Below are 115,343 nucleotides of genomic sequence, written 5' to 3'. Positions count from 1 at the left end.
TATATTAAAATAATTATAATATACAAAGATAAAATATAAAAAAAACAAATGAGGTGGGAGAATAGTGCAACAGCTGACTGTACTTGTCGTAGACGATGACAAGATTACCACCGCCATACTTTCCCACATGCTTGACAAGTATGCAGATCATGTCATTATTGCTTCCAATGGTGAAGAGGGACTTTCACTTTTCATAGAACACAGACCCGACATCGTACTCACAGATATCAATATGCCCCGTATGGGCGGTCTGGAAATGGTGGAGCAGATACGCAAACTTGACGAACATGTCAAGATCGCCATCTTTACGAACTTTGAAAACCGTGATATTCTTCTTCAGGCAATCAAATTCGGTGTCAACCAGTTCTTTTCCAAACCTTTTGAAGCCAAAGTCTTTGCACAAGTCATTCAGCCTCTGTGCGATGATGTTCTGGAAAAACGCCGTATCAGTACCGAATTGGCACGACAACAGAATATTCTTCATGCCATTAAGAAGATGGCACATAACTTTCTGCAGCATGTAGACTGGAAAGCTGCACTCAATACGGAAATGGTCCGTCTTAAGAATGCAGCAGATACGTCTGCGATCTTTATTTACCAGAATCATATCGAAAAAAATGAACTCGTTGCCAAACGCCTTTATGCGGTCAATGACGATGTACAGGCCCGTGCACGGAAACAGGTACATTACCGAAAACATCATCTCATGCGGTGGAAAAGGCATTTGGAGCGCGGGGAATATGTCAATGGAAGTATTTACAGTTACGACAAATCCAAACAGAAACTTCTCAAAGCATTCAAAATAGAGTGTCTTTTGATACTTCCTATTTTTGTCAACAAAGAGTGGTGGGGCTTTCTCGGCATTGGGAATACCGTAGACTACCGTCTCAATGTCACCAATATTGAAATGCTCAGTACGGTTGCTTCCATCATCGGTTCAGCCATCAACAATGAACGGAACCTTCATTCTCTTGAAATGTCATCAGCGGTGTTTGAGCATACGATGGACGGAGTACTCATTACCAATGCGGACAACCGTATCATGCATGTCAATGCAGCCTTTTCGGATATTACGGGGTATCAACCTGAAGAAGTTGTCGGCAAAGATCCGAAATTCCTGAAATCAGGCACCCATGACAAACATTTTTACCAGCAAATGTGGACACAATTGACCCAAAAAGGGAACTGGCAGGGAGAGATCACCAACCGTAAGAAAAACGGGGAGATCTATATTGAATGGCTCAGTGTCAATGCCATTCACAATGACAACGGTGAAATAGAGAATTTCATCGGCATTTTTTCCGATGTCACGCATCAGCATAAAGACGCCCAGCACAATGCCTATCTTGCAACCCATGATCCTCTAACCGGTGTTTCAAACAGAGTACTGCTTCATGATCGCCTGGAACATGCGATAGAACATGCCAAACGTTTCGACAAATGCTTTGCTGTGATCTTCTGTGATCTTGACAACTTCAAACCCATCAATGATACCTACGGGCACTCCGTCGGAGATGAAGTCCTGAAATATATTGCCGGCATTATGAAATCAATCCTGCGAAAGGATGACACACTATGCCGTTACGGCGGAGACGAATTTGTCATTCTCATCGAAGAATTGAAAGGCTTCGAGAGCCTGGAAACCGTGCTCTCAAAAATCCGTACACTGTCCAACCAGAGTTTTAGTATCAACGGCATTGAACTTACAGTTGGTATCAGTATCGGTGCGGCGATCTACCCCAACGATGCCCAAAGCCCCGAAGCGATCCTCAGTGCGGCGGACCAAGCCATGTACAATGCCAAAAAACAGGGGAAGAACACTATCGCATTCTTTCAGAGACATGAAGCACTGTACTGCAGCAATACCTATGGGTTAGGCTAATCCCGAGATAAAAGTATTTTCCGGGTTTGCGCAATATCGGCCTCTATCTGCATTTTAAGTGCCTGCAGCGAATCAAACTTTTTGTTTTTGCGTATCAAGTCCATAAATTCCACCTGAACCTCTCCTTCTGCTGTTTCGATCGTTTCATCCAGAATATGTGTTTCTACTGCGAACGAGCCGTCTGTAGTGACACGATGCCCCAAAAAGCTTACAGAGGGAAACCATTTTGTACCGATTTTGCTTCGGGTCGCATATACCCCTTCCATAGGCAGCTGATAATAAAAGATCTTCAAATTGAGCGTCGGTACCAACGCTTTTTTTCCCAATCCCTGCCCGGAAATAACATTGCCTTCTATGCTGTAGTGTCGGCCCAGAAGCCTGTTTGCCATTACAATATTGCCTTCCCTGAGATACGCTTTGATGGTACGCGAATGTATCGGTATGCCTTCAAAAGAAATTTCATCGACCACAATGACTTCTCTTCCGAAAAGTTCAGACAATATTTCCGGTGTTCCGGTTTTGTTTTTTCCAAACGCAAAGTCATAACCGACAACAATACGCTCAAGGAGAGGAAAATCTTCCTGGAGTCTTGCTACAAATTCCGAAGGGGTATACGTTTTGATCTTCTCAAAATAATAAAAACAGCACATTTTTTCGGTATACAGAGAACGCTTGTATCCGGGGGTAAGGTAACCGGTATTGCGCTCGATGATAACAAGGGCATCGACCTGTTCTATGAGCTTTTGGTGTGCTGCATGCATTCCGTCAAATGAACCTATGGCAATGGATCTGATGTTGTTTTGTATGTTCAAACTTCTCTCCTGAAGGACTTTGTCTGCTGACAATACTCCATACTTAATAGTGTTGATGAGGACACGGCATCCTACACTTTTATAAAATGATAAAGGTACTCCTGGTTTCCCTCTTTGCCTGAAAGAGCAGAAAGTGCCTGGCAGACTTCTTTCCAGCCCAGTTTCAATGCCTCAGCTTCAAAAACTTCCTTTTTTCTGGCAATGGCATCGGGATCCTGGACCACCCCCCTGCTGTCACGCTTGGTATCTTTACCTACTTCAAACTGCGGTTTGTAGAGTATGACAATATCCGTACCCTCTCCTGCCAGACGGTCAATGTCATCCAGTATCTGTAAAACGGAAATAAACGAAACATCACAGGTGATCAGCTCGAAAGCTTCCGCACTTTGAAAATCGCGAATATCTGTCTCTTCATATACGCTCACCCGTCCATCTTGGCGCACTGAAATATGCAGCTGATCTTTCCCTACATCTACACAGCAAAGCGATACCGCACCGTTTTCCAGTACAACCTGTGCAAACCCTCCGGTGGAAGACCCAATATCCAAAGCATGTTTTCCATGAAAATCGACAGGATGCTCGGCAAGAAACGATTCGAGTTTGCGGGCTGCACGGCTGACATAAAATTTGACATCGGCTACTTTCACTGCGCTGTTTTCATCGATCTTCATCGAAGGCTTCGGCTTTTTCCCATCCACGGTCACCTCTCCTGATTTTATCGCTTCGAGTGCACGGTTCCGGCTTTCAAAATAGCCTTCCTCTACAAGGTATTTGTCCAGTCTCACAACATCCCCCTCATCTCATCTTCAGTCAAGGTCACTACCCCCAGACTTTCCGCTTTGGCAAGTTTAGACCCTGCATCTTCGCCATAAATGACGAAGTCGGTTTTTTTGCTTACCGAGCCGCTTACTTTGGCACCCAGCTTTTCAAGCATCTCTTTAATGGTACCGCGGCTCTCACTCATCGTTCCTGTCAGAACCACTGTTTTGCCTTTAAAAGGATTCTCTTTTGCTTCTATCTTCTTTTCGACAGTCGGCTGGATGATGTCAAAGAGTTTCAGTACTTTCTCACGGTTTACCCGCATAAATTCCAGCAGAGAATTGGCTATCTCTTCCCCGATACCGTCGATCGCAACGATCTGCTCATACGTCGCATCTACAATACCCAGGCCAAATTCCAGCGCCAATGCCCTGCTCGCCACTTCCCCGATATGTTCAATCCCCATGGCGTTGATAAGCCTGTGCAGCGGTGCACCTTTGGTTGCTTCGATCGCCCTGAGCAAATTATTGATCTTCTTCTCTTTAAAGCCCTCAAGTTTTGCCAAATCTTCCGCTTTGAGACTGTACAGATCAAGCATATCTCCGATAATACCTTCTTTGACCAGCTGTTCTACGATCTTGCCTCCCAGGCCGTCGATATCCATACACCCTTTTTTGGCAAAATGGATAATGGCATTGACGACCCGGTCAGGACAGGCAAGATTCTGACATTTGATCAGTGCCCCCTCATCAAGCAGTTCGCTTCCGCAGGTAGGACAGTGTGTCGGCCGCTCTACAGGCTTTTCTTTTCCGGTACGGCGGTCGGCAAGTACTTTGATGATTTTGGGGATCACATCGCCGCTTCGAATGATGATGACATGGTCGCCGATGCGGATATCTTTGCGTTCGATCTCATCAAAATTATGCAAAGTCGCACGGCTGACCATAGCACCCTCGATATTGACCGGCTCTATCTCTGCCACCGGGGTAATCACCCCCGTACGTCCTACCTGAAGCGTAATGGCTTTGATCTTTGTGACTTTCTCGACGGCAGGAAATTTGTAGGCACACATCCATTTGGGGAACTTCACCGTATAGCCGAGTTCCTCTTCCACTGCTATCTCGTCCACTTTAATCACCATACCGTCCATCATCATCGGTATCTCGTCACGTTTGGAGATCAGGAACTGATAAAATGCTTCTATCTCATCAATGGTATTGCAGGGTTTATGATAGGGTGGTTTCAAAAATCCCTGTTCGTATATCAATGCCATTTTCTGCGAAAGTCTGCTTTGGGGCAGTCTATTTTCTCCCACCCCCCAGGGATAGAAGACAAGCCGCCGCTTGGCAGTGACCGAAGAATCAAGCTGCCTGAGACTGCCGGCTGCCGCATTTCTCGGGTTGGCAAAAGGAGTTTCCCCTGCCTTGAGCCGTTCATCGTTGATCTTTTCAAAATCATCTTTGCGTATGACTACTTCTCCCCGGATCTCTATCAGTTCCCGATAGTTTATAGTAAGCGGTACCGAGCGGATCGTCCGGACATTGTCTGTCACTTCCTCTCCTACGATACCGTCACCCCTCGTGATGGCGCGCAGAAGTTTTCCGTCTTCGTAAAGCAGGTTCATACTCGCACCGTCAAACTTGGGTTCACAGAAATAGTCACACTGTCCGACATTTTTTTCAACCCTTTCCAGCCACTCCTGCATTTCTTCCCTGCTGAAAACATCTTCCATGCTCCACATTCTCTTGATATGCTTTGCCTTGTTGAACTCATCACGTACAATGCCGCCGACACGTTTTGTCGGCGAATCTTCCCGGGCAAGACCAGGATGTTCTTTTTCAAACGCAAGAACTTCGTGATAGAGCTTGTCGTACTCTTCATCTGTCGCAACGGGATCATCTTCCACATAATAGGCATACGCCCACTTTTTAAGGGTTTCTACTTTTTCTTCATACGCTTTAACTGTCATGGTCTGTACTGTACTTTCTCTTTTTTTCCGTAAATTTTCGGTTCTGTTTGAAGCAGATATACATCAAGAAACGCTTTTACCCGTGCCAGATATTCTCTAAACTGCATACGCAGTGCCGCTTTGGTACCGCTGCGGGCCCTGGCTTCAAAACCAATCACCTTCTGCCCTTTCGCACGAGCGATGAACAGTGCTCTTTCAAGATGAAATTTTTGCGAGATGATTATATACTCTTTCAAATCAAAGACCGCTTCTGCCCGCACAACCGAATCCAGTGTGCGGAACCCTGCAAAATCCTGTGCAATATACTGTCTGGGAATTCCCGCTGCGATCAGGTCCAGGTACATCGAACGTGTTTCATTGTAATAACGGCTGTTTTTACTGCCCGAAACGACAATAGCTCTGATCTTTCCCGCTTTCCAGAGTGCCGCTGCTGCTTCAATACGATAACGGTAATAGTAGTTGATCTTCCCTTTGGCAATATATTTGTTGGTACCCAACAGCAGCGCTGTTTTCCGTGGCGGTACCTTCCCGGCATCGGTATAAATGTAGGGATCTGCCCGGTAGGAGATGTAAAAATCAAGCAGCCCTATGGCAACCAGTACCGGCACAAGGAACAGCAAAAGACTTTTGAGCCGCTTCATCATCTCTTAGCGCAGGGCTTTCCATACGGCAAGGGCCTGTCTGTGCGCCGGGACATCATGGCAGCGTACAATACTCGCACCATTCTCCACCGCCTTGAGATGCAGTGCTAGTGTACCCGGCAGACGTTCGTCCACTGCTGCAGGGATGATCTTGTCTATCATTGATTTACGGCTTGCCCCGATTAATACTTCACAGCCGAAATGTTTGAAGTGTTCCAGATTTTTTATCAGCGTCAGGTTGTGTTCAAGCGTTTTTCCAAACCCAATGCCCACATCGAGAATAAGCGATTCTCTCCCCAGTCCCAGTGCTTCGCATTTTTCGATACGTGTTTCAAAAAAAGTGCTTACATCAGCCGTTACATCTTCATACTGCGGATTTTCCTGCATTGTCTGAGGTGTTCCCTGCATATGCATTATGCAGAGTTTGGCACCATACACCTCGGCCAGTCTGATCAGACGTTCGTCTGAAGCACCGGTAATATCGTTAATAAGCCCAAAACCGCTTTGCAGGGCATATTCTACTACAGACGGACGGTAGCTGTCTATGGAAAAGAGTGCTTTTTCATACAGTGCTTCCGCCTTGAGTGCCTCACAGACGGGGATGATACGTTTCAATTCTTCCGCCTCGCTGACCGGCTTTGCCCCGGGGCGGGAAGAAACGGCACCGATATCAATGATCTCCGCTCCCTCTTCTATCTGTTTTTTGACCTGCCTTACCGCATCGTCAGCCATGAAACGGCTGCCGGCATAAAAACTGTCATCATTGGCATTGATGACCCCCATGATCCGAAGCGGAAAATCCCGCGGAGAAAAAAAAGCACTCAGCTGTTTTGCCAGTATTTTGAGTCCGAAAGGCTGTACCAGCTCTTTTCGGGCAAGTATTTTCATTTGTTTGACCGTACCGATAAGTATGCAGTCATACACCGGCTTTTCACAGAGAATCACCCCGCCGGGTACCGCAAGTTCCGCCCCAATGCTCAAAGCATCCTGTTTCAGTATATTCGCTGCCGGTGTTTTGAGCGCTTTAATATAAAAAAAGACAAGCTCCATCTTCCCGGCCATAATGGAAATACCGCCGCTTTCCACACCAAGGGTTTTGAGCACAGCTCTCTTGTCTGCCATGGTGCCCAGTCTGTAAATCTGCATCTCTGCTCCGATCAGGCTGTTCGTTTTCTAAACGCATCGCTGGGGATGAAAACCAGACAGAGGAATACCACAAGGTCAAAGAGCTGTACTACTTTGCTGCCTGTGGAACTGTGGGCTTGAAAAGCAGTCGAAGTTCCCGCGGCAGTATGAAGTACAGCGGAACTGATCTCTGTATGCTGTACGGGAAAAAGTATATTCAGCAGTACCGAAACAGCGATCAGTCCCACAATGGTCCAGAAGGCCGGCAGCCCCATATCACGAATGCGTTTGGCCAGAATATTGACCTGAGCAACGATCACAACAACCATAAATGTCACGACTCCGATCAGTGTTGCTATACCAAAATGCTCAAGCAGTGCCGCCTGATTCTCCAGGATTGTACCGTTCATGACAGCTTCCAAAGACCCTGCAGCAAAGATCATACCGAATGCTGCCGCAATGACCAGGACGATCAATAAAACATAATATCCCAGATAAGGAAGACGTTTCAGTCTTCCCTTGCTCCATTCACCAAAATACACATTCCACATTCCATACTCCTTGAGAATTCAATATGTTATCATTATAGTATAAGTGGCATAAAAACTTATGGAGAACCCAAAGGGTAGAATTTTTGTTTCGGGATTTGGGGGAAAACGGCGTTTAGCGTTTCTTTCTCGCCAGAAGTTTCAAAAGCAGTGTCGTCAGTACGAATTGAGAGGGAGAACCGACATCGAGAGCAACAAAGGCATTGGAAAACAGTATCAGTGTTTTTTCATCCAGATCATAGTGTTGTGACCGGATCGCCTCTTTGGCAATATTTTCGACCAGCAGTTTCATCCCCTTGGCATCGGTTCGTTTATGCAACTGAATGAATTCATACACGGCTGCCAGATTGAGATGCTGCATATCCAGTCCCAGAAGTGTCTCCTGTTTCTCTTCTTTCAGTACCGTTACAGGCAGTCTGGAACGAATAGTACCCAAGATAGTCGCTTTTGAGGGGGTAATGAAGATGAATTCTTTTTTAGGCGGAGGCTCTTCGATGACTTTAAGCAGTTTATTCTGGACGAGCGGCGTAAAGACCTTTGCCGCCAGAATGATCACGGTCGTTTCCTCACTTGCCATATAGGCTTTTTCTATGGCCAGTTTGGCATCTTCAACAGAAAAGGCTTTCTCCCCTTCACATATTTTGACAATACGTTCTGTGGTCACAGCAGATTCAAGTGCCTCGATCGTGCCATCCATATCGTTCGTGATGAGTACCTGGCTGATCAATCTCATCATAGCTCCAGATCTAAGTCTCCAAAAAGTGCCGCTGAAAGTGTCTCATCAAAAAGTTTGTAGAGCTGAAGCAGCTTAATGTCAAGCAAAGGGTCAGAGGAACGAAACGCAAAACTGTTCTGCACTTCCTCATCCATGATCCACAAAAAACTGTCTTCGTTCCTGTAGGCGATCTTGGTATAAGGATGATTCCCTTTTCCAATATACCAGATAAAATATCCGTTCGGATAGGAAATTTCGAACATATCTTCAAGAAGCTGTATGTTTTCTGTGGATTTCAGGGACTTGAGATTGGGAAAACACTTGTTTAGCGTGTAGACTGGAAGCAAAGGTCTTTTCTTGCGAAGATCATTGACACTGTTGAGAATATATTGCCCGAACCATTCATGGTGCTCGTCCGTCACGATCAGTACGGTATTGCCTTCAATCATCTGCGATACAGCGGACTTGACAAGCGGTGCCCACTCATAGCGATATTCTTCCATCCATGAGAAATCAGATTTCTCATTCCGTATCGTATCCAGTGTCCACTTCAGGAGAGCCTGCATTATTTATCCAGTTCGTACGCTTCATGAAGCGCACGGATCGCAAGCTCACCGTACTTTTCATCAATGATCAGGGAAATTTTGATCTCTGACGTAGAGATCATCTGGATATTGATATTGCTGTCTGCCAGAACAGTGAACGCTGTAGCTGCTACACCGGAATGTGACTTCATGCCCACACCGACCACAGATACCTTGCAGACATGTTCGTCAAAATCAGCCCCCTGAATATCTTCGTTAAAAGATTCTACCAGTTTCTCGGCATCTTCTATTTCACTTTGGGGCACGGTAAAACCGAGGTTGGTCAATCCGTCCGTTCCCACATTCTGAATGATCATATCTACATTGACATTTGCTTCTGCCAGTGCAGAAAATATCTCTGCCGCGATCCCGGGTCTGTCCACTACACCCCGGAGTGTTACCCTTGCCTGATTTTTATCAAGCACGACTCCGCTGACTAAAACTGCTTCCATATTTCCGTTCTCCTTCGTTATCAATGTACCTTTATCATCACTGAAACTGCTCTTGGCATAGAGCTTGACATTCAGTTTTTTTGCCAGTTCGACCGACCGGCTCTGCAATACCTTTGCCCCCAGAGAGGAGAGTTCAAGCATTTCGTCATAGGAGATCACATCCAGTTTTTTGGCATTGGGTTCAATACGCGGATCGGTTGTATAGATACCGTCTACATCCGAATAGATCTCACACTGATCCGCATGGAGCGCTGCGGCAAGTGCTACCGCCGAGAGATCGGAACCGCCCCGGCCGAGTGTTGTGACAGAACCATTCCTGTTGACACCCTGAAAACCGGCCACAACAACGATCTTTCCGTCCCTGATAGCATGCTGCATGGCTTCAGGATGAATCGATTCTATCCGCGCAAAAGTATGCAGGTCATCCGTAACGATACCCGCCTGACGTCCGGTCATGGCAACCGCTTCGTAGCCTTTTGCCTGAAGGGCAATGGAGAGAAGCGCTGCCGTGATCCTCTCTCCCGAGCTCAGCAGCATATCCATCTCTTTTTTCGCAGGTGTTTTGCTGAAGTGCTCTGCATACCCCAGCAGTTTATTTGTCTCGCCGCTCATCGCGGAAACGACGATGACAAGGTCATGCCCCGCTTCCCTTGCTCTGGCAACACGGTTCGCTACATTTTCGATGCGTTCCAGTCCGCCTACACTTGTACCGCCATACTTCTGTACGATCAACATCAATCTATTCCTCTTGTCAAAAAATCATTTTACGGCTGTGCTTCCCACAGCTTCCTGTTATATCAGACCTTCTTTCATAAAATGATCGATCACTTTGCGATACACTTTACGCTTAAAATAGGTCACTCTTCTGAACAGTTCTTCATAGTTTACAAAGGTATACTCTTTAAACTCCGGAATTTCAAAAGCATGAAGATCGATCTGCGCATCTTCTTTCAGCCGAACCAGAAAATATTTCTGTGTCTGACCGTCAAAAGGATACACTTTTCCCCTTGCCGTTTTAGGAAAGTCATAAGTGATCCACTCCGGGAACTCCCCCAGTATCTCAACACTGTTGCATCCGATTTCCTCAAGCAGTTCCCGGTAGAGTGCATCCTGGGGTGTTTCTCCCTCATCAATGCCGCCCTGCGGAAACTGCCAGGCATTTCGTATGTCACTTCGATGTGCAATGAAAAATTCACACTTTTCCGGATATTTTGAAGAGAGTATAACAGCTGCAACATTGGGCCTGTAGCTCTTTTTGTTTTGCATACCAAATACTCATTTTCAATCATTTTTAAAAAACAGTCAAATAACTGCGTCATTTAGAGACTTGCTCTTAAATTTCTGATATGATTCTACCTAAAATACGGTTATATCCATTTGAAAAAGGCAAAAAAATGTTAGCCTACATTCACATCCCCTATTGTGACTCGAAATGTCACTACTGCAGCTTCAACTCCTATGTAGACAAGTTCGACACACGCAATAGCTATATGCAGGCACTCTACCGTCAGCTGGTGGTTGAACTGCAGCGTTTCAGTGTACAGCACGGACAGATAGAAACCCTGTTTATCGGAGGAGGCACCCCCTCGACCGTGGCACCCGAACTCTATAGGCCTGTTTTTGATCTTCTAAGACCCTATCTCTGCAAAGATGCAGAGATCACAACGGAAGCCAACCCCAATTCCGCCACAGAAATATGGCTCAAAGGCATGAAAGAGCTCGGCGTAAACCGTGTCAGTTTCGGTGTACAGAGTTTTAACAGTGGGAAACTCAAAGCCCTCAACCGGGCACATACCCCCAAACAGGCAGAAACAGCTGTTCTAACGGCCAAATCACTTGGCTTTGAACATCTTTCCCTTGACCTCATTTACAATTACCGGGGCGATACAAAAACCCTTCTCGAGAGCGATATCGAACAGGCATTTGCACTGCCGATCGACCATATTTCGGCCTATGAGCTCACCATAGAGGAGGGCACCAGGTTTTCAAGCACACCTGAAGTCAGGCAGGAGAATGACGATCTCGCCTTTTTCGTTGCCGGGGAAATCGTAAAAAGAGGTTTTACACACTATGAGATCTCCAATTTCGGACAGTACCAAAGTCGGCACAACAAAGGGTACTGGGAACTCGATGACTATATCGGTGCCGGTGCCGGTGCCGTCGGTTTTCTCAAAAATACCCGTTATTACCCGCAAACCGATATTGAAAGGTATATTGCCGATCCTCTGACTATCAGTGAAGAATTCCTCAGTGCGGAAAATCTGCTTACCGAAAAGATCTTTTTGGGTCTGAGAAGCACTATCGGCATTGAAAAAGGCCTTCTGAACACCACAATGCGTACAAGAGCCGAACTGCTTGTGAAGGAAGGGAAACTGATACAGAACAGTACACACTTCTACAATGAGAACTTTTTTATTGCCGACGCCCTTGCACTCTATATTTTAGAATAATTTGCTAAAATACAGCAATTAATTCAAAGGCATTCGATGTTTGGCATAGGTTTTACCGAAATACTTCTCATAGCTATTATTGCGATCCTTTTTCTAGGACCGGACAAACTGCCCGAGGCGATGGTCCAGATCGCAAAGTTCATCAAAAGTGTCAAAAAGACCATAGGTGACGCAAAAAGTTCTCTCGATGAAGAGCTTCGTATCGCTGACCTCAAAGAAGAAGCACTTAATTACAAGCAGCAGCTGGACAGTGCCACAGACGAACTCAGAAGTTTCAAAAATATCGGACTTGATGATATGCAGGACATTATTTATGATACGGATACCCATGAGATACAGCAGCCTGAAAAAGCATCTCCGTATGCCGATGAAAGACCTGCCCCGCAGGTTGAAGAAAAAAGCGATACTGTCACTTTCAAGAAAAAATCAAAAAAGAAAAAGAAAACTTCCGGAGAAAATGATCAAAAACCTGAAAAACCTGCAACCAACAAAGATAAAATCCAAAAGAATGAGGACAAAGCCTGATGTTTGATGACCTTCGTCCCCACCTCGCTGAACTGAGGAAAAGGCTTGGACTTTCCGTTCTTTCCGTTTTTGTTGCTTTTATCATAGCATTTACCTTCCACAATGCCATTCTCACATGGATCACCGCACCCCTCAACAATGCGCTGACACAAGTAGGACGTATCATAGAATCACAGGAAAAGGCAACCTGGACCATGAAGCAGGAGGAGAACACAAGCAAGACACCTGCCGTGAAAGCCGCTGAAAAGCTTCAGAAAAACCTTTATGAAGCTGCCAAAGCTGCTGATCCGAAACTGGCTCCGCTGCTTAAAAATGCAGCCGATGCTGCCCGGATACTGGATGACACGATCAAAAAACGCGATCATAATTCTGCCCGTCCGAACCAGCACAATTTTGAAGGGAAGATCACCACACACCAGGTCGGAGGCGCTTTCTTTGTCGCCCTGAAAGTTTCATTTTTTGCAGGGCTTCTCGGTGCCATGCCGTTCATCCTGTATCAGCTCTGGCTTTTTGTGGCTCCGGGGCTCTACAGCAATGAAAAGAAAATGGTCATTCCTTTTGTTGTCGGCGGATCGCTTATGTTCTTTATCGGGGTTGTTTTTGCCTATTATGTGGTCACACCGTTCGGTTTTCAGTTCCTCATTACTTTTGGATCTTTCCTCTATACGCCGTTCATCAATATCGAAGATTATGTCGGATTCTTTACCAAGATCATGCTCGGTTTCGGTATTGCATTCGAACTGCCTGTATTTGCCTACTTCCTTGCACTGCTCGGACTTGTCACGGACCGTACACTGATCGATTTTTTCAAATATGCCATTGTCATCATCTTTGTACTTGCCGCCATTCTGACACCGCCGGATATTTTGACACAGCTGCTTATGGCTGCACCGCTTGTTCTTCTGTACGTTCTCTCCATTTTCATCGTACGTATGGTCAACCCGGAAAAAAAGGATGACGAGGAAGAAGAGAACGACGCAGAAGCGCATGAAAACGAAAGTACCCAAAACGCATTGCCAGACGAGTTAGACAAACCATAAATGCCTACACCGATCCTGCCTGAACTTCTGACCCGAAACTACGACTATACCCTCCCCGAGGGTTTCATCGCGACGACACCTGTACATCCCAGGGACGAAGCAAAACTCCTTGTGTACAACAGAATTGATAACAGTGTTACACACACTACGTTCAAACATCTTCTGGAATTTCTTCCTGAGACATGTGATGTTTTTCTCAATGACACCCGTGTCATTAAAGCACGCATCTTCGGGCGCAAATTTTCAGCTAACGGCCAGGGCGGAGGAAAAGTGGAACTGCTTTTCAACAAACCTCTCGATGCACATCGCTATCTGGTTCTCATCAGGGGAAAAGTCAACAAAGGAACCATACTGCTTTTTGACAACGAACTGGCAGCAACCGTTACCGACTTGAATCAAGACGGTTCCCGTATCGTCACGTTTACCCATCAAAACAAAGAGATCCGCTTTGAAACGCTGGTACAGATACTCGACCAGATAGGCCATATACCGCTGCCTCCCTATATGCAGAGAGAAGACAACACAGAAGACGAAACGGACTATCAGACCCTCTTTGCCGAAAATGCCGGGGCAGTTGCAGCACCTACGGCATCCCTGCACTTTACGCCCGAACTTTTTGACGCCCTGCAAAAAAGGCACAGAACACACAAAATAACCCTGCATGTGGGTGCAGGTACATTCAAACCTGTCGAAGCAGAGAAGATACTGGACCACCCCATGCATTCCGAGTACTTTGATATCCCACAGGATGCCGCACGTGTACTTGACAGTGACAGAGAGATACTTGCCATAGGTACTACCGTGACAAGGACCATAGAGTATTATGTCCGGACCCAAAAAACACAGGGAGAGTGCGACCTCTTTCTCAATCCGCACAATCCGCCCCGAAGAGTCACCCATCTACTCACTAATTTCCACCTGCCCAAAAGTACCCTCATTATGCTGGTGAGTGCTTTTATAGGAAGAGAAAAAACGCTACAATTATATAAAGAGGCTATCGCAAAAAAATATCGGTTCTTTTCTTACGGAGATGCCATGCTGATACTCTAAAAGGGGTTTAAATGAAAACAGCTTTCCCATTACTTTCCACTCTGTTTACACTTCTGTTCTTTTTAAGCGGATGTACTCCCAAACCCTACAGTTATCCAAACTACGCCATTATCAAACCTGAGAAAGTCTGTCAACCCAACAGAGAGAATATTCAGAAACTTCTCAACCAGTATCTCGGAAAACCCTATATCTGGGCTGAAGAGGGACCCAATGCTTTTGACTGTTCCGGCCTGACCTACAACATTTACGGTTCCATGGGTGTTACATTGCCCCGGACGGCATGCGAACAGGCAAAAGTGGGTAAAACCGTCGCTTTTAAAGATTTGACCTACGGCGACCTGATCTTCTTCGGTTCGACCAATAGACACAGCAGACGTATCAGCCATGTAGGTATGTACCTGGGGGACGGATGGTTCGCTCAGGCCAGCAGCAAGCACCGTAAAGTAGTCATCAGCAGTTTTGACAAAGAACCGCGATATAAAAAACGCATTAAGATATGCAAACGTTATATGAGTGAAGACGAAAGAACCTTTTACATGAACTGCAGTGCACCTCTGAAGAAAATGAAAGTTACCAGTACACTCTATACCACACCGTGGAAACCCGGTATGAACATTCCCAGAAAGGCGGTACCGTAAAGGCTCTTTTCAAAGCCGCTTTGGACTATAATTGAATATCTCAACTTCAGGGTAGACGAATGCATAGAATTTATCAACTATTGAGTGCGGTGCTGCTTCTTTCTTCTCTTCTTTTTCTTTCAGGATGCAAACCTTCACCCCATCCAAAACATCCGCATTACGAAATTAAAAAACCAAAAGTAAAATACAGTCCGACAAAAAAAAGCCTTGAGAAAATGGTTAAAAAGCTCAAAGGCAGTCCTTATGTATGGGCTGAAGAGGGGCCAAACAATTTTGACTGCTCCGGATACACCTACTATATGTACGGCAGTATGGGAATCGATCTTCCCAGAACAGCAAGAGAACAGGCAAAGGTCGGGAAATACATCAAACCTTCCGAACTCAAATACGGCGACCTGATCTTCTTCGATACAACCAAGAGACGCAACGGGAAGATCACCCATGTAGGTATGTATCTCGGTGACGGATGGTTCACGCATGCCAGTACTACCAAAAACGAAGTCGTCTACTCCAACCTGCGCACTTCACCGTACTATAAAAAACGCCTGCGCATTTGCAGACGCTACCTGCCCAGCACAAAACAGTCCCTTCTTGCACAGACCAAACAGCACAACAGCCCATGGAAGACCAAAGCTATTGCCGACCTGAAAAGGAAAACACAGGCCAAAGCAGTACAACAGAGGACTGCAAGTCGGCCTGTCATTGACAACAGCAGCAAAAAAGGGGCTTTTTTTGTACAGGTCGGCTCATTCAGAGGAAAACCGAAAAGTGCATTGCTTTACAAGATACGCAGACTCGGGTACAGTTACAAAATCATTCATTTTCCCATGAACGGCAGACAGATATCCAAACTCCTTATCGGACCGTACAGATACAAGGCTACAGCGCTTGACATACTGCCAAAGGTCAAAAAAGAGATCGAACCTACCGCATTCATAGCAGAGATCCTATAGGAGCATATAGCCATATTGCGCTATAATCAGCTTATGAAAACTGCCTGTATAGATGTTGGACTCAAACGTATCGGTGTAGCGATTTCCCTGGACGGGAAGATCGTTCTGCCGCAGGATGCCATTTTGCGAAAGAACCGGAACCAGGCAGCGAGGGATGTCCGGGATGTTCTACATGCATGGGAGATAGAAAAACTTGTAGTCGGCCTTCCCAAAGATGGGTCCGGCTCTGAAGAAATGGAACGGCGGATCAAACATTTTGTCTCTCTGCTTGCCCTGGATGACATCGATGTATCCTACCAGGATGAGCAGGGCAGCAGCTTTGAAGCCAAAGAGATGACCAGGGGACAGTTCAGGCACAAAAAAGACGGGAAGATCGATTCTATCGCGGCAAAAATCATTCTCGAACGTTATTTGGACCGTATTTAGAGTTTATTTTTCAATTTTTGTATGCGCCTATATGCATTGTCAATACGTCTTTCCCTGATCTCACCGTTTTCAACCAGTGATTTCACCGTTTCAACCAGTATTGCGGAGCTGACGGTATGTCTCGGATCAAGCTGGTTCCCGAAGATCAGCATATCGTCACCGGCATTGACCGCCAGTTTCAGTCTTTGCTTCAAACTGTATTTTTTGCTGATCGCACCCATCTGCATGTCATCTGTGATCACGACACCGTGAAATCCAAGCTGCTTTCTCAAAAGACCGTCAACTGTTTTTTCCGAGAGGCTTGCAGGATACTTCGGGTCCAGTCTTTTATTGAAAACATGTGCAACCATGACCGTATCTGCCTTTTTGTTTAAAAGTCTGTAAGGCTCAAGTTCGCTTCTTTTCCAAAGATGTGTCACATCTACAAAGCCTTTATGGGTATCTCCCATCGAAGATCCGTGTCCCGGAAAATGCTTCAGAGAAGTCAATACACCATACTGATGCATTGCATCGATGAAGGTACCGGCATAGGCTGCTACTTTTTTTGGGTTTTTTCCGAAAGAACGGCCCAAACCGTGAATGACATGATTTTTCGGGTTGATATCCAGGTCAACCACAGGAGCGAGATCAAAATTGATCCCGACGCTTTTCAGTTCTTTTGCCATCTTTACATAGGTTTTTTTGATCTGCTTCTGATGCAGATACTTCACCTCAGAAGCTTTGGGAAAATGACCGTAAAATCCGTAACGGCTTTTAAGGCGCTGTACCTTTCCTCCCTCCTGGTCGACTGCAATCAGCAGTTTTCTGTCATAAGAACATTTTTGAAGTTCTGCCGTGAGCCTGCTCAACTGCTGTTTGCTTGCAATATTTTTGGCTTTGCTCTTATCTACGGGATTGTAGTCAAAAAGGATCACTGCACCAATATGGTATTTGCCTATATCCTTGCATATCTGGCTATTTTGGGGTGCCGAAGTTCCGTGGAAACCGATCATGAGCATCTGTCCTATCTTTTGGTCCAGAGAAACCCTCGCCCACAGCGATGTTGCAGCCATCACTGCGGCCGCTAAAAATATTTTTTTCATTAGTATCCTTGAATTTCTAATTTCTAATTTCTAATTTCTAATTTCTAATTTCTAATTTCTAATTCTACCCTTCTCTTATTAGTGTTCGGTTAAACTACTTGTTTTATAATTCTCCCATAAGAGCATCTGAAGGAACGAAATTCATTTCTCCCCTGATAGTAATTTCAGTCTCCCTTTTTCATAGATTTTTTCCTCCTCCTTTTAAAATTCTCGGATGCTCTTAAAATTCCATCAAACAAAAAAAATTTATTATATTTTGTACCTGAACTGTACGATTCCTGTATTCATGTTAATGTAGACAGTGTATAATTAAACAAAAAAGGGTTTTTATGAAAAACATACTCATGTCAGCACTGATGCTATTTGCACTTTCCTCATTTTCTCAGGCAGCCGGAAAACAGCCGGTAATGAATATTACCGATATTAATGGCCATACCTATCATATTACGGGTACAGAACAGGGTTTCAAGATCAAAGGACTTGAAGGCAAGATCATCTTTTTGGAATTCTTCGGCCACAGATGTCCTCCCTGTCTTGCTTCGATTCCCCATTTGATCGATATGCAGAAAAAATACAAAGACAAACTCGCGGTCATTTCCATAGAAGTACAGGGACTGACCAATGGACAGCTTCAGCAGTTCGCGAAAGAAAAAGGAATGAATTATATTGTCGTGGCAAATGAAAAAGCCGGAAAATTTACTGACTATATCGCACAAAGAGCACAATGGAGAGGAAGTATTCCTTTCATGGTCGCACTCGATAAAAAAGGAAATGTGCAGTTCGTTCAGGCCGGCATGCTGCCTGAATCTTCACTTGAAGAACTTGTCAGACAGCTTGACGCGCTAAAATAAACTTTTATTGCAGTCTCACGATACCGTTGTGTATCGTGATAATTCCCTCCAACTCAGCCTCATAGACTCTGTCTCCAAATTTTTCCACTGTCTGATCGAAGGTCGGCATACACTGACAGAAATAGAAGAAATCATCTTTTTCCACGGTTTGCTCTACCGCAGTACCAAAGCGTGATGCAAATTTTTCCACATCGGTAATGGCTGTTGCCTTTCCTTCCTGAAGCAAAGCATTGGTTCCCCTGCTCCCGTCCAGTCTGTGAGGCAGCACAAATATCTCTTTACCCATCTTTAGAGCAAATTCGACAGAACGCATGGAACCACTGTCCAGATCAGCTTCAGTCACAATAAGAATATCGCCCAGGGCTACGACCAATTCGTTGCGCACTACAAAACTCCATCCTGTTGTTCTGAACCCTTCATTGAACTGGCTGAGCACCAGGCCCTTCTCTTCAATGGAAGATATCAATGCATTATGCACGGCAGGATAACGTATATCCAATCCGTTGGCAACCACAGCAATCGTATTTTCAGCACCTGCACCTTCATGGGCTATCCCGTCTACCCCCATCGCAGCACCACTGACCACACATACACCCCGTTGGGCCAGTGCCTTTGCAAGTGTATAGGTAAATTCCCGTGTATAATTCATAGGACGCCGTGTCCCCACAATAGAAACTTTTGGACGCTTAAGCAGTGAAAGGTCACCTTTATAGAAAAGTGCAGGAGGATATTTCTTCATAGCGTCCAATGCAGATATATGTTCTGTTACAGTCATATTCATTTCCATCCTTCTTCTATATTTGAGGTAATAGTAACAGATCAGGGTGAAAGTATTGAAAAATATGTCATATTGTCAGATAATCCGGCAGGGTCATTATGGTTGATATATCTGGTCAATGTAAACCAGATCAACATCCTTCAATATGTTTTTTGCAGAAGCCAGTGCCTGCATAGTCGTTTTATGCGGATGCCCAATAGCAACAGCATACCCTTTTTGTTTGGCAATCTTCACTGCTTTTCTCAACTGTTTGTGTATAGAGGGTATATTCTGTATATTGTCAATAAAAACATCTCTTGCAATATAGGCATCCCCATACTGGTGTGCTATCTTTTTAACCTTGGTAGAAGCTGTCGTCCGGCTGTCAATAAATCTAAACCCCTCTTTTTTCATAAGGCCGTACAGTATATACATTGCCCTATAGTTTCCGGTAAAGACCGATCCGGTGTGGTTATTGATATAATGTGCCGTAGGAAACAGTTTTCTCATCTCTTTAATCCTTGCTTCCATTCGGGCTGCAGAAAAGGAGGTTTTGAGTGTTTTGTACTGTTTGTTGAACTGTCTGCTTCCCGACTCCATAGGCAAATGTATCATATAGTGTTTTAGCCCTCTGGCAAGTTTGTGGCTGCTCATGGAAAGGTGTGACGGGGGGAAAATGGAGGGTGTTACCGGCATACCGAGTGCTCTGATCTGCTTAAGCTGTCTTGCATTTGAAACATCATCGATGATGATCACAAGTTTCGGTTTTTTACTACGATATGCCAAAGCAGCTTCTGCTTTGGCATTTATGGCTTTATGGTCTTTTTTGACAGAGGAATATCGATGTTCCCCGTCAGGCCGTTTTGTCTTTAGTTTGGAAAAAACACTGGCTGTATATTTGTGGTGTTCCGTTTTTTCAGCTAAAACGGTTCTACTGTTTTTTACCGAAGAAGATGCTTTGCTCTGCTGACCGAGATAATAGCCAAATGCTACAAGAGAGACCATCGCAAAAAGTAAAAAAAGCCATACAAAACCTTTTTTTGTACTTCCGGTCTTTTGTTTTTTTCTGACCGTCCGTTTTGTACTCACATATTTTTTGGCTGCCTGTTTTTTGGCTGCTGCTTTTTTCGCAGTTGACTGTTTTTTTGTTGATGAAGTTTTACTGTTCTTGTTTGATCGGGGTGCCATAAAATCCACATAGTATTTATTTTGGCCATTATAGCAGAGTAAGTGTTAATTTGATGGAGGATAAAGAGCACCAAGAAGTTTTAAAAGGAGGAGGAAAAAAATCTTATGAAAAAGGGAGACCGAAATTTTATCAGGGGAGAATAAATCTGGTTCCTTCTGATGCTCTTATGAAAGCATTATAAAACAAGTAGTTTAACCGAACACTAATAAAAGGATAATTTGATGAAGGATAAAGAGCATCAAGAAGTTTTAAAAGGAGGAGGAAAAAAATCTTATGAAAAAGGGAGACCGAAATTTTATCAGGGGAGAATAAATCTGGTTCCTTCTGATGCTCTTATGGAAGAATTATAAAACAAGTAGTTTAACCGAACACTAATAAGAGTAAAAACTGTAAATTATTTTTGGCGATTTTAATCAATGAAGAGAATTAGGATTTTTATTGAGTTGTATTCAGGTTTGAATGTTTGGGTAAGGGAGGCTGCAATCTGTAGCTGACCGCACCCATCATTCAAAGATGGATGCAAATCGACGAAAAGATTAATTCTCGTCTTGATTAACGATTTTGTTGGCACTGATCCAAGGCATCATTTCACGGAGCTTGTTACCTGTTTTGGTGATAAGAAGCTCCTGGTCATTTTTACGCTCTGCATTCATACGGGGATATCCTGCCTGACCTTCAAGAATAAAGTCTTTTGCAAATCTACCGTCCTGGATCTCTTTAAGGATCTCTTTCATCGCAGCTTTTGATTCCTCATTGATAACACGTTTACCGGAAACATAGTCACCATACTCAGCCGTATTGGAGATAGAGTATCTCATATCTGCGATCCCGCCCTCAAACATCAGGTCAACGATAAGTTTAAGCTCATGAAGACATTCAAAATATGCCATCTCTGGAGCATAACCGGCTTCAGTCAATGTTTCAAAACCGGCTTGAACAAGTGAAGATACACCGCCACAAAGTACAGCTTGCTCTCCAAAGAGATCTGTTTCAGTTTCATCTTTAAATGTTGTTTCGATGATTGCTGTTCTACCGCCGCCGATCGCTGAAGCATAAGAGAGAGCCAATTCTTTGGTCGTACCGCTTGGGTTCTGACCAACAGCGATAAGGTCCGGAATACCGCCGCCTCTTACAAACTCGCTTCGCACAGTATGACCTGGTGCTTTTGGCGCGATCATGGTAACGTTGATATCTTTTCTTGGGTTGATCCTTCCATAATGAATGTTAAATCCGTGACCAAACGCGATCGTTGCACCTTCTTTCAGGTTTGGAGCGATCTCGTTGTCATAAATTTCAGCCTGATTCTCATCCGGAAGAAGGATCATAACAACATCTGCTTTGGCAGTTGCTTCGGCAACAGTCAATACTTCAAAACCTTTTGCTTCCGCTTTTTTCCAGGAAGAGCCCTCTTTTCTAAGACCGATCACCACATTGACGCCGGAATCTCTGAGGTTCTCTGCATGCGCATGTCCCTGAGATCCGAAACCGATCATGGCTACGGTTTTTGATTTGATGATATTGATATCACAGTCTTTGTCATAATATACGTTTAAAGTTGACATAATTATCCTTGATAGAGTAAAATTTCCGCGATTATACCCAAATAATACTTATTGTCTATACTTTCGTATTGTAATTAGCCTAAGAATATTTTATGCTATAATTTTTCTTAATACTGATTCAAGGAGATTATTTGATCGAGTTTTTAACACAATATATCGCATGGTGGCACTGGATCATCCTCGGGATACTTTTTATCATCATTGAGATGGGAACGGGTACGTTCATCACGCTTGGCTTCGGTGTGGCTGCGGTCATCGTCGGCCTGCTCGAACTCCTGTTCGGCATGAACTTTCTGGTACAGGTTTCACTCTGGCTCTTACTCTCAGTCGCCATCATCGCTTTTTTGTTCAAATATTTTAAAAAGCAGCCTACCGTATCGAGCTCGGGCCAGTCTGACCAGGGACTTGATACGCTGGGTACCGTGACAAAAAAAATAGAACAGCACGGAAGGGGCAAAGTACGGTTCGACACGCCTGTCCTGGGCAATACTGTCTGGCATGCCTCCGCAAACCAGACACTGGAAACGGGCGAACGGGTAAAGATAGAAGCAGTGAACGGACAGCTTATCAAAGTGGCACCCGTTTCAAATTCATAACTCACATTTAAAAGGAAAAGAATATGCAAGAAACACTGATAATCATGCTGTTGCTGGCCGCCGGGGTCATCATCACGATCTACAAGGGAATCAATATCGTCCCCCAGGGCGAAGAGTGGGTCGTCGAAAGACTGGGTAAGTTCAGCCGTACACTCAAGCCGGGGCTCAATATCATCATCCCCTACCTCGATGCCGTAAGAAAAAAGGTTTCGACCAGAGATATCATTCTTGACATTCCTCAGCAGGAGGTTATTACCAAAGACAATGCCGTCATTCTCACCAATGCGGTTACTTTCATACGTGTCACCCGTCCTCAGGATGCCATTTACGGCGTGGAAGATTTCTATCTGGCCATCCAGCAGCTCGTCATGACCACACTGCGTTCCATCCTCGGAGAAATGACGCTCGATGAAGCGCTCTCGAACCGTGAACATATCAAGACCAAACTCAAAGACCAGATCATCGATGATGTCGCCGACTGGGGCGTGACCGTCAAATCGGTGGAGATACAGGATATCTCACCTTCAGCCTCCATGCAGGACTCTATGGAGAGACAGGCAGCGGCAGAGAGAGAAAGACGCGCCATAGAAACTACGGCGGAAGGAAACAAGAATGCCGCCATCCTCGAAGCGGAGGGAAAACTTGAAGCCGCCAAAAGAGAAGCGGAAGCACAGGTCGCACTTGCCAACGCCTCCGCCGAAGCGATCCGCCTGATCTCCGACAATATCAAAGACAAGGAACTGCCGGCCATGTTCCTTCTGGGAGATCGGTACATCACGTCGCTCGAGCAGATCTCAAAATCTCAGAACTCCAAATTCGTCATCTACCCTGCCGATCTTCAGGGTGCCATCAAAGGCATGCTGGGGAATGTGTTTAAAAAGTAAGAGGAGCTGAAAAGTGGATCAGGGGGATTTCTAATCCACCCACTCCTTTTTCTGCTTTGCAAGGGAAGCAAAAAATTCCATTTCATAGCGAGTCACCACACGAATGAGGTTGGTCGATCCCGGTACGCCTACAGGGTCACCCGTGATAAGGATATATGTATTGTCCAGATCCAGTATACCTCTTTGCAATCCCTGATCCATCACTTCGACTATCATACTGCGCAAATCACTCTTGGCCACAAAGAATGCCGGTACTACACCCCACACAAGCGTCAGAGACTGAGCGATCCGTTTGTCGTGTGTTACTGCATAGATCGGCTGGCTTGGTCTGTAGCGAGCCGCTTTTTTGGCTGTACCTCCTGACGAAGTCATCGCGATGATCCCGGCACAGTTCAGGCTTTCCGACATCCGTACCGCGGCTTCGTCTATCTTGTCTCCCCTGTCATGCATATCAAAGTGGGAGAATTTCTGATAGGGATAATATTTCTCTGCCGCCTGTATGGTCTGCACCATCGTTTTTACCGCCAGCAGGGGATAATGTCCTATAGCACTCTCTTCGGAAAGCATCACAGCATCCGCACCGTCAAGTACTGCATTGGCCACGTCACTGATCTCCGCACGAGAGGCGGTCTCTTTAGTCGTCATGGAGAGCAGCATCTGTGTCGCTACGATCACCGGTTTGCTCATATTGTTCGCCCGTTTGATGAGCATTTTCTGGATCAGGGGCACATCATAGTAGGGAATTTCGATCCCAAGGTCTCCCCTCGCGACCATGATCCCGTCACTTGCTTCAAGAATAGCATCGATGTTCTCAATGGCATCAAATTTTTCTATCTTGGCCAGCATCTGTACACTTCCGCCATTGGAAGTGATCACCTCCCGTGCCGCAGTCATATCTTTTTGATGCTGGACAAAAGAGATCGCCATAAAATCCACTTCATGCTCGATCCCCCAGAGGATATCTTTTTTATCTTTTTCCGTAAGAACACTAATACCCAAATGGGTATGGGGGAAATTAACCCCCTTTCTGGAAGAGAGCATTCCGTTATTCTCTATCTCCACTTTCACACCGTCTGTACTTTTTTCTTTTACTACGGCACGTATGATCCCGTCATACAGATAGATGGATTCTCCTACCTTCAGCTGGTCCAGAATATCCGGTTCATTGATGCAAAGACGGTAGAGCCCTTCTTTGACTTTATGTCCTACGATCTCTTCTTTGACAAACTCAAGTATGTCACCGCTCTTGAGCATAAAATCCTCTTCCAGCATCCCTACCCTGATCTTCGGACCGCTGATATCCTGCAAAATGCCGGTGATCAGTCCTGTTTCTTTGATCGCCTTCCGGATGCGGCTCAGTACTTCGGTATGATACGCATGTGTCCCGTGCGAAAAATTCAGCCGGAAGAGGTTGACCCCCGCATACATCAATGCTTTGATCTTCTCATACGAATCTGACGCCGGCCCGATGGTCGCTACGATCTTGGTTCTTTTTTTCATCTTCTCTCCTGAATGTTATTTTGAAAAGTGCTGATAGTCCTTCACACCGTTCCAGTCACCGCCCCATTTCCAGCCATGCTTTTTAAATATCTTCACCGCTTTGTCGTTTCGCAGGAGAACGGCTTTGTCTGCAGCAGTATGGTTCCTGTGTACCCGCTTACTGTACTGGAGTGATTCTTTATGCGCGATCCGTCCCGAACGGGAAATGTACGGGTTCTCTATGGAGTTCAGGTCGATCGCTCTGCCGTAGGAGTGTTTGGACCAGTGCTTCGAACCGGTAGCTTTGCGGCAGTTGAACGCCGAAGTGTTGTCCGCTTCGATGGACTGCCAGTCATTGCCGTTATAGTCGCTCACCAACCTCATCTGGCGGATGGGGTAGCCCCTATCGTACAGCGCTTCGAAGATCTGCGTGACTTCGGAAGCGACCGCTTTGTTCACGACCATCTCCCCCTGCCTCTCCCTGCCGCTGAAATCGCGGTAGGTCATACGAAGGTAGCGCAGATCGTTCAGGTGTACAGGGCAGCCTTTTCTCCAGGAGTTCCCCTTCAGCATACGCTGTTTGACCTGCGGAGTGATTTTCGAGATATGTGCATGATATTCGGCATGCAGGATGGTAAGGCAGAACAGATACAAAACTAAAATCATTTTTTTCATGAGACGGATCTTTCCTTTATCGGATAATTATAGCATAGTTGCATATCCGGCATCTCTACACTGCTGTCTTTGCTCTGGGCATTTTCTCTATAGGCATTTGCCATCGCAAACGAAAAGCTCTCCTCTTTGGGATGAGCTGTAATGATCAAAATATTTTTTATGCTCTTTTCTTTGTCGGATTACTTATGATTTGTGTGAGGAGATTCACTGTGACATAAGCTGTTTATTTTTTGTACTGAACTATAACATTTTATTCATGCATATGCTGATATTTACTTTCGATTTACACTATGTTACTATTATATAAAAGATACAAATTTAAGGATAGAGAGTATGGAACAGTTAAAGACCTATGCCCTGATGACCGGATTGACATTGCTTTTTATCTGGTTCGGCGGAATGATCGCCGGACAGAGCGGGATGATCATTGCACTGGTCGCCGCAGCAGGAATGAACTTTTATGCCTATTACTACAGTGACCAGGCAGTGTTGAAACACTACAATGCCCAGCCTGTGGACAGGGCCCATGCAAGCGGCCTTTACCGGATCGTAGAGAAGTTGACACAGCGTGCGGGGCTGCCCATGCCCGCACTTTACATCATACCCGAACAACAGCCCAATGCCTTTGCTACAGGCAGAGACTATGAGCATGCCGCTGTTGCAGTAACAGAAGGATTGCTTCAGCTTATGAGCGACGAGGAAGTAGAAGCGGTGATCGCGCATGAACTCAGTCATGTAAAACACTACGATATGCTTATTGGTACGGTTGCCGCAACCATTGCCGGAGCCATTGCAATGCTTGCACAGTTCGGCATGTTCTTTGGCGGAGGGGACAGGGACCGCCCCAACCCCATTGTCATGATCGCTTTGATGATCATCATGCCACTGGCAGCCTCTGTCATTCAAATGACGGTCAGCCGCAGTCGCGAGTTCAAAGCCGATGAAGGATCTGCCCGTATGACAGGCCACCCGGAGTGGCTGCAAAGTGCTTTGGCAAAACTGGACAATTATGCAAAAGGTATTAGCCTGCCTGAAGCAGACCCCCAAACGGCACATATGTTCATCATCAATCCTTTTACAGGCAAAGATATGTCACTCAGACAGCTCTTCTCTACCCACCCGACGACCGAAGCGAGAATTGAGAGATTAGAAGCATTAAAACACTAATAGGCTATAATCAGCCCATGAGAAAATATTTATACCCACTGCTAAATGCCAAAGGCTTTCGCCTATGAGTGCTTTCGCCGTACAACTCACCAACGGATGTCTATCTTCAGATATCGAACTTGAGGACAAAAATACTTTTGAGGAATTGCAGCGCATTGGGGTACTTGAAGAGGTTAACGGTCTGTGGAAACTGGGATCTCTCTACCGTGCGGGACAACTCTACATCGGCAAAGACGGAAGAGGCTATGTCGAATCGCAGTTCAAAGAACAAAAAGACCTGCTGGTAGAACCCGACCATCTAGGAGAGGCAAAGAACGGCGATACGGTCGTCGTTAAACGCATTATTGCAAGACGCGGACGCGCCAGCGGAAAAGTAGTCTTGATCATCACCAAGGCACATCTTTTCACCATCGCCTATACACACCGCGACGAGATGGGCAATTTTATGATACTCGACATCAAGACCGGAGAACCTACCCATGCTGTGATGAAAGGAATGGATCTCAAAGCCTTTAAACTGGGGACTGTCATGAAGGTTGATGTCGAAGATGACAAAGTACTCGCCGTCTTTGGACACCTTGACGATCCCAGAGTGGATGAAAAGATCTCGCTTGCACTCTATAACCGGCATGACGAATTTCCGCCGGAGTGTACCCAGGAGGCGCTGAAGATCGAATCCGAGGTAAGCAGAGAAGAGCATGGAGACCGTATTGACCTTACCCATCTCGATTTCTGTACCATCGATCCGGTTACAGCCAAAGATTTTGACGATGCCGTTTATTTCGATATTCCCGGGTACACACTCTACATAGCCATTGCCGATGTCAGCCACTATGTCCCCTACTTCACCGAGATAGACAAGGAAGCGAAGAAGCGGGGCTTTACGACCTACCTGCCGCACAAATCATTCCCCATGCTTCCGCGTGAGCTGAGCGAAAACATTTGTTCGCTCAAACCCAAAGTGGACAGATTGGCATTTGTTGCAAAGATCACGCTGGACAAAAAATCACTCAAACCGCTCAAAGAAGAATTTTTCGAAGCGATCATCCACTCCAAGCACCGTTTCAACTATGAAACCATTGACCGTATTCTTGACAACGGATATACAGGAAGCGACCCCGTCATCGAACATATCCTGAAATGGCTGCTCCCACTACAGAAAATCACGGTAAGGCTGAGAAAGGAACGGCTTAAACACGGTTTTGATTTCAGAAGCGAAGAGATCAAACTGACCATCAACGAAGCACATCTTCTCACCAGTACACAGGTAGAGACCGGTACGCCGTCACATTCACTCATAGAAGAATGTATGCTGCTTGCCAACCAGGCGGCAGCCAAACGTTTTGAGGGAGACGGAGACAGTATTTTCCGTATTCATGAACCACCGCAGCTGAGCAAAATGGAAGCCCTGCTCACCGAACTTTCAGCCATAGGCCTGTATGTCGAGTCGTATGAAGATGCCCCTTCGCTTATCCGTGCCATACAGAAAGAAGCAGAAAAAATGGGACTGTCCGCAGAAGTCGATGCACTCATTATTAAATCACTCAGACAGGCCAGCTATTCGGCGCATAATGTCGGACATTTCGGTTTGGGATTCAGCCACTACAGCCACTTTACTTCTCCCATCCGCCGGTATCCCGACCTTATTTTACACAGGCTCATCAAAACACAGCTCACCCATAATGAGAAAGAAGCCGAATACCTGCTGCGAAACATAGAACCGCTCTGTGTCAGAGTCAGCGAGCTTGAGCGTGACGCAACCAAAGCCGAATGGGACTTCCGAGACCGCAAATTCGCCCGCTGGGCCAAAACACAGATCGGCGCTTTCTTCGAAGCCGAAGTCATCGAGGCCGGAGAGAGTGCCAAAGCCGTACTTCAGGGTGAGATCCAGGGCGTCACCGTTCACCTCAGAGGTGACAATATTATGCTCTTCGACAAAATACGCGTCATGATCACCGAAGTGAACATCCCGCAGGCCGTCATCATGGCAGAACTGGTGAACAAGCTGAGTAAAGAGGAGATGGAGCTGTAATGTATCAAAGAGAATTCGATCAGCGTCTGAAACAGGGACTTCCCAAAGCCGTACTGATCTTTGGGGAAAATGACTACATGATGGACCATTATGTCGAACTCTACCGAACAAAACTCGATGCCAAAGAGAGTGCGCTGAACCTCTATTACGACGAATGGAACTTCGAGCAGGCCAAGAATTTCCTTTCGCAGACCTCGCTCTTTGGCGGTACCAACCTGGTGATAGTCAAACATGACAAGAAGATACACAAGAAAGAACTGGATGTACTGGTAGCGCTGGCCAACAAAAATGACGACAACTATTTCCTCTACCTCTACGACGGCACGGCCAAAGAGGCCAAAAGCATGCAGTCGGCATTCACTGACAAGAAAGGCGGTGCATGGGTGCGCCTCTTCGAAGCAAACATCCGTGAAGGGGTAGCCATACTACAGCAAAAAGCACAGCATATCGGACTTGACATCGACCACTATGCACTCCAGCATCTGATGCTTCTGCTCAACAACAACATTGCCCTCTGTACCAACGAACTGGACAAACTTGCCATTCTCCAAACTCCGATCACCAGCAAGGACATCGACAGGCTGGTCTACTCCACCGCACCGCTTGCCACGGAACAGCTGCTCATAGACCTTTTCAACAAAAAGCCCATCACCGCGACCATCACCAAACTGCTTGATCTGGGTGAAAATGAGAACGACCTGTTGCGATCGACACAGTTCTTCGTCAATCAGATCTTCCTCTTTCATGCCTACATCAAACTGCACGGCCATGTCGATTCCGCAGCCATTCTCGGCCACAAACTCCCCAAGCCGATCGAAGAGCAGAAGGCCCAGCTCGCGCTGCGTGTCAAATCTGCCTCCCTGCTCAAGATCTTCGAACATCTCCTCGAGAGCGAGATAGAGATGAAACAGGCTCCTGCGACACAGAGAGAAGTGCTACTCTACAGTATGCTGATCAAGATACAGGGGTATCTGTAGGTTTGGCCGTGCCAAACGCTAAATCCTGATATGGTATAAAAGGCAATATATTTCTTCAGCATTCATTATATTGTGAACGTTTGGCATGGCCAAACCTACGCCAAAAATATACGTACACTGTTTCAACAAAAACGAAGCTGAAAAACTGTATTATATCGCTTCCAAAATTCTTGCTCATTTTTGGACGGTTAGGAAATATCCGCGTTTTTAATGGGCTATTAAACCAAAAGGAACAACATGAATTGTTATGAAACACTGTTTGTAGTGAAGCCTACACTGACAGAAGAAGAGACAGCAGCCGAGATCGCGAAGATCAAAGATGTGCTTGCAAAAGTAGAAGCAGAACTTCTTGCTACTGACGATATGGGTATGAGAAGACTTGCGTATCCTGTACAGAAGAATGACAGAGGGTACTATACTGTGCTTTTCTACAAAGCGAACGGCGATGCGATCGCAGAGATCGAAAGAAATCTGAAGATCAACGAAGAGGTCATTAAGTTTCTCACTGTAAAATATGTAAAAAACAAAGAGATCGCTCAATTTGACAAGCTTGTTGCTGCTGCCGGTAAAAAAGCGGAAGCACCTGCTCCAGAAGCAAAAGCCGAAGAAACAACAGAAGCGTAATCGACCCACAGGAGAAACCTTATGTACAACAAGATAATTTTAGCAGGAAACCTTACCAGAGACGTAGAGATAAGATATACGCAGGGTGGTTCGGCCATCGGAAATACGGCCATTGCCACTTCACGCAAATTCAAGTCTCAGACAGGTGAGCAGAAAGAGGAAGTACTTTTTGTAGACCTGACCTTCTTTGGCAGAACTGCTGAAATTGCCAACCAGTATTTACGTAAGGGAAGCAAAGTTTTAGTGGATGGCAGGTTAAAGCTTGACCAGTGGACAGCACAGGACGGCACAAAGAGAAGCAAGCATTCAGTCACAGTAGAGAACCTGCAGATGCTCGATACAAAAGGCCAGAGTGAGCAGATGGCGGCACAGGGCGGATATAACACACCTCAGGCGCAGAACACTTACTCACAGCCGGCACCTTCTCAGAGCGCACCCCAGGCTGCACCGCAACAGCAACAGCAGACACCCGTACAGAACATCCCGGAAATAGACATCAACGAAGATGAAATACCGTTTTAGGAGAAACACCCATGGCAGAAAGAAGAAAATTTAAAAAGAGATATTGTAAATATTGTGAGCAGAAAGTCGATTTCATTGACTACAAAGACTTGAATGCGCTTAAATTCAGTTTGAGCGAAAGATTCAAGATCATGCCAAGAAGATTGACAGGTAACTGTAAACGTCACCAGGAAATGGTAACCGTAGCGATCAAAAGAGCAAGACAGACAGCACTCATTCCTTATATCGTAGATAGAAAGAATGTTGTAGAAAATCCGTTTGAACTTCTCAAATAGATTGCGTGCAGCAGGGTGCATCTTTACGCACCCTGCATTTTCCTTAATACCATAAAATTTTTATCCGCATTTTCCAATTCATAGAGATTGACCTCATCAGAACTTACCAGCTCCAAACCACTTAATGCAAGCAATTCATCCACCGTATGATAATACTGTCGGATCGTCTCCTGCAATTTTTTAAAACATTCACCTTCTTTTTCAAACAATGTGAATTCCGAGATATATTCACCCGCTTCAAAGTCACTGTCCACTGTTAGAAATCTTTCGTCATCATCTACGATATAAGAGCCAACAGCTACATTTTCAAAGCCGTACAGCGTATTGATATCGCAGAGAAAATATCCGCCCTCATTGAGATGCTCCCTGACACAGCCGAGGAATCGTTTCAACTGTGTTTTATCCAGATAGTTCAGCATGTCAAAAACTGCGGTGATCACATCGTAGGTACCTTGCATCTCACACAGGTCGATACATTCTGCCTCGAATCCCTGTTCGGATGTCCGCTCTATCATAAGCGGACTGAGGTCGATCCCTTTGACTTCAGGAATGGCCAGAGCACCCTGCATCTGCCGCAGGAAGTCCCCGGAACCACAGCCTACATCCAACAGTGAATCGCATGTGATGGTGTTGAGAAAAAGCAGGTAATGGGCATAGAGGCCTGGAGCAGCCTCCTTCACGCCGAGAAGGTCCTCTACCTTGGCGTAGAGGTCAAGAGAATCCGAAGTGTTAGGCATTTCTTTCTACGACAGTTTTGATCTTTTCATACAAAGAGAGTATTTCCTCTTTTTTGCTGTAAAAACTGTTCTTGTTCGCAATAAGATGTGCGGAAGAGTCCATAATGTCTTCTGCCACCTTCAAGCCGTTCTCTCTCATAGTATTGCCTGTCTCGACAATATCTACAATGGCATCTGCCAGGCCGACAAGCGGAGCAAGTTCAATGGAACCATAGAGTTTGACTACTTCCACGCCGACCGCTTTCTGTGCAAAATAATTTTTGGCGATGTTGACCATTTTGGTGGCCACTTTGATATTGGGACGGCTCCAGTCGAGTTCATCTTCATTTTTGATACCAATGGCCACTTTGCATTTTCCCAACTGCATATCAAGAAGCTGTATGATGTCAAGCTCTTTTTCGGTAATGACATCAAGACCAACCACACCAATATCCGCTGCACCGTGTTCCACATAGGTCGGTACATCCTGGTTGCGTACATTGAGAAAACAAAATCCCTCTTTTTCCATAATGAGTTCACGCCCCTCGAAGGTGAACTCTCCGCCAAAGATCTCCGCAAAGATCTCCAAAGTCTGCTCTGCAATTCTTCCTTTTGGAAGTGCTACGGTCAACATTTCATTTTACCTTTACTATAAAACCAAAAATTTTTAATTTTCAACTTTAATCTTTAATCTTTGAATTGGGCCAGGGCATGTTCCATCCCCTTGAACACCAGTGCCTCATCATAGACAGCATGACGAAAGAAGCCAGCCATAAATTTGCCGTCTCCTCCGGTAAAATAGAGCATCTGTCCATTACTGTGTCTATCTATAAGGGCTTTTATTGACGCGATTATACCATAGCTTATCTGCTCTTTGGTTGTAAGAGGAAGCCTGGTAACATCAATGTGTCTATCCAGCGGAACATCCAGTACAGGCGATATACGCTTATAGCTTTCCAGCATTGCTCTGATACCGGGAAAAATATAACCGCCCCGGTAAATACCCCTTTGCATCACATCAACGGTGATCGCCGAGCCCGCATCAATAAAAACTCCGTTGTCATGGCTCAGACAGAAGGCTTTTCTGTCCACTCCCATTGTTTCGTATTCATTGGGTATGCGGATCAGGGCGGAGATATTCTCCCATAGTGCTATCTGTCCGATTTTTTCTTCTATTTTTGCGTTGACGGAGATATACTTCAATGGTCTGTCGGCATATTTGTCTATGGCCTCATCATACGTCCAATGTTCCACACTTCCACCGTCATAGATATGAAAATGGGTATTTCCGATATCAGCTAACAAGCTATTCACTGTTCTTCCTTAAGCTTCCAGCCTTCAAGGCTCCAGTTCATTATGACCGTTTCGGTTCCTGCGTTACAAGCAGGAAGCAGTTCACGATTGCCAAACATGCATCACCTTCCAGCCATTTTCTTCCAGCAGAGTTTTAGCCTTGGAACAGAGCGGCGCTTTGATAATGATATACTTTTTGGTGATCTTGCTGCCGATAAAACCTTCCAGCTTTTCATGCAGAGCCATCAGTACTTCAGCCTCTTTTCTCAAGACCCTGCTTTTTTTTTCAAGCAGTACTGCCAGTGCATAAAAGCCTTTGAGATCCACGCCGATATAAAGCCTAACCTTTTTTCTTGAACCCACTTCTTTTGGGGCAACCTCTTCCAAAGATTTGAAAATAATGTTCTTTTGCTGTAAATACTCTACGATCTCTTTCATAGTTTTATCATACCCAAGGGTCGATTTGGTATCCATTAATCATGCAGTACCGGGAAGTGATCGACTTTATGCAAGCGGATGAAAGCTTCGCATAGTATCGGCAAGATTCTGTTTCTGAATATGTGTGTATATCTGCGTTGTTTCCAGTGAACTGTGACCAAGCAGTTCCTGAACCACACGCAGGTCAGCCCCTCCTATAATGAGGGATGAAGCAAACGAATGGCGTAAAACATGCGGGGAGACCCCCAGGTACTTTTTAACGATCTTATAGGCGGAAATACGGCTGAGCTGTTCACCCCGGTAATTGAGCCAAATAGCACTGCTGCTCATATCTTGTGCGGCAAGATAGGCTTCCAGTGCCTCTATGGAAAGGGGGGCCAGCGGTACGACACGTTCTTTCTCTCCTTTGGCAAAACGTATTTTAAGCCACCCTTCGAGAATATCACTCCTCTGTACAGCCAATGCTTCGCTGATGCGGCATCCGCTGGCATAGAGAAAAAGGATCAGCGCATAGTCTCGCAGACCCATTACCGTACTTTTATCAATGAGTGACACTCCCTCCATGATCTCTTCTGCAGAAAGATATTTTGGAAGATTCCGCGGCAGCTTTGCCATAGGAATCCTGATTTTTTCATGGGTAAATTTCTGTACATGGCAGAAGTGAAAAAAGGTATTGACAGAGGAAAGTTTTCTATTGAGGGTACGTTTGTTTTCAAATGTAGAGAGAAAGGAGAGGACATCCGCAGTCTCTATTTTGAGAAGCGGCTTTTGGGAAAAATCTTCAAGCTGTTTCAGATCATTGAGGTAGGAAGAGACGGTAAGGCTGTCCAGTGCCCGCGTTACAGCGATGTACTCTTCAAACGCAACGAGTATATCGCTCACTTTTTTGTCAATAGCCCAGCTTGGAAAGATCAATGATCTTTCCGTCTTTATACAGCTTGTGACCACCTATAAATACAGGAGTTTCCACTTCGCCAAGGTCGTAGATCTTATGTTTTTTCAGATCGGAAGAGAGCACAATAAGCGCTCCCTGCTGGTCAAGTGCATATACCTTTCCGCCAAAAGCGGTGGATGCAGCATAATGTGCATATTTGAATTTCTTTTGCGCCAGGACTTCAAGCATTCTGTTAAGCTTGAGAATCTCCCCGTCTTTTTGGAAAAGATAAATCGTACTTCCCGATACTGCCACATCCGAGATTTCGGCACGATACTCCATCTGTCCGTCTACCCCCAGTGTAATAAGCTTTTCCGGAGTTGCCGCCACCATGGTGTCTCCCATACGGTCAAGGAAGATCACATTATTGAAAACTTTGTCACTGCTCAGATAGATCACTTTGGCATCCACAGGATTGTTCGAATCAAGTACAATCAGTTTGCCATCGAGCATAGGCATGACCACCAGTGAATCAATAAACATGGGACTCGCTGCTCTCGTGTCGATAGCATAGGTAACTTCGGAACGGTTTTCCATCACTTTTTTGTTGGCCTTGATACTGTAAATCCCAAAGGCATTGCTGTTCAGGATATAGGCAATCATACCGTTATGTACGGAAGCAGAAACAATAGGGACTTCGAGATCGACAGTACGTATTGTTTTACCGCTCTTTTTATTGATGATTTTCAGTTTTCCTTCTGCATTTCCGGCAAGAACATAAGCAGAACTTTCACTTAAAAATCTGTATCCCTCGCCAAGGTTGATATGCTGTACACCTTTTTTTCCGATATACTGGCCGTTCTGGAGTGTAGCACCGTCACGGCTCAGGTCAACGATCTTGCTGCCGTATGTGGACGTGGCATAGGAAGCAGAATACGTTTGCGCCGGTTCAAAATACTGTTTTGAACTACAGCCGGAAAAGAGCAATGCAGCTGCCGCCAATAGCGGAAGTGACAATCTTTTCATTACTTTACCTTTAGTGTGGCATGCTTCAGAAGTGTTGCAAGCGGTGCAACTGCCGAACGGGCATCAATCAGTTCAAGTTTTTCTCTGGCTTTTTCTGTATTACCCGCTTTGATGGCAAGATATGCACCTTCAAGTTCAGCCATTTCTTTGTAGAGTTTAGTGTTTGCCTCTTTGTTTTCAAAGTTTGCCGCCACATACCTGCTGGAATCTGCAATGACTTCATTTTTGCTTGCGGTGAGTACTTTGACCGTAGCGACATCTTTTTTCTTGACGGCTTCTGAAAAACTGTACAGTTCAAAAAGTGCCGGGTTTTTTGACTTGAGTGTTTCCAGTGCTGCGGTATCACCAGGCTTTTTCTGGAGTGTCAAGAAAGCATTGTTTGCCTCTGCAAGTCTGGAGTTGCGCATACCGTCCATGATACCGGAACCGACAAAGAAAAAAATCAATACGGCCGCAGTACCCCAGATGGGAAGCTTGTATTTTTTATAGAGTGTCTCCAGTTTAAAGGCGCTCTCCAATATTTTTTCATCACCGCTCAGTTCACTTTTAACATATTTTACATCGTCCTGAATACTCACCGACTTCTCCTCAAGGATATTTAATTGGCTATATTATACCTTTTGGAGTTAAAAATAGGGTTATTGTATCCGCCTTAAAGCTCTACCACTGTAATTCCGAGATTCCCGGGCATTCGGTAGAATTTCTGTATTTTGGGATGCTGTTTCAAATAATCCGTTACCAATTTGGCCAGCACGCCTCCGCCGGTTCCATGAATGATCTGTACCTCATTCAAACCGTTCACCAATGCATCTGAAAGAAATTTGTCTACCGTATCGATGGCTTCATCACCATACATGCCAAGCAGTTTTACCGACACGGACGCACCGCTTTTTTCCACATGGACTTTTGCTTCTTTGGGTTTGGATGTTATTTTGACAGAAGGAATATCTCCCCGTCGTTTGAGCTGCGAAAGCGGCACACGCATTTTCAGCCCGTCCACGATGATGGTGGCATCCTTGCCCCGTATGGAAAGAAGTTCACCTTTATGGGAACGGTACTTGACCTTGTCTCCCTCTCTGAGCGGTTCCTCTTTGGTACGCTCGATTTCTTTTTGTTTGAATGCTTTACGCTGATGGGCAACGTTCAGGAGTCTTCTTCCCTCGGTGGATTCTTTGGCTTTCAGTGCTTCTCTTGCCTTTTTGGTTGCGGCATTGTAACGGTTCTCCAGAGTGGCGATCGCTTTCCTGTGAGCCTCTTTCAGTTTGCCCTCTTCTTCTTCCAGCCTGTGCTTCTGCTTTTCGACCGCTTTGAGTTCTTCGTTGACTTTGGCGATCTTCAGACGCATTTCGCGTTCCAGCGATGTAGAACGCTCTATGAGTTCATTGAGGTTCTCTTTGTCCTCGCCGTAAACTTTCTTGGCCTGGTTCACAATGCCTACAGGCACACCGTAACGCTGTGCCGTTTCAAAAGCATAGCTTTTTCCTATGCTGCCCTGCAGAAACGTATAGGTCGGCATCCTGCGTTCTTCATCGTACAAGGCAGCAATAAGTTCGACATCATCATCGCTGGCCATCAGAGAAGCCAGCCGTTTATGGTGTGTTGTAACGATAAAAGTAATCCCTTTTTTTCGTAATTCATCCAGCATGACACGGAAAAGGCTTGCCGCCTCGTCGGAGTCGGTTCCCAGTTCTATTTCATCCACGCCTACAATAGCATCTTCTTTACCAAAGAGTTTGGCAAACTCCTGCATACGCCCTGCAAAGGTGGAAATGTCATTTTTGACGGACTGCGGATCATCAATGACTGCTCCGATGCTTTTGTAGTGCCCCACTTCCGTTTTGGAAGCGTCGCATTTGAAAGGCAGCAGGTACTTGCTCATATAGACTGCTGAGAGCATCGATTTGAGCAGCATCGTTTTACCGCCGGCATTCACTCCCGTAATCAGCATAACCTGTTTATTGAGGTCAATGGTGACGGGTACCGGATCCTCAATGGCAGGATGGGCAAAGTCCTGGAGTTTGATACGTTTCTGTCTGCCGGGCAGTATGAACTCGTACTCTTTGGCCCTGGCAAACATTACGCGTGCCTGATAATGGTCGAATCGGTCATACTCCTTGTTGATATAGGCGAGAAAACGCTCCCATTTGAAAAACGTGGCCGAGATTGATTTGCAGTAGCGGTAAATGAGCTCCTCTTTGCTGCTCAGAAGTGCTGACTCTTTCTCTTTGAGATGGGAGATGCTCTGGGGCAGTATGTAGAAAAACCCTCCCGAACTCCGTGCCACTACGGTCGCCTTGATGGCGTTGTTGAAACCGCCGCGCACCAGCAGTGTCTCCTCTCCGCCGTTGAAATGCACCTGTGTATCGACCAGATAGTCCCTGAGTCTGCTGGAGTGTGCCAGTTTGTAGAGTGTTTCTTTGATGTCTATTCTGTTCTGTTTGATGGCGCGTTCAAGCTTGTAGAGTTCAGGGTCTCGTTCAGGGTTGATATCTCCCTCTTGCGTAAAATAGTCCAGCACTTCGAGGATCTCTTCATGAATCTCTATCCCCTGTATCCAGGAGGCGACGGGTTCGGGAAAAGCAACGTTCTTGAGGGTATTGAAATAAGAGATTATCGTGACAAATGCATGGATCTCATCCAGGGAAAGTACCGCCTGTTTTTTCAGAAGGTTCAATTCTCTGTCAAGGTTAGGTACCGGACCCGGCGCGGGGAACTGCACATTGGAAAGCGCTTTAATGTAACGGAAATGCTGATTGATGTCACCCATCATTGCTACGCTTTTATCACGTGCAAAGAAGAGTTTGAATTGTTGGATATATCCGTCAAGATCCAGTTTCTGGATAATGGTCTTTTCGTGTGTCTGCTGCATGCTTCTCCGTAAATATTGTTCACTGAAATCGTTAATGGGATTATACTATAATACTGCATATACCCAAAGGAGAAAGATGAAATATGTCATCGGTACCATACTTGTACTCATACTTTTTACGCTTTTCTCCGGCAAAAAGAGCCACATGCCTAAGCTGAAAAACGGTGATACTGTCCTGGCTGTGGGGGATAGTCTGACCTACGGTTTCGGCGCGCCGCCCGAAAAGAGTTACCCCGCTGTCCTCCAAAGACTCAGCGGCCACTGTGTCATCAATGCCGGCAGGAACGGTGATACTTCTGCCGAAGGGATGAAACGTCTGCCCGCACTTCTGGATGATCCAACCGTCAAAATGATGATCCTCTGTTTTGGCGGGAATGACATATTGCAGAAAAAATCTATGAAACAGCTCAAAACAAATTTGAAACATATGATACAGATGGCCAAAGCAAAAGGTATAGGCGTACTTTTGACTGCGGTACCTGATTTCTCACTCTTTGGCCTCTCTCCTCTCAATCTTTACGAAGAGGTGGCAGAAGAAGAGGAGGTGCCTCTTGTCAGCGGTCTGCTGTCAAATATACTGGGGAACCCTTCTCTCAAAAGTGACCAGATCCATCCCAATGGCAAAGGCTACAAGATCATGGCCGAAAGAATAGTTGAAGCGTTGCAGCAGTACGGATGGCTCTGACTTCAACCATACTGAACATAGCACATTGTCAGGTTACTTTCTCCATCCTGCGCGGAGGAATGCATATATCAGATAATTAACGTACCGGGAATCTATACTCCCGCGTCGAACGCAGGAGCGTGAAACAGTCTATTTCACCTTGACCATTTTGCGTCTCATGTAGGCGATCTTGGTCTGCAAAGGCAGGTTCTTCGGGCAGTGGTCTTCACACCCCATAAGGCTCATACAGCCAAATACACCGTTCTCATCACCGATAAGCTCGTAAAAATCCTCATCTGTTCTCTGGTCATGAGGATCGATGGAAAAACGTGCGGTTCTATTGAGGCCGACTGCACCGACAAAATCATCGCGCATGATCTTCGTCGAACAGCTCGCAAGGCAGATCCCGCACTCGATGCAGCGGTCGAGTTCAAAAACTTCATCTGCCACTTCAGGATCTACCGGTTTTTCGATGCGTGAAAGGTCCGTCTCTTCCTGTGTGTGTATCCAGCTTTCAAGCTTTTTACTCATTGCATTCATCCAGTTTCCTGTATCGACAGAAAGATCTTTTATATGTTTGAATGCCGGCAGAGGCAGCAGTGTGATCTTTCCATCTTCGAATTCGTTCGTACGTGTTTTACAGGCCAGTCTCGGTTTTCCGTTGACCACCATAGAACAGCTGCCGCAGATACCTGCACGGCAGACAAAATCGAAACTAAGATCGTGGTCCATCTTTGACCATATCTGGATCAGGGCAATATAGAGTGTCATTCCGGGTGTTTCGGTCAGGGTATAGGTCTGGTATTCCGGTGTGGAATCCTTGTCCTGAGGATTGTAACGGAAAACGGTGATCTCTATCTCTCTGTAATTTTCATTCTCAGGCATACCCTACTCCTACTCTTTCATTTTTATGTTTAAGCTTTCCGGGAAGCTCGTAGTCAAGCAGCGCTTCCTGAATCGTAAAACGGTCGACCGTACCCAACGTTTTCCTGATCTCTTCTATCTCGGCTTCCCGCTGTGCGCTCATCGGATTCTCGATCAGTGAATCCTTTCTTCCGTATCCTCTGAAAGCCGGGGGCATTTCCATTTCCATAATATCGATCTCTTCATAATGGATAGAGGGCAGCGTATCTTCCGGATTTTCCCATGTCGTAATCGTACGTTTCAGCCAATGCATGTCATCCCGTTTGGGATAATCTTCCCGGTAATGCGCACCCCTGCTTTCAGTGCGCTGCAATGCGCCTTTTGCCGCACACAGTGCCAGTTTGAGCATTTTGGGTACACGGTAGGCTTCATTGAGTCCCGGGTTGTTTCCCAGACTTTTGGACTCGACCGTGATCTCTTTCGTCTTTTTCAGCAAGGCCTCAAGTCTATGTACTGCTTCGAGAAGATCATCACCGTTTCGGAAGATCCCTACTTTCTCCTGCATAATGCTTCTCATTTCATCTTTGATATCAAAAATATTGAGCCCTCCGTCATAACTGAGGATTTCCTTCAGATAGTTAATCTGGGCTTCAAGATGTCCTTCGATCACCGAAGTATTGGTATTCAAATGTGTCTCATGACAATATTGGGCAAAGTATTCACCTACGATCATACCGGATACGACTGCTTCGCTGACAGAGTTCCCTCCCAGGCGGTTAAATCCGTGCAAGTCCCAACATGCCGCTTCTCCCGCAGAAAAAAGGCCTTTCATCGTGGTACTCTCTCCGGTAGGTTTAACACGTATACCGCCCATGGAGTAGTGCTGCATCGGCAATACAGGCATCCACCCCTTTGGTCCTTCATCAGCCGGATCAATACCATTGAAACTGATGGCAATATCCTGTACGTCACGCAGGTTCTTCTCAATGTGCTCACGCCCAAGAATGGAAATATCAAGCCACAGGTGGTCCCCGTACGGAGACTTGACCCCTTTGCCTTTACGGATATGCTCGATCATACGGCGGCTTACTACATCTCTGGAAGCAAGCTCTTTCTTTTCAGGCTCATAATCCGGCATAAAACGGTACCCGTCTTTGTCACGAAGCACGCCTCCATCCCCTCGGCATCCTTCTGTCAGCAGTATACCCGACGGTACGATCGGCGTCGGATGGAACTGTACTGCCTCCATATTGCCCAGTTCTGCAATGCCCGTCTCAAGTACAATGGCAGTACCGATTCCTTTACAGATAATGGCATTCGTCGACTGTTTGTAAATGCGCCCGTATCCGCCTGTAGCGATCATTGTCCCGCGCGCCACATAAGCGATCAGCTCTCCGTTAATAAGGTCACGCACTATCACACCGTGACATACACCATTGTCGTGAATAATGGAGATCGCTTCTTTTTTATCATGAATATCAACATCACGTTTCAATGCTTCGTTGGCTACAGCATAAAGCATCGTATGTCCTGTTGCATCGGAGGTATAACAGGTACGCCACTTCTTTGTCCCGCCAAAATCCCTGGCATTGATGAGTCCATAGGCTTCATCACGTTCGTTGAAGGTTTCATGCTTTCCGTTAATGACCACTGTCCTCTCACCCTTCCCGATACGGCTCCAGGGCACGCCCCATGCTGCCAGTTCACGGATCGCTTTGGGTGCGGTGGTCACGAACATACGCGCTACTTTCTGGTCGCATCCCCAGTCACTTCCTTTGACCGTATCAGCAAAGTGGATATCTTCATTGTCTCCCTCTCCCTTGACACTGTTCGCCAAACTTGCCTGCATACCGCCCTGTGCAGCTGCCGAATGCGAGCGTTTGACAGGAACCATACTCAGTACGATGGTATCAAGTCCCTTGTCCCTTGCCGCAATGGCAGAACGCAAACCTGCCAGACCGCCGCCGACGACAAGCGCATCTGTATATATGATCTTCATTTTCCGCTCCCTGGTACATATCTTTGCCCATACTCACCCCGATGCTCATATCCAATCCGCATATAGGCCCCCAGGGAAGCAAGCCCGAGAAGAAGATAGGCTGTCACCAATACTTTTGCGATTCTCCTGCTCCTTTGCCTGTTGGCTTTAGGGTCTTTACCGTCAAATACACCCCATTTGATGATCAGACGATACAGACCTATTCCCGCATGCAGCACAACAGAGATCAGCAAGACCAGATACATCGGCCACATAAGATCACTGTAAACCCTGTCAGAAGAAGCGTACGGACCGATATTTTCAGGCTGTGTCATCATGATATAAAGATGAATGGAACCCAGAAAGAACATAATGAACCCTGTCATGATCTGCACATACCATAAATTGGTATCATTGTGGTTCAAAAGTGCCTTATGTTCTGTGTATCGCCGATACTCTTTATAGGAAGAGGGGAATTTTCGCATAGCAACCCCTGCATGAAGCACGAAAAATGCAAAAATAATGAATGCCAGTACCGAAATGATCAAGGGTTCTCCGCCTTGGATGAACGGTTCTCCTTCAAAAACTTTTGTAAGCATATACATAGCATCCTTCCCCAGAAGGATAGAGGATTCAAACACTAAATGGAACATAATAAAAAGTGCCAGTACCAGGCCTGAGACACTTTGAAGGAAATCAATCCTTGCCGGTATCCGGCTTTTACGTTTACTGCTGTCCTTCCCCGTTAAGAGTTCCGTCGTGTATCCCCTGCTCAACATGCATTTCCTTACTCATAGATATAAACATTTATTATAGCAGAATAATCAATAGCACCGTGTTAAAAAAACGATAAAATCCGCTTTGGGCTCCTTTTTTACCTTTTTGTTCTTTTCTCTTGCGAATAAGCCCCTTTTAACACTACAATTTGATATAATATTACAATACAAAGGAGAAATTTATGCCCAAAAAACTCATATTGATCATCGGTGCCCCCGGTTCCGGAAAAACCACAGATGCCAAACTAATCGCGGAAAAACATCCTGAGATCACCAGTTACTCAACAGGAGAGCTGATTAAGACGGAAGTCGAAAAAGGAACAGCAATCGGCCATATCGCTAAAAGTTATGTGGAAAAAGGTGATCTCGTACCGACACAGATCGTGGTAGAAATGATCGTCGATGCGGTCAACAAAGCACCCACACCGGCCGTACTTCTTGACGGTTTCCCGGGAAAAGAGAAACAGATGCAGTACTTCTGTGACTATATCTTCAACAACGACAAGATTCAGGTAGTCTCTGTCATCGAGGTCAGAGTAAACGATGAACTTGCCAGAGAACGCTGGATCGCTTCGGGAAGAGACCCGGAGATATTCGAACATGAGTTGAAGTCGTACAAAGCGTCTCTCGCCGAGATCGAAGCGCACTATGAAGACAAACATGTGCTGAAAGTCATTGACGGGGAAAGAAACCTCGATGCTGTCATCACAGATATCGACAGCCATTTGACAAGTCTACTCTAACTTCCCTTACCCAAGCGGTTCTTCCGCTTCGATTCCTCTTTTTTACGCCTCACCCCGTATCTGATAAGTAATATCTCCCGCACCGAATGCACAGACAAGCCCTTCACTGTACTCTCTGATGACATGTCCATCCTTGAACACTTTTACCACATTATCCTCTTTGGTCACGGAATCGGCCATAATCAGTTTGTAGCGGCTGAATGCTCCCTTGAGGTCGATGTCTACTTCCAGCTCTCCCGCAGCCCAGATAGGCAGTATCACCAGCTCATTCGCACCTTCGAAACACTCTACGAACCCCGGAAGGTTGTCTATGGTCCTCGAATATTTATGCGGCTGCCAAATCACATTGAGCTGTGAAAAATCTCTCAATGCCTCATAGGTTTTGAGGGACTGCATGGTCACTTTTATTTCCGTAGGGTGATGGCCGTAATCATCAATGACCACACAGTTCTCCCTGTTCTGAACAATATCAAAACGTTTTTTGATCCCTTTATAATGACGAAGCCGCGTACGGATCGCCTCTATATCTTCTCCCAGTTCCAGTGCAGCCAATAGGGCCAAAGCCGCATCCAGGGCGATATGTTCTCCGAAACCGAAGACTTCAAATGTACCAAAGTCCAGCAGTTCAAACCGTGTATGGGGTTCACCGTTGACCAGTACAAACTCTATATTCCTCATATCTTTGGAGGGGTAGAGTTTGATACTCTCCATATCGAGCGAAGCAAGGAATGCATCTTCGGCATTGATAACACGAGTTTTCGCCAGGGAGAGAAACTTCCTGTAAGCATTGTAAAAACGTTCTTCGTCATACTCATAATACTCCATATGTTCCGGTTCGACATTGGTCACGATGGCAAGGGTCGGGTTGGAGTTCAGGAAACTTTCATCACTCTCATCCGCTTCAAAGACCACTTTGTCGTTGGGGAAGTTACGCACGTTGGAGCCGAACTCTTTGGAGATCGCACCGATGAGGGCATTGGATTCCGGGATGAGCGAAGCCAGCATCGCCGATGTGGTACTTTTACCGTGTGCACCACCGACCGCATAGACTTCTTTGTCTCCCAGAATGAACTTCAGCGCTTCTTTTCGGGAAAGCAGTTCTATGCCGAGTTCCCTGGCTCTCTGATACTCCGGATTGTTCGGGCGAACCGCAGCGGAGTAAATGACCCTGTCCACTCCTTCCACGGCATCAGCATGGTGTGGAATCGTGATCTTTGCATTGAAGTTCGTTGCCAGATCATTGGTGATCTCAGTCTGTTTGATATCTGATCCGGAGATCTTGTGTCCGTCATTGTAAAGAAATTTTGCCAGTGCCGACAGACCTATGCCGCCTATGCCTATGAAATGTATTTTCATTACCTCTCCCTCCTGTAATTCTTCCAGAGGACAACCATCAAGAATTGCCCCTGCACTGCCATTATGATACGTGCTTATCTTCTTCCAATACTTTCAGTTCCTCTTTCCCCTGCGCCACATACTTGGCATACATCGTCAAAAGAATATCATTGGGCTGCACAAAACTCTGAATGAAAAGTGCCAGAGGATCATTCGGGTCTACATCGCCCACATCTACCAGATTGTCGATGAAATCATCAAAATCCATACCCGACATCACTGCAGAAGCATGGATCATCATCGCATCTTTGAGACCCTGATGGTCCATCGTGTGATGCAGTACAAGAAACATCTCTTTTGCTGCTTTTCGGTCATTTTCACTATAGCGCTGAATGGCATGTTCATAGATCGCTCTGGCAATAGCACGTTCTTCCTCATCAGTCATGTCAAAGGATCTGTGCTCAACAAGGTACTGTGAAAGTTTGTCAAAAGCCGTGTTGACGATATAGGTGAAGATTTCATTGATCTCATCTTCATCCGCTTCAATAACAAGCTGCGCATCCAGAAGCTGATAGCCTTTGGCAATGCTCTCTTCTGCTTTGCATTCTTCTTCAAGTCTTTTGATATTGGCAAGAAATTCGGGGTCTTTCTTGAGTTCTTCTACATGTATTTCGGGCATTTCCATTTTTTTCCTTTATTGTGGTGCGGAGAGCTACGTATCCTACGATTTGGTTTTGTCATCTTTCAAGGCAGCGATGCGCTGCAGTGCTTCTCTTGTCTTGTCCGCTTCATATACAAGTGCCAGCCTGACATAGCCTTTCCCCACGCCTTCACGGCCGAGGAACGACCCGGGAATTACTTTGAGGTTGTACTTTTCGTACAGTTTGACAGTAAAGTCTATCTCATCCTCTACTTTGAGCCAGATATAAAAGGTCGCTTCGGGGGCATCCACTCCCAGTACCTCTTTGGCGATCTGAAAATTCTTTTTATACTTCTCTCTGAAAATATCTACATGCTTCTGATCGGCCCATGCTGCTGCAGCGGCTTCCTGAAGCGGCAGAGGAGAAGCACAGCCCACATAGGTGCGATACACCATATATGCCTTGAGTATCTCCGAATCCCCCGCCATAAAACCGCTGCGAAGCCCGGGAGCCGAAGAACGTTTTGAGATGGAGTTGATCACCAGAATATTTTTAAAATCTTTATTGCCTGCTTCCATACTGGCATTCAGCAGGGAGGGTACAGCTTCTTCCAGATAAAGATCGGCATAACATTCGTCATTCAGGAGGACAAACTCATATTTGAGAGCCAGATTGACCCATTTTATCATTGCTTCCATCCCCATAACGGAACTTGTCGGATTGTTCGGGGAGTTCAAAATGACCAGGTTGGTTTCGGCCAGTATAGATTCATCTATCTCCGGCTGAAAACCATTACTTTCATTCAGGTTCAGGTAAACCACATCTGCACCGCTCGCTTTGGCCGCCCCCTCGTAGATCTGATAAAAAGGATTGGGGAAAACGATATGCGGTGTTTCAACATCATGCAGCAAAAACTGCGGAAAATTAAAGAGTACTTCACGCGTACCGAAAGTCGGTATGATCTGTCCATTGTCCAGTGTCAGGCCGAAACGGTTTTTCAGATAGGTCAGCATTCCCTCTCTCAGCACTGTTTCTCCTGCCGTTTTCGGATATTTGTTCAGCAGCGCAGCATGTGCCTTCAATGCATCCAGAATAAATTTCGGCGTATCGAACTGCGGCTCACCGATGGTAAGACTCAGAGGGCTGTAGCGACTGTCAGGTGTCACATTCTCAAGCAACTGGTTGAGTTTTTCAAAAGGATAGGTTTCAAAATTCATATTGGCCCTGATTTTTTATCAGATTATATCGAAGTTGGGGTTAAATATAGAGATCAGGGAGTCTCTATCATCACTTTTTCAACACAGTTTCTACCGGCTACTTTTGCCATATACAACGCCTTGTCAGCACGTTCTATGGCATCATGGAGTTCATCCCTCTCATCGATCTGTGTCACACCTATGCTTGCAGTGACCGCCGGCAGACCGGAAAATACCAGATTTTCTATGGAAAGGCGTATTTTTTCGGCAACCTCGTAGGCAAATCCAGCATCTGTCGACGGTAAAAGTGCCACAAACTCTTCTCCTCCCCACCGGCACAAAATATCGACATTCCTCAATTCCCTCAACAGAAGATTGGAAATCTGTTTCAATACTTCATCTCCCGTATTGTGTCCGTAACTGTCATTGATCTTCTTGAAGTAGTCAAGGTCAAGTACGAGCAGGGAAAGTGCATTGTGCCGCTGTACCATAATACTGTACTCCAGCAAAAACAGATCCATAAATTTCATACGGTTATAGAGTCCCGTCAAAGCATCCGTCGCTGCGATCTTTTCATATTTTTTGCTCTTTTGCTCCAGTTTTGCATTTTTCTGTTCCAACTCTTTATAATATCCATGCATCATCTTTGTCCAGCGGCTGTATGCAATAGAAATCAATTCTTTCTGCGTAATGAATCCTATCAGATACCCTTCATCATCTACAGTGACAATACGTTTGAAATGTTGATCCTGCATCAACCGAAGTGCTTCATTCAGTGTACAGGTTTGAAGAATGGTCATCACCGGAGTCACCATGTATGTTTTGACCGGCAGACTGAGATCTTTTTTTTCTTTTAAGAGTTTAAGAATATCTTTCGTTGTAATAATACCAAGGGCTTTTCCATTCTCTACAACAATAGCGGCGTCATGTGTGTATTTTTCCATTGTATGAAAAATATCGTAAGTGATCACCTCTTTATCTACCCAGCGATTTCTCTTTTTTCTTTTCAGAAGATCAGAAAGACGGTAATTATCCATCAAGGTATCGGGATCGATACTGGAAAGAATATCTGAATGTGCGATCACACCGTAAAGCGTTTCATCTTTATTGACAACGGCAATCAGTTCAACGTCATTCTGCAAATAATCCAGTGTTTCAAGTATGTTCATTTCTTTACGAATCGTTGGCAAGCGTGTGAGGTGTAAGGTGTCAAGCCGGAGATTTGTATCTGTGTGTTCCCTGTTGATACGCAGAATATCATAAATATCCAATACGTAAAACCTTTTGTTCCCTGTCACAACAATATGTCTATGCTCACTCTTGAGCATAAGCTCAATTGCCTGTGACAGAGTAGCTGTTTCTGGTACAGTCGATACTGCTGTAGTTGCGATTTCGGATATGAAGGGGAAATACATAAATCCATTTTATTGAAAAAGACTAAAATAATGTACATTATTTTAAATAATTTATATTAACTGAGAATGATTACTCATTTAGTAACATAAAAAGATATCAATCTCATTCTATATTCAATTGTCCTCAGCGATCAAAAAAGCTTTCCCGTTGATATCGGACCGTACTTTTTCCAAAACTGCCCTTGCTCTTTTTTCTTTACTGTAAGGACCTATCAATACCTTATACTTCAAGCCGTTTTGAACTGTATAGGAAAACCCTGATGTTTTGATCTTTTTGAGGTAAACTGCAGCCGGTACCTTGTCAAAGGAACCTGCCTGAATATAATAGCGGGCTTGCAGATGCTGTACACCGGCCGAATATTTTACCGTACTGTTTTGTGATACTGCTCCTAATGACGGGGTGCTCTTCCTGGGTATGCTGCCTCTACCTTTATACATCACCAGCCACTTAATAATATTGTTCTGCAGCTGTGCTGCTTTCCATCTTCCCTGTCTTGTATTGACCAGAATGACAACGGTATAGAGTCTTCCTGTTCTGCTTTTGACATATCCGCCAATGTTCTTGACCCGCTTGAGTGTTCCTGTTTTCATCCAGGCGCGCTTTCTCACTACAGTACCCCTGAAACGTCTCCGTATGGTACCGTCCACCCCGGCAATGGAAAGGGTATTCATCCATCGCTGCCCGTACCTGATATAGGCATGGTCAAACATATCTGCAAGAAGCTTTGCCGAAAGTCTGGAAGTACGTGAAAGGCCACAGCCGTTATCGATATGCAGAACACTTGAAGTAAATGCACCTCTGCTTTTAAGAATATACGCAACAGCATTTCTGCCTTTATCCAGTGTTGACGGTGCCCCGTACATTTTTGCACCCAGTGTCAGCAGTATCTGCCTTGCGTAGAGATTATTGCTCTTTTTGGCTGTTTTGGCAATGATCTTCTCAAGCGGTTTCGAATAATGGGTAAAAAGTACTTTGGCACCGGTGGGTACCTTTTTGAGACGCAGACTTCCCTTGACACTGACACCGCTCTTCTGCAATGCATCTTTCAGAGCATAATAGAATGATTTATAGGGTTTGGTGATCACCTGACACAAGTTCCGTGTTCCGCAATGTTTTGAAATAGGCCCTTTCAGGAGTACACTTAGCGTTCCCTGGCTTTTATCTACCTTAAAGGAGGGCCAGGAATAGCGTCCGCGGCAGGGCTTGTTGACCGGTTGAAGGTGATTGACGATAGTGTAACTGTTGTCAGCCACTTTTTTGGTCACACTGTTATGTTTGGGAGAAACACAAATGGTACTGATACGCTCATTGAACATCATGGCATCCGGCATGGCATTATAGGGACTGTACGTATGTTCGTCAAACCCGGAATTGTCCCGGGTAGTTACTTTGAAATAGCTCCGGTCTATCACAATATTTCCCATGATCTGTCGGATCCCTCTGGCTTTGATCTTTGTCACAATATCATCCAGATCCTTGTCTGAAAGGGTCGGATCACCAAATCCCTTGACAAGGAGATCGCCTCTCAATATACCGCCTTTGATCTTGCCTGTCATATAAAACCTGGTCGGCCATCGGTAATCAAACCCCAGTTTCAAAACAGCCGCATAGGTTGTCAACACCTTGATAACAGAAGCGGGAGTCCGTGCCGTCTCGGCATTCAGAGACGCAAGCACACGATTGCTGTTTCCTGTCTCTTTAATATAGATACTGATATCTTTTGCAGGAATTCCCGATTGGCTGATGATCTTACTGATTCCGGCAGGCAATGCATATATCCACATGGTCAAGGCAAAGAACCATATAATACTTTTTTTCATTTCTCGTCCTTCTTTTTCTTGTAGGGGACCTCTAATAATAGGTAATTCCCACAATGGGCTTTGCAAATGTAAGATTGGGCAAGAGACTTTCAAGTCCTAGCCATAACTAAGACGAAGTAAATATCTTGTGCAAGATTGCGTTTGCAAAGCCTACCCTTTGGGCATCTCTAGCTTTCGCCTATGCGTCGTTACTCTTTTTCGACTTAGCTACGGCTAGGACTTCAAAAGAGTGCCTAACCTAGACAAAAGCTAGAGGTGTTGTGGGTATCACCTATTATTGGAGGTCCCCTGTATGCTTTTTCCAGCCGATGCATCGCTTCATGCAGAGTTTCTTTTGATGTCGCAATATTCAAACGCATGAAACCGCTGCCGCATTCACCGAAACTTTTTCCGTCATTGAGGCCAAGTTTGGCTTTTTGAATGAAGAATTGTACCAAAACTTCATGACTCATTCCCATGGCACGGCAGTCAAGCCACATCAAGAAGGTTGCTTCAGTCTCTACCGGAATAATAGGAAGCTGATATTCCTGCAGGCAGCCCTTCACAAAATCAATATTTTCCTGCAAATGCACTTTCAGTGCTTTGAGCCATGTTTCCCCGCTTTCATAGGCACTCATCAGTGCTTCAATGCCAAAAGGGTTTCCATTGGTAATGCCCGATCTGTCCTGTTCAAGTCTGTAGGCTCTGCGCACACGGGCATCAGGAATGATGGCAAAAGACGTATTCAGACCTGCAACATTGAACGTCTTGGAAGGTGCATTGAAGATCACACAGTGTTTTCGGATCTTATCAAAAGTACCCAGAGCATGATGTTGCTTTCGATACACCATATCACCATGTATCTCGTCGGAAACGATCATCACATTGTTTTGCACACAAATATCGATGATCCTGTCAAGTTCTGCTACATTCCAGGCTCGGCCTGTAGGATTATGCGGAGAACAAAGCAGAAAGAGTTCCGCTTCTTGTGCTTTGGTTTCAAAGTCTGAGAAATCGATCACATATCTTCCCTCCTGATAGACCAGCGTATTTTCCAGTACTTTGCGTTTTCTGTGTTTGACAGAGGCAACAAAAGGCGGGTAGAGCGGTGTCTGAACGAGTATACCGTCGCCCCGCTCCGTAAACGCTTCAATAGCAAAATTGATAGAGGGAACGACCCCGTAGCACGGTACGATCCATTCTTTTGCTATTTTCCAGCCGTAAGCCTTTGCATACCAGGTTTTTATCGCATCGTAATAGCGTTCCGGGTAAACCGTATAGCCATAGAGGGGATGCTGCGCCCGTTTGACCAGTGCTTCCTGTACACAGGCAGGAGATGCCAGATCCATATCGGCTACCCACAGGGGCAGGAGATCAGCAGTACCGAACTTCTTGACCGCATCCTCATACTTTGTCGTGTACGTACCGCTTCTGTCTATACTGTCAAACATCATTTCTTTTCCCATACGGTCATTTCGGCAATTGTGTGCTGATGTTTTCTCGCTGTCTCCTGAATCACAAAGGGGACATCTTTTCTGTCTATCAGTCTGAATTCTTTTTCCAGTATCTCTGTGAGGCCCTCAAAAGTGGTCATATGTTCTCCGTCCTTCCTGTACCCGCCTATCCATTTCTCTTTGGGTGTAGATTCCTCCTGCCAGGTATAGGGAGAGGTCAGTACGAACAGTCCCCGTTCATTGAGACGCGGAGCGATGGAGTCGAGGAATTTTTTCGGATCGTACAGCCGGTCCAGAAGATTGCCCGCGAAGATCAGATCGAAACCGGCAAAGATCGGTTTGAGATTGCAGGCATCCACCTGCCAGAAAGCAACTTTTTTCCTCTCCTCTTCGAGGCCGAACTGCACAAGCGATACTTCATGAAAAGATTCCAGTTCTCCCTCTGTGGGCATCACATAGCACAGAGTACCTCTCTCTTTGAGTTTCTGTGCTTCCTGTATGAATCTTGCAGAAAAATCCACCCCGATTACTTCATCAAAATTTCGTGCCAGTTCAAAGGTACTTCTCCCGATGGCACAGCCAATGTCAAAAGCACGTTTACTGGGCCTATTCTGCATATATTCGGCAATCAGGGAGACACATTTGGCAGGATAGTTCTCTACCCCCAGCCTGTTTTCGCCCCAGCCGAAATGGCAGTACTGCGAAATAATACTGTCCGTCGTATAGGGATTGGTCGCCACCTTTTCTTCGTACCCGCTTTCGATATAGCGGAAACCTGCATGCTGATAGAAGTGTCGTCTGAAAGCATAGCGGCTTGTCTCCAGTGCCAGGTTTCCGCAGCTGATCCACGAACCCCCTTTGATGAGATTGTGTTTCCCGTCAAAAGTGGGCACCGTAAAATCATCATAAACAGAATGTACTTCAAAGCCTTCATAAGGATAGATAGGCGTACGGCTCCACTGCCATACATTTCCTATGACATCGTAAAATCCATTGTGTGCATACCGGTCGACCGGTACAGAGGAAGCAGCATCTCTGAGGTCAATATTGCCGGGGGCTGTACCACGCGCAGACCAGACCGCATACCCGGGTACGTTTGCCGCACGTCGCAGACGCATATATTCATCTTCTGTAGGCAGCGTAATGTTCCTGCCTTTTTTTCTGCTCAGCCAGCGACAAAAGGCTTCCGCTTCCAGACAGTTCACCTCTACAGGCCAGTTCATCGGCAGAGGGATCTCGGAAGTCAGGGTACGCAAACGGTAACCATTCGCCTGCTGTGCATCTTCTCTCCAGAAAAGCGGATGTTTTGTTTTGGTATACGCTTTCCAGGCTGCACCTTCATCACTCCAGAGTGCCTCATTGTCATAAGCACCGTCCTCTACAAAAGCAAGGTACTCCGCATGCGATACCAGGAACTTCGATGCCCGGAATGAAGGAATTTCGGTCTGATGATGTCCGTATTCGTTGTCCCATCCGAAATAATCACCCTCTGTTCCTTTGCCGAGCTGTACACTTCCGGCCGAAACAGAAAGCAGTACATTCTCCGGCGCTTCCCCCCATACTTCACAGTGGTGCCACAGATCCGTTTCACACACCATGTTAAGGGGAAGCTGACGGATCAGAACAGAAGAAGTCTCCAGGTGGATATTCTCGTGCTCGATCCCCATTAAGATCACCCACCAGGGCGAATCCTGTGTAATAGGAAGGGTCAGAGGAAGGGTCTCGATCAGTTCCGAGACCAGAACATAGACTTTGTTTCTATATGTCTGGGTATGTGCCAATGTCGGCCAGTCATAGTGTTGGCCATTGAGATCATCCCAGCTCATTTCATCTACACCTACCGCAAAAATAGATTCCAGTTCCGGGTCAATGCGTCTGTCAATGATCTTGGCAAGTTTGAGCTTATTGACAAAGAACGTAGCGGTATGTCCGTAATAAAAGATGATCGGATGGCGGAGAGAATCTGCCTTCATGAAGTAAGCCTCTTCTGCGGCCAATGTCTTGAACAAGGATTCGTAACGCTTGAAACAGCTTTGGAAATAGGTTTGTATCTCAGTGCGTTTCTGCCCGATGTCCTCTCCTGTGAGTGTCGGCATTTGAAGTATGGCTTCCATTCACATTCCAGGTCCGATGACTTAAAAGTCAGCTTTCTCTTTCGCACTCTCGATCATGGAAACGAAGATTGTATATAGATTGGCGATCACCGCACCAATGACCAGACCAACAGCGATCTTGTCGTTACCATAGAACTGCAGGGCAAAAAAGGCAGGTATCAGGTGAAGGTCCGCAACCAGCGATCCGGCAAGAAGCTCTGCTGAAAGAATATTTCGTACACCAATCTTCAAAATAGTCGAAACAATATTGACAGAACCGGCAATAAAAAGTGCTACAGTCGAATTTTCATACAAAAATGCTGCCGATGTCGTTAATGACATCAGCGTAAAAAATATATAAAATACCTTTCCCCATTGCATGACTTCTCCTTCTTATTTTATCTATGCCATTATAACACAGAATGGTTTTGCAGGGTGCTGTGTTCTCTCGGCACCCTATTCTTTAGACTATTTTACGGTACTGTCGGGAGACAGTACTCTACAACTGCCTGTATTAAAGATTTTTAAAGTGTTCCCTGTTCGTACATGGAGCGCATTTTCTCTTTCTCTTTTTCCCGCTTGATTTTTTCTGCCTCTTTCTCTCTGAAACCGGAAACATCAAAACCGAGCCACATCAAGATCGGAGAGGCCACAAAAATAGAAGAATAGGTACCTACGACAACACCGACCAGCAGCGTAAAGCTGAATCCTCTGATGATCTCTCCGCCAAAAAGGAAAAGAGTCAGAACCACAAAGAATGTGGTCAGTGACGTCAACGTTGTTCTTGAGAGGGTCTGTGTTACCGACTCATCAATAATCGAGGCCAGTTCAGGTTTTTTGATCGTTCTGATCCCTTCACGAATACGGTCAAATACAATAATCGTATCGTTCAGAGAATATCCCAAAATGGTCAGCAGCGCAGCAAGTGTATCGAGGTTGACTTCGATGCCGAAAAGCACTACCGCCCCCATAGCTATGGTCACATCATGGACCAGGGCCATAACAGAGGCTACGGCAAATCGCCATTCGAACCGGAAAGAAACATAAATCAGAATACCGAGTATCGCCAGGAACATGGACATCAACCCTTTTTCACGCAGTTCGGAGCCTACTTTGGCCCCGACCATGTCCACTCTTCGTATTTTAAAGTTTCCTGTCCCTTTTAAAAGCTGTGTCATTTTGTCACTGATATCTTCACCCAGTGCTTTTGAACTCATTTTCGTTCTGATAATCAGCTCATCGGGATTACCGAAATAGGTAACACTTGCACTTTCATAGTTTTTGTCTACACTGATCGCTTTCCGCACTTTCTCTATGGGTGCTTTGTTCTCATATTTGACCTGTACGAGCGTACCGCCGGCAAAATCGATCCCGTAGTTGAATCCTTTCGTAAAGATCAGTATAAGCGAGATCAGTACAACCGTCAGGGACAATGCTCCGAACCGTTTACTTTGGCTCATCAAAGGGATCGGTTTTTTCATTCTGAACAGTTCCATTATTTTACCCCCTCGTCAGTTGTAATTCCAAACCAGAAATTCAATCTTTTTTTATCCATTTTCGGCATAAGCCACTGGTAGAACCCGTGTGTACCGACAATAGCTGTCAGCATCGATGCCAAAATACCGATACTCATTGTCAAGGCAAATCCTTTAATGGCTCCGGTACCGTAAGCGTACAAGACAACCGCGGCGATCAGGGTCGTTACGTTGGCATCCAAAATAGCCGTAAAGGCATTGCTGTAACCGTCTTCCACTGCCTTGGGGATCGATTTCCCTTCATGCAGCAGTTCACGCATACGCTCATTGATGATGACGTTTGCATCCACGGCCATACCGACCGTCAGTACGATACCCGCCATCCCCGGCAGTGTCAATGTCGCTCCGAAAAGAGACATGATCGCCAGGATCAGGAAAAGGTTTCCGACCAATGCAACGTTTGCAATGACTCCGGCCATACGGTAGTAAATCATCATAAAGGCAATGACCAGAATGAAACCGAGTGCCAGTGCCATGGAACTGGCTCTGATACTGTCTGCACCGAGGCTCGGTCCTACAGAACGTTTTTCCATGACGTACACCGGTGCCAAAAGAGCCCCGGAACGCAATGCAATCGCAAGGTCATGTGCTTCATCGAGTTTAAAGTTACCCGATATCTGAACATGTCCTCCGCCGATCCTTTCCCTGATGACCGGAGCCGAATACACTTTGTTATCCAGAACAACCGCCATACGTTTACCGACTGCTTTGGCTGTAAAGTCTCCAAATATTCTTGCACCTTGCCCGTTCAGGGTAAAGTTGATCACCGGCTGATTGGCTTTGTCAAAACCGACTTTGGCGTCGGTCAGCATAGAACCGTCCAGTACAGGGATCTGGCGAAGAAGATAACGCTGTTTTGGATGATAGACATCCGGCAGGATCACATCACCGTAACTTTTTGCTTCTGCCGTACTCATAGTGGAAACCCTTGCCGCTCTGCCTTCATCGACAGCCATCAGCTGCAAATGTGCGGCACGGGCGATAAGCTCACGGATACGTTGTTCATCGGCCTGGGTTTTGATGCCGGGAACCTCAACGAGTATCTTGTCTTCGCCCTGTTTGGCTACCGTAGGTTCAGCCAATCCGAATTCATTAAGTCTGTTTCGAATGGTATCGACTGCCTGTTTGATGGCATTCTGCTTGGTTCGCGCCATCTCTTTGGGTGTCATTTGAAGAGTGAATTTCAAACCGTTCTGTGTCAGAACAGTACCGGTAATCTCTTTTTTCAGAAGTGCTGTTGCTTTTGGTACATCATCCTGGTCAAGCAGTTCAAAGGTTACCTTGTCGCCATCTACAATACGAAGATCATCAAAAATAATATCATTATCGTCAAAAATATATTTTACCGTTCCGGCTATGGATTTGGTACGCGAAGCGATCGCCACATTACTTTTGATACCAAGCAGCATATGCAATCCACCCTGAAGGTCAAGCCCCAGCGTGATCTTTTTCCCACTTGTACTCTGCGTGAGCGAAGGGATGGAGAAAACAATACCGAAAATGAGTGCAAAGATAAAAAGTATCAGTCTGAAATTAAGCGTTTTCATTGCCTACTTCAACTTTCTTTGATACAAATGCCCTGTCAAGTTTTACAATAGTGTCATCATTTAATTTGATTTTGATAAAATCGTCTTCCGGTTTTACAATTGTGGCAATAATACCGCCATTTGTGACAATCCTGTCACCCTTTTGGAGGCTTGCAAGCATCTCTTTGTGCGTTTTAGCCTGCTTTTGCTGCGGTCGAATGATCAAAAAATAGAAAATGGCAAATAAGATGATAAGCGGTAGAAATGAACCTATCATGCTTCCTTGTTCTGCTCCCATAGGAATCCTTTTGAGTAAATTGAAAAATTTTCGTAGACATTTTAGCACCTTTGTACTAACAAGGGGCTTGATGACCGCTCTTTTGGGTTCTGCCTTTATTTACCTCGACCACTGGGGAATTTCCTTCCTCTGGCTTAACTCAATACTGGGTCTTGGCTGCCTTTACCTGCTCCTTCCGTCCGACAAAGCCGTCTGGGCCTCAGCAGGGTTTTTCACCGGTATTTTCTGGTTCTGGTGGATCGCTTTGAGCTTCAACCACTACCATATGCCCTGGGCCGTTCCGCTTGTTGTGATCGTTATGGGACTGCTGTATGCCATCCTTTTCTGGGCAATCGCTTTTCTGTCTGAGTACCTCTCCTGCCGGGTACAGTGCTTCACCCCGAAAAGCTCCGATGCTCTGTATGGCAGGTGCGAAGCATCCCCTCCTGCACTTTTTACTCTTTCCCTTAAAGCCCTCGGCCTTTGGGGGCTGAGCTATATCCACCCTTTCGGATTCGACTGGTTCAAACCCGAGCTGATCTTTGTCGAAAGCTGTTTCGGTATCGAAAAATGGCAGTTTGCAATCATCCTTGCCGGTATTGTCCTGACGCTGTGGAAAAAACAGTATGCCTATCTGCTTATACTGCTTTTCGCCTGGCAGCCTTTATCCACGGCAAAGACGACACTTCCGAAAGATATTGATATTGTCACCACACATACCACTGTCGAGAACAAATGGAACAAAACCCTGCAACCTGAACAGTTCAGCATGCTTTTTGCGGCCATAGACAAAGCGATCGATGAGAACAAAAGCCTGGTGATCCTTCCCGAGTCTGTTTTTCCCCTTTTCCTAAACCGCTCTGCTTCACTGATGGATGCACTCAGAAAAAAAGCGGAACATATTTCTATTGTCACCGGTGGACTCTACTGGGACGGAAAAACACCGAGAAATTCAACCTATATCTTTACACACAACACCATACAGATCGCCAACAAGGTGCTGCTTGTCCCTTTCGGAGAAAGCAATCCTCTTCCGGATTTTCTCAGTGACTGGGTCAACAAGGTCTTTTACGACGGTGCAGTTGATTACAAAGCTGACAACCATGTCACCGACTATAAGATAGACGGAAACACTTATCGCAATGCCATCTGTTTTGAGGCAACCTCCGAAAAACTTTACAAAGGCAGACCAAAAAAAATGATCGTACTGAGCAATAACGGCTGGTTCACTCCCTCCATAGAACCGACATTACAGAAACTGCTGCTACAGTACTACAGCAGAAAATACGGCACGACCATTTATCATGCTGTCAATATGAGCTCCTCATGTATCATCAGGAACGGCCAGGCACAAAAATTATAAACCATTCTTTCTTTTGTGTTATAATAATAACAATTGAAAAGGAATCGTTGGCAATGGTAAGACATATTACTTTATATCATCTTCTTGTCACCGGATTAATGGTGCTGTCTGTTTCCCCCGTGATTTTATCGGCTGCAGATACAGATGATTATGTCATAAAGATCAAAACAGACAATACCGGTGCCTCCTCCGATACACAGTTCACCGTTCCTGTGGTACGTACCAGCGGTGCAGGATATAACGTGGACTGCAACAATGACGGCATAGACGAAGCAACAGGTATTACAGGAAACAACAGTTATACCTGCAATTATCCGGCCGCCGGTACATACACCATCCGTGTCAAGGACAATAACGGCAACAAAAAAGGTTTCAAACGCATACGTTTCTATGTCAATGCTAGCACACAGACAGATGTTTTAAAGCTCTTAAGCATAGAACAATGGGGAACTGCGATCTGGAGCAGTATGGTTCAAGCCTACCGGGGGGCAGACAACCTTGCTGTCAATGCTACTGACATTCCTGACCTTTCCAAAGTCAGCAGTCTTCGGCAAATGTTTCAGGACTGTACCCAGGTTAACCCCGATGTGTCAAACTGGGACATTTCCCATATTACCAATCTCTCTTCCATGTTCCAGGGATGTACAGATGCGGCACCGGATGTAAGTACCTGGAATGTTTCGCAAGTCACCAACATGACTGCAGTATTTCGTGCAACAGGACAGGCAGATCCCGATGTCAGCAACTGGGATACTTCAAAGGTTACCAATATGAGTCATATGTTTCAAGCGGCTTCTTCCGCAAACCCGGATGTCAGTCATTGGGACACATCCAGCGTCACTAAAATGAATCATATGTTCTACGGTGCCGGCATTGCAAATCCTGATGTCAGTCACTGGAATGTCTCGCAGGTCACTACCTTCTATGCTATGTTCCGCAATGCTATACAGGCGAACCCGGATGTCAGCAACTGGAATACTTCCTCCGCAACAACATTCAACCGGATGTTTTCAGGTGCAGCCATAGCCGACCCGGATGTTAGCAACTGGAATACCGCTAGTGTCACTAACATGGCATACATGTTCAATCATGCTTCTACCGCAAACCCAGATATATCCCGATGGGATACCTCCAGCGTCACAACCATCAACAATATGTTCTTTGAAGCAAGTGCTTTCAACCGCTCTTTGGGACCATGGGATATCAGCAACCTTACCAGTGCGAAAAACCTCTTTAGAAATACCGGTCTCACTGTAGCAAACTATGACGACCTCCTGATCAGCTGGAGTCAAAAAAGCATACAAAACAACGTTACCCTCTCATCAGATGCCCAGTATTGCCAAGGTGACAATGCAAGAACATCCCTGATTGACAATAACGGATGGACCATTAAAGACGGCGGTGCAAACTGTGTTCCCTGTGCCGACATGACACTGGCATTGACCGCATACAACTGGAGAACCGTCAGTTTCCCCTGCGATACAGGCAGTAACGATATAGAAGCGCTTCTGGGTACGTCACTTGGTACTTACGGTGACAGTGCCGACTGGGTTATGTATGAACAGGTCGATACAACAGGAAGCAATAGCCACGATATGCGTTTGATGGAAAGCGGTGATACCGTCAGTCCCGGCAAAGGATACTGGATCATCACCGCCCTGGATAAAACCATGTCCATAGATACAAGTTTAAGCGGATTGGCATTTACAACAGATGAAGATGATGCTGCCTACGGAGTAGACGGCTCAACCCGCTCCCCTCTTTTCAGCAGGGTCAAACGTATCAACTTGCCTGCAAGCAGTGATACACATCAGCAAAACTACCTCATCGGCAATGCATTTCCACTTAAAATATCGATCAGCAACCTTTTCTTCAGCCATCATACAAATTCCAGCGGTACCTATAATGAATGGGCCGACAGTTCCAATGATTCCTACCGCGATGCAACACTCTATATCCACAACAGCAGCGGAACAACATCAACGGGATATGAAGCACGTACGGCGGGAACACCCGGTTTTTCCCATGAAATACAACCAATGGAAAGTGTTTTCCTTAAACTCAAAAAAAACAGCGATACATTAAATAACTATTTGCTCCTGCCAAACCAAAAATGAAAAAGAAAAATTTTTATACTCTTCCCATCAAAGGCTATCAATATATTTCCAAAATGCTGCCGGCGAACTGCCGGTACTATCCTACCTGTTCCGAATATGCCAAATGGCAGTTCGAATTCAATGCCCCGCATAAGGCACTGGCGGCAAGCACCCTTCGTATTTTGCGCTGTAACCAGCTTTTTGCCGGCGGCATAGACTACCCAGTAGTCATCTTTGCACCCCCCAAACAGAGCACTTTACGCAAACTTAATGCAATATGTGGCAAAATGAAGATTATTTACTGGTTCGTACCCAAAGATACGGAACGGTCCCACTATTATGTTATAAAGGATTTTGATGCCATCAACCATAGTAACACTTGATGCTCCCCTCGATATGCACCTGCACCTGAGAGATGAAGTAATGCTCCGGAACATTGCCAAGGCAAGTGCTGCCACATTCAGCGGTGCACTCATTATGCCCAACCTTGTTCCTCCTGTCAGCAGCAAAGAAGCACTTCTTGCCTATAAAAAGCGTATCACTGAAGCCATCGGAGAAGAGCACTTCACTCCCTACATGACCCTCTTTTTCAAATCGGAATATGACCGGGCTTTCCTTGAATCAGTCAGGGAAGAACTCACAGCTATCAAACTTTATCCCGCCGGGATCACTACCAATTCCCAGGGAGGTGTCAGCGGATTTGATATCGAAGCACTGCGCCCTTCACTTGAAGCAATGAGCGACTTGGAGATTCCTCTGTGCATCCACGGGGAAACCAATGGATTCGTCATGGACAGAGAAGCTGAATTTGTTTCTATTTATGAAAAACTGGCATCTGCATTTCCCAAACTCAAGATCATTATGGAGCACATTACCACCAAAGAGAGTGTTGCAGCACTGGACAGATTTGAAAATCTTCATGCAACGATCACCGTACATCATCTGCTGATCACTCTTGATGATGTGGCAGGCGGTATGCTTCAGCCTCATCTTTTTTGCAAACCTATTGCCAAACGTCCCCAAGACAGGGAAGCCTTACTTAAAGTTGCATTGGAAGCACACCCGAAAGTTATGTTCGGTTCAGACTCTGCCCCGCACCCCAGACATGCCAAAGAGACATGCGGATGCGCTGCCGGTGTCTTTACCGCCCCCATCGCGCTGCAATTGCTCACAGAGCTTTTTGACACACATCGGTCATTGGAGCATATTCAGGCATTTATTTCGGGGAATGCCCAGAAGATCTATGGCATAGCACCGCTTTCCAAAAAAGTGATACTGGAGAAAGAACCTTTCCGTGTGCCGGCTGAATATAACGGTGTCGTACCTATGTATGCCTCGGAAGAGATCGCCTACAGCATTAAAGGAGTCAGACATGGATAGTCGCTTTCAAAACTTTGAAACCGGACACGAAGCTTTCAGGAAAATCGCTTTTAACAAAAATAAAGAGCGTTTCAGAAAACTGGTGGAGGAAGGCCAGCAGCCCAAAGCACTTTTTATCGGCTGCAGTGATTCAAGGGTCATGCCTGCCATGATCACGAATTCCAAACCCGGAGATCTCTTCATTGTCAGAAATATAGGCAACTTTGTTGCACCGTTCAATCCCGATGCGGATTTTCATGCTACCGCTTCTGCCATAGAGTATGCTGTCAGCATTCTTGAGGTTTCCGACATTATTGTCTGTGGACACTCCCACTGCGGTGCCATTGCCGCACTCTACAAAGAAATTGAACCGACCCAGGAAAACATACATACCATCAAATGGCTTGAACTCGGGCAGGAAGCAAAGAAAGTGGCGCTTCTTGCACATAGAGAAAGTACAACAGAAGTCCTGCACTGCTATACGGAACAAATGTCCGTCATCTACCAGTTGGACAACCTGCTGACCTATCCGGCTGTAAGAAAACGTGTTGAGGACGGTACACTCTTCCTTCACGGCTGGCACTACAACCTTGAGGACGGCACCATAGAATCGTATGATGATGAAAACTTTGAATTTAAACCATTAAGCCAAAAGTAATAATATAGTATCATTTTGCATAATACTGTTCGGGTTCTGCCCGATATACCTATGAGGAGTACCAATGATCGCCAACAGCATCGAAGATCTTATCGGCAATACCCCGCTTGTAAAGATCAATTCCCTTTCCAGAGAAACAGGGGCTACCATTCTGGGGAAATGTGAATTCATGAATCCTACCTCTTCGGTCAAAGACAGGATCGCATTCAATATGATCAATGAAGCAATGAAACACGGCCACATTACGCAGAAGAGTACTATTATTGAACCTACAAGCGGCAATACCGGCATCGGTTTGGCTGCGATATGTGCAGCCAGAGGCTTGAAACTGATCCTGACGATGCCTGACTCCATGAGTATCGAACGGCGCAAACTTCTTGCCTATCTTGGTGCGGAACTGGTGCTGACACCTGCTGCAAACGGTATGAACGGTGCCATTGAGAAAGCCGATGCCCTCGCAAAGGAGATTGACAATGCAATTGTTCTGCAACAGTTCAACAATACGGACAATCCGGATATTCACCGCAAAACCACTGCCCCGGAAATTCTGAGAGATACAGGCGGAAAAGTTGACATTTTTGTAGCAGCGGTAGGAACCGGAGGCACACTTACAGGAACCTCCGAAGTACTCAAAGCGGAAATCCCCTCACTGCAAGCCATTGCGGTCGAACCGGAAAACTCCGCAGTACTTTCAGGCAGGGCAGCAGGTGCCCACAAGATACAGGGTATCGGAGCAGGCTTCGTACCCGGCATTCTCAACACAGAAATTTACAATGAAGTCATTACCGTCAGCAATGAGGACGCCTTCAACATGGCACAAAAAATAGCAAAAGAAGAAGGGCTGCTTATCGGTATTTCTTCTGGAGCCAACCTTTATGCCGCCTCTCTTGCAGCGTCTCGTCCTCAAAACAAAGGCAAAGTGATCGTTACTGTTCTGTGTGATACCGCAGAACGTTATCTCTCTACCGAACTCTTTGACATTTAAATGCATTCCTCTCTTCTGCTTGAAACCATAAAAGCCGAAGACGGGGAAATACTGAATCTCCCCTATCACCAGAAACGATGTAACCAGAGCAGAAGCTCCCTCTTGGGGACACAGGACACACTTGATCTTTCCCTGCTTATAAAGCCCCCCAGAAAAGGACTTTACCGCTGCCGTGTCATCTATGATACACATATACGTCATATCGAGTATCTTCCTTATATTCCAAAAGCAATACACTCACTGAGGGTTGTTTCCTCTGCATTGGACTACAGCTACAAATATGCAGACAGAACAGGTTTTACTATGCTTTTGGAAGAGAACAGGGATGTAGATGAGATCATCATTGAAAAAGAGGGACTGCTGACCGATACCACTATCTCCAACATTGCTTTTTATGACGGAAAAATATGGGTGACCCCCCAAACACCCCTTCTGCACGGAACGATGCGAGCGAAACTCCTTGATGAAGGATTCCTTACGGCAAAAGACATTACAAAAGAAGCATTGCCCGGCTATACACAAGTAGCTTTAATGAATGCTATGATAGGATTTAAGATCCTAAACCACTTCAACATTCAAACCTAAACGTATCCAAAAGGAATATGATGACAATGAACCTTTTTCAGACTTCGCAGTACAGGGCATTGATGGAAGACCATATTACAAAAACGATCTCCTATCTTTTTGAGCAAAACCAGGAATTTGCCATTGCCTGTGAAACACAATATATTACATTCGATCCCGAGCTGCCTTCTGCCATTGCCGAGAGTTTTAATGAAACCGTACTTTTTGTTCTAAGCGGATATACTTATGAAAGTGCCAAGATCGAAGGAAGCGACTTTGTTTTTGAGGCAGGGTTCGGAAGTGAAAATTTCGGTGCGATTGTGCGGGTTCCGCTGCTTGCGATCAAACAGCTTTTTGTAGAAGACCATCCCATGGTTATCAACCTTGCCGAACCGATACGCCTGCAAAAGAAGGAGGACAAAGCAAAAAGCTCCATGGAAGCCCTGCTGAATAACCCTGAAAACAAAAAACTCCTCAAAAAGAAGCACTAAAGGCTTCTTTTGATGCTTTAACAACGGCCTGCCAAAATATAATCCACCACATTGTCAACATAGGCATTGTGTTTATTCTCTTTGGAATACACAATGTAGAATTTACGCATCATCGTATATCCTCTCAGTCTTGCCTCAAAAAGATCTCCGCTGGCTACCTCATCGGCAATCGCATGTCTCGAAATAATGGAAACAACCGGTTTCTCAGTATTTTTTTTACTCTTCTTGATCGTTTGAAGCACTGCCGTTGTATTGCTCACTTCGGAGACCACTTCAAAACTCTTGCATGAAACACCAAGATCTTCAAACACTTCAGAAACCACTTTTCTGGTATGAGAAGCCTCTTCTCGGCATACCCATCGGTAATTATACAGTTCTTCTGTTTTAAGTATTTTGGGTATCTGCACATTACTGACAACAACAAGTTCATCTTCAATCCACTCTCTGTAGATCATGTCATTATCGATAACAGGCGACTCGATCAGTCCGACATCGAGCTTTCTCTCTTTAAGCTTTTCAATAATATTGACACTGACATCGATACTGAGGTTTACATCATTGTGAATCGTTTTGCTCATAGCGTTGAGGCACTCACCAGGAATGACATACGTTCCAATAGTATAAGAAGCTCCCAGTCTGAAAGTCATCTCTTTATTGATGATCTTCAAAATATCTTTTTCTGCCGAATGGATTTCTTTTTCCAGTCTTGTAGCAATTTTATAGAGTTCTTCGCCTTCCGGTGTCAGTTTGATACCGTTCTTTTTTCTTTCAATGATTTTTACAGCCAAATATTTTTCAATAAATTTAATTTGCTGTGTGACAGCAGGCTGAGAAATTCCCAGTTTTGCCGATGCTTTTGAAAAGCTTCTCTCACGGGCAACCGTAAGAAATGTTTCCAGTTTTACAAAATCTTTTAGCATTATGTTTCCTTATTGTATTAATTTACACAATTAATTATTACAGCAAATTATAACAAAGTTTTCTTAAGTAAACATAAGCTGATCTTATTAATATTATATTAACTTTTTTTCACATATCCCCTTCATCTGACAAGAAGTATTTACCCTGTTTTACTCAGATATTTTGGGTTAAAGATAAAACGCTATAATAGAAACTATATATACAGGAGAGTAACCAGCCCCCATGGAACAGATACTGAATGAACTGAATCCCTCACAGCGCAGCGCAGTAGAGCACATTGACGGTGCCCTTCTGATATTGGCAGGTGCGGGAAGCGGAAAAACAAAGACGCTGACAACCAGACTTGCCTACCTGGTAGGTGAAGTCGGTATCGACCCGGCAAACACTCTGACGCTCACCTTCACCAACAAGGCTGCAGCAGAGATGCGGGAGCGGGCATTGAAACTGATGCCAAATACCGTTTCCTATCCTCCGCTTTTATGTACTTTTCATAAGTTTGGCCTGCTTTTTCTAAAATTTCATATTGAAAAACTCGGACGGAATAACAATTTTGTGATTATCGACAGTGATGACAAAAAAAGACTGTTACGCTCCATTGCCAAAGAACTCAAGATCGACCTGAATCTCTCTTTTATCACTTCAGAGATATCCAAATACAAAAATTCTCTGCTCACCCCTGAAGTAGCCATTCAGAAAGCCGAGCTGCCCGACTACAAAAAGGTCGCAAATATCTATGCGCAGTATCAGGCCAATATCGAAGAAAACAATCTTGTCGATTTTGACGACCTTTTGATGCTGACATATAAGATACTCGATGAAAATGAAACACTGAGAAAAGAAACCAGCAACCGCTACAAATATATCATGGTCGATGAATATCAGGATACAAACGAACTGCAGTTCCGTCTGCTTGAACATCTCTGCTGCGAACATGACAACCTTTGTGTTGTGGGTGATGATGACCAGAGTATCTACGGCTGGAGAGGTGCGAATATCAGAAATATCCTCGAATTTGCCGACCGTTTCGCGCATACAAAAACCGTTAAGCTCGAAACGAACTACCGTTCTACAGAACCCATTCTCAAAGCAGCCAATACACTCATTGAACACAATTCCAAAAGACTGGGCAAGAAACTGGTTTCACACAAAGGCAAAGGCAAAGAAGTCAAACTGCTGCACTCTCTCGATGAATCCATGGAAGCCAAGGCGATCGCCCATCAGATACACGACCTCATCGACAGCGGTGCCGATCCGGATGAGATTGCCGTGCTGTACCGTATCAATGCACTTTCCCGCTCCCTTGAAGAAGGCTTCAGTAAAGAAGGGCTTGCCTTCAAACTCATCGGCGGCATGCGTTTCTATGAACGTGCCGAGATCAAAGATATCATTTCATACTTCAGGGTATTGGCAAATCCGCATGACGACTTTTCACTCATGCGTATTATCAACAAACCCAGACGGGGCATAGGCAAAGCTTCTATCGAAAAACTGCAGAAAGCTGCTTTTGATGCCCATCTTTCACTCTATGAATACATCGAGCAGAGTCTCAGCGGCAAACTGCCTAATGTCGTCAGCAAAAAAGTTTCAACCGCACTGGAAAAGCTGCTTGAAGATATCTGTGTACTGAGAGAAGAAACCCAAAATGCTTTGGGCAACTTCATTACCCTGTTCGAAGAACGCATCAAACTGAAAGATCATTATGCAGCGATGGTGGACGGTTTCGACAGGCTCCTGAACATTGACGAATTTTACGGCTATTTCAGGGATGCCGTTATCAAAAACCCCGATCTTACCCTTGATGAATTTCTCAATGACATTTCCCTGCAGAGTGATCAGGACCAGATAGAAGAAAATGCTATTACCATTATGAGTATCCATGCCGCCAAAGGACTGGAGTTCGAACATCTCTTTGTCATCGGACTTGAAGAAGAATTCTTCCCTCTGCTGGGAGAAGGCAGCAATATGGAAGAAGAACGGCGTCTGGGCTATGTTGCCATCACCAGAGCCAAATCCGACCTGACCCTCTGTTATGTTGACAGCCGTTTCTACAAGGGCCGCCGCAAGATGATAGACAAAAGCCGTTTCCTCGGAGAAGCCGGCCTTATCCAGGATGCATCGCTCAAAATCACCAAACAGGCTGCATACAAAAAAGGAGACCTTGTCAAACACAAGATCTTCGGTATCGGGCGTGTACAGGCCGCTAACAAATCAGGCAGGGAATATAAACTCCTTATCAATTTTGGCGGAAACAAGAAAGAAATATTGAGTTCTTTCGTTCAATCGATTTAACCGTAAGGTGCGGGAGAAAAATGAACCGTCTTTTCGTCGTCAACAAACCCATCTTTCGTACTTCTAACGGCTACATGGGTTATGTCAAAAGAAAATACCATACAAAAAAGGTAGGTTTTTCCGGTACATTGGACCCTTTTGCCACTGGCTGCCTCATCGTTGCGACCGGGCAGTACACCAAACTTTTCCAGTACCTTGACAAAACACCCAAAAGCTACAAAGCCACACTCTGGCTCGGTGCGAACTCTCCGAGTCTGGACATAGAAAAAGTAGATTCCATCCGGGATGTGACCCCTCTTCCCCGGGAACACATAGAAGAGGTACTGCACACCCTCAAAGGTGAACTGACCTACTATCCCCCGAAATTCTCTGCCAAGAAGGTCAACGGGAAGCGGGCATACGAACTGGCACGCAAGGGCAGGGAGATCGATCTCAAGCAGATCACTTCGACCATTGATGACATTAAACTGATCAACTACAACCATCCTTTCATCCATTTCGAAGCCACCGTCAGCGAGGGCACCTACATCCGAAGTCTCGGAGCTCTCATCGCCGACCAACTCGGAGTCGATGCGACACTCTCATCCCTGCATCGTATTCATGAGGGAAAATTCCGTTATGACAATGAAAAAGCCCTTGACCCGTTTATCCACCTTGCCATTCCTTCCAATGTCTATACGGGTGATGAAGACTATTTGGAGTTGGGCAAAAAACTTTCAGTGGACTATTTCGAACAGAAAGAGAACGGCGTGTATCTCATCAAGACAGCTCACTTTTTTTCGATCATCGAAATTGCAGAAGGCAAGGTCAAATACCGCTTCAACCGCATACCAAAATTCGAGGAGGATACATGTACCGTATAGACGCGCATGCCAAAGTGAACATTTTTTTGAAGATCACCGGATATGAAGACGGCTACCACACCCTGGTCTCACGATTTATGAGAGTAGATGATCTTTACGATACCATCGAATTCATCCCCTGCGAATGTGACAGTTTCACTCTGGAGGGATGCGAAGGTATACCGCTTGAATTCAACACCATTTACAGGGCTTACAAAGCACTGCATGAAACTACTGGGAATGATGCAGTCATCAATTTTTTCAGGAAGCACAAGGTGGCCGTCACCAAACGCATACCGAGCCAGGCAGGCCTTGGAGGCGGGAGCTCAGATGCCGCTGCATTCATGCGCCTGGCCAATGAAGTATGTTCTCTCTCGATTCCGACGGATGCACTGGCGGAAACAGGAAGCAGGATCGGTGCGGATATACCCTTCTTTGTCTACAATTATCCTTCCGCCAACGTCAAAGGTTTCGGAGAGATCGTACAGCCTTTTGAAGAACCGACCCTGCCGCTGGAACTCTTTACGCCTAATATCAGATGCAATACCGCTGAAGTCTACAAAACCTATCACAAATATCTTTTGAGGACTATAAACCTGACATCATTCTTCGGATGGGAAAACATGGATTCAAGAACACTTCTCAAGCTCATTGCAAATCCCCTCGCCCTCAATGACCTTTATCCCGCTGCACTTGCTGCCTATCCGGAGCTTGAGACTTTGGATACCAAAGGCTGGTTTTTCAGCGGGAGCGGAAGTACTTTTTTCAGGCCCAAAGATTAAGTTGCATTCGTAATGATCTGATCCCTGATCTCTTTGGCCGTATGGCCGCTCTCTTCATCCAACTCGCCGACAAGATCGGCACGGATATAGACCGTCAGCTTCGCCAGTGCCTCTGAGAGAATATCTTCATCTTCCATACTGACATGCCTGTCCTCCGCGATCATTTTGTCGAAAATATCCAGAAAATGTTCATACTCTTCCAACACTGCCGGCGAAGCAAATATGGCCAGACGGTGTGTATGGAATTTCAGCTTTGTCAGATCGTCTGAGGTAATATTTTTATGAAGTACCATCTCTTCGATGGTATCGATGAGCTTCTGGTAAGTTTCCGTTTTCAATTCGATAAACTTGATACTCTGCTCTTTCCCCAGCTCGACAGAAGTTTGTTTATTCAGGAGCAGTGCCGTGATCAGAATGGTTGCAAGCGTTCCAAGGATGATCAGTATGATCTCCTGGGTAAACGGCATTTTGTCACTCATATGGTAAGCAAGGCGGAGAAAGAAATACCCTCCTATAAACACAAACGCACTCATCAGCATCATTACTTTATTGTCTTCAAACCATTTTTGCATGCGTCGTTGTCCTTAGGGGGAGAGTATTGAAGGTAGTATAGTATTTTGTCACTTAAACTGTTTCTTGCCTTCACGGCTTCGCTTACGCTACGACCGTTCCGGTTTCGACACTCTTGTGCTGGCCTTCACGGCTTCGCTTACGCTACGACCGTTCCGGTTTCGACACTAAAAACGTGAAGCAGTTCACGTTTTCTTTACGTGTCTCACTTGACAGAAATGCTTTTTGCTTTTCTGGATTCCTCTTTCTCGAGGGTAATATAGAGTCGTCCATCTTCATATTTTGCATCCACCTTGTCTTTGTCGATACCTTCGGGAAGGACGAATGAACGCGAGATCAGACCGAAGTTGCTCTCGCAGAGATAATAATCCTCTTTCTTCACCTCATTCTTCATTTTACGCGTCGCTTTGACCGTCAGGATATTGTCTTCCACCTGCAGTTCTATGTCATTCTTGTCCACACCCGGAAGATCAATCTCTATGCGGAAAGCGTCATTCCCTTTTTTGGCAAGGTTGGCAAAAGGAAGATGGCTGGCCACATTGGCAAAACTCTCTTTTGCGACTTCAAGTCCGTGTTCTACTTTTTCTTCTACTGTATTCGCTACTTCTTTAGCTTTGTTTACTACATCCATTGTTGACTCCTTTCATATTTTATATTTGTTTCATTCTTTTTTTATTTGATCTCTATCTTTTTTGGTTTTTTCTCTTCTTCTTTGAGTTTCGGGATCACCACTTCAAGCACCCCATCCTTTGATTCGGCATGAATGTTCTCTACGTCCACTTTTTCGGGGAGAGTGAAACTTCTTGAGAATTTTCCATAGGCACTCTCTACTTTGTAGTAGTCTTCTTCTTTGACCTCGTCCTTCATCTTTCTCTCACCGGAGATGGTCAGAACATTGTCTTCCGTGGTAATCTCGATATCTTCTTTCTTGATACCGGGAAGGTCGATCTCCACATAGTAGGCATCCTCCCCCTCTCTCGTATTCACTCTCGGCACAAAAGAGGCAATGGCACCCTCTTCTCTTGCCACATCAAAATTCTGCATCAATGAATTGAACAGATCAAAACTTTTTTTTGCTTCGTTATATGGATTGTATCTTGTAATTAACATTTTTGACTCCTTACTATTTTAAACTCTTAGTCTTATTGACTAAATCTAAAAGAATTATAAAAGAGATTGGGGGAATCTGAATGCAACTTTAGTTGCATTTTTACAAAATTCGGGACAGAAATACTAAAAAAGGTTGATTTTGTCAAGAAGCTTTCTGGCATCAAGAATTTGGAGTTTTTTGTTCTTCACCTCAATGACACCATCTTCTTTAAGCGCTTTGAGATGCCGTTCGACCACATGACGTACCGTGCCTATAAGCTTGGCAATCTCGGTATGGGAAAGTCCCTGAATAAGATTGTATTTCATGATATTATTGGGGTCAAGGTTCTGCAAAAGGAGCTTGATGAGACGTTCTGAAGTACTGTAGAGAGAAAGGTCCGTTGCCAACTCTTCCATCTGGCGCATCTGCTGGGCCAGATAGGGGAAGAATTTGCTATTGAACTCCTTATTGGTGCTGATGAGCTCTCTGACGAATTCTATAGGCATCTGAAGCACTTCGCTCTCTTCCAGTGCTTCATACATAATATCATGTTCCTTACCGTCAAGCAATACGATAGTATCGAACATATCACCTTCACGAAAAATGAAGATCGTCTGCTCTTTGGCATTCTTCAGGTTCAGCTGGTAACTCTTGATCTTCCCTCTGAGCACAATGTAAAAGTAGTGCATCAGTTCACCCTGCGTGAAAAGCGTTTCGCCTTTCTTGAACAGGATACGTTTGGTATGGCGGCTGATCTCGCCGACGGTCATCTCATCCAAACCGGAGAAGGGAAGCAACTCGTATTTTGACATCTCTTCTCCTATTTCACGATTGCATTAACATAAAGATTTTCCACTTTCGTACGCGCCCAGGGTGTTCTGCGAAGGAACTTCAGACAGGAGTTGATTGAAGGGTCATGTTTGAAACAGCGGATATTAATACGCTCCCCCAGTTCATCCCAGCCGAATTTATCTACCAGTTCATTGAGTATCTGCTTGAGCTTGATGCCGTGCAGCGGGTTGTTCCTGTGTTCATTCTTTTCCATGTGACATCATAACATGATTACATTCAAAGTGTTTGAATATTGTATGCTATAATTCGGGAAAAATAGCACAAAGGCAGACATTGGCCATCAATATCGTAGCACAGAATAAAAAAGCCAAACATGATTACGAGATACTCGAAAAATTTGAAGCAGGTATTGTACTGCAGGGAAGCGAGGTTAAAGCACTGAGGGCCAGACGTGCCAATCTTGCCGATGCCTTCTGCCGCTTTATCAAAGGTGAACTTTACCTCATGAATGCCCATATTGCCCATCTTGAAACAGCCAACAAATACTTTACTCCGGATACCCGTACCCCCAGAAAACTGCTGTTGCACAAGAAACAGCTTGAAAAGCTCTATGTGAAAGTGCATAAAGACGGCCTGACCATCGTACCTCTGATGATCTATTTCAATGAGCGAAACTACGCCAAAGTGAGCATTGCCATTGCCAAAGGAAAAAAACTGCATGACAAGCGGGCTGATCTCAAAGCCAAAACACTCGACCGGGAAGCCAAGTCGGCGATGAAGAACCGCTCGTATTAGAGTGATCTTGCCTGGTGCTGTGCGGGCACAGCCCCTTGCGATCTCTTCTCTTTAAACTTTCGATACCTCGAAATCCGTTCTCCCTTTTTCTTTTTCCGATCTGCTCTTTTTTGTTTCAACTGCTGCTGTCTGTTCGGTTCAAAGGCACGAAGCTCTCTCAACTGTTGATAGGCAGGCACTCTTTTGTACCCGATAAATTTATAGATCAGCAGGCGTGTCTGCTTGAGAAGCCACTGCAGACTGCGCTGTACAGGGTAATGAAAAAGTTTTCCAATCGTTTCTTCGAACCAGGTAAAAAGAAACCGTATTTTTTGATACATCCAACGGATACTGCCCGTAAGAAAAGGTACTTTCTCCAGCAAAGCCAAAAGCCATGAAAAGATCACAACTTCAATGACGGGCGCAAGCCAGCTTCCCCAGATATAATCAGTGAAAAAATAGAGGATAGAAGTACCCGCTTTCAACGCCACGGCCAGCAGGAAACTCCATATTTTTGCTACAAAAACTTTGAATGCCAACATCGTACCCATGAATTTTCCCACATAACCCAGCGAACCCAGAAAGGCGAACCCTGCCATAATTTTTTTGCTAAGGGAAAAGGACATAAAATTCTTTTTGATATGACTTGAAAGGCGTTTCAGGTCCAGAGCGATATGGTTTAGAAAGTGTATCTTGAAATGATAGGTAAATACACGTTCAATCAGGTAGCGTTTTCCCAATCCTGTTGCAGAAAGGAAGAGGATTTTTTTGAGAAAGATCTTAAGAATGAACTTGCCCTTGACAAGAAAAAATGCAGTCAATATGGCGACGAGGTTCTCTTTGGAAAAGGCATAAAAATCCAAGATCCACTGCCTGAGTATCTCACGAACCGGGTTGATTTCAACCATAAGCCCTGTAACAATGACCAGTGCTGTAAAAAGCCAGAACCAGACCGGACGTTTTCCCATCGTTACTGCTTCAATAGCTGTTTCATGCTGCGGTAAAGTTTTTTCATGTGCACAACAAAAGGGGATTCCCGGGAAAAATATTGTATTTTAACTGCCCTGATCCAAACTTTGATGCGCTCTTTCATCCCCCTGATCTTTGTCATCGTATCACGATAGATATCCAGGGTCTTGATCCAGTCTATGAAAGCCATGATCTTCCCGTAAATCCACTTGAACCAGCCAAAGCGCATCAGTTTGTCTTCGGTCACACGGAACATCCAGAAGGTGAAGGCGGCAATAGGAATCTTGAAAAGGTAAAGTACAAGCCCTGTAAGCACATGCCCGCTGACGAACATATACCCCGCATACACTCCAAAAGCCTCCACAAAGGCCAGCATCACCACGAAAATGACCAGAATGACATAGCGGTTAACCGCATGCAGCTTCGCTTCCACTTTCTGCAGAATCTTCAGCGAATGTACATACTTGTAGACAGGATAGGCGACCCCCTCCCATATGATCTCTTCAAAGAGTATAAAGATGATGACCAGCAGCAGTTGCAGCAGTGTTATGATTTTCTGTTTCATAGTTGATAACATGCCAATAAGATCCTCAGTATATGTTTGGAAAAAATATTATAGCTGATTCTGATAAGTTTGGATATTTATCAAATTGAAGAAAGTTGTTAGAATGTAATAGAAAATAGATGATTTTGTTCGAATTGTATGCAGGTTTGTGGGTTTGGGTAAGGGAGTTTACGTAAGTAAATGACCGCACCCATCCCACAAAGATGCGTGCAAGTCGGGCAAAAGGACTATTTTCTACGCAGTTCTTTGATTCTTGCGGCTTTACCTTTGAGCTCTCTAAGATAGAACAGCTTCGCTCTTCTTACTCTACCTTTTCTAAGTACTTCAATGCTTTCAATGGAATCTGAGTAAAGCGGGAAGATTCTCTCTACGCCTACGGAGTTCGCTCCCATTTTTCTTACCATGAAAGTTCTGCCTGTACCCTGACCTCTGATCGCGATACAAAGACCTTCATAATTCTGAACTCTTTCTTTACTGCCTTCTTTAATTCTTACGGCTACTCTTACAGTGTCACCCGCTCTGAATTCGGGAATATTTCTGTTTTCCAACTGTGCTTTTTCAAAGCTTTCAATGTATTTATTTCTCATTGGTTATACCTTTTTTGTATAAGTCTGGTCTAAAAAACTTTGTTTTGCACAAAGCCAACCCTCTTTTTAAGTCCGTGATTTTACTATGATTACCCTTTAAGAACTCTGAAACAACTTCATTATTTTCATAATTCAGCGGTTTCGTGAATGAGGGGGCTTCCAGCAGTGAGGACTCAAAGCTTTCTACTTCAAGGGAGACACTGTTTCCCAGCACCCCTTTCACGTTTCTTGCAATAGCGTCACAAACCACCATACTTGCCAGCTCTCCGCCAGTCAAAATGAAGTCACCGATGGAAAAAAGCTCATCGGCATATGCTTCTATCACACGTTCGTCGATTCCCTCGTAACGCCCGCTGACAAAAACGATATGTTTCTTTTTCGCCAAACGTTTTGCATCATTCTGCTGAAAAGGTTTTGCTACCGGAGAAAGGAAAACAATATGCGCTTCGGGAGAGTCACTCTTTATCTTTGAAAGCGTGTCCATCAACGGCTGCGGTGTCATGAGCATTCCCGCCCCGCCACCGATCATCGGTGCATCCACACGCCTGTGTTTGTCTGTAGTAAAATCACGGGGATTGTAAAAGTCAATGGAAATCTTCCCGTCATCGACAGCACGTTTCAGGATAGAGTCGGAGAAATATCCCTCAACGATATTGGGGAAAAGTGTGACAAAGGAGAAACGCATCAACTTGCCTTTAAAATGTCTTTGGCATCCTGCGTATAGACGGTTTTTGTTTCTTCATCCGTTTTGATCACATAACGGTCGATATAGGGGATCAGGAAATTTTTGGGAAGTCCGCTGTCTACCAGCACTTTATCCGTCTTCACTGAAAGATAATCAACATCCGCCAAACGCTGAATATCATCGACCACACCCAGTACCTCATCATCCTGCTTTACCGTACAGCCGATCACGTCGAACCAGAAATGCTGTCCTTTTTCAAGAGTACAGTTCTTTTTGGTCTGCGTTTCATCAGCATAAAGTTTTGTATTGGTCAGTTTTTTGGCCGCATCGATACTCTCATAGCCCTGGAAACGAATGGTACCGCGTTTGAAGTTGATGTCAGAAATAGTCAGTTCGCCACGGCTGCTATGATAGCTGTTTCCCACTTTGAACTGTTCTGGAAAATCCGTATGAAGATGGAATTTCAAGTCACCCCACAGTCCTACGGTCCGCCCAATCTGAGCGATAAAAAATTTTTCATTCATGGCGTTCTGTCTCAGCCTGCCGCTTTGACATTGACACGGTAGTTTTTACCGCCTTTTGCTTTACAGCCGGAGATGACTGTTTTGATGGAATTGATCATTCTTCCCTCTTTGCCGATGAGTTTACCAATATCTTCACTGTTCGCAAAAATAGTGATCTCATCGAAACCTTCATCCACTTCTTTGATCTCCAGAGAAATATCCTCCGGATTGTTCACGAGAAGCTTGGTATAGGCAAGAAGAAAATCTCTGACCATTAAAACTATTTTTTACCTGCAAGTCTTTTGACAGTCGGGCTCATTTGTGCACCTACAGAAAGCCAGTAGTTCAGTCTTTCTTCGTCAAGTGTCAGCTCTTTGTTTTCAGATACCGGATTGTAGTGACCGATCGCTTCGATCCAACCACCATCTCTTCTTTTTCTGCTGTCTGTTACTACGATTCTGTAAAACGGCTTCTTTTTTCTACCCATTCTTGTCATTCTGATCATTGTCATATTCTATCCTTAATAATATTTTTCTTTTGCTTGCGTATGTCCCGAGGAAAAGCCATACACTTCTGTAACAAGTTCTGACAACTACTTTTTAATGACGTAAAGTACTCATCAAAACTTTGTAAATTCTTTTGGAACGCGATTTTACCATAATAGATATAAATTTTTTATTAAAATCCAAAAGATACAGGTTTACCGCTCCGATCGTACTTGCTGTGCATAGCAAAATCTTTTCATCCTGCCTCTGTTACCATCGGACAGACAGGCGGCGTATCTATCGTGTCATGCCGGGAAAACCGCCGCCTCCCTGCATCTGCTTCATCATATCCTGCATTTGCTTCATACCGCCCTTGCCCGACATTTTCTTTGCCATCTTAGCAGCGGATTTGAACTGCTTCAGTACGCGGTTTACATGCATTTGCTCCAGTCCGGCACCCTTTGCCAGTCTTCGCTTTCTTGTATTGTTCAGCAAATCAGGGTTCTCCCTTTCTTTGGGTGTCATGGAAGAGACCATCGCTTTGATCATTTTGATCTCTTCGGAATTCTCAAGGTCCATATCACCAATCTGCTTTGCCATGTTGCCCATTCCGGGAATCATGCCCATAATGGATTTCATGCTTCCAAGCTTTTTCATTTGCTCCATCTGATCGAGGAAGTCATTAAAATTGAACTGGCCCTTTTTGATCTTCTGCGTCATACGTTTGGCTTCTTTGGGGTCTATGGCCGCTGCTGCTTTTTCTGCAAGTGATTCCACATCTCCCGCACCCATCAGGCGACTGACGATACGATCAGGGATGAACTGCTCAAGATCAGGCATTTTTTCACCCGCACCGATGAAACGAAGCGGTACGCCTACCTGCTGTGTCAGACCAAGCGCTACACCCCCTTTGGAATCACCATCGAACTTTGTAAGGATCACACCGGTAATACCGATCTTGTCTTTAAATGTCTGCGCCGTTCTGACTGCATCCTGCCCTGTCATTGCATCAGCCACATAAAAAAGTTCATCAGGATCAGCAACTTTTTTCACTCCGGCCAATTCATCCATAAGTTCATCATCGATCGCCAGACGACCGGCTGTATCTATGAGGACGACATCATAAAGCTCATCTTCCGCTTTCTTTAATCCTCTTTTGACGATCTCTTCAGGTTTTGCATTCTCATCGGCTACCAGATCAACATCGATCTGTGAAGTGATCTGCCTGAGCTGCTCAACCGCAGCAAGTCTCTGAAGGTCTGCTGCAACAACAAGCACTTTTTTCTTTTTCTGTTCTTTGAGAAAGTAGGCCAGTTTTCCGGTAGTAGTTGTTTTACCAGACCCCTGAAGACCGATCATCAACACAACAGTCGGAGGCTTGGATGCAAAGGTAAAACCCTTTGGTGCACCTTCTATGGTCAAAATATCAGTCAGTTTGTCCTGAAGCGCTTTAAGGAAACTGTCTTTCCCCACGCCGTTCTTTTTCGTTTCCAGCTCAACACTGCTGATAAGGTCTTTCACTACCTTATGATGAACATCTGCTTTGAGAAGTGATTTTTTAAGCTCTGTTGTCGCTTTCTTAAGTGCTTTCTCATCATCGTGAAAACGGATTTTGCCTATGGCATTTTTAAAACTGTCGGTTAATGTATCGAACATTGTTTATCACCCCTTTAATAGGATATAAAAATTAAGAATTTTAATATTTGATTGATGCGATTTTATCTAACTTGGGCTTAAATGCCTATGGCTGTTAAAAGTCATCTCTGTAAAATAAGTATGAAGAAAATATGAAAAAAGTGAAGAGAGCAACATTCCGCAAACTGCGGAATGTTACAGTAGATTAAAACTTGTAAGTTACACCTACGTTGATTGTATAGATGTCACCATCTACATCTACATCAGTACCTGTTGGATCCCATGTAACACTGTCTGGTGAACCAAGGTTGACATAATCTGCAAAGATGAAGATATTATCAGTCACACCGAATTCAGCACCAAGCCCCCAAGAGAACTCATCTGTATCCCAATAGTAACCATTATTCGCATCTGTATCCAATGTTGTTGATGCATAACCAAGCAATGCATATACATTAAATGCATCAGTTACCGGATACATTGGTTTTACATAGATTCCCCAGCTTGAATAATCACCTGAAAGATCTCCTTTTATACCCAGATAGTTTTGGCTTGCACTCCATGTTGCATCACCCACACCGATCCAGTATCTACCTTCAACAGCGATATACTCATTGAACTGGTATCCTGCCTGTAGCAGTATATTGTCTGTTTCTGCTTCAAGATCAATATTGGCATTGTTGATGTTATCCATCGTCTGATCCAAATAACCGTAACCAAGACCAAGATAGAATGTACCTGTTGATTCAATTACTGGTGCTTCAACTACTGGCTCTACCGGTGCGATATCCCCACCCGCTACTGCGAATGTACCCATGGCAAAAATTGCTGCTAATGAAAGAGTTAATTTTTTCATTGTAATTCCTTTTTATTTTTAATATTTACACAAACTATTATATCAGTATACATTTACTAATGTCAAGTTTTTTAATGAAAGTAAAACAGATTTGTTGTTTTTTTGTTTATTTTATCATTTTGAGATATGGTTTTGGTAAAAAATGATAATACAAAATGTCTTGTCCGCTATTTATATCTCGCAATATCTTTGGGCTCTTTGGCATTGAACTCATAATCAAGTATTTTCATCTTTGCAGAATGCAGCAAAATGCGTTTGGCCTGTGTTTGGCTTCCGTACTGTTCATCCCCTATAACAGGGTGTCCTGCATGTGCCAGATGTACTCTGATTTGATGGGTTCTTCCCGTACTGATTTCAATATGCACTTTGGATTTTTTTCCCTGAATCTCTTCCGGAGTCACGACTGTATGTGCTTTTTTTCCCCGTACCGGATCGATCACAGAGAATGCCTTGCCTTTTTTAATGGTAAAAATAGGTTCATCTATTTCCATCTTTTCATATACGACACCATCTACCCATGCTACATAATGTTTTTCCACACGCCGATTTTTGAACTCACCGATAGCACGTTTGATAAAGGCTTCATTCCGCCCCAGCAGGAGCACACCTGAAGTATCTCTGTCCAGTCTGTGCAGCAGTTCCGCCCCAGCTATGGCATCCTGGATTTCATAACTGTCCACCTGTGCAGGTTTGTTCACAGCAATGATATCTTCATCTTCGTAGAGTATTTCTATATCCTCAGGATATTCGATCCGGAACTTCGTTTCCGTACTGATCTCTGCTCTCGCGATCTTGACCTTGCGGTCATCTACAAAAACAAGCCCTCTGTCTATTAGCTCTTTTGCTTTGTTGTTCGAGATACCCTGCTGCTGCGCCAGTATCTTGTATGCTTTATCTGTTGCCATTTTTGTCCTTATTTTGAATCCATCATAATTTGTACCGGTGCTATCAGGAAACAGCAGCCTACATTTTTTCAAGCCATGTTTCAAATAGGTCAGTGAGTGGGAATTCAACTATTTTAATTTTACTGTTCTGTCCTGATTTGAAAATTATATCACTTTTGGGGACTTTAAAACTTTTTGAAAGGAATTTCACCAGTTCTTTGTTTGCCGCACCTTCAACCGCAGGTGCTTTGATACGTATTTTAATAGCCTCGTCTCCATAGATTTCACAAAATTCATTCTTGCTTGCCGCAGGCTGTGCTTTGATGCGCAGACTGACTTTTGTCTCGTGAATTTCATAAAACATGCTGTTGTCCTTGTGATATTTTTGCTAACAATAGCAAAAAATACTTAACATCCAAAAAAAAAATGAACATCCAGCTGCATTTTATGCTACAATTAAAATGTAACTAAAAGAAAAAACGGAGGTAATTTCAATGAAAAAATTACACACGGTGATATTAGCTGCAGCCGGAGCATCGATGATTGCACTGACAGGCTGTGCCTCAACAGGAACAAGCAAAACAACCGATGGTGCACTGATCGGCGCGGCCGGCGGTGCATTACTCGGACAGGCAGTTGGTCACAATACCGGATCAACACTTGCGGGTGCTGCGATCGGCGGTCTTGCAGGTGCAGCGATCGGGAACAATGAAGAGAAAAAAGACCGAAGATACTACAGAGATTCCCGCGGATACACTTACTATGTCGGGAATGACGGAAGACGTCACTACCAATAAATGCTTTGGCAGGCTGTCCTGCCGGCAGCCTTTCTCCTTAAACCGCTTTTGGGAATTGCTTCTATAACATTTTTTTGATACTTTGAACAATAGGAGATAGATCTGTACGCACTTTGATCTTTGTCGGTTTCAGCTGGGCATACTGCTGTACTCTTCGGGCAAGGTTGGAAGCTTCGACGACAGCGATCCCTTCTATGGCCGAAAAAATATCTCGCTGGTTAAAATAGTACTTTCCCGAGATGATCCTGCATCCGAACTGGGCCGCTTCCGCTGCATTATGCCCTCCTATAGGTTCAAACGCACCCCCAAGAATCACGAGATCAGAAATGGCATAAAGGTTGACCAGCTCGCCCAAAACATCAACCAGCACAATATCGCCTGTGAGTGTCTGGTTCTCAGAATATCTTTGCATACAGAGGGAATGCTGTATTGCAAAATCATTAGCCAAATGGCCTACTTTGTCAAAACGTTCCGGATGTCTTGGAACCAGCAGCAGTTTTACATTTTTTTCTTCTTTCTTCAGAGACAGATAGGCCTGAAGGATCAATGCTTCTTCCCCCTCATGCGTACTTGCCCCGCAAACAAGCATTCCCGCAGGTTTTTTCAACTGTTTTGTCGGTATAGGAAGCTGTGAAAGTTTGATATTGCCTGTAACCCTCACATTTTTTGCACCCAATGACTCCAGTCTTTCTTTGTCCTGGGATGTCTGCGCATACACTTCATCGATATGTCTGAATATCTGTTTATAAAGCCATGTCATTTTTCGGTATTTTGGGAAAGAGCGATCACTCATACGTGCATTGACAAGCAGGGTTTTGGCACCGCCTCTTTTGGCCAGTGCAAAAAGCAGATACCAAAACTCCGCTTCCATGACCACCAGAACCTTTTGGGGCCTCATCCAGACAAAAAGCAGCGGTTCGAAGGGAAGGTATCTTGATTCTTCCGTATAAGCAGAGATGGCTTCAAATCCGGTCTGCGTTGTGGTACTCATACGCAAAGCCTCCTGCGGCAATGCGTCCACCAGAGGCTTGATCGCTTTGGCTTCTCCGAAACTGCAGGAGTGAAACCAGATGCCGTTTGCCTTTAGCGGAGGATTGTTCCATAAAAAGAACCGTGCCGGAATGGATCGTTTGTATTTTTGTTTAAAGGAAAAAAGAAAAAGGAATGGGAGTGCAATGAGATACAGGAGAATGGAAACAAGGGAATAAAAAAGAAAAAAGAGTCTATCCACAATGCCCCCATATTGAGGGCTGTGCCCTCTTCTAAACGCTGAACGCTTCGATTGTTACGCTTCTTCCGTCTGTGTCTCGATATAGAGAATTCTGCCGCAGTGAGGACAGTTGACGATCTCGTCTCCCCTGATCACTTCGGAGTAGGTTTTGTCATTAAGTTTCATGAAACATCCGTAACATGCCTGTTTTTTAACCGGAACAACTGCCGTATTGCCTGCCCAGATACGGATCTTTTCATAGAATGAAAGTACTTTTTGTTCAATATCTCTGCTCAACTCTTCTCTTTTGATAAACAGTGATTCTTTGCTCTTTCCGATCTCTACTTTTTCCGCAGAAACTTCTACCATGACGGCATCAAATTCATCTTGAAGCACTGCGGCTTTTACAGCGGCTTCGTCAAGCAGAGTTCTTTTCGTTTCATTGATCCCCTGAAGTCTTTCAATCTCTTCATTGGCAAAAGTCATCTTCTCTTTGGCAATATCTTCTTCGAGAGACAGTGCTTTCATCTCTTTTTCAGTCGTAATCTCTTTGGATTTTTTAACATTTGAAGCCAACTGCTCATTTAAAAGTGTCAACTGCTCTTCAAACGCTATGATCTTCTCTTCATTGCTTGCAATAGCAGAGGCAAGGTCATCGACTTCAGCCTGTGCTGCATCGATCTTTTTTTGTACTTTTGCTACTTTTTTGTCTGCCGCTTCAAGCTGCGGGTTATAACTGTCAATAGCCTGATCGATCTTTGAAAGCTCTATCAGTTCATTTAAATGTTTGTTCAATCTCTATCCTTTAGGAGTTTTGAGGGGTAAACCCGTCTCTTTCAGAGTATTTCCATATGGAACGGGTTTTTAGAATTCGCCATTATAGCCAAAATAGGTAAAACTTTCAATTCATCCAACAGTATTTCGGCAAAAAAACGCTCACTTTCATAGTGGCCGATATCGACCATCATCAAATCTTCACTCATCGCTTTCATGGCATCATGATACTTTATATCTCCTGTCAAAAAGCAGTCTGCTTCTGCCTCATTCATTAAAGATGCACCTGCACCTGTGGTCATGGCTACAGAATGAATGATCTCTTTTTTGCCGATCACCCTGAGCGTAGAAAGTCCCAGTTTTTCTTTCACGGCAGAGAGAAGTTCATGGTAATGCCACTTTCCTTCTGCCCGACAGATAAAAGGTTCCTGCGACACTATGTTGAATCCCAGTATTTTTTCAAATACATAACGGTTCAAATGTGTCTGGTCAAAGTTGGTATGCAACGCAACCAGAGACTGTTTTTTCAGTATCATCTTTTCAAGAAGATTGGAAGGATACTTGGAAAAATCAAGCTGGGAAAGACTACCAAAGATCAGAGGGTGGTGTACCACAAAAAGGGTATTTTCCCCGGCTTCTTCTATCATATCGCTGTCTATGTCGAGAGAAACAACGATTTGTGAAATTTCACGGTTCATTTCACCGACGATCAGTCCTGAGTTGTCCCATTTTTCCTGGAGTTCAAAGGGAGAGATTTTATCCAGAAAATCATATACTTCCTCTAATTTCATTTCTATTCCTTTAATCACACGCAGTGTGCCTGTCATGGCGAACGACCTTGAAAGCGAAGCGATTCGAGAGCCATGACGATTTTTTTGCTTCGTTTTTTTCTAAAAAAAATGAAGAGAGAAACAACGCCTCAAATCAGATAACAAGGAAATTCCGTATCTTTAAAATATGCAAACTTTATTTTTTCATCTTTCGATGAAGCATTGTAGAACAATGCGATTAGCTACAAATTACCCGCAACGCGAGCATTGCGCTCCTCTTCCTGCTCTTTATACAACTGTGCACACCCAATGGAAAGTTCACGCACTTTCAGAATGTAGTTCTGCCTTTGTGCCTGGGAGATCGCTTTTCTGGCATCGAGCACGTTGAAGGCATGCGAAGCAAGCATGCACTGGTCATAGGCAGGAAGCGGCAGTCCGTTTTCAAGACAGAGTTTGCACTCTTCGCTGGCATCATCAAAATGCTGAAAAAGTTTTTCAACTGTCGCCACTTCAAAGTGGTACTTGGAGAATTCGTATTCACTCTCTTTATGCACATCCGCATATGTTGTTACCTCATCGCCGTTCCTGTTCCACACAATGTCAAATACCGACTCCACCCCCTGAAGATACATGGCGAGTCTTTCTGTACCGTAAGTAATCTCCACTGCAACCGGATCACAGGCAATACCGCCTACCTGCTGAAAGTAGGTGAACTGTGTCACTTCCATACCGTCGAGCCAGACTTCCCAGCCAAGCCCCCAGGCACCCAGTGTCGGGGATTCCCAGTTGTCTTCGACAAAACGGATATCATGCTCCTGGAGGTTAAGCCCCAGATATTCCAGGGATTTGAGATAAAGCTCCTGAATGTTATCCGGACTCGGCTTGATCAATGCCTGAAACTGGTAATAGGCACCGAGCCTGTTGGGGTTCTCTCCGTAACGGCCGTCAGTCGGACGACGTGACGGCGCCACATACGCCGCTGCCCACGGTTTGGAGTCAAGGCTTCTCAGCAGTGTCGCCGGATGAAATGTCCCTGCCCCTGCCGGAATATCGTACGGCTGCACAATATTGCATCCCTTTTCTGCCCAGAATTGTTGGAGTTTTAATAACAGTTCACTGAAAGTTATTGTATTTTTGTTCATTTCTCATTTCTCTCTATGATTTATTTTCGTTGCACGGTTAGACACCCCGCAGTGTTTGTTTATCTACAGAATTGTTTCGATCTCGGAAGAATCAAGTTCCACTTTTTTGGCTTTGGAAATTCTGTCTTCCTGAAGTTTTATTTTCAGTTCATCATCCCCAAGTGCCATAATTTGAATGGCCAGATACGCTGCATTGACAGCACCGGCTTTGCCTATGGCCACAGTTCCTACCGGCATTCCTCCGGGCATCATTACCGTACTGAGCAAAGCATCCTGACCTTGAAGCGCACCGCTTTCCATGGGAACACCAAGTACCGGTTTGGTCGTACTGGCTGCCAAAGCACCGGCAAGATGTGCTGCCATACCTGCCGCAGCGATAAATACCTGCGCCCCCTTCTCTTCCGCTTCTTTAATATAGTTTTTGGTTCTCTCAGGGCTTCTATGTGCCGAAGAGATGATAAGCTCATAGGGTACTCCGAACTTCTGCAGTGTCTCGGCACATTCTTTCATGACACCGTAGTCGCTTTTACTTCCGATCACAATCGATACGAATTTCATTTTCATTTCCTTATTTTGAGGTCAGGTGATTCATGATTCATTGCTTTGCAACAAATCACAAATCATCAGATTCTTATACTTTTGGTTCAAGTTTCATGGGCGTGGATGCTTCAGTAAGTCCTTTTTTCTCCAGTGCCTCATCAATCTTTCTTCTGAGGATCGTATAGCCCGGCAGAGGTGTCGGCAGCAATAATGCATTCAAATTGCCGCTGTGTACGCACTCCAGCTCTTTGCCCTCAGCAGTGACGATCTTTTTGAAGGTCATCCAATACTGTCCGTTCACTTCATCGATCTTTCCGTATTCGTTGTCCACAAGTTCGATATTTGCCCCTACAGGCAGAACGATCTCTACAGCATCACCGATACAGGTTTTGTCCTTGCAGCGCCAGGTCGTACCATCTTCCCCGACCAGTCCGGCTACCTGGTGCGTACCGTACTGTATGGAAAATTCATGTGACTCGGCATCGTTCTTTTCAAAAGGACGCGAGATCAGATAGGCATCGGTAAATCCGCGGTTCTGAGTGGTATTCAACTCTCTTTGGTAGCGCGAAGCATCAAAATCTCTGGCATAATAGTCATCGATCGCATGCCTGTATGCCTTGGTGACCACCCCTGCATAATACGGTGACTTGGTACGCCCTTCGATCTTGAGCGAATCGATCACACCCGAAGCGAGTATTTCATCGACATGTGAAGCCATATTCATATCTTTGGCATTCATAATGTAAGTTCCGATCCCTTCTTCCTCATCAAGCCTGAAGGTCGTACCGCTTTCGGGATTGTGGGCATAAATCTCATAGGGAAAACGGCAATCATTGGCACACGAACCTCTGTTGGGAACACGCCCCGTCTGCAGGGCAGAGATGAGGCAGCGCCCCGAGTAAGCAAAACACATGGAACCGTGCACAAAGACTTCAAGTTCCAGATCGGGAATGACCGATTTGATCGCCTCACAGTCTTTAAGGCTGATCTCACGGGCAACAATAATACGTTTGACCCCAAGGTCGTAATACACTTCCGCATCCATGGCATTCATCACATTTGCCTGTGTCGAGAGGTGTACGGGAATATCCGGCGCGATACGGTGGGCGATCTTTACCACACCGGGAGAAGAGACGATCAGTGCGTCCGGGTTCAGTTCGGCGATCTTGGCGATATGGTTTTCGTAGAGCTTGATCTGAGAATTGAAAGGAAAAGAGTTGACCGTCGCATAAACCTTTTTACCTCTTTCATGGGCATAGCTGATCCCTTTGGCAAAAGAATCCATGTCAAACTCTTTGCCCGAACGGATACGCAGCGAGAAAGTACTCGTACCGCCATAGACGGCATCTGCTCCGTAATTGAGTGCGATCTTCATCTTCTCAAGGTTCCCCGCCGGGGCTAAAAGTTCTACTTTGTTGTTTTCTGTCATGCTTATCCTAACTTTTTGTCCTGCAAATAATGGCACTTATTTTACCTTATTAGTAGTAAAGAACAGTTTTTATGCTAAAATCACTGCTATGAAAAAGACACGAATAGACCTTCATAACCACACCACGCGCTGCAACCATGCTGAGGGCACCATCGATGAATATATCCAACGGGCCATTGGTCTGGGCATCGATATTTACGGTTTTTCCGAACATGCCCCCATGGACTTTGATGAGAAATACAGACTGCCCTTATGCGATATGGATGCATATATGACCGATGTGCTGAATGCCAAGGAGCGCTATAAAAATGAGATAGAGATATTACTGGGGTATGAAGTGGACTGGCTGCCCGGTCATATGGATGAACGGGTGCTCCATGCTGATGTAGACTACCTCATCGGTTCGGTACACTTCATCGACAAATGGAGTTTTGACAATCCGGAATTCATCAGCGGATGGGAAAACAGAGATATAGATGAGATATGGAAGGCTTATTTTGAAGCGACTGCGGCTATGGCGGCTTCCGGACAATTTGATATTGCAGGACACCTTGACTTGATTAAAGTGTTCAAATATCTGCCGAAACAGGATGTACGTATCTTGGCTGCCGAGGCACTCAAAGCCATCAAAACATCCAATATGGTACTGGAACTCAATGCCGCGGGATTGCGCAAACCCATTGCCGAGATCTACCCTTCCAGGGCCCTGCTTGAAGAAGCCTATGCCCTTGACATCCCCATTACCTTTGCTTCGGATGCCCACAGTATCGAACAGGTCGGGTTCGGATATGAGGCGGCAAGCACGCTTGCCAAAGAAGTAGGATATACCCAGGCTGTTACCTTTAAAGACCGTGATAAAGAATTGGTTATTTTTTAGGCAAAAGTGCTGAAAACTCTTAATTTATAGTGGCTATAATAGTGGATACTAAAACTTAACAGGAGACATTAAATGGGTAAATTCGTAAACAACATTGCAGAGTTTAACAAATATTGTGAAGAAAACGAAGTAGAGTTCGTAGACTTTAGATTTACAGATATCAAAGGTGCATGGCACCATATTTCCTACAGAAGAAGTGCTGTAGGTGACGAAATGCTTGAAGGCGGCATACCTTTTGACGGATCATCCATTGAAAACTGGCAGCCGATTAACGAATCTGACATGCTTCTCAAGCCGGATGTAGAAACAGCCTTTCTTGATCCGTTTACAGCAGACAGCACTGTATGTGTTATCTGTGATGTCTATGATATTTACAAAAATGAACTTTATGCACGATGTCCGAGATCCATTGCCAAAAAAGCACTTCAGGCACTTGAAGATGCAGGTGTTGCCGATGCCGCGTACTTTGGACCGGAAAATGAGTTCTTTATTTTCGATGATGTCAAAATCGTTGACAATGACAATCACCAGTCTTTCAAAGTAGAAACAGATGAAGGTCACTGGGCAGATGCGGAAGACTACGGCGAGTACGGAAACATGGGTCACAGACCAAGGATCAAAGGGGGTTATTTCCCTGTTATGCCTACAGATTCTGCTGTAGACCTCAGAGCTGAAATGATGATGCTTCTTGAAGAAGTAGGTTTGGAAGTTGTGCTTGGCCACCATGAAGTTGCACAGGGTCAGCATGAGATCGGTATTGTATTCTCCGATATCATTACGGCTGCGGACAATGTCCAGAAGTACAAATATGTTGTCAAGATGGTTGCACACCTGAACGGCAAAACAGCGACATTCATGCCAAAACCAATCTATAATGACAACGGTAACGGTATGCACGTTCACCAATCACTCTGGAAAGACGGTACAAACCTTTTCTATGAAGAAGGTGCCTATGCAAACCTTTCCAAAACAGCCCTTGACTACCTCAGCGGTATTTTTGCACATAAAGAAGCGGTTGCTGCCTTTACTAACCCAAGTACCAACTCGTTCAAGAGACTGCTGCCAGGATTTGAAGCACCGAGAATTTTGACTTATTCAAGCCAGAACCGCTCTGCTGCCTGCCGTATTCCTTATGGTGCAGGTGAAAAAGCAACAAGAATTGAAACACGATTCCCAGACTCTACTTCGTGTCCGTATCTTGCATTTGCCGTACTCATGACAGCCGGTCTTGACGGTATCAAAAATGGCGGTTATGACCTTGTCGGTCCGTTTAACGAAGACTTGTTTGAACTTACAAGAGATGAGCTTAAAGAAAGAAAAATCCCTGAGCTTCCGAATTCATTCAGAGACGCACTTGAAGGTCTTGAAAAAGACCATGACTTCCTTGCACCGATTATGGATGAAGAATATGTTCAAACCTATGTGGACTATATGTTTGACAGACATGTCGTTCCTGTAGAAGGACGTCCGACAGCATATGAGTATATTTCTACTTATTCCTGCTAATACCTCTTCCCGGACTTCGGTTCGGGAATCCTCTCTTTTTTTCTAAAAACATATTCATTTTTTTCGCCAGTCCGTTCAATGGACAAACAGCTTCTTCTCCGGCTCTTTTTTAACAAAGGTAAAATACGCCCACAGGATAGCCCCGTACACAAAAATAGAGAGTATCACCACGCCGGTCGTCACCGCTTCAAAAAGTACCTTGTACTCATATGATGCAGGTATCATATGCACCAAAATAATGGAAAGGGCCCCCTTCATACCTGAAAAGGTCAAAACAAACCAGCCTTCTGCACCTACGGGTTTTATGGAGTTTATTGTTTTTCCGAAAAAAGCGAATTTTGCCATGGAGACCGCACGGATCAGTGTTGTAACCCCGAACATTACAAGGATTTCGTTTCTATAGGACCAAAGGGTTTCAAAATCTACCATTTCGGCCAGCACAAAAAAGATCATAACAGCTGCAATATAGCCGAACTCTTTTGCCATTTCATAAATATAGTCGAGTCTTTCGCTAGTTGTGGCACAAATATTTTCCATCCTCAGTTTACGTAAAAAACTTTTGGCTACAGGTTTCTTTTCTGTACTGCATGACAGCGCAATATCCATATCGATCCAGGCTTTGCTTGCAATGATCGCAGTGATCAGTGTCAAAATACCGCTTACATGCATTTCTTCTCCCAGCACATAGGCGGCATATCCTTCAATGATGAACATGAACAATTCTCCGCGTTTGTCAGAGAAAAGCTTCATCAGCATATAAAAGCCGTACCCCAGGGCTAGCCCCATACCGATACTGACGGCAAAAACGCGCAATGCCTCAGTTGTTGCATGTACCGGATCGATATGCCCGCTCATCATCCACGGCAGACCAATAAAGAAAAAAGCAATGACCGCAGTAGCATCATTTCCCAGGGACTCACCCTCTATCAATACCTTAATATCATGACTGATCCCGCCAAAACGGGAGAGTACCGACTGTACACTGACAGCATCCGTCGCCATGTTGATGGCAAATAAAGAGACATAGGCTCCCAGGCTGAGACCTGCAAACACACCAAAATAGTAAAGACTTGCACCCACTGCAATGGAGAGGGCAACTGCTATGACTGCCAGATAAAAGATGCTCCAGCCGTGTTTTTTCAGATCGGAAAAATGCAGATGAAGTGCATCTCCCATAAAGATAAGCGGGATACAGAAAAGAATGACCGTATCGAAATGTTCTGCCATATCTATAGGCACAGCAGCCTTGAAATAGGCATAGATCAGGTAGGAACCTGACAGAAGAAGAAATACGGAAGGTATTTTCAGACGACTCGCGATCATATCTGAAAGTACCACAAGACTCAAAATCGTGATCAGCATGATCTCCGGAGCAAAACTGTGCATGGGGCTATCCTTTAAAAAAGTGTTCCACTGTCTTTGGACGCCGGGACAACCGGTTCCGTTCTTTTGGGATGCAGAGGATCATCATTTTCCACAGGTCCCTCATCGATCGGCTCGTCATCAATGTTGATCGTCTCCGCATACGGACTCTCTTCGTCAGGGCTGACATCTGTCATATCTTCATCATTCTGTACCTGTGTATCCGTATCCCACACATCCATCATGTCCGGTGTGTTTTCTTCAGGCTTTTTCTTCTCTTCCGGCAGAGGAGACGTTTTCGTATAGAGTTCACTCCTCCCCTTGTATTCACCCCGGAAAACCCCTTCGGGGATATCGAACGTACGCTTGGTTTCAGGATATGCTTTGAGCAGATTTTTAAAATAATAGGCAAATGCAGGAGCAGCAATAGCACCGCCTGTTGCACCTTTTCCGATGGGTTTGTTGTTGTCCCGTCCAAACCAGGAGATCGCTTCTATGGTAGGTGAATATCCGCAGAACCAGGCATCAACCCCCTTATTGGTCGTACCCGTTTTTCCGGCAAGCTCTATGCCTTTCACCTGTGCGTTTCTGCCCGTACCCCGTTTGACCACATCCATCAAAATATCTGTCATCAGGTAGGCTTGTTCCGGTGTGGTGAAATCAGCGATCTCTTTGGGCCGGGTCTCGTAAATGACTGCACCCTCTTTTGAAATCACTTTGCTGATAAGCCTCGGTTCGATCATGTGTCCCTTGTTGGCAAAAACAGAATAGATTTGTGCCATTTTTAAAGGACTCAGCCCCAGGTTTCCCAGAGCGATGGACATATCTCTTGGAATATGCGGTACGTCGAGAAAGGCAAGCCGTTTGCGTATGGTACTGACCCCGAGCTCTGAAACAAGATTGATGGTCGCAAGGTTTCTTGAATGTACCAATGCCTCTCTCAGCGGCATAAAACCTTTGAAGTCACGTTCATAGTTTTTGGGTGACCATACTTTGGGTTTGCCGTTCTTATAGTACTGGAATGTCCGGGCAAGATCGGTCAGCGGAGTTGCAGGGTTGTACCCCATATCCAGTGCAGTCTGGTATATAAAAGGTTTAAAGGCGGAACCCGGCTGCCTGAGTGTCTGTGTCACACGGTTGAAAGCCGATTTTTTATAGTCCACACCGCCCACCATGGCCAATATATCACCTGTTTTGTTCTCTACTGCCACAAAGGCGGCATTGATCGTAGATGTTTTTGGATTTTCCTTATATTTTTTCAAGACTTTTTTATAGGCATACTCTACTGCCTTTCTGGCAATTTTCTGCTGCTTCATATCGATCGTAGTATAAATTTTATAGCCTGCTGTATAAATATCTTCATTACGTTTTTTAAAGCGCCTGATCACTTCGTCTACTACATAGGGAGCGATGTTCTGTGTCAATGATGTTTTGTAGACCTTGGGAGATTCCTTGACCGCTTTGAGATAATCACTCTCTGTCAGCCATCCCAGGCTTTTCATACGGTAGAGCACATTGTTCGCACGGTTCAGGGCACGCTTGTAATGCCGAATAGGATTATAGTAGCTCGGTGCATTGGGCAGGCCTACAAGCAGTGCTGTTTCTTTGAGTGTCAATGCTGAAAGCTCTTTATGAAAATAGCCGTTGGCAGCTGTTTTGACGCCGAAATAATTGTTCCCGTAAGAGATTTCATTGAGATAACGCTCAATAATCTGCTCTTTGGTCAGTTCATGCTCTATTTTCAGTGCAAGTATCGCCTCTTTGATCTTCCGTGCAAGTTTTTTTTCATTGGTCAGAACTTTATTCTTGATAAGCTGCTGAGTAAGGGTGCTGCCTCCCTCTACGAATTTTCCTGCCTGGATATCTTTAATGATCGCCCTGATGATAGCATCCGGATTTACCCCGTTATGCTCAAAAAACTTTGTATCTTCCATGGCAATAAGCCCTTCGACAAGATAGCTTGGGAGTTCATCGTAGCGTGCATAGAGACGGTGCTGTTTTTTAAAAACATAAGCCAGTTTTTTACCGTTTCTGTCCAAAATAACAGAAGAGATCTTCGGACGATAGTTGATGAGTTTATCCGCATCCAGAGAAATCTCTTCATACGCATATATAAAGGCCGCAGTCAATGCAACAATGAAGATAATGATTAGAATGATGGAACCTTTGATCAGACTGCTGAACACATAAACCCTTTTTAACATAATAATAAATGAATGGATCCTATTTGGTAGGTGCGCTACTATTGTAGCGAAGTATCGCTAATGAGCCGCAGCACATTCCTGAGCGCTTTTTTGGAGACACCAAGCCTTGGTATAATGCGCAATATCGGATGTGCAACCGTCGGCTGGCGTATCGCACCGACAAGATAGCCTTTTTCTATGAGCTTTTGCTGTATGTGCAGTGCTGTTTCATTGTTTTCGACCGCTACAGGCACGATAAGACTTTCCCGTTTGATACCCAGTACCTCTTCAACAATCGCAAGGCGGCTGTCAAGTTTGCGGCGATACGTTTCCGGTTTTTGGGCAATCTTTTTCAGGTTGACAAGTGCCAGGGCCGTATCGAGTACAGAGGGAGCCGTAGAATAGATGACCGGCTTGGCACGGTTTTCCAAAAAAGAGACAATCTCACTGCTTGCAAGAATGTAGGCACCGTAACTGCCGTATGCCTTCCCGAGTGTTCCCATCTTGATATGACGGTCAGTCGGCCTGATGCGGTAATGTTCGAAAATACCCAAAAGAGTCTTACCGAGCACACCCGAACTGTGGGCTTCGTCAACGATCATCAGAGCACCTGAAGCTTCTGCGGTATCGAAAATCGTTCTATCGCAGAGTTCTCCGCTCATAGAATAGACACCCTCAACCGCAATAATCCTGCGTTTTGCACGATACTTCGCCATTTTTTGACGCAAATCTTCTGCATCATTATGTTTAAAACGTACTACACGGTCTTTGATCAGACCTGTAGCCATCATGCCCGAAGCATGATATTCCTCATCGATGAAGAGTATGTCATTTTTGCGTACCAGTGCCTCAATAAGTGACATATTGGCCAGAAAACCGGAACCCGCAACCAGTCCGGATTCGAAACCGTTCAGTGATGCCAACAATACTTCAAAATGCTGATGTACAGGATGATAGCCGTTGACAAGCATACTTGCTTTGGGTGCAAAAACATCATAATGCTCCAAAAGTCTGAAAAGTTTTTTCAACTGTGCTTTCTTGTCTGCCAAGCCAAGATAATCATTTGATGCAAGGTCGATCAGCGTAGGGTCAAAAAGTTTTCGTTCTCTGAATCGCCCCGCTTTTTTCAGTGCCAGCAATTCATGTTCGTACATTTCTCAGAGTTCCTGTTCCAGCCACGGAAGCAGGGTTTCTACCTGCAGTCCCATTGCTGTGCTTTCATACCCGTTCACAGAAAGAATATATTTCCTGCAAAATCCTTCTACCATGCATCCGCCTGCTTTTCCCTGCCAGAGTCCGCTCTCAAGATAGGCTTCAAGATCATTTTCTTCAAAGGGAGCAAAACGGTAATGTGTGGCTGAGACATCAACGAAAAGCATTTTCTGTGTCTTGTAATGCAGTCCCGAAACAATGGAGATAGTAGATCCGCTCTGCAGTTTCAGTATGCGTCTGGCATCTTCCACATTTTTGGCTTTGCGAAGGATTGTACCGTCCGAAGCTGCAATCACAGAGTCGGCACAAAGCAGCGGCATATCCAACCCGTAAAGCTTCTGTGCTGCTTCCAGTTTGCCTTTGCTTGCCTGATAGACAAAATCCTTTGCTACAGAAGTTATGATCCTGTCTTCATCGAAATCAGCCGGTTTTTGTACAAAAGAGACACTGAACTTCCGCAATAACAATGCCCTTGAATCAGAGGCAGAACATAAGCAGATCATCTATACCTCCCCCGCAGAATATTTCGCACTTTTGCAGCACCCAAAGGCAGGAAAGGCACTGTAACCGCACACCATCCTACAATCCTCTCAGTGTAATCCCCAGCCAAAGAGCAAGGATCCCCAGTGCGATATTGATGGGAAGCAGGTACTTGGGCAGTGGTGATACGGCATTCCCGGCACCGGCAAGGTCACCTGTATCGAAAAGTTTTTGCGCTTTTCTTCGTTTCCAGTACATCCAGGTAAAATTGGCTGTCATGACTACCCAGATAACCTCTTTTATATGTACCACCTGATAGATGGCATAGGCAGACTGGCTGATAATATGACCGCTTTCATCGACTGCTGCAATACGAAACCCCAATCCTACCGCCATCAGGACAGCCGTAAGGATGATCAGCAAAATGAACGGGATGACAAAGTGAAAGAACTTTCCAGTGACCGCCAGTATACGTCCCAGTTTTACACGGGGATCTTCAATGTGCTGAAGCGCCGGATGCACGGCAAAACGGATGGCCATCATTCCGCCTACCCACACAAAGGCAGACAGTACATGCAGAAAAATGATCTCATGGGCATAGGTACCAAAAATGCCGACAAGCGTACTTTTCATCTTAATTGCCTCCTTCAAGCAGATCGGACAAATACGTCTTCGCTTCTTCAAGAGCTACAGCAATTTTGGACGGGTCTTTTCCCCCGGCCTGGGCAAAGTCCGGACGTCCTCCTCCGCCGCCGCCTACAATAGGTGCAACCGCTTTGATCCATTCACCCGCCTTGACCGGTGTATGCTTGGAACCTGCCGCCAACAGTACCTTGTCACCTTTTTTCTGAAAAAGCATTACCGCGACATTTTCATATTTGTTCTTGACCTCATCGATCATCGACTTTATATCACCATTCTCCACCTCTTCAATGATGACATTGACACCGTTTACCTCAACTGCACTCAACTCTTTTTGCGAAGCGCTCATAGCTGAAGCCACTTCCCCTTTAAGTATTTTGATCTGCTCTTTGAGTTTGGCGATTCCGGCAATAGGGTTTTGGTTTTTCACTTCTTCTTTGATCTGCAGGAGTTCTTCTCTGAGTGCTTTGACTTTTTCGACGGCTGCTCTGCCGCAGATCGCTTCTATACGTCTCACACCCGCACTCACACCGCTCTCTTTCATGATCATGAAAAGCCCTATCTGTGCCGTGTTATCCACATGCGTACCGCCGCAGAGCTCAACCGAAGCATCTCCCATACTGACCACACGTACTTCATTACCGTACTTCTCGCCGAAAAGCGCTACAGCACCCGACTTTTTTGCCTCTTCTATGCTCATGATCTCCGTTTTTCTCGGGATGGCACGGCTGATCTTGTCATTCACCCATGCTTCGACTTTTTCAATCTCTTCTGCTGTCATCGCCTTGGGATGAGAAAAGTCGAAACGCAGCCGTTTGTCATCGTTCAATGAACCTGCCTGGGCAATATGGTCTCCGAGTACGGTGCGGAGTGCGGCATGCAGCAGGTGTGTTGCAGAGTGGTGTTTTTCGATCTCTGCACGGCTCTGATCGACCACGGCTTCCACCTCATCTCCTACTGAAAGTTTTCCTTCCACTTCGGACAAGTTCATATCCAAAAACTTCTTCGTATCCAGAACCTTGATTGTTGGGGTGGAGGCACTCCGGCCTGCAAGTTCTCCTCTGTCTCCCACCTGACCGCCTGACTCTGCATAGAAAGGTGTTTTGTCAAGCATCACCCAGCCTTTGCCGTCAAGGCTCTCTACCTGTTTAAAATCTTCATCCAGCAGTGCCAGTATTTTAGCATCTGCTGTTGTACTCTCGTATCCTACGAACTCATTTTCTCCAAACTGCTCTTTGAGTGCTTTAAAATCACCCGTAGTTGCAGCATCTCCGGTACCTTTCCAGTTGGCTTTTGACTGGGCTTTCTGTGCTTCCATCTTGGCATTGAATGCATTGATGTCGAGTCTGATGTTCTTTTCTCTGAGCATATCTTCCGTCAGGTCGAGCGGAAAACCGAAAGTATCATAAAGCTTGAACGCTACTTCTCCGTCAAAGACATCCGTAGTATTTTTCAGCTCTTCGTTAAAAAGTTTTATCCCTGATTCAATCGTTTCAAAAAAACGTTCTTCTTCCATTTTCATGGCTGTTTTGATTGCTTCGGAGCGGCTGACGAGATAGTCATACTGTTTCCCCATCAAGTCGACCAGGGTATCTACGAGCTGATACATGAACGGTTCACGCAGACCAAGCAGGTAGCCGTGGCGGATCGCACGACGCATAATACGTCTGAGCACATAGCCGCGCCCCTCTTTGTCAAAGTTGACCCCCTGAGCCAACAGGAAAGAAACAGAACGCAGATGGTCTGCTATAACCCTGTAGGAAGCAGAGTCCGGGGCATTGAAATCATACGGAGTACCTACCAGTTCACCGATCTTGTCCAGAAACGGCATAAAGAGTGAAGAGTGGTAATTGTTGAGCACACCCTCTTTGATGGCCACAACCCTTTCAAGCCCCATACCGGTATCGATACTCGGTTTAGGCAGCGGTTTGAGTGTACCCTTTGTGTCTCTTTCATACTGCATGAAAACAAGGTTCCAGATTTCAAGGAACCGGTCGCCCTCCCCGCCCATGACATCTTCTTCGGAATGAAAGTGCTCTTCACCCTGGTCATAGAATATCTCCGAACACGGGCCGCACGGACCGGTATCTCCCATTTGCCAGAAGTTGTCTTTGTCTCCAAAACGCATAATGCGGTCTTCAGAAATATACTTCTTCCAAATATCATATGCTTCGTCATCGCTGTCATGCACCGTTACCCAAAGTTTTTCTTCAGGCAGGTTCAGGTACTTTTCAGAAGTAATGAACTCCCATGCATAGGCAATGGCTTCTTCTTTAAAGTAATCTGCAAACGAAAAATTTCCCAGCATTTCAAAAAGGGTATGGTGGCGTGCCGTATAGCCCACATTGTCAAGGTCGTTATGTTTGCCGCCTGCTCTCAGACAGGTTTGTGACGAAGTCGCTCTCGGCGGGTTTGGGATGGGTGCCTCTCCCGTAAAAATGTTTTTGAACTGTACCATGCCGGCATTGGTGAACATTAGGGTCGGATCGTCCGGTACCAACGGTGAACTCGGTACGAGCCTATGCCCTTTGCTCTGGAAAAAGTCTAAAAATGATTTTCTGATATCCATGAAAAATGATCCTCATATAAAGTGGGGATATTTTATCTAAAATGTTGTTATTTGGAGGTGAAGGGGTAGCGTGCTGCAGCGCATTATTATGCTTTTATGGTTCTTTTTTACACATCTTTACGCTCTGTTTTTCAGATATTTTAGGAAGGCGGTTACAGATATCCCCGCATCCGTGCAAACGGGCGGGCGGGAATGTAAAAAATACTCAGCAGTCAATTTCAAGAATTTCATCAACAATGATATCGTCACCGACATCATAAATATAATAATCTTCACCCACACGAAGATACCCGTCTCCGGTATCTATCACATAGCTGCCGCCCTGGTCATCCCACATATTAATGGTAACAGTATCACCGCTTATGTCAAAAGTACCAGTAAAACGGCTGTTGCCACGATAATAAAAGTAAGTATAGTCACTGCAGTAGTCAAAAGAGACATCCCGGTCATCACTGTCATGTCCGAGGATCCTATACCCTTCATGCAAAGCATATATATCAACCTGTTCTACTGTCACAGGAGGAGGATTGTTTCCGCTGCTTCCTCCGCCGCCGCAGCCGTTCAACGCTATCACAGCTATTCCACCCATTATCAGACTTGTCAATTTTTTCATTTTTTTCCTCCACTTATGATTTTTTTAAAGATAAAACGTGCATATATCATTCGGGAAGTATTCAAAACCGCCGTCAGGGTAGGTCAGTCCGCCGTCTCCCCCGTCACATGCGTATGGAATATCCCCTTTCCCGAATCCGGTATCATCCTCTATGAACAGAGGATCATCCGGAGTACCCCCAAATCCGTACAGATCGAAAGTACAACGTTCACCGGGATAAAAAGTAAATTCTCCGTTGGGTGCCGTCACATAATCATCTGTCACATAGCCCTCCGGATCAACACAGGTATAATGCACGCCGCCTGCCGAAAATCCATTAATATCGCGTATGAACAATGTCGTCATATTATCGACCGGTACCCGCGTACCGTCATAAAACCCGTCATTGTATCCATCGTCATAGCCATTATCATAACCGCTGCCGCAGCCGCTTAATGCAAAAACCGCTGCACCCACAGCAAGAAAAGCTGTTATTTTTTTCATGATCCACTCCTCTTTCTTACACTGCTGTATTCAGGGTATTATCCCCATAAATTGTGTCGTATTTGTGTGGAAAATGGAAAAATCTACCGATTCCACTTTCTGATCTTGTTATGACAGGAAACACACTGGTTAAGGACACTCGTGTATTCTGTCAGTGCCGCGTGTTTTTGTCCTTCTTTCATGCTTTTATCAAGTCTGTCTGCATATTTGACAATGTTCGCTGCCTGGTCTTTCGCAAAAACAGAACTGTAATCCATCGCATTTTTCGGTGCGATCTGGATATTTCCTGAAGCGGTTTTAAGGTGGGACACCCCCTCATGTACCAGTTTTTTATTGTTATACAAAATACCTTTCTGTACATCTGAAAGCGCCTGTGCCATTGTACGCATATCTTTGATCCTGTCTGCCTGGCTATAGGCATAGAGACTTGTACTCAGGGCAGCGAGTGTCATAAATGTTAGCAATGATCTTTTCATCTTTTTTCCTCCGGATTTTATAGCTGTGAGAGATAGTCCACTATCCGCTCTTCGCATATTATATCAGATTTTTGCGTAGTCGGTCAGCAATGCTGCGATCTTTTTGCTTCCGTCTTTTTCCACGATCTCCATCAGCCCCCTGCTCTTGCTTTCAAGGTCTTCATCGAGCAGAGCAAGCACTTTTTCCGTATCGACCTCTTCTTCCCGCATGATCCATGCCAACTCTTTTTCTTCCAGGAAAAGAGCATTGTAGTACTGATGGTCTCCCGCTGCATAAGGATAAGGGATGAAAAGCGCCGGCAGGGCAGTTGCAGCAAGTTCCCAGAGTGTTGAAGCCCCTGCACGTGCAATGGCAAGGTCGGCGTCTTTCATATAGTCTGCCAAATGTGTGGTAAAACCGAATACTTCCGCCTCTATACCCAACGCTTCATAAGCGCTGCGTACTTCGTCAATATTTTTCTCTCCAGCCTGATGAATGATCCTGATATCCCGTTCTTTCAGTACGGGTGCAATTTCCAGCGCCAGTGTGTTGATGGCTTTTGCTCCCTGTGAACCGCCGAGGAAAATAACTGTTTGCACCTTTTTGCGTATACGTGCGTTGTCAAAAAAGATTTCTTTGACAGGATAGGCCTTGATGGGGCTTTCCTCCAGATAGGATGAGATAAATACCGCAGCATAAGGCCTTAGAAAACGGTTCAGAGAGCCCTGCGCGGCATTCTGTTCGTGAATGACGAGAGGGATATTGAGATATTTGGCGGCGAAGGATGTTGCAGCAGAAGAGAACCCTCCCACAGAAAAAACCACTTTTGCCTTATGTTTTCGAAGCAGTTTGACTGCCTGAAGCGTCGCTTTTGAAAGCATATAGAGTGATTTCACTTTTCCCAGTGCTCCCTGGTTGACAACCCCCCGTGTCTCAAGAAAATACGTCGCCGAAAAATCCGGATCGTGCTCGAACCACTGTCTGTCCTGCCCGTTGTTTGAGCCGATATAGACAAGTTCTTCATGGATGATCTGCTCTTTTACCGCTTTAATGATGGCAAGGTGTCCGCCTGTGCCTCCGCCTGTCATAACGATGCTCATCTTACTTATCCTTACTGTTAGATTCTCTGTCAATTATAACATTTTTCCCGTACTGTCCCGGGGAACTTTTTTCGAAACCATCAGTACCATACCTATGGCAACACAGGAAGCAATAATATGCGAACCTCCATAACTCAGAAAAGGCACGGCGATCCCTTTGATCGGTGTAATGCCCGAAATACCGTAAGCATTGAGAATAAAGGCAAAAGAGATCAGCAGTCCCACCCCTATGCAAAAAAGGTAATACATGGGATTTTTCACTTTCGATGCGATCTTGAAGATGCGAAAAACGATAAAAAGGATGGTCAAAGTTACCAGGGCAAGCCCCAGATACCCCAGTTCTTCCGTGATCCCTGCCAAAATAAAATCGGTATGCACTTCACTCAGGTACCCCAGTTTGAACTGACCGTTCCCCAGTCCCTGCCCCCAGAAACCACCGTTGTGTATCGCATTGAGGGAATTGGATATCTGGTAGGGTTCCTTGACGGTGGTCTCCACACGCAGTGTCTGAAGCTCTTTGAACGGCAATGCGGAAAGAATACTGTCCTGTATCGTACTCCACCAGCTTTTAATCCTTGCCATGCGGTGCGGGGCAAAAAAGATCAGTCCGATAAAGGCTATGAAAATACCCGTGAGCATGGTGAGAAAGAATTTCCATGAACTTCCGATAAAAAGGAACATGATCATCAGCGTTGCACCCAGGACCACTACCTGTCCCAAATCTTTCTGAAATATGGCAATAATGACCACCGCAATAAGAAAAACAATAATATACGGCATAAAAGATTTCAATTCTTCCATAAATCCCATATGGTTCTTTTCTTTGAATTTGCGTGCAAAGCTCCAGGCCAGAAAAAAGACAAAGCCTACCTTGAAAAATTCAACAGGTGCCAGAGAAATGGGTCCCAGGTGTATCCAGCGTTTTGCTCCGCCTACCGCTTTGACGAGAGAAGCCGGCATGAACTGCATGGCGATCATCAGGAGGAAAAAAGAAAAGAAAAGTGTCAGTCCGACAGGCGCGAACCATTTGTCCGGGTCAAGCTTGCTCAAAATCACCATCACGATAAACGCAATGAAGATCGAAATACTCTGTCTGAGAAAAAAATGAAAATCATTGTAATGAAAAAGCAGCACAGTGTAGGTTGAGAGAGAATAACTCATCACCATAGAAAGTGTCAAAAGTGCAATGACGGCGGCTAAAAGTGGTTTGTCTATCATAGTCTCTGCTCCATATTAATTAGTATTTTAACGAATTTAATAGATAACTTTGTTAAAATTGCATATCATCCGGGGAAATTAATGAACAAAAATAGAGAAAATCTGGCACTTCACCAAAGAAAGAACAAAATCAGCTTTCTTTTTATACTGCTTGTTATTGCCATGGCTATCTTTCTTGCTTCCGTACTGAAGACCATTCTTTCCGAAAGACGTATTCCCAGTCAAAACAGTGTCATACATGACCGTTCGCTGCGTGGCAACATCATTTCTGCTGACGACTATACACTCAGTCGCTCCCAGAAAACCTACCAGGCTGTGATACGCGGTGCGAGTATAGACCCTAAAAAACGTGAAGCCTTCGTCAGACTTTTCAGTATTTACAGCGGTATCCCTGAAGCTGAAGTCCTCAAAAAATTCAAAGATAAAAAAGGCCGGGATATTAAAGGCAATATCGTACTTTCAAGAAATATCACATTCAAGCCTGCCATGCAGCTGAAAGAACTTGCCTACAAGCTGAGAAGACTCGGTGCCTTCAAAACCATCAAAACAAAATCCGGTATCGAAGTCCTTTACGGGCTGGACATCATTGAGAACGGGGAGAGCAGAGAATTTCCGCTTGCAGATGTTCTCAGTCCCGTATTGGGATATGTAAGAAAAAAAGATGTCGGACGATATACAAGACCGGTAGGGATCAAGGGGCTGGAACGAAAATATGAAAAACATATCACTTCCAAAAAAGACGGTTATTTCAAAGGCAAAAGAGACGTTGTCGCTTCGGTCATTCATGACAAGAACAGTATAAAAAGTGAACGTGTTGATGGTCTCGACCTGCATCTGAACATTCCACTTGCCTTTCAGAGACGCGTTGAGCTAATGATCGACAAAATGAAAAAGAGTATCGATGCCGATGAAATTCTGGTTGGTGTTATGGAGAGCCGCACCGGGAAAGTCCTTGCACTGGCCAGTACCGAACGTTATGATCCCGAACATATCAGAAACAAAGATGTACCCAAACTTGACCCGAAATTTTCCGAATATGCCTACGAACCAGGCTCAGTGATCAAACCGCTTTCCCTTGCGGTTGCACTGGATCACAGGGTAGTCACCCCCGATACCTGGTTCAATACCCACAACGGCCGTCTCCAGATAGGCAAACGGCGCTGGATCAGCGATGACGAGAAATTCGATGCACTTACTGCCACCGATATTATCGTCCACTCTTCCAACGTGGGAATTTCCCAGATCGCATGGAGACTGACGGGACAGGAATTCAGGGACGGGCTCATCAAATTCGGCCTCTCCCGACCCTCGGGGCTTGATCTCTCACGCGATGTTCCCGGAAAGATCAAACCGCTTCGTCTCCTCAATAACAATATGCACCGTGCCAATTCCTCCTACGGCTACGGTATGCTCGTTACCTTTGCCCAGCTTTTCAAAGCCTACTCTGCCTTCAACAATGACGGTATCGCTGTAACGCCGCGTATCGTCGATTATCTTGAAGATGCAAAAGGCAGTCATTATACCCTTGATCCAAGCGTAGGGGACCTCCATGCCGTAGGGAAAAAAGCAGCCAGACAGATACACAATATCCTGCTTGAAGTGGTCAAGCGCGGTACAGGTGTCAAGGCGCAGTATCCCGGCTTGGAGATCGGCGGGAAAACAGGTACTGCCCACATTGCCAGGCACGGTCATTACGTCAGAGAATACCACAGCAGTTTTTACGGTTTTGCCAATGACAAAAAAGGACATAAATATACCATCGGGGTACTGGTGATCAAAGCGAAGAAATACCACAAATATTTTGCTTCCCAGTCAGCGGTACCGACGTTCAGACGTATTGTGGACATTCTGGTAGAACTTGACTACCTTAAACCCGAAGGCGGCATACTCGACTCTCTTGCACCAATCAAAATAGAGAAACCCAAAGAAGAAGAAAACAATACTGTTTCAAACGGCAAGGAAAGGAAAAACCCTTCGATAAACGATCTTTTCAAACTAAAGCCCAAAGCAAAGAAAAAACCGAAGACCGCTGCAAAACCAAAAATAAAAAAGAGACCAAAACCAAAATCTCCGACCAAGCGGCCGGCCAAAAAAGAGATCATCCAGGAAATGTCGGCAGAAGATCTTTTCTAAGTCTATCGATGGACTTGAATATCAATACCCACCAGTTTCCATTTTCCATTCTCCGGAAAATAACTGTTTTCAAAATAGACCACTGCCGGAGAAGTCGGATAATGGCCTTTAACCGTAATCTCTCCATACTTTCCCACTTCCGGCTTTTGATCCAGCTGTGGTACGATATCTTTCAGTACGGTCAGATCAAGCCCCGCTTTGTAAAATGAATCAAAGATTTTATCGAGCTGCTTGATGCTGGTCTGTTTTTTCCATACATCTGCACTGTATTCATACAGCTTTTTCATACTTTTATCATTGACACTGTTAGCAAATACCATGACACTTTCCTGAACCAGTGCTTTGATCTCCTTGTCAGAAGGCAGTGTCTTTTTCTGCCCGGAAACAGATGGTTGAACCTGTTGGACTTTCTTGCTGGTATCCGTTGTTTGTTCCGTTCCTATGCCTCCGGCACGTTTATAGATAGAATAAATCTGCCACTGGCCGTCGGTATTCTTGACAAATTCTATCGTCAAGGGGATCACACTGCCGCTTTGTGTTGCAATCGACCCTTCCAGTTTTCCCATATTTCCTTCAAAAGAGCGGTTATTCCAGCTTGCACTTTTATACTCTGTTAAAGCATTTTTCTCAAGAAAATTCTTCAATTGTTCTTCTGAAACAGATTTTTTAAAATCTTCCGAAAGCATATTGTAGGCATCGTTATAATGTTTTGTTTTGGCATGGGTGAAAAATGTATTGGCCACATCTGTCATTCCGGAGGTGGCATACATTATAACGGCAATGAACAAGACTATCAGTACAACAACCGTTCCCAATATTTTTTTCCACATGATATTTCCTCTTTTTAAAATTTATCTTTATTAAGATTTTTCAAAAAATCACCTAAATTTTCTCCTCTTTATATCATCTTTACACTTGCCAGTATACCTCCTAATCTATTTTTTTAGCCCCATCTTTTTTCTCATCTCCTTCATCCTCCTTCTCCGTCATATCAAGCGCCTCATTAGTAATCTTATTGATATCTCCGCTCATAACGCCCTCTTTGATATTTTTGATATGCTCTGCTGTTCCTTGGATACTATTATAATCATCGTTGAGCTTGCTGAATGTCTTTTTAAATATTCTTTTACCAAAGGAGAAGCTGACTTCATTTCCTTTTTTGTCATACACTTTTTGGTAGGCATTGACTTTTTTGAGCTGTTTACCGTTTTTATCGTAGTAGATTTCGTCGGGTTTGAGTTTTAGTCCTTTTTTACTGTGGTATTGTTTGTACTCTTCTGCTTTCTCTTTAGCAACACCTGCCCAGTCATTGCTAAGCTCATTGGCTTTCTTTTCTATAAAGTCATCAGCCACTTTGCTCAGACCTCCTTTGGAGTAACTGTCTATGGCGTCGTAGCTGTTTTCCTGAAGGTCGACTATTTTATTGCCTATTTTCAACGGGTCAATTTCTGAGTCTATTCGTGCAAGGACTTTGTTGACAGTAAGGGATGTCTCTTTAACGGTATTGAGATATTTCTCTTTCTTGCCGAGTTCTTTTGCTTTGCTTGTCTGATACTCTGCATCTGCCTGGAGTTTTATCTGCTTTGAGTCATAAAACTGCTTTCTTATGGCATTTTTGATTCTTTTTGCTTTTTGCGTATCTGCAGTTTTAGCAAGTGCTTCTACTTTTTTATGGGCGGCTCTTTGGGTTTCGTAGTCATCACCGAATCTATCTATGATCTTATGTGCCTTTTCTATTTCTACCTGTTTGGCTCTTCGCTCTGCCTGATCTTTTGCAATGCTGTCATTGGAAGCTTTATCTTCTTTTTCCCAAATCTCTCTTGCCTTTTGCCTTTCAGCTTCCTGGCTTTTAATGAACGAGATATTAGACTGTCTCTCTTCTTCGTTCCAGGCATCGAGTCTCTTTTGATACGCCTCTTCTTCTTTGGCTTCCTGCTCGGCTGCTTTGGCATCGGCTTCTTCCTCTTCTTTTATCTTTGCATTGTAGGCTTTGGCTTCGCAGTACTCTTTCCAGGCGTCGTCTATGGGTGGGGTGCAGGGGTTTGTTTTTGGTTGTGGTGTCTCTTCTGTTTGTTTACCTATCGAAACACCTGCTTCAGTTGTGAGATCTATTTTTGGAGTGACGGCTGACTGCTCTTGGATTGTCTTGGGTTCTTCCGGAATATCTTGGATAGGGGTTTGGGAGGATTGAAGTTCTCCTACTGGAAGTTGGAGGAGGAAATGTTGCTTATATTGATAGCTATTGGCATTATATTTATTTGTTTTTAGGGTAGCATCATCCCAAGCATTAGTTAAATGTCCATTTTTATCTCTTTTTCTAATGTAATGATAGTCAACAGAGTGATCTTTAATGGAAGAGATAACTATATGCAGTAATCCTTCACTATTTGCTCTACCATTCAGCTTTCTAGTATAGGCGGTCTTGAGACAAATAAGATTTTTATTTTCATAGCAGTACCTAATAGATTTCCACTTATATTTTCCCTTTAATATACCATTTTTAAAAGTACCACTAGCCATACCCCAAATATAGTCTCCTTGCCCATATTGTGTATGTTTTTGATCTATATATGTAAAATTTATTCCATCAAAATGGAAAATTTTTGGACGGTGCTCTTCTATTTTGTTACCGTTTATTTTTTTATTATTTTTAGTAACCCATTCTTTAGAGACCTTAACATCAAACTTCTTCGGCAAATTCAACTGCACCTCTTCGGCCAAAAGCGCAGCGCTCAATAAAAGAAAACAAATTATTATAGCCTTCATCACATACTCCAACTATTTCCTAAGTACTTTCCCAGCTAAATCAATAGCCCCACCGACGATGCCGGTAGTTGTACTCCAAATATTCAACACAGTATTGACCTTTTTATTCGCGTCACCTTTTTTAAAATCTTTTTCGGACTGGGCTATGAAAGGTTGGGTAGATAGTACTTTTCTTTTTACTGAAAAGGTAATATTTTTTCCTTTCTTATCGAAATATCTTTCATTGGCTTTGATACGCTTCACCAGGTAACCGTTTTTGTCATAAACTTTCATACCTTCGGGAACCAAAGCTCCTTTTTTTGTATGGAGTTGGGCACTATGATATATCTGATCAACACTATCGCCTCCCAAATTGAATGTTTTGTCATTGGCAGTATCTTTTACCACACTGACTACCGCACCGGTTAAACCATCTTTTGAGTAAGCACCGATAGCGTTAATAGCCTTCTCTGTCGTACCTGCAACAAATTCAACATGCTTAACGGTTTCCTTGATCGCTTCTCCTTCGATACCTTCAAGTTCACCTACAGCTTTAATTTCAGGAACGGCGACCATCGCTATCACTTTTTCCGCATTAACAGCTGTATCTCTTATGGTTTCTGCTCTTTTTGCACTTTTGCCTAGTTCATCGCCTACATTGTTATAAAACTCTGCTTCTCCCTGTAGTCTCGTCTGTCTTGAGTCATAAAATCTTTTTCTAACGGCGTTTTTAATTCTTTTTGCCTGTTTTGCATCGGCGGTTTGGGCAAGGTAATCTATCTTTTTATGAGCCTCACTCTGGGTCGCATAATCACCACCGAATCTATCTATGATTTTATGTGCCTTTTCTATCTCTGCCTGTTTGGCTCTTCGCTCTGCCTGATCTTTTGCGATGCTCTCATTGAAAGCTTTGTCTTCTTCTTGCCAGATCTTATCTGCTTTTTCTCTTTCTGCTTCCTGACTTTTAATGAAGGCTATATTGGATTGTCTCTCTTCTTCGTTCCAGGCATCGAGTCTTTTTTGATACTCTTCTTCCTCTTTGGCTTCCTGCTCGGCTGCTTTGGTGTCTGCTTCCTCTTGCTGTTTTATCTTTGCATTATAGGCTTTGGCTTCGCAGTATTCTTTCCAAGCATCGTCTATGGGTGGGGTGCAGGGGTTTTGTTGTTTTGTTAGTGTGGGTTCTTCTATTTGGTTTTCTGGTGAAACGCCTGCTTCGGCTGTGAGATCTGTTTTTGGGATGATGACTGGCTGCTTTTGGATTGGTTCTGGTTCTGCTTGAGGGTCTGGGATGAAGGTTTGAGAGGATTGGGATTGGTTTATAGGCAGTTGAAATGAAAAGAGTAAAGTATAATTAGGAGTTGGATCCATACCATAGCATGGAACAAGTGGACCAAACCAAACTTTCTTCTTGTCTCTGTTCCATCCACCTTCTTTATTTGTTAAGCATTCAAGATATTTTATTGAAATTAGTTTTATCTTGGCTTGCCCACTATAATTACTTTTGCCAGTAATTTTAAATTTGACAACCTCTTTATCTATTAATGTTTGAGGACAAGTAGCAATTCCTGTGGCACTCATATACCCAAGATTTTTTCGAATGGCAAATCCTTCAAATACCCCATTATGAAAACTTCCACTTCCCTCTAAGGATATATAGCGATCTAGAGTATAAATAATATTACCCTCAACTGTACCTGTTGGAGCATCATCATGTATATATTTATGTCTTGGTTGATAAAGTCTAAAATGATCACCATTAACATGCAAAATGATATCAGGAATTTTTTTTATAGAACCTATTCCTGGAAATGGTTTTACGGGAATACTAACATCAAACCTCTCCGGCAAATTCAACTGTACCTCTTCAGCTAAAAGAACGGCACTCAACAAAATAAAACCAATTATTATAGATTTCATAGTATACACCAACTATCTCCTGATCGCTTTTCCAACTAAATCAACAGCTGTGCCGACAATGTCGGTAGTCGTACCCCATACATCCATGAATGTGTTTACCTTTTTATTGACATCCCCTTTTTTAAAATCATCTTCAGATCTTGCTATAAAGGATTTGGTGGTCAGTACTTTTCGTTTGACAGAAAAACTGATATCCTTTCCTTTCTTATCGAAATATCTTTTATTGGCTTTAATGCGCTTTACCAGGTAACCGTTTTTGTCATAGACTTTCATACCTTCAGGAACCATGGCTCCTTTTTTGGTATGGAGTTGAGTGCTATGGAATATCATATCAACACTGTTACTGCCCATATTAAAGGTTTTACTGTTTACACCATCTTTTACAACACTTACCAATGCACCTTCCCAGCCATCTTTCTGGGCTGCATCTATGGCGTTTGTCGCGCTTTCATGTACTTGTGCTATTCCTTCTATGAGAGCTCCGCCGTATACTGTGGCTAATACTTTATTTGCCGTAACGGCTGTATCTCTAACAGTTTCCAATCTTTTTGCACGTTTGTCCAACTCTTTGGCTCTATTTGCCTGGAACTCTGCATCTGCTTGCAGTTTTATCTGCTTTGAGTCGTAAAACTGTTTTCTGATGGCATTTTTGATTTTCTTTGCTTTTTGCGTATCTGCACTTTTGGCGAGTGCTTCTACTTTTTTATGGGCAGCTCTTTGGGTTTCATAATCATCACCGAATCTGTCTATGATATCGTGAGCCTTTTTTATCTCTGCCTGTTTGGCTTTTCGTTTTGCCTGCTCTTTGGCAATGCTGTCATTGAAGGTTTTATCTTCTTTATCCCAAATCTCTTTTACTTTTTTTATTTCTGCCTTTCGGCTTTTGACAAATTTTATATTTGACTGCCTCTGCTCTTCATTCCAGGCAGCGAGTCTCTTTTGATACGCCTCTTCTTCTTTGGCATCCTGCTCAGCTGCTTTGGCATCTGCTTCTTCTTGCTCTTTTATCTTTGCATTGTAGGCTTTGGCTTCGCAGTACTCTTGCCAGGCATCGTCTATGGGTGGGGTGCAGGGGTCTTGTTCTTTTTGTGGTTGTTGTGGTTGGACCGGTTGTTCTTGGGTGTCTGTGTTGAGGGTTACTTTATCGTCTTGTGGTGAAATATTAGTATTAGCTTGTGGTTGGATTGGTTCGGGTTCATTGGGGATGGGCTCTGTTTGGGTACTTGTTTGAGAACTAATTTCAGCTAGTATATTCAAATCATATGTTGCTTTAATTGGCGTAATTGCAGGATGTATTAACTTCCATTTCCCTGTAACTTTATAAAGACCTGTGTCACTTATATATTCTGTATAATTTGTATAATATTTTTTCTTGGTATAGTGTTGTTTGACAAATATTTTATCTCCTTTTATCTCTCCCTCTATCTCTCCCTTTTCAGAATCTTTATATTCGCTAAATGTGCTCGGAATAGTATATTTCGTATTATATTCCCATACATTGCTGTAATGAGTAAATGAACCTTTAATTAGTCCATCTTTAGTATAAGTACCTTCCAACTTTAGAATTACATAGTCCTTGGCATAAGCACCATTTTTTCGTGGAAATGCCTTTTGGGAACTATTGACATATTTACAATTCAAATAAAATTTTCCATTGACAAAATGAATAATACGACAGGACTCGGGTTGTGGATCGTGTTCATAAAATTCTTTATCATACTTTATAGGATAATTTCCATTTGTAGAATAATAATGCCCTTTCATTATCTTCGCATCAAATCTCTCCGGCAAATTCAACTGCACCTCTTCTGCCCAAAGAAAAAAAGGCACAAAAAGAAAAACTACAAAGAGCATTTTTATTCTATCGCCCATTATAACTCTTCCTTTCATTCATTACTTCGGACACGACTCAACCGTCCAAAAAGAATAAGAGGCAAGTAAAGAAAGAAATTTGCTGACTTCCAAGCCTTCTTTGTTTGTCACAAGAACGACATCATACATATATTTCCCATCAAATATAAGTGTGTGCAACTCAAAAATATCTACTCTGCCTTTGCTATGATGAAACATAATACGACCTGCCATTAAATCAGGCATTGCATACACTTTTGGCTCAAGCACAATTTTGCCGCCTTTGGATAACAAATCTTTTTTTATTAGCTCAGCCGCTACCAAAACATTCTCTTGGAGTGAATGTTTTTTAATAAAAGATTTGTCTATTGGAATTTCCAATAGCATATAAACCGTTACGGCTCCTTTTTGGGGATCGGCAAGATGCAGAAATTCACCCTGAGCAAGACCTTTTTTGCTGATCCATCCGCTTGGAGCCAGCAGGCTGAAACGTTTTTGCCTGTCGTGAAAGCGCCTGAGACGCATAGCAGACAGCACATCTTTCGGCAAAGGAACTTGTGCAAGCATATCTTTAATCAACAGCTCATTGTCTGCCGAAGTAGGCTTGATACATTCACCTTTTGTGGCCTGTGATTTTGTTTTGGATGGCACTATGGTAAACGAAGTACGGGCTATCACATGTCCCAGTGCGGAAATAGCTACAAAATATTTCCCTTCGGACAGTGAGGTGTCTTTGGGTATGACAATCGCCGAATAGATAAACCTTGAACCGCTTATGGTTGTCTTGTACCGGTAAAGCACTTCTTTGTGCTGTCCATTATAATAATACCACTTGACAGTAAACTGTGTCGGGGGAAAAATATTGTACACCTTTGCAGAGGCGTAAATGCGTCTGATCCCGGTATCGAAGGTAGTAGCGACACCGACTGCCTTGCTCTTGTTGCTGTCTACACTACGTGAAGTGTGAAATTCTGAAACTTTGATCTCTGATGCCTGAAGCCAAGCACTGAAGATCATCATCCATAAGAGATATATTGAAATTTTACGCCATGGAAAATAACCCATTTTGCCCTCCTTTTTTTTATTATACCCCTAAAATGGTGTAAAAATCAATCTATCAGACCCTCTCTCTCGAACTATAAAATCTGCAGTCCTTGCAATGCTATTTTCTATCGAAAAATTTGGGGACAAACATTTGCCTATTGTTTAAACCATTATGGATGGATACTTTGAACATTTTAAACATTCTATTTCCTGTTTTGGGATTTTTATCAAAATCTTAAGGTTTATATCTTAGAATTGATATAGAAGAGTTTTCAAATAACTGTCGATAACTCAGAATTTATCTCATTCCCAGGGAGGAAAAGAATATGATCAAAATAAAAAGTGTATCGGTTCTTGTATCAGCTTTGCTTCTGACAAGTACTGTTTCCTATGCAAATTTCGGAGATGCTGTCGTAGGCGGGCTGGTGGGAGGTGCTGTCGGTTCGGTGATCACCAACGAAGTATACAACAGCAACCGGCATGAAACCCGCAGAACAACGCATCATCGTACCCATAAATCAACAAAAAGAAAAAAGCAACACCATGCTGCCCCGAGAATGACCGATGAGAAACGCATACAAAAAGCCCTTGCAGGCCTGGGTTTCTACCATGGTACGATCGATGGAGAAGTCAATTCCTATGAAACACGTTCCGCGATCAAGGAGATGAACAAAGCCTATGAGATCAGCCAAAGTGCTGCAATGAGCAATGAAGAGAAAGATGCACTGATTTATCTTGGAACATTGTTCACATTTGACAGATATCTGATTGCCGGAGGAAACGATAAGAAAACCAAAGGCAAAAGAATTCAGACCGCGCTTAAGATCGAAGGCTATTACCACGGAAAGATAGATGGTGCCGTGGGGAGAGGAACAAAATCTTCCATCGCCCAATACAAAAGCAACAATGCGATGGGCTATGGGGACACTTTGAATTTTGAAGAAGAGTACCGGCTTGTGAATGATGCCAAACACAAAAATGATAAAAATATAGATGACACCATCCACTCTCTCAAAACGATGGGAAGCGGCAGATACCAGCCGGAACAGCAACCTTCTGTTCTCAAACTTCAGGTTCCGGGAGAAACACCCCAGTCTACTCCCGCACCGGACAATAGCCAAACACCAAAAGGCGGATGGGAATAAGCCGGGCTAAATCCAGATATTGTCGATCAGCCTGGGCTTGCCCACCCAGGCAGCAACCAGAATGATCGTATTGCCGATCTCTATTTCTTCCAAAGCGTTAAAGGCCCTGTCAACGATCGCAACATACTCTACTTTGTCTGCTTCATCCAGCACAGTGCGCATCTCTTTCCGAATGACGGAAACAGTCAATTCTCCCGCCATCACCATTTTGCTTGCACGCTTAAGTGCATGAGAAAGACAGAGCGCACGTTCTTTTTCTTCTGCGGAGAGATAGACATTGCGCGAGCTAAGCGCCAGCCCCTTTTCATCGCGGACGATCTCGCAGGGAATGATCTGTACATCCATAAAGTAGTTTTTAACCATTTGCGCTATGAGCACAAGCTGCTGTGCATCTTTTTTTCCAAAGTAGGCACGTGTCGCTCCGGAAAGATTCAGCAGTTTCATCACGACCTGAAGCATCCCGTCAAAGTGCCCGGGACGTTTTTCTCCTTCCAGAATATACCCGCGTATTGCCGGTGCACCGATACAAAGTTCGTCTTTCTCATACATTTGTCCAATTGCCGGCATAAAGACAATATCCACCCCGGCCACTTCACATATCTTTATGTCGGCCTCTTCTCTTCTCGGATAGGCATCAAGATCTTCGCCTTCAAGAAACTGTGTCGGATTGACAAAGATCGAAACAATAAGATGATCATTTTCCTTTTTGGCCTGCTGAATGAGTGAGAGGTGTCCCTGATGCAGGGCTCCCATAGTTGGAACAAACCCAATACTGCCGGATAGTCCTTTTTTTGCCTCTTGCATCTCTTTGATTGTACGCACAATTATCATCTCTAACCCTCTATTTTGTAATATTTTGTTAAAATGATAACAAAATATTACTGTAGGGTGTTGTCCCCTGACAACACGAAAAGCCTATTTTTCATTGTACCATTATTGCTTTGGTGCTGTGAGGGCAACCGAAGGAAGTGCCTGTGGTGCACAGCACCCTACAAGAGAAAAGGAACTTTTTCGTGGATATATACGAATACGGCGAACTGCTCAAAAACCTCTCCAAAAAAATGGAGAATATCACCAATATCGTCAAACCGGACGAACTCCGGAACCGTCTCAGTGAGATCGAGCAGATGCAGCAGGATCCCGACTTCTGGAACGATACGGAGAATGCAGGGAAAATCTCGCAGGAAAAAACCCGTACCGAACGGATATTGGAAACGTACAACAATGCCAACGATGCAGTGAACGATGCGATCGAGTATTTTGAAATGGCCAAAGCAGAGAAAGACGAAGAGACGCTTGAAATGCTTTTTGAAGATGCTGACTCGCTGAACGAAAGGATCAATGCCCTTGAAGTCCAAATGATGCTAAGCAGTGAACATGACAGCAACAATGCCATCGTCAGCATACACCCCGGAGCAGGCGGTACAGAGAGTCAGGACTGGGCAAGCATGCTTTACCGTATGTACCTGCGCTGGGCGGAGCGTCACGGTTTTAAGGTTGAAGTGCTGGACTACCAGCCGGGCGAAGAAGCAGGCATCAAAGATGTCTCTTTCATCATCAAGGGTGAAAATGCCTACGGCTATCTCAAAGTGGAGAACGGCATTCACCGTTTGGTACGTATCAGTCCTTTTGACTCCAATGCCAAGCGACACACTTCATTTACCTCTGTCATGGTCTCCCCGGAGATCGACGACGATATCGATATCGAGATAGAGGACAAAGACCTGCGTATCGATACATACAGAGCTTCGGGTGCAGGCGGCCAGCACGTCAACAAAACCGAATCAGCCATCCGTATTACTCATGAGCCTACAGGTATTGTCGTACAGTGCCAAAATGACCGAAGCCAGCACAAGAACAAATCTGCCGCCATGAAGATGCTCAAGTCACGCCTCTACGAATATGAAATGGCAAAAAAGCAGGCAGAGATAGACGGCATCGAAAAATCCGATATCGGCTGGGGGCATCAGATACGTTCATATGTGATGCAGCCCTACCAGCAGGTCAAAGATACAAGATCTAATCAGGCATTCACCAATGTAGATGCTATTTTGGACGGAGATATCGACAAGCTGCTTGAAGGGGTATTGATCTCGCAGGCACAATAAACTTTTTGTCTACCTTTTGTGCTGCGTACCCCCAAGGACATTTTTTGTGGGTATTACGCACCCTTGTCCTCTTCCTTTTTTTCTTTTTCATCCAGTTTCAGCCATCTGGAAAGGGTTTTGGTGATGACTATGGCAGAAACAAATGCCAGCAGTATCATGGAAACTGTATACAGCGCATGCATAATATCTATTTTCATCTCTGTCTCTCCAGTACTTTATTTTCAAGCCGGTAAAGCATATCACATCGTGCCGATATGCTTTCGTCATGGGTTACAAGGACCAGGGCGGCATCATGTTCTCTTGTATACGCTGCCAGCACATCCATAACCAGTTCGGCTGTTTCATTGTCCAGGTTTCCGGTAGGTTCATCGGCAAAAATGATACGGGGTTTTTTACTCAGTACCCGGGCAATGGAAACTCTCTGCTGTTCACCTCCTGAAAGCTCGGAAGTTTTGTGTGCCATAAGATGGTCGATCTTCAGCTTTTTAAGAATGTCATAATCAATATCCTCACCCGAAAGTGTTGTCGCCACATCGATATTTTCCAGTGCGCTCATTCCTTTGAAAAGGTAGTGAAACTGAAAAATAATCCCTACATCATAGCGCCTGAGCGATTCGATCTCATTATCACCCAATGTATAGAGGTCATGTCCAAACAGAGTTACCTTTCCATGATCAGGCTGCAAAAAGGTAGAAAAAATATGCAGGAGGGTTGATTTACCGCTGCCGCTCCGCCCGACAATAGCGATACACTGCTTTGCTGCAATGCTGAAATGGATGTCTGAAAACAGCAGATAGTCAAAACTATGGGAGATACCCGTGGCTTCCAGTAAAGGTTGGGACATCGTATGCACCTTTTTGTGAATTGGGGTATTTTAACATAAATTGACAATGAGTTATGTGTGGCTGAAGGATTGTTGTCGGTTCTGAATGGATAAAAAGCGTTGATGTATATATGACACCGTATATACGGACGGTTTCATCCTGCCAAGAAACCACCCTGCCGCTATTGCGGTTTAGCGTACCGGATCGGTTCGCTTTTTTTGAATGCTTTTGTCACATTGCCGCTCAGTGTATAGTCCTCCAGGTTCAGCCTTTTAACCCCGGAACCTTTTGAGAAATCAAACACTTTCATCTTGACCCACACGACATTTGGGGCAACTGTCGATTCATAAAATGCAATCAGATTGCTCTGGTCGTTCACTGTACGCCATTGTGTCATGGAGATATTTGGCTTGTGGGGGTCAGGATCGCCGAATGGCGAGGAGGTGTTTCTCAGTACCGACATCATTGACGCCACAGCTTCCCGATAATTTTTTGGCTTTGGCAGCATTTTATTGTAGTACTTTGCGCGAACAAAACGGTCGGCTGAACGTCGTGTCCCCGGCAAAAAAGTATTTCCTCCTATTTCACTCCAGTATTCATAGAGCGCCAGCTGTTTTTCAAAGACAGGCGAATTGGTCATGACATCATACTCTTTTGAATGGTGAATCACGGTTTTACCGTCCAAAAACTCGATAATGGCTGAATCCCCGGTCG

General features: G+C 44.7%; 119 protein-coding genes. 38 read left to right on the top strand and 81 right to left on the bottom strand.

The annotated features are described in order from the left end of the window. Positions 1 to 64: 64 nt before the first annotated feature. Entirely contained in the window at positions 65 to 1,882 is a 1,818-nt protein-coding gene (locus F8L24_RS09845; RefSeq protein WP_294955166.1) for a diguanylate cyclase, read from the top strand. Here the strand turns inward: F8L24_RS09845 and F8L24_RS09840 are convergent. From F8L24_RS09840 to F8L24_RS09795, 10 genes are all read right to left on the bottom strand, one after another. Next, complete coding sequence (locus F8L24_RS09840; RefSeq protein ID WP_294955164.1) at positions 1,879 to 2,727, bottom strand: bifunctional riboflavin kinase/FAD synthetase; 849 nt, start codon at positions 2,725 to 2,727, stop codon at positions 1,879 to 1,881. The genes F8L24_RS09845 and F8L24_RS09840 overlap by 4 nt on opposite strands. A gap of 38 nt (positions 2,728 to 2,765) precedes the next feature. Continuing rightward, on the bottom strand, positions 2,766 to 3,479 hold the full coding sequence (locus tag F8L24_RS09835) for a TlyA family RNA methyltransferase (protein ID WP_294955162.1): 714 nt from the start codon (positions 3,477 to 3,479) through the stop codon (positions 2,766 to 2,768). Then, the gene (gene ligA / locus F8L24_RS09830) at positions 3,476 to 5,422 is read right to left on the bottom strand and encodes an NAD-dependent DNA ligase LigA (RefSeq protein ID WP_294955160.1); all 1,947 of its coding nucleotides are present in this window, start codon (positions 5,420 to 5,422) and stop codon (positions 3,476 to 3,478) included. The genes F8L24_RS09835 and ligA overlap by 4 nt, the downstream gene beginning before the upstream one ends. Beyond that, positions 5,419 to 6,066 (bottom strand): ElyC/SanA/YdcF family protein, encoded by a 648-nt coding sequence (locus tag F8L24_RS09825; RefSeq protein ID WP_294955158.1) that lies wholly within the window; start codon positions 6,064 to 6,066, stop codon positions 5,419 to 5,421. The genes ligA and F8L24_RS09825 overlap by 4 nt, the downstream gene beginning before the upstream one ends. A gap of 3 nt (positions 6,067 to 6,069) precedes the next feature. After that, positions 6,070 to 7,209: a dihydropteroate synthase gene (gene folP, locus F8L24_RS09820; RefSeq protein ID WP_294955156.1), complete on the bottom strand. Its 1,140-nt coding sequence runs from the start codon at positions 7,207 to 7,209 to the stop codon at positions 6,070 to 6,072. Positions 7,210 to 7,220: 11 nt separating this feature from the next. After that, complete coding sequence (locus tag F8L24_RS09815; RefSeq protein WP_294955154.1) at positions 7,221 to 7,739, bottom strand: DUF805 domain-containing protein; 519 nt, start codon at positions 7,737 to 7,739, stop codon at positions 7,221 to 7,223. Positions 7,740 to 7,851: 112 nt separating this feature from the next. Further along, on the bottom strand, positions 7,852 to 8,469 hold the full coding sequence (locus F8L24_RS09810; RefSeq protein WP_294955152.1) for a DNA polymerase III subunit delta': 618 nt from the start codon (positions 8,467 to 8,469) through the stop codon (positions 7,852 to 7,854). Further along, positions 8,469 to 9,017: a HobA family DNA replication regulator gene (locus F8L24_RS09805; RefSeq protein WP_294955150.1), complete on the bottom strand. Its 549-nt coding sequence runs from the start codon at positions 9,015 to 9,017 to the stop codon at positions 8,469 to 8,471. Before F8L24_RS09805 ends, F8L24_RS09810 begins: the two co-directional genes overlap by 1 nt. Next, on the bottom strand, positions 9,017 to 10,222 hold the full coding sequence (locus tag F8L24_RS09800; protein WP_294955148.1) for an aspartate kinase: 1,206 nt from the start codon (positions 10,220 to 10,222) through the stop codon (positions 9,017 to 9,019). Before F8L24_RS09800 ends, F8L24_RS09805 begins: the two co-directional genes overlap by 1 nt. Before the next feature lie 57 nt (positions 10,223 to 10,279). Beyond that, a complete protein-coding gene (locus F8L24_RS09795; RefSeq protein ID WP_294955146.1) occupies positions 10,280 to 10,753 on the bottom strand; it encodes an RNA pyrophosphohydrolase in 474 nt (157 codons plus the stop codon). Positions 10,754 to 10,881: 128 nt separating this feature from the next. On the opposite strand from F8L24_RS09795, the gene hemW reads away from it, so the two are divergent. Genes hemW through ruvX form a run of 7 tightly spaced genes read left to right on the top strand, consistent with a single transcriptional unit; the run spans position 10,882 to position 16,569 of the window. Then, positions 10,882 to 11,937 (top strand): radical SAM family heme chaperone HemW, encoded by a 1,056-nt coding sequence (hemW, locus tag F8L24_RS09790; RefSeq protein ID WP_294955144.1) that lies wholly within the window; start codon positions 10,882 to 10,884, stop codon positions 11,935 to 11,937. A 36-nt stretch (positions 11,938 to 11,973) separates the two neighbouring features. Continuing rightward, positions 11,974 to 12,462 (top strand): Sec-independent protein translocase protein TatB, encoded by a 489-nt coding sequence (gene tatB / locus F8L24_RS09785; RefSeq protein WP_294955142.1) that lies wholly within the window; start codon positions 11,974 to 11,976, stop codon positions 12,460 to 12,462. Further along, on the top strand, positions 12,462 to 13,502 hold the full coding sequence (gene tatC, locus F8L24_RS09780; RefSeq protein ID WP_294955140.1) for a twin-arginine translocase subunit TatC: 1,041 nt from the start codon (positions 12,462 to 12,464) through the stop codon (positions 13,500 to 13,502). The genes tatB and tatC overlap by 1 nt, the downstream gene beginning before the upstream one ends. Before the next feature lie 15 nt (positions 13,503 to 13,517). Next, complete coding sequence (gene queA / locus F8L24_RS09775) at positions 13,518 to 14,552, top strand: tRNA preQ1(34) S-adenosylmethionine ribosyltransferase-isomerase QueA (protein WP_294955257.1); 1,035 nt, start codon at positions 13,518 to 13,520, stop codon at positions 14,550 to 14,552. A gap of 11 nt (positions 14,553 to 14,563) precedes the next feature. Further along, positions 14,564 to 15,190: a C40 family peptidase gene (locus F8L24_RS09770; protein ID WP_294955138.1), complete on the top strand. Its 627-nt coding sequence runs from the start codon at positions 14,564 to 14,566 to the stop codon at positions 15,188 to 15,190. A 59-nt stretch (positions 15,191 to 15,249) separates the two neighbouring features. Beyond that, positions 15,250 to 16,143 (top strand): NlpC/P60 family protein, encoded by an 894-nt coding sequence (locus tag F8L24_RS09765; RefSeq protein WP_294955136.1) that lies wholly within the window; start codon positions 15,250 to 15,252, stop codon positions 16,141 to 16,143. Between the two features lie 33 nt (positions 16,144 to 16,176). Beyond that, positions 16,177 to 16,569, top strand: coding sequence for a Holliday junction resolvase RuvX (gene ruvX / locus F8L24_RS09760; protein WP_294955255.1), 393 nt, complete (start codon positions 16,177 to 16,179; stop codon positions 16,567 to 16,569). On the opposite strand, the gene F8L24_RS09755 is transcribed toward ruvX, so the two are convergent. After that, complete coding sequence (locus F8L24_RS09755; RefSeq protein ID WP_294955134.1) at positions 16,566 to 17,651, bottom strand: glycoside hydrolase family 3 N-terminal domain-containing protein; 1,086 nt, start codon at positions 17,649 to 17,651, stop codon at positions 16,566 to 16,568. The genes ruvX and F8L24_RS09755 overlap by 4 nt on opposite strands. Before the next feature lie 329 nt (positions 17,652 to 17,980). On the opposite strand from F8L24_RS09755, the gene F8L24_RS09750 reads away from it, so the two are divergent. Beyond that, positions 17,981 to 18,502, top strand: a complete 522-nt coding sequence (locus tag F8L24_RS09750; RefSeq protein WP_294955132.1) for a TlpA disulfide reductase family protein — start codon at positions 17,981 to 17,983, stop codon at positions 18,500 to 18,502. A gap of 4 nt (positions 18,503 to 18,506) precedes the next feature. Here the strand turns inward: F8L24_RS09750 and F8L24_RS09745 are convergent, their stop codons facing one another. Together F8L24_RS09745 and F8L24_RS09740 are read right to left on the bottom strand one after the other, a co-directional pair. Next, on the bottom strand, positions 18,507 to 19,283 hold the full coding sequence (locus F8L24_RS09745) for a DNA-processing protein DprA (RefSeq protein WP_294955130.1): 777 nt from the start codon (positions 19,281 to 19,283) through the stop codon (positions 18,507 to 18,509). Positions 19,284 to 19,376: 93 nt separating this feature from the next. Then, entirely contained in the window at positions 19,377 to 20,447 is a 1,071-nt protein-coding gene (locus F8L24_RS09740; RefSeq protein WP_294955128.1) for a divergent polysaccharide deacetylase family protein, read from the bottom strand. A 222-nt stretch (positions 20,448 to 20,669) separates the two neighbouring features. Here F8L24_RS09740 and F8L24_RS09735 point away from each other — a divergent pair, with 222 nt between their 5' ends. Next, entirely contained in the window at positions 20,670 to 20,798 is a 129-nt protein-coding gene (locus tag F8L24_RS09735; RefSeq protein WP_294955125.1) for a hypothetical protein, read from the top strand. 186 nt (positions 20,799 to 20,984) lie between these two features. On the opposite strand, the gene ilvC is transcribed toward F8L24_RS09735, so the two are convergent. Further along, entirely contained in the window at positions 20,985 to 22,010 is a 1,026-nt protein-coding gene (gene ilvC, locus F8L24_RS09730) for a ketol-acid reductoisomerase (RefSeq protein ID WP_294955123.1), read from the bottom strand. A gap of 131 nt (positions 22,011 to 22,141) precedes the next feature. Between ilvC and F8L24_RS09725 the strand changes: the two genes are divergently transcribed. After that, on the top strand, positions 22,142 to 22,606 hold the full coding sequence (locus tag F8L24_RS09725) for an NfeD family protein (protein WP_294955121.1): 465 nt from the start codon (positions 22,142 to 22,144) through the stop codon (positions 22,604 to 22,606). Between the two features lie 23 nt (positions 22,607 to 22,629). Beyond that, positions 22,630 to 23,490: an SPFH domain-containing protein gene (locus F8L24_RS09720; RefSeq protein WP_294955119.1), complete on the top strand. Its 861-nt coding sequence runs from the start codon at positions 22,630 to 22,632 to the stop codon at positions 23,488 to 23,490. 30 nt (positions 23,491 to 23,520) lie between these two features. On the opposite strand, the gene pyk is transcribed toward F8L24_RS09720, so the two are convergent. Together pyk and F8L24_RS09710 are read right to left on the bottom strand one after the other, a co-directional pair. Then, on the bottom strand, positions 23,521 to 24,990 hold the full coding sequence (pyk, locus tag F8L24_RS09715) for a pyruvate kinase (RefSeq protein WP_294955117.1): 1,470 nt from the start codon (positions 24,988 to 24,990) through the stop codon (positions 23,521 to 23,523). A 15-nt stretch (positions 24,991 to 25,005) separates the two neighbouring features. Next, the gene (locus tag F8L24_RS09710) at positions 25,006 to 25,644 is read right to left on the bottom strand and encodes a M15 family metallopeptidase (protein ID WP_294955115.1); all 639 of its coding nucleotides are present in this window, start codon (positions 25,642 to 25,644) and stop codon (positions 25,006 to 25,008) included. Between the two features lie 333 nt (positions 25,645 to 25,977). Between F8L24_RS09710 and htpX the strand changes: the two genes are divergently transcribed. The 6 genes from htpX (at position 25,978) to rpsR (ending at position 31,241) form a co-directional block, all read left to right on the top strand. Continuing rightward, positions 25,978 to 26,811 (top strand): zinc metalloprotease HtpX, encoded by an 834-nt coding sequence (gene htpX / locus F8L24_RS09705; protein ID WP_294955113.1) that lies wholly within the window; start codon positions 25,978 to 25,980, stop codon positions 26,809 to 26,811. Positions 26,812 to 26,875: 64 nt separating this feature from the next. Continuing rightward, entirely contained in the window at positions 26,876 to 28,843 is a 1,968-nt protein-coding gene (locus F8L24_RS09700) for a ribonuclease R family protein (RefSeq protein WP_294955111.1), read from the top strand. Then, the gene (gene holA, locus F8L24_RS09695; RefSeq protein ID WP_294955109.1) at positions 28,843 to 29,820 is read left to right on the top strand and encodes a DNA polymerase III subunit delta; all 978 of its coding nucleotides are present in this window, start codon (positions 28,843 to 28,845) and stop codon (positions 29,818 to 29,820) included. The genes F8L24_RS09700 and holA overlap by 1 nt, the downstream gene beginning before the upstream one ends. Positions 29,821 to 30,057: 237 nt before the next feature. Then, on the top strand, positions 30,058 to 30,444 hold the full coding sequence (gene rpsF, locus F8L24_RS09690; RefSeq protein ID WP_294955107.1) for a 30S ribosomal protein S6: 387 nt from the start codon (positions 30,058 to 30,060) through the stop codon (positions 30,442 to 30,444). Between the two features lie 21 nt (positions 30,445 to 30,465). After that, complete coding sequence (locus F8L24_RS09685) at positions 30,466 to 30,966, top strand: single-stranded DNA-binding protein (RefSeq protein WP_294955105.1); 501 nt, start codon at positions 30,466 to 30,468, stop codon at positions 30,964 to 30,966. Between the two features lie 11 nt (positions 30,967 to 30,977). After that, complete coding sequence (rpsR, locus tag F8L24_RS09680; protein WP_294955103.1) at positions 30,978 to 31,241, top strand: 30S ribosomal protein S18; 264 nt, start codon at positions 30,978 to 30,980, stop codon at positions 31,239 to 31,241. A 23-nt stretch (positions 31,242 to 31,264) separates the two neighbouring features. On the opposite strand, the gene F8L24_RS09675 is transcribed toward rpsR, so the two are convergent. The 8 genes from F8L24_RS09675 to F8L24_RS09640 all read right to left on the bottom strand — a co-directional run bounded on the left by F8L24_RS09675 (position 31,265) and on the right by F8L24_RS09640 (position 38,457). Further along, positions 31,265 to 31,978: a class I SAM-dependent methyltransferase gene (locus F8L24_RS09675; protein ID WP_294955101.1), complete on the bottom strand. Its 714-nt coding sequence runs from the start codon at positions 31,976 to 31,978 to the stop codon at positions 31,265 to 31,267. Continuing rightward, positions 31,971 to 32,591 carry an ATP phosphoribosyltransferase gene (hisG, locus tag F8L24_RS09670; RefSeq protein WP_294955099.1) on the bottom strand — a complete coding sequence of 207 codons (621 nt, stop codon included), beginning with the start codon at positions 32,589 to 32,591 and terminating at the stop codon, positions 31,971 to 31,973. The genes F8L24_RS09675 and hisG overlap by 8 nt, the downstream gene beginning before the upstream one ends. Positions 32,592 to 32,644: 53 nt before the next feature. Then, on the bottom strand, positions 32,645 to 33,271 hold the full coding sequence (locus F8L24_RS09665) for a type III pantothenate kinase (RefSeq protein ID WP_294955097.1): 627 nt from the start codon (positions 33,269 to 33,271) through the stop codon (positions 32,645 to 32,647). Positions 33,272 to 33,352: 81 nt separating this feature from the next. Then, entirely contained in the window at positions 33,353 to 33,724 is a 372-nt protein-coding gene (locus tag F8L24_RS09660) for a hypothetical protein (RefSeq protein WP_294955095.1), read from the bottom strand. A gap of 30 nt (positions 33,725 to 33,754) precedes the next feature. Next, complete coding sequence (locus tag F8L24_RS09655) at positions 33,755 to 34,570, bottom strand: tyrosine-type recombinase/integrase (protein WP_294955253.1); 816 nt, start codon at positions 34,568 to 34,570, stop codon at positions 33,755 to 33,757. A gap of 7 nt (positions 34,571 to 34,577) precedes the next feature. After that, positions 34,578 to 35,588 (bottom strand): hypothetical protein, encoded by a 1,011-nt coding sequence (locus F8L24_RS09650; RefSeq protein ID WP_294955093.1) that lies wholly within the window; start codon positions 35,586 to 35,588, stop codon positions 34,578 to 34,580. Continuing rightward, positions 35,588 to 36,166, bottom strand: a complete 579-nt coding sequence (locus F8L24_RS09645) for a hypothetical protein (protein ID WP_294955091.1) — start codon at positions 36,164 to 36,166, stop codon at positions 35,588 to 35,590. Before F8L24_RS09645 ends, F8L24_RS09650 begins: the two co-directional genes overlap by 1 nt. Positions 36,167 to 36,240: 74 nt before the next feature. Further along, positions 36,241 to 38,457, bottom strand: a complete 2,217-nt coding sequence (locus F8L24_RS09640) for an endonuclease MutS2 (protein ID WP_294955088.1) — start codon at positions 38,455 to 38,457, stop codon at positions 36,241 to 36,243. Positions 38,458 to 38,533: 76 nt separating this feature from the next. On the opposite strand from F8L24_RS09640, the gene F8L24_RS09635 reads away from it, so the two are divergent. After that, positions 38,534 to 39,142: a GDSL-type esterase/lipase family protein gene (locus F8L24_RS09635; protein ID WP_294955086.1), complete on the top strand. Its 609-nt coding sequence runs from the start codon at positions 38,534 to 38,536 to the stop codon at positions 39,140 to 39,142. A gap of 129 nt (positions 39,143 to 39,271) precedes the next feature. On the opposite strand, the gene F8L24_RS09630 is transcribed toward F8L24_RS09635, so the two are convergent. The 3 genes from F8L24_RS09630 to F8L24_RS09620 are packed head-to-tail and all read right to left on the bottom strand — an operon-like array spanning position 39,272 to position 42,742. Beyond that, positions 39,272 to 40,006, bottom strand: coding sequence for a fumarate reductase iron-sulfur subunit (locus F8L24_RS09630; RefSeq protein ID WP_294955084.1), 735 nt, complete (start codon positions 40,004 to 40,006; stop codon positions 39,272 to 39,274). Beyond that, the gene (locus tag F8L24_RS09625) at positions 39,999 to 41,984 is read right to left on the bottom strand and encodes a fumarate reductase flavoprotein subunit (RefSeq protein ID WP_294955083.1); all 1,986 of its coding nucleotides are present in this window, start codon (positions 41,982 to 41,984) and stop codon (positions 39,999 to 40,001) included. Before F8L24_RS09625 ends, F8L24_RS09630 begins: the two co-directional genes overlap by 8 nt. Then, a complete protein-coding gene (locus F8L24_RS09620; RefSeq protein WP_294955082.1) occupies positions 41,981 to 42,742 on the bottom strand; it encodes a fumarate reductase cytochrome b subunit in 762 nt (253 codons plus the stop codon). The genes F8L24_RS09625 and F8L24_RS09620 overlap by 4 nt, the downstream gene beginning before the upstream one ends. Before the next feature lie 179 nt (positions 42,743 to 42,921). Between F8L24_RS09620 and F8L24_RS09615 the strand changes: the two genes are divergently transcribed. Further along, a complete protein-coding gene (locus tag F8L24_RS09615) occupies positions 42,922 to 43,482 on the top strand; it encodes an adenylate kinase (protein ID WP_294955080.1) in 561 nt (186 codons plus the stop codon). 42 nt (positions 43,483 to 43,524) lie between these two features. On the opposite strand, the gene murC is transcribed toward F8L24_RS09615, so the two are convergent. The 11 genes from murC to yajC form a co-directional block, all read right to left on the bottom strand. Further along, the gene (murC, locus tag F8L24_RS09610; protein ID WP_294955078.1) at positions 43,525 to 44,838 is read right to left on the bottom strand and encodes a UDP-N-acetylmuramate--L-alanine ligase; all 1,314 of its coding nucleotides are present in this window, start codon (positions 44,836 to 44,838) and stop codon (positions 43,525 to 43,527) included. 61 nt (positions 44,839 to 44,899) lie between these two features. Continuing rightward, positions 44,900 to 45,496 carry a hypothetical protein gene (locus F8L24_RS09605; protein WP_294955076.1) on the bottom strand — a complete coding sequence of 199 codons (597 nt, stop codon included), beginning with the start codon at positions 45,494 to 45,496 and terminating at the stop codon, positions 44,900 to 44,902. Between the two features lie 42 nt (positions 45,497 to 45,538). Next, positions 45,539 to 46,675 carry a succinyldiaminopimelate transaminase gene (locus F8L24_RS09600; protein WP_294955074.1) on the bottom strand — a complete coding sequence of 379 codons (1,137 nt, stop codon included), beginning with the start codon at positions 46,673 to 46,675 and terminating at the stop codon, positions 45,539 to 45,541. 53 nt (positions 46,676 to 46,728) lie between these two features. Next, positions 46,729 to 48,069, bottom strand: a complete 1,341-nt coding sequence (locus F8L24_RS09595; protein ID WP_294955072.1) for a diguanylate cyclase — start codon at positions 48,067 to 48,069, stop codon at positions 46,729 to 46,731. Positions 48,070 to 48,183: 114 nt separating this feature from the next. After that, positions 48,184 to 49,890: a D-alanyl-D-alanine carboxypeptidase/D-alanyl-D-alanine-endopeptidase gene (gene dacB / locus F8L24_RS09590; RefSeq protein WP_294955070.1), complete on the bottom strand. Its 1,707-nt coding sequence runs from the start codon at positions 49,888 to 49,890 to the stop codon at positions 48,184 to 48,186. A gap of 233 nt (positions 49,891 to 50,123) precedes the next feature. After that, positions 50,124 to 51,323, bottom strand: coding sequence for a PatB family C-S lyase (locus F8L24_RS09585; RefSeq protein WP_294955068.1), 1,200 nt, complete (start codon positions 51,321 to 51,323; stop codon positions 50,124 to 50,126). Next, positions 51,320 to 53,437: a 5-histidylcysteine sulfoxide synthase gene (gene ovoA, locus F8L24_RS09580; protein ID WP_294955066.1), complete on the bottom strand. Its 2,118-nt coding sequence runs from the start codon at positions 53,435 to 53,437 to the stop codon at positions 51,320 to 51,322. The genes F8L24_RS09585 and ovoA overlap by 4 nt, the downstream gene beginning before the upstream one ends. A gap of 21 nt (positions 53,438 to 53,458) precedes the next feature. Beyond that, on the bottom strand, positions 53,459 to 53,797 hold the full coding sequence (locus F8L24_RS09575) for a DUF6394 family protein (protein WP_294955065.1): 339 nt from the start codon (positions 53,795 to 53,797) through the stop codon (positions 53,459 to 53,461). Between the two features lie 143 nt (positions 53,798 to 53,940). Then, positions 53,941 to 54,912: a protein translocase subunit SecF gene (secF, locus tag F8L24_RS09570; RefSeq protein WP_294955063.1), complete on the bottom strand. Its 972-nt coding sequence runs from the start codon at positions 54,910 to 54,912 to the stop codon at positions 53,941 to 53,943. Further along, complete coding sequence (gene secD / locus F8L24_RS09565) at positions 54,912 to 56,498, bottom strand: protein translocase subunit SecD (protein ID WP_294955061.1); 1,587 nt, start codon at positions 56,496 to 56,498, stop codon at positions 54,912 to 54,914. Before secD ends, secF begins: the two co-directional genes overlap by 1 nt. Then, positions 56,485 to 56,775, bottom strand: a complete 291-nt coding sequence (yajC, locus tag F8L24_RS09560; protein WP_294955059.1) for a preprotein translocase subunit YajC — start codon at positions 56,773 to 56,775, stop codon at positions 56,485 to 56,487. The genes secD and yajC overlap by 14 nt, the downstream gene beginning before the upstream one ends. On the opposite strand from yajC, the gene F8L24_RS09555 reads away from it, so the two are divergent. The 8 genes from F8L24_RS09555 to F8L24_RS09520 all read left to right on the top strand — a co-directional run bounded on the left by F8L24_RS09555 (position 56,726) and on the right by F8L24_RS09520 (position 64,270). Next, on the top strand, positions 56,726 to 58,117 hold the full coding sequence (locus F8L24_RS09555; protein ID WP_365937989.1) for an apolipoprotein N-acyltransferase: 1,392 nt from the start codon (positions 56,726 to 56,728) through the stop codon (positions 58,115 to 58,117). The genes yajC and F8L24_RS09555 overlap by 50 nt on opposite strands. A 53-nt stretch (positions 58,118 to 58,170) precedes the next feature. Continuing rightward, complete coding sequence (locus F8L24_RS09550; RefSeq protein WP_294955055.1) at positions 58,171 to 60,234, top strand: BspA family leucine-rich repeat surface protein; 2,064 nt, start codon at positions 58,171 to 58,173, stop codon at positions 60,232 to 60,234. Continuing rightward, positions 60,231 to 60,596: a membrane protein insertion efficiency factor YidD gene (yidD, locus tag F8L24_RS09545; protein ID WP_294955053.1), complete on the top strand. Its 366-nt coding sequence runs from the start codon at positions 60,231 to 60,233 to the stop codon at positions 60,594 to 60,596. The genes F8L24_RS09550 and yidD overlap by 4 nt, the downstream gene beginning before the upstream one ends. Then, positions 60,571 to 61,593 (top strand): dihydroorotase, encoded by a 1,023-nt coding sequence (pyrC, locus tag F8L24_RS09540; protein ID WP_294955051.1) that lies wholly within the window; start codon positions 60,571 to 60,573, stop codon positions 61,591 to 61,593. Before yidD ends, pyrC begins: the two co-directional genes overlap by 26 nt. Beyond that, positions 61,586 to 62,230, top strand: coding sequence for a carbonic anhydrase (locus F8L24_RS09535; RefSeq protein WP_294955049.1), 645 nt, complete (start codon positions 61,586 to 61,588; stop codon positions 62,228 to 62,230). Before pyrC ends, F8L24_RS09535 begins: the two co-directional genes overlap by 8 nt. Positions 62,231 to 62,294: 64 nt before the next feature. Further along, the gene (gene cysK, locus F8L24_RS09530) at positions 62,295 to 63,215 is read left to right on the top strand and encodes a cysteine synthase A (protein WP_294955046.1); all 921 of its coding nucleotides are present in this window, start codon (positions 62,295 to 62,297) and stop codon (positions 63,213 to 63,215) included. After that, positions 63,216 to 63,800 carry an aminotransferase class IV family protein gene (locus tag F8L24_RS09525; protein WP_294955044.1) on the top strand — a complete coding sequence of 195 codons (585 nt, stop codon included), beginning with the start codon at positions 63,216 to 63,218 and terminating at the stop codon, positions 63,798 to 63,800. Positions 63,801 to 63,820: 20 nt separating this feature from the next. After that, positions 63,821 to 64,270 carry a hypothetical protein gene (locus F8L24_RS09520; protein ID WP_294955042.1) on the top strand — a complete coding sequence of 150 codons (450 nt, stop codon included), beginning with the start codon at positions 63,821 to 63,823 and terminating at the stop codon, positions 64,268 to 64,270. 17 nt (positions 64,271 to 64,287) lie between these two features. Here F8L24_RS09520 and F8L24_RS09515 read toward each other — a convergent pair whose 3' ends face one another. After that, complete coding sequence (locus F8L24_RS09515; RefSeq protein WP_294955040.1) at positions 64,288 to 65,190, bottom strand: LysR family transcriptional regulator; 903 nt, start codon at positions 65,188 to 65,190, stop codon at positions 64,288 to 64,290. 223 nt (positions 65,191 to 65,413) lie between these two features. On the opposite strand from F8L24_RS09515, the gene F8L24_RS09510 reads away from it, so the two are divergent. From F8L24_RS09510 to F8L24_RS09500, 3 genes are read left to right on the top strand one after another with little or no spacing between them, the layout of a single operon-like run. After that, positions 65,414 to 67,480 carry a UvrD-helicase domain-containing protein gene (locus F8L24_RS09510; protein WP_294955038.1) on the top strand — a complete coding sequence of 689 codons (2,067 nt, stop codon included), beginning with the start codon at positions 65,414 to 65,416 and terminating at the stop codon, positions 67,478 to 67,480. Between the two features lie 20 nt (positions 67,481 to 67,500). Beyond that, positions 67,501 to 68,343 (top strand): tRNA pseudouridine(55) synthase TruB, encoded by an 843-nt coding sequence (gene truB / locus F8L24_RS09505; protein ID WP_294955036.1) that lies wholly within the window; start codon positions 67,501 to 67,503, stop codon positions 68,341 to 68,343. After that, positions 68,331 to 69,104 (top strand): 4-(cytidine 5'-diphospho)-2-C-methyl-D-erythritol kinase, encoded by a 774-nt coding sequence (locus tag F8L24_RS09500; RefSeq protein WP_294955034.1) that lies wholly within the window; start codon positions 68,331 to 68,333, stop codon positions 69,102 to 69,104. The genes truB and F8L24_RS09500 overlap by 13 nt, the downstream gene beginning before the upstream one ends. On the opposite strand, the gene F8L24_RS09495 is transcribed toward F8L24_RS09500, so the two are convergent. The 5 genes from F8L24_RS09495 to F8L24_RS09475 all read right to left on the bottom strand — a co-directional run bounded on the left by F8L24_RS09495 (position 69,101) and on the right by F8L24_RS09475 (position 71,809). Continuing rightward, complete coding sequence (locus tag F8L24_RS09495; protein WP_294955032.1) at positions 69,101 to 69,676, bottom strand: hypothetical protein; 576 nt, start codon at positions 69,674 to 69,676, stop codon at positions 69,101 to 69,103. The two genes, F8L24_RS09500 and F8L24_RS09495, sit on opposite strands and share 4 nt — an antisense overlap. Positions 69,677 to 69,879: 203 nt before the next feature. Beyond that, on the bottom strand, positions 69,880 to 70,305 hold the full coding sequence (locus F8L24_RS09490; RefSeq protein ID WP_294955030.1) for an Hsp20/alpha crystallin family protein: 426 nt from the start codon (positions 70,303 to 70,305) through the stop codon (positions 69,880 to 69,882). A 41-nt stretch (positions 70,306 to 70,346) separates the two neighbouring features. Further along, entirely contained in the window at positions 70,347 to 70,784 is a 438-nt protein-coding gene (locus tag F8L24_RS09485) for an Hsp20/alpha crystallin family protein (protein WP_294955028.1), read from the bottom strand. Between the two features lie 123 nt (positions 70,785 to 70,907). After that, complete coding sequence (locus F8L24_RS09480; protein ID WP_294955026.1) at positions 70,908 to 71,576, bottom strand: Crp/Fnr family transcriptional regulator; 669 nt, start codon at positions 71,574 to 71,576, stop codon at positions 70,908 to 70,910. An 8-nt stretch (positions 71,577 to 71,584) separates the two neighbouring features. After that, positions 71,585 to 71,809 (bottom strand): VF530 family protein, encoded by a 225-nt coding sequence (locus tag F8L24_RS09475; protein WP_294955025.1) that lies wholly within the window; start codon positions 71,807 to 71,809, stop codon positions 71,585 to 71,587. Between the two features lie 80 nt (positions 71,810 to 71,889). Here F8L24_RS09475 and smpB point away from each other — a divergent pair, with 80 nt between their 5' ends. Further along, positions 71,890 to 72,351 (top strand): SsrA-binding protein SmpB, encoded by a 462-nt coding sequence (gene smpB, locus F8L24_RS09470; RefSeq protein ID WP_294955023.1) that lies wholly within the window; start codon positions 71,890 to 71,892, stop codon positions 72,349 to 72,351. Here smpB and F8L24_RS09465 read toward each other — a convergent pair. The 11 genes from F8L24_RS09465 to F8L24_RS09415 form a co-directional block, all read right to left on the bottom strand. Then, positions 72,348 to 73,298 carry a hypothetical protein gene (locus tag F8L24_RS09465; RefSeq protein WP_294955021.1) on the bottom strand — a complete coding sequence of 317 codons (951 nt, stop codon included), beginning with the start codon at positions 73,296 to 73,298 and terminating at the stop codon, positions 72,348 to 72,350. The genes smpB and F8L24_RS09465 overlap by 4 nt on opposite strands. A gap of 2 nt (positions 73,299 to 73,300) precedes the next feature. Next, positions 73,301 to 73,876 (bottom strand): hypothetical protein, encoded by a 576-nt coding sequence (locus F8L24_RS09460; protein WP_294955019.1) that lies wholly within the window; start codon positions 73,874 to 73,876, stop codon positions 73,301 to 73,303. A 215-nt stretch (positions 73,877 to 74,091) separates the two neighbouring features. Beyond that, positions 74,092 to 74,451 (bottom strand): 50S ribosomal protein L19, encoded by a 360-nt coding sequence (rplS, locus tag F8L24_RS09455; protein WP_294955017.1) that lies wholly within the window; start codon positions 74,449 to 74,451, stop codon positions 74,092 to 74,094. Next, positions 74,441 to 75,136, bottom strand: coding sequence for a tRNA (guanosine(37)-N1)-methyltransferase TrmD (gene trmD / locus F8L24_RS09450; RefSeq protein WP_294955015.1), 696 nt, complete (start codon positions 75,134 to 75,136; stop codon positions 74,441 to 74,443). The genes rplS and trmD overlap by 11 nt, the downstream gene beginning before the upstream one ends. Next, the gene (gene rimM, locus F8L24_RS09445; protein ID WP_294955013.1) at positions 75,136 to 75,660 is read right to left on the bottom strand and encodes a ribosome maturation factor RimM; all 525 of its coding nucleotides are present in this window, start codon (positions 75,658 to 75,660) and stop codon (positions 75,136 to 75,138) included. The genes trmD and rimM overlap by 1 nt, the downstream gene beginning before the upstream one ends. Positions 75,661 to 75,671: 11 nt before the next feature. Next, positions 75,672 to 75,914, bottom strand: coding sequence for a KH domain-containing protein (locus F8L24_RS09440; protein ID WP_294955011.1), 243 nt, complete (start codon positions 75,912 to 75,914; stop codon positions 75,672 to 75,674). Positions 75,915 to 75,919: 5 nt separating this feature from the next. Beyond that, the gene (gene rpsP, locus F8L24_RS09435; RefSeq protein ID WP_011980061.1) at positions 75,920 to 76,150 is read right to left on the bottom strand and encodes a 30S ribosomal protein S16; all 231 of its coding nucleotides are present in this window, start codon (positions 76,148 to 76,150) and stop codon (positions 75,920 to 75,922) included. Between the two features lie 271 nt (positions 76,151 to 76,421). Beyond that, a complete protein-coding gene (gene ffh, locus F8L24_RS09430; RefSeq protein WP_294955007.1) occupies positions 76,422 to 77,780 on the bottom strand; it encodes a signal recognition particle protein in 1,359 nt (452 codons plus the stop codon). Between the two features lie 184 nt (positions 77,781 to 77,964). Beyond that, positions 77,965 to 78,615, bottom strand: a complete 651-nt coding sequence (locus tag F8L24_RS09425; RefSeq protein WP_294955005.1) for a porin family protein — start codon at positions 78,613 to 78,615, stop codon at positions 77,965 to 77,967. A gap of 167 nt (positions 78,616 to 78,782) precedes the next feature. Continuing rightward, positions 78,783 to 79,520: an RluA family pseudouridine synthase gene (locus F8L24_RS09420; protein WP_294955003.1), complete on the bottom strand. Its 738-nt coding sequence runs from the start codon at positions 79,518 to 79,520 to the stop codon at positions 78,783 to 78,785. Positions 79,521 to 79,578: 58 nt separating this feature from the next. After that, on the bottom strand, positions 79,579 to 79,863 hold the full coding sequence (locus tag F8L24_RS09415) for a DUF167 domain-containing protein (protein ID WP_294955001.1): 285 nt from the start codon (positions 79,861 to 79,863) through the stop codon (positions 79,579 to 79,581). Between the two features lie 130 nt (positions 79,864 to 79,993). Here F8L24_RS09415 and F8L24_RS09410 point away from each other — a divergent pair, with 130 nt between their 5' ends. Beyond that, on the top strand, positions 79,994 to 80,296 hold the full coding sequence (locus F8L24_RS09410; protein WP_294954999.1) for a glycine zipper domain-containing protein: 303 nt from the start codon (positions 79,994 to 79,996) through the stop codon (positions 80,294 to 80,296). Between the two features lie 61 nt (positions 80,297 to 80,357). On the opposite strand, the gene waaA is transcribed toward F8L24_RS09410, so the two are convergent. The 6 genes from waaA to F8L24_RS09380 all read right to left on the bottom strand — a co-directional run bounded on the left by waaA (position 80,358) and on the right by F8L24_RS09380 (position 86,161). Beyond that, the gene (waaA, locus tag F8L24_RS09405) at positions 80,358 to 81,527 is read right to left on the bottom strand and encodes a lipid IV(A) 3-deoxy-D-manno-octulosonic acid transferase (protein WP_294954997.1); all 1,170 of its coding nucleotides are present in this window, start codon (positions 81,525 to 81,527) and stop codon (positions 80,358 to 80,360) included. A 54-nt stretch (positions 81,528 to 81,581) separates the two neighbouring features. Next, a complete protein-coding gene (locus F8L24_RS09400) occupies positions 81,582 to 82,301 on the bottom strand; it encodes a C4-type zinc ribbon domain-containing protein (protein ID WP_294954995.1) in 720 nt (239 codons plus the stop codon). A gap of 41 nt (positions 82,302 to 82,342) precedes the next feature. Further along, positions 82,343 to 83,071, bottom strand: a complete 729-nt coding sequence (locus F8L24_RS09395) for a Nif3-like dinuclear metal center hexameric protein (protein ID WP_294954993.1) — start codon at positions 83,069 to 83,071, stop codon at positions 82,343 to 82,345. Between the two features lie 221 nt (positions 83,072 to 83,292). Beyond that, positions 83,293 to 84,192: a glycine--tRNA ligase subunit alpha gene (glyQ, locus tag F8L24_RS09390; RefSeq protein WP_294954990.1), complete on the bottom strand. Its 900-nt coding sequence runs from the start codon at positions 84,190 to 84,192 to the stop codon at positions 83,293 to 83,295. Between the two features lie 63 nt (positions 84,193 to 84,255). After that, positions 84,256 to 84,750, bottom strand: a complete 495-nt coding sequence (gene purE / locus F8L24_RS09385; protein WP_294954988.1) for a 5-(carboxyamino)imidazole ribonucleotide mutase — start codon at positions 84,748 to 84,750, stop codon at positions 84,256 to 84,258. Positions 84,751 to 84,823: 73 nt separating this feature from the next. Further along, positions 84,824 to 86,161 (bottom strand): U32 family peptidase, encoded by a 1,338-nt coding sequence (locus F8L24_RS09380; RefSeq protein WP_294954986.1) that lies wholly within the window; start codon positions 86,159 to 86,161, stop codon positions 84,824 to 84,826. A gap of 88 nt (positions 86,162 to 86,249) precedes the next feature. On the opposite strand from F8L24_RS09380, the gene F8L24_RS09375 reads away from it, so the two are divergent. Together F8L24_RS09375 and glnA are read left to right on the top strand one after the other, a co-directional pair. Further along, on the top strand, positions 86,250 to 87,038 hold the full coding sequence (locus F8L24_RS09375; protein ID WP_294954984.1) for a histidinol-phosphatase: 789 nt from the start codon (positions 86,250 to 86,252) through the stop codon (positions 87,036 to 87,038). Positions 87,039 to 87,110: 72 nt separating this feature from the next. After that, a complete protein-coding gene (gene glnA, locus F8L24_RS09370) occupies positions 87,111 to 88,544 on the top strand; it encodes a type I glutamate--ammonia ligase (protein WP_294954982.1) in 1,434 nt (477 codons plus the stop codon). 75 nt (positions 88,545 to 88,619) lie between these two features. Here the strand turns inward: glnA and F8L24_RS09365 are convergent, their stop codons facing one another. The 11 genes from F8L24_RS09365 to F8L24_RS09315 form a co-directional block, all read right to left on the bottom strand. Further along, positions 88,620 to 89,930, bottom strand: a complete 1,311-nt coding sequence (locus tag F8L24_RS09365) for a cation:proton antiporter (protein WP_294954980.1) — start codon at positions 89,928 to 89,930, stop codon at positions 88,620 to 88,622. An 11-nt stretch (positions 89,931 to 89,941) separates the two neighbouring features. Next, complete coding sequence (locus tag F8L24_RS09360) at positions 89,942 to 92,092, bottom strand: PBP1A family penicillin-binding protein (protein WP_294954978.1); 2,151 nt, start codon at positions 92,090 to 92,092, stop codon at positions 89,942 to 89,944. Positions 92,093 to 92,148: 56 nt separating this feature from the next. Next, the gene (locus F8L24_RS09355; RefSeq protein ID WP_294954976.1) at positions 92,149 to 93,243 is read right to left on the bottom strand and encodes a pyridoxal phosphate-dependent aminotransferase family protein; all 1,095 of its coding nucleotides are present in this window, start codon (positions 93,241 to 93,243) and stop codon (positions 92,149 to 92,151) included. Between the two features lie 3 nt (positions 93,244 to 93,246). Then, the gene (gene maf / locus F8L24_RS09350; RefSeq protein ID WP_294954974.1) at positions 93,247 to 93,804 is read right to left on the bottom strand and encodes a septum formation inhibitor Maf; all 558 of its coding nucleotides are present in this window, start codon (positions 93,802 to 93,804) and stop codon (positions 93,247 to 93,249) included. Positions 93,805 to 93,880: 76 nt separating this feature from the next. Further along, a complete protein-coding gene (locus F8L24_RS09345) occupies positions 93,881 to 94,414 on the bottom strand; it encodes a hypothetical protein (protein WP_294954972.1) in 534 nt (177 codons plus the stop codon). 1 nt (position 94,415) lies between these two features. Then, positions 94,416 to 96,992, bottom strand: a complete 2,577-nt coding sequence (alaS, locus tag F8L24_RS09340) for an alanine--tRNA ligase (RefSeq protein ID WP_294954970.1) — start codon at positions 96,990 to 96,992, stop codon at positions 94,416 to 94,418. Positions 96,993 to 97,197: 205 nt separating this feature from the next. Continuing rightward, the gene (locus F8L24_RS09335) at positions 97,198 to 97,605 is read right to left on the bottom strand and encodes a hypothetical protein (RefSeq protein ID WP_294954968.1); all 408 of its coding nucleotides are present in this window, start codon (positions 97,603 to 97,605) and stop codon (positions 97,198 to 97,200) included. Positions 97,606 to 97,629: 24 nt separating this feature from the next. Further along, positions 97,630 to 98,088, bottom strand: a complete 459-nt coding sequence (locus F8L24_RS09330; protein WP_294954966.1) for a hypothetical protein — start codon at positions 98,086 to 98,088, stop codon at positions 97,630 to 97,632. Between the two features lie 83 nt (positions 98,089 to 98,171). Further along, positions 98,172 to 98,564, bottom strand: a complete 393-nt coding sequence (locus F8L24_RS09325) for a hypothetical protein (RefSeq protein WP_294954964.1) — start codon at positions 98,562 to 98,564, stop codon at positions 98,172 to 98,174. A 63-nt stretch (positions 98,565 to 98,627) separates the two neighbouring features. Next, positions 98,628 to 99,644 carry an undecaprenyldiphospho-muramoylpentapeptide beta-N-acetylglucosaminyltransferase gene (gene murG / locus F8L24_RS09320; protein WP_294954962.1) on the bottom strand — a complete coding sequence of 339 codons (1,017 nt, stop codon included), beginning with the start codon at positions 99,642 to 99,644 and terminating at the stop codon, positions 98,628 to 98,630. 33 nt (positions 99,645 to 99,677) lie between these two features. Further along, complete coding sequence (locus F8L24_RS09315) at positions 99,678 to 100,862, bottom strand: putative peptidoglycan glycosyltransferase FtsW (RefSeq protein WP_294954961.1); 1,185 nt, start codon at positions 100,860 to 100,862, stop codon at positions 99,678 to 99,680. An 81-nt stretch (positions 100,863 to 100,943) separates the two neighbouring features. On the opposite strand from F8L24_RS09315, the gene F8L24_RS09310 reads away from it, so the two are divergent. Next, on the top strand, positions 100,944 to 102,995 hold the full coding sequence (locus tag F8L24_RS09310) for a penicillin-binding protein 2 (protein WP_294954959.1): 2,052 nt from the start codon (positions 100,944 to 100,946) through the stop codon (positions 102,993 to 102,995). 2 nt (positions 102,996 to 102,997) lie between these two features. Here the strand turns inward: F8L24_RS09310 and F8L24_RS09305 are convergent, their stop codons facing one another. From F8L24_RS09305 to F8L24_RS09285, 5 genes are all read right to left on the bottom strand, one after another. Next, positions 102,998 to 103,825, bottom strand: coding sequence for a hypothetical protein (locus F8L24_RS09305; RefSeq protein WP_294954957.1), 828 nt, complete (start codon positions 103,823 to 103,825; stop codon positions 102,998 to 103,000). Positions 103,826 to 103,925: 100 nt separating this feature from the next. Then, positions 103,926 to 105,773 carry a hypothetical protein gene (locus F8L24_RS09300; RefSeq protein WP_294954955.1) on the bottom strand — a complete coding sequence of 616 codons (1,848 nt, stop codon included), beginning with the start codon at positions 105,771 to 105,773 and terminating at the stop codon, positions 103,926 to 103,928. Continuing rightward, positions 105,774 to 107,666, bottom strand: coding sequence for a cell envelope integrity protein TolA (locus F8L24_RS09295; RefSeq protein ID WP_294954952.1), 1,893 nt, complete (start codon positions 107,664 to 107,666; stop codon positions 105,774 to 105,776). It lies immediately after the preceding gene. A gap of 3 nt (positions 107,667 to 107,669) precedes the next feature. Further along, positions 107,670 to 109,529, bottom strand: coding sequence for a hypothetical protein (locus F8L24_RS09290; RefSeq protein WP_294954950.1), 1,860 nt, complete (start codon positions 109,527 to 109,529; stop codon positions 107,670 to 107,672). Between the two features lie 21 nt (positions 109,530 to 109,550). Beyond that, complete coding sequence (locus F8L24_RS09285; protein ID WP_294954948.1) at positions 109,551 to 110,573, bottom strand: hypothetical protein; 1,023 nt, start codon at positions 110,571 to 110,573, stop codon at positions 109,551 to 109,553. Between the two features lie 305 nt (positions 110,574 to 110,878). Here F8L24_RS09285 and F8L24_RS09280 point away from each other — a divergent pair, with 305 nt between their 5' ends. Next, a complete protein-coding gene (locus F8L24_RS09280) occupies positions 110,879 to 111,697 on the top strand; it encodes a peptidoglycan-binding protein (RefSeq protein ID WP_294954945.1) in 819 nt (272 codons plus the stop codon). Between the two features lie 6 nt (positions 111,698 to 111,703). On the opposite strand, the gene panC is transcribed toward F8L24_RS09280, so the two are convergent. Further along, a complete protein-coding gene (gene panC, locus F8L24_RS09275) occupies positions 111,704 to 112,528 on the bottom strand; it encodes a pantoate--beta-alanine ligase (protein WP_294954942.1) in 825 nt (274 codons plus the stop codon). A 182-nt stretch (positions 112,529 to 112,710) separates the two neighbouring features. On the opposite strand from panC, the gene prfB reads away from it, so the two are divergent. Next, positions 112,711 to 113,805 (top strand): peptide chain release factor 2, encoded by a 1,095-nt coding sequence (gene prfB, locus F8L24_RS09270; RefSeq protein ID WP_294954939.1) that lies wholly within the window; start codon positions 112,711 to 112,713, stop codon positions 113,803 to 113,805. 53 nt (positions 113,806 to 113,858) lie between these two features. On the opposite strand, the gene F8L24_RS09265 is transcribed toward prfB, so the two are convergent. The 3 genes from F8L24_RS09265 to F8L24_RS09255 all read right to left on the bottom strand — a co-directional run. After that, entirely contained in the window at positions 113,859 to 114,002 is a 144-nt protein-coding gene (locus F8L24_RS09265; protein WP_294954935.1) for a hypothetical protein, read from the bottom strand. Beyond that, positions 113,999 to 114,649, bottom strand: coding sequence for an ABC transporter ATP-binding protein (locus tag F8L24_RS09260; RefSeq protein ID WP_294954932.1), 651 nt, complete (start codon positions 114,647 to 114,649; stop codon positions 113,999 to 114,001). The genes F8L24_RS09265 and F8L24_RS09260 overlap by 4 nt, the downstream gene beginning before the upstream one ends. Positions 114,650 to 114,810: 161 nt before the next feature. Beyond that, the coding region (locus F8L24_RS09255) for a linear amide C-N hydrolase (protein ID WP_294954929.1) at positions 114,811 to 115,343 on the bottom strand (533 nt) is incomplete at its 5' end.

It is taken from the genome of Sulfurovum sp., assembly GCF_015493435.1.
Lineage (GTDB): Bacteria > Campylobacterota > Campylobacteria > Campylobacterales > Sulfurovaceae > Sulfurovum.
Note: the sequence above shows the minus strand (reverse complement) of the source record. Positions and strands in the feature narration are given on the sequence as shown.

Bases quoted from the DNA above. Each gene is read 5' to 3' on its own strand.
- ligA (WP_294955160.1), bottom strand. From the start codon at position 5,422: ATGACAGTTAAAGCGTATGAAGAAAAAGTAGAAACCCTTAAAAAGTGG.
- F8L24_RS09825 (WP_294955158.1), bottom strand. From the start codon at position 6,066: ATGATGAAGCGGCTCAAAAGTCTTTTGCTGTTCCTTGTGCCGGTACTG.
- folP (WP_294955156.1), bottom strand. From the start codon at position 7,209: ATGCAGATTTACAGACTGGGCACCATGGCAGACAAGAGAGCTGTGCTC.
- F8L24_RS09815 (WP_294955154.1), bottom strand. From the start codon at position 7,739: ATGTGGAATGTGTATTTTGGTGAATGGAGCAAGGGAAGACTGAAACGT.
- F8L24_RS09810 (WP_294955152.1), bottom strand. From the start codon at position 8,469: ATGAGATTGATCAGCCAGGTACTCATCACGAACGATATGGATGGCACG.
- F8L24_RS09805 (WP_294955150.1), bottom strand. From the start codon at position 9,017: ATGCAGGCTCTCCTGAAGTGGACACTGGATACGATACGGAATGAGAAA.
- F8L24_RS09800 (WP_294955148.1), bottom strand. From the start codon at position 10,222: ATGTTGATCGTACAGAAGTATGGCGGTACAAGTGTAGGCGGACTGGAA.
- F8L24_RS09795 (WP_294955146.1), bottom strand. From the start codon at position 10,753: ATGCAAAACAAAAAGAGCTACAGGCCCAATGTTGCAGCTGTTATACTC.
- hemW (WP_294955144.1), top strand. From the start codon at position 10,882: ATGTTAGCCTACATTCACATCCCCTATTGTGACTCGAAATGTCACTAC.
- tatB (WP_294955142.1), top strand. From the start codon at position 11,974: ATGTTTGGCATAGGTTTTACCGAAATACTTCTCATAGCTATTATTGCG.
- tatC (WP_294955140.1), top strand. From the start codon at position 12,462: ATGTTTGATGACCTTCGTCCCCACCTCGCTGAACTGAGGAAAAGGCTT.
- F8L24_RS09770 (WP_294955138.1), top strand. From the start codon at position 14,564: ATGAAAACAGCTTTCCCATTACTTTCCACTCTGTTTACACTTCTGTTC.
- F8L24_RS09765 (WP_294955136.1), top strand. From the start codon at position 15,250: ATGCATAGAATTTATCAACTATTGAGTGCGGTGCTGCTTCTTTCTTCT.
- ruvX (WP_294955255.1), top strand. From the start codon at position 16,177: ATGAAAACTGCCTGTATAGATGTTGGACTCAAACGTATCGGTGTAGCG.
- F8L24_RS09755 (WP_294955134.1), bottom strand. From the start codon at position 17,651: ATGAAAAAAATATTTTTAGCGGCCGCAGTGATGGCTGCAACATCGCTG.
- F8L24_RS09750 (WP_294955132.1), top strand. From the start codon at position 17,981: ATGAAAAACATACTCATGTCAGCACTGATGCTATTTGCACTTTCCTCA.
- F8L24_RS09745 (WP_294955130.1), bottom strand. From the start codon at position 19,283: ATGAATATGACTGTAACAGAACATATATCTGCATTGGACGCTATGAAG.
- F8L24_RS09740 (WP_294955128.1), bottom strand. From the start codon at position 20,447: ATGGCACCCCGATCAAACAAGAACAGTAAAACTTCATCAACAAAAAAA.
- F8L24_RS09735 (WP_294955125.1), top strand. From the start codon at position 20,670: ATGAAGGATAAAGAGCATCAAGAAGTTTTAAAAGGAGGAGGAAAAAAA.
- ilvC (WP_294955123.1), bottom strand. From the start codon at position 22,010: ATGTCAACTTTAAACGTATATTATGACAAAGACTGTGATATCAATATC.
- F8L24_RS09720 (WP_294955119.1), top strand. From the start codon at position 22,630: ATGCAAGAAACACTGATAATCATGCTGTTGCTGGCCGCCGGGGTCATC.
- pyk (WP_294955117.1), bottom strand. From the start codon at position 24,990: ATGAAAAAAAGAACCAAGATCGTAGCGACCATCGGGCCGGCGTCAGAT.
- F8L24_RS09710 (WP_294955115.1), bottom strand. From the start codon at position 25,644: ATGAAAAAAATGATTTTAGTTTTGTATCTGTTCTGCCTTACCATCCTG.
- htpX (WP_294955113.1), top strand. From the start codon at position 25,978: ATGGAACAGTTAAAGACCTATGCCCTGATGACCGGATTGACATTGCTT.
- F8L24_RS09700 (WP_294955111.1), top strand. From the start codon at position 26,876: ATGAGTGCTTTCGCCGTACAACTCACCAACGGATGTCTATCTTCAGAT.
- holA (WP_294955109.1), top strand. From the start codon at position 28,843: ATGTATCAAAGAGAATTCGATCAGCGTCTGAAACAGGGACTTCCCAAA.
- rpsF (WP_294955107.1), top strand. From the start codon at position 30,058: ATGAATTGTTATGAAACACTGTTTGTAGTGAAGCCTACACTGACAGAA.
- F8L24_RS09685 (WP_294955105.1), top strand. From the start codon at position 30,466: ATGTACAACAAGATAATTTTAGCAGGAAACCTTACCAGAGACGTAGAG.
- rpsR (WP_294955103.1), top strand. From the start codon at position 30,978: ATGGCAGAAAGAAGAAAATTTAAAAAGAGATATTGTAAATATTGTGAG.
- F8L24_RS09675 (WP_294955101.1), bottom strand. From the start codon at position 31,978: ATGCCTAACACTTCGGATTCTCTTGACCTCTACGCCAAGGTAGAGGAC.
- hisG (WP_294955099.1), bottom strand. From the start codon at position 32,591: ATGTTGACCGTAGCACTTCCAAAAGGAAGAATTGCAGAGCAGACTTTG.
- F8L24_RS09660 (WP_294955095.1), bottom strand. From the start codon at position 33,724: ATGGATACCAAATCGACCCTTGGGTATGATAAAACTATGAAAGAGATC.
- F8L24_RS09650 (WP_294955093.1), bottom strand. From the start codon at position 35,588: ATGAAAAGATTGTCACTTCCGCTATTGGCGGCAGCTGCATTGCTCTTT.
- F8L24_RS09640 (WP_294955088.1), bottom strand. From the start codon at position 38,457: ATGCAGCAGACACACGAAAAGACCATTATCCAGAAACTGGATCTTGAC.
- F8L24_RS09635 (WP_294955086.1), top strand. From the start codon at position 38,534: ATGAAATATGTCATCGGTACCATACTTGTACTCATACTTTTTACGCTT.
- F8L24_RS09630 (WP_294955084.1), bottom strand. From the start codon at position 40,006: ATGCCTGAGAATGAAAATTACAGAGAGATAGAGATCACCGTTTTCCGT.
- F8L24_RS09625 (WP_294955083.1), bottom strand. From the start codon at position 41,984: ATGAAGATCATATATACAGATGCGCTTGTCGTCGGCGGCGGTCTGGCA.
- F8L24_RS09620 (WP_294955082.1), bottom strand. From the start codon at position 42,742: ATGTTGAGCAGGGGATACACGACGGAACTCTTAACGGGGAAGGACAGC.
- F8L24_RS09615 (WP_294955080.1), top strand. From the start codon at position 42,922: ATGCCCAAAAAACTCATATTGATCATCGGTGCCCCCGGTTCCGGAAAA.
- murC (WP_294955078.1), bottom strand. From the start codon at position 44,838: ATGAAAATACATTTCATAGGCATAGGCGGCATAGGTCTGTCGGCACTG.
- F8L24_RS09605 (WP_294955076.1), bottom strand. From the start codon at position 45,496: ATGCCCGAAATACATGTAGAAGAACTCAAGAAAGACCCCGAATTTCTT.
- F8L24_RS09600 (WP_294955074.1), bottom strand. From the start codon at position 46,675: ATGAATTTTGAAACCTATCCTTTTGAAAAACTCAACCAGTTGCTTGAG.
- F8L24_RS09595 (WP_294955072.1), bottom strand. From the start codon at position 48,069: ATGTATTTCCCCTTCATATCCGAAATCGCAACTACAGCAGTATCGACT.
- dacB (WP_294955070.1), bottom strand. From the start codon at position 49,890: ATGAAAAAAAGTATTATATGGTTCTTTGCCTTGACCATGTGGATATAT.
- F8L24_RS09585 (WP_294955068.1), bottom strand. From the start codon at position 51,323: ATGATGTTTGACAGTATAGACAGAAGCGGTACGTACACGACAAAGTAT.
- ovoA (WP_294955066.1), bottom strand. From the start codon at position 53,437: ATGGAAGCCATACTTCAAATGCCGACACTCACAGGAGAGGACATCGGG.
- F8L24_RS09575 (WP_294955065.1), bottom strand. From the start codon at position 53,797: ATGCAATGGGGAAAGGTATTTTATATATTTTTTACGCTGATGTCATTA.
- secF (WP_294955063.1), bottom strand. From the start codon at position 54,912: ATGGAACTGTTCAGAATGAAAAAACCGATCCCTTTGATGAGCCAAAGT.
- secD (WP_294955061.1), bottom strand. From the start codon at position 56,498: ATGAAAACGCTTAATTTCAGACTGATACTTTTTATCTTTGCACTCATT.
- F8L24_RS09555 (WP_365937989.1), top strand. From the start codon at position 56,726: ATGATAAGCGGTAGAAATGAACCTATCATGCTTCCTTGTTCTGCTCCC.
- yajC (WP_294955059.1), bottom strand. From the start codon at position 56,775: ATGGGAGCAGAACAAGGAAGCATGATAGGTTCATTTCTACCGCTTATC.
- F8L24_RS09550 (WP_294955055.1), top strand. From the start codon at position 58,171: ATGGTAAGACATATTACTTTATATCATCTTCTTGTCACCGGATTAATG.
- yidD (WP_294955053.1), top strand. From the start codon at position 60,231: ATGAAAAAGAAAAATTTTTATACTCTTCCCATCAAAGGCTATCAATAT.
- pyrC (WP_294955051.1), top strand. From the start codon at position 60,571: ATGCCATCAACCATAGTAACACTTGATGCTCCCCTCGATATGCACCTG.
- F8L24_RS09535 (WP_294955049.1), top strand. From the start codon at position 61,586: ATGGATAGTCGCTTTCAAAACTTTGAAACCGGACACGAAGCTTTCAGG.
- cysK (WP_294955046.1), top strand. From the start codon at position 62,295: ATGATCGCCAACAGCATCGAAGATCTTATCGGCAATACCCCGCTTGTA.
- F8L24_RS09525 (WP_294955044.1), top strand. From the start codon at position 63,216: ATGCATTCCTCTCTTCTGCTTGAAACCATAAAAGCCGAAGACGGGGAA.
- F8L24_RS09520 (WP_294955042.1), top strand. From the start codon at position 63,821: ATGACAATGAACCTTTTTCAGACTTCGCAGTACAGGGCATTGATGGAA.
- F8L24_RS09515 (WP_294955040.1), bottom strand. From the start codon at position 65,190: ATGCTAAAAGATTTTGTAAAACTGGAAACATTTCTTACGGTTGCCCGT.
- F8L24_RS09510 (WP_294955038.1), top strand. From the start codon at position 65,414: ATGGAACAGATACTGAATGAACTGAATCCCTCACAGCGCAGCGCAGTA.
- truB (WP_294955036.1), top strand. From the start codon at position 67,501: ATGAACCGTCTTTTCGTCGTCAACAAACCCATCTTTCGTACTTCTAAC.
- F8L24_RS09500 (WP_294955034.1), top strand. From the start codon at position 68,331: ATGTACCGTATAGACGCGCATGCCAAAGTGAACATTTTTTTGAAGATC.
- F8L24_RS09495 (WP_294955032.1), bottom strand. From the start codon at position 69,676: ATGCAAAAATGGTTTGAAGACAATAAAGTAATGATGCTGATGAGTGCG.
- F8L24_RS09490 (WP_294955030.1), bottom strand. From the start codon at position 70,305: ATGGATGTAGTAAACAAAGCTAAAGAAGTAGCGAATACAGTAGAAGAA.
- F8L24_RS09485 (WP_294955028.1), bottom strand. From the start codon at position 70,784: ATGTTAATTACAAGATACAATCCATATAACGAAGCAAAAAAAAGTTTT.
- F8L24_RS09480 (WP_294955026.1), bottom strand. From the start codon at position 71,576: ATGTCAAAATACGAGTTGCTTCCCTTCTCCGGTTTGGATGAGATGACC.
- F8L24_RS09475 (WP_294955025.1), bottom strand. From the start codon at position 71,809: ATGGAAAAGAATGAACACAGGAACAACCCGCTGCACGGCATCAAGCTC.
- F8L24_RS09465 (WP_294955021.1), bottom strand. From the start codon at position 73,298: ATGGGAAAACGTCCGGTCTGGTTCTGGCTTTTTACAGCACTGGTCATT.
- F8L24_RS09460 (WP_294955019.1), bottom strand. From the start codon at position 73,876: ATGTTATCAACTATGAAACAGAAAATCATAACACTGCTGCAACTGCTG.
- rplS (WP_294955017.1), bottom strand. From the start codon at position 74,451: ATGAGAAATAAATACATTGAAAGCTTTGAAAAAGCACAGTTGGAAAAC.
- trmD (WP_294955015.1), bottom strand. From the start codon at position 75,136: ATGCGTTTCTCCTTTGTCACACTTTTCCCCAATATCGTTGAGGGATAT.
- rimM (WP_294955013.1), bottom strand. From the start codon at position 75,660: ATGAATGAAAAATTTTTTATCGCTCAGATTGGGCGGACCGTAGGACTG.
- F8L24_RS09440 (WP_294955011.1), bottom strand. From the start codon at position 75,914: ATGGTCAGAGATTTTCTTCTTGCCTATACCAAGCTTCTCGTGAACAAT.
- rpsP (WP_011980061.1), bottom strand. From the start codon at position 76,150: ATGACAATGATCAGAATGACAAGAATGGGTAGAAAAAAGAAGCCGTTT.
- ffh (WP_294955007.1), bottom strand. From the start codon at position 77,780: ATGTTCGATACATTAACCGACAGTTTTAAAAATGCCATAGGCAAAATC.
- F8L24_RS09425 (WP_294955005.1), bottom strand. From the start codon at position 78,615: ATGAAAAAATTAACTCTTTCATTAGCAGCAATTTTTGCCATGGGTACA.
- F8L24_RS09420 (WP_294955003.1), bottom strand. From the start codon at position 79,520: ATGGCAACAGATAAAGCATACAAGATACTGGCGCAGCAGCAGGGTATC.
- F8L24_RS09415 (WP_294955001.1), bottom strand. From the start codon at position 79,863: ATGTTTTATGAAATTCACGAGACAAAAGTCAGTCTGCGCATCAAAGCA.
- F8L24_RS09410 (WP_294954999.1), top strand. From the start codon at position 79,994: ATGAAAAAATTACACACGGTGATATTAGCTGCAGCCGGAGCATCGATG.
- F8L24_RS09395 (WP_294954993.1), bottom strand. From the start codon at position 83,071: ATGAAATTAGAGGAAGTATATGATTTTCTGGATAAAATCTCTCCCTTT.
- glyQ (WP_294954990.1), bottom strand. From the start codon at position 84,192: ATGAACAAAAATACAATAACTTTCAGTGAACTGTTATTAAAACTCCAA.
- purE (WP_294954988.1), bottom strand. From the start codon at position 84,750: ATGAAATTCGTATCGATTGTGATCGGAAGTAAAAGCGACTACGGTGTC.
- F8L24_RS09380 (WP_294954986.1), bottom strand. From the start codon at position 86,161: ATGACAGAAAACAACAAAGTAGAACTTTTAGCCCCGGCGGGGAACCTT.
- F8L24_RS09375 (WP_294954984.1), top strand. From the start codon at position 86,250: ATGAAAAAGACACGAATAGACCTTCATAACCACACCACGCGCTGCAAC.
- glnA (WP_294954982.1), top strand. From the start codon at position 87,111: ATGGGTAAATTCGTAAACAACATTGCAGAGTTTAACAAATATTGTGAA.
- F8L24_RS09365 (WP_294954980.1), bottom strand. From the start codon at position 89,930: ATGCACAGTTTTGCTCCGGAGATCATGCTGATCACGATTTTGAGTCTT.
- F8L24_RS09355 (WP_294954976.1), bottom strand. From the start codon at position 93,243: ATGTACGAACATGAATTGCTGGCACTGAAAAAAGCGGGGCGATTCAGA.
- maf (WP_294954974.1), bottom strand. From the start codon at position 93,804: ATGATCTGCTTATGTTCTGCCTCTGATTCAAGGGCATTGTTATTGCGG.
- F8L24_RS09345 (WP_294954972.1), bottom strand. From the start codon at position 94,414: ATGAAAAGTACGCTTGTCGGCATTTTTGGTACCTATGCCCATGAGATC.
- alaS (WP_294954970.1), bottom strand. From the start codon at position 96,992: ATGGATATCAGAAAATCATTTTTAGACTTTTTCCAGAGCAAAGGGCAT.
- F8L24_RS09335 (WP_294954968.1), bottom strand. From the start codon at position 97,605: ATGAAAAAATTGACAAGTCTGATAATGGGTGGAATAGCTGTGATAGCG.
- F8L24_RS09330 (WP_294954966.1), bottom strand. From the start codon at position 98,088: ATGAAAAAAATAACAGCTTTTCTTGCTGTGGGTGCAGCGGTTTTTGCA.
- F8L24_RS09325 (WP_294954964.1), bottom strand. From the start codon at position 98,564: ATGAAAAGATCATTGCTAACATTTATGACACTCGCTGCCCTGAGTACA.
- murG (WP_294954962.1), bottom strand. From the start codon at position 99,644: ATGAGCATCGTTATGACAGGCGGAGGCACAGGCGGACACCTTGCCATC.
- F8L24_RS09315 (WP_294954961.1), bottom strand. From the start codon at position 100,862: ATGATAGACAAACCACTTTTAGCCGCCGTCATTGCACTTTTGACACTT.
- F8L24_RS09310 (WP_294954959.1), top strand. From the start codon at position 100,944: ATGAACAAAAATAGAGAAAATCTGGCACTTCACCAAAGAAAGAACAAA.
- F8L24_RS09305 (WP_294954957.1), bottom strand. From the start codon at position 103,825: ATGTGGAAAAAAATATTGGGAACGGTTGTTGTACTGATAGTCTTGTTC.
- F8L24_RS09290 (WP_294954950.1), bottom strand. From the start codon at position 109,529: ATGGGCGATAGAATAAAAATGCTCTTTGTAGTTTTTCTTTTTGTGCCT.
- F8L24_RS09285 (WP_294954948.1), bottom strand. From the start codon at position 110,573: ATGGGTTATTTTCCATGGCGTAAAATTTCAATATATCTCTTATGGATG.
- F8L24_RS09280 (WP_294954945.1), top strand. From the start codon at position 110,879: ATGATCAAAATAAAAAGTGTATCGGTTCTTGTATCAGCTTTGCTTCTG.
- panC (WP_294954942.1), bottom strand. From the start codon at position 112,528: ATGATAATTGTGCGTACAATCAAAGAGATGCAAGAGGCAAAAAAAGGA.
- F8L24_RS09265 (WP_294954935.1), bottom strand. From the start codon at position 114,002: ATGAAAATAGATATTATGCATGCGCTGTATACAGTTTCCATGATACTG.
- F8L24_RS09260 (WP_294954932.1), bottom strand. From the start codon at position 114,649: ATGTCCCAACCTTTACTGGAAGCCACGGGTATCTCCCATAGTTTTGAC.